Origin of the sequence: Geomicrobium halophilum, assembly GCF_014207655.1 — a bacterium.
GTDB lineage: Bacteria > Bacillota > Bacilli > Bacillales > Marinococcaceae > Geomicrobium > Geomicrobium halophilum.
The window spans coordinates 115344-218087 of the sequence record NZ_JACHHJ010000002.1 but is presented as its reverse complement, the minus strand read 5'-3'; the positions used below and the strand labels follow the sequence as shown (position 1 = coordinate 218087).

The 102744-nt window shown below is 43.0% G+C and carries 117 protein-coding genes, 3 tRNA genes, 3 pseudogenes and 1 riboswitch (1 of these 124 cut by a window edge); of the genes and pseudogenes, 21 read left to right on the top strand and 102 right to left on the bottom strand.

Annotated elements, in window-relative coordinates:
• Positions 1-207: 207 nt before the first annotated feature.
• Positions 208-1173: a nuclease-related domain-containing protein gene (locus HNR44_RS09060; RefSeq protein ID WP_184403819.1), complete on the bottom strand. Its 966-nt coding sequence runs from the start codon at positions 1171-1173 to the stop codon at positions 208-210.
• Between the two features lie 57 nt (positions 1174-1230).
• Here HNR44_RS09060 and HNR44_RS09055 point away from each other — a divergent pair, with 57 nt between their 5' ends.
• Positions 1231-1374, top strand: a complete 144-nt coding sequence (locus tag HNR44_RS09055; protein WP_184403818.1) for a hypothetical protein — start codon at positions 1231-1233, stop codon at positions 1372-1374.
• A 512-nt stretch (positions 1375-1886) separates the two neighbouring features.
• On the top strand, positions 1887-3188 hold the full coding sequence (locus HNR44_RS09050; protein WP_246407219.1) for a hemolysin family protein: 1302 nt from the start codon (positions 1887-1889) through the stop codon (positions 3186-3188).
• Between the two features lie 42 nt (positions 3189-3230).
• Here HNR44_RS09050 and HNR44_RS09045 read toward each other — a convergent pair whose 3' ends face one another.
• Positions 3231-4415: a M14 family zinc carboxypeptidase gene (locus HNR44_RS09045; RefSeq protein ID WP_184403816.1), complete on the bottom strand. Its 1185-nt coding sequence runs from the start codon at positions 4413-4415 to the stop codon at positions 3231-3233.
• A 174-nt stretch (positions 4416-4589) separates the two neighbouring features.
• Between HNR44_RS09045 and HNR44_RS09040 the strand changes: the two genes are divergently transcribed.
• The 4 genes from HNR44_RS09040 to tenA all read left to right on the top strand — a co-directional run bounded on the left by HNR44_RS09040 (position 4590) and on the right by tenA (position 8464).
• Positions 4590-6197: a gamma-glutamyltransferase family protein gene (locus tag HNR44_RS09040; RefSeq protein ID WP_184403815.1), complete on the top strand. Its 1608-nt coding sequence runs from the start codon at positions 4590-4592 to the stop codon at positions 6195-6197.
• Between the two features lie 10 nt (positions 6198-6207).
• Positions 6208-6786, top strand: a complete 579-nt coding sequence (locus HNR44_RS09035) for a chromate transporter (protein ID WP_184403814.1) — start codon at positions 6208-6210, stop codon at positions 6784-6786.
• A gap of 3 nt (positions 6787-6789) precedes the next feature.
• Positions 6790-7320, top strand: coding sequence for a chromate transporter (locus HNR44_RS09030; RefSeq protein WP_184403813.1), 531 nt, complete (start codon positions 6790-6792; stop codon positions 7318-7320).
• A 259-nt stretch (positions 7321-7579) separates the two neighbouring features.
• Positions 7580-7683, top strand: a riboswitch (TPP riboswitch).
• Positions 7684-7786: 103 nt separating this feature from the next.
• Positions 7787-8464, top strand: coding sequence for a thiaminase II (gene tenA, locus HNR44_RS09025; RefSeq protein WP_184403812.1), 678 nt, complete (start codon positions 7787-7789; stop codon positions 8462-8464).
• A 257-nt stretch (positions 8465-8721) separates the two neighbouring features.
• Here the strand turns inward: tenA and HNR44_RS09020 are convergent, their stop codons facing one another.
• From HNR44_RS09020 to exaC, 4 genes are all read right to left on the bottom strand, one after another.
• Positions 8722-9804 (bottom strand): PQQ-dependent sugar dehydrogenase, encoded by a 1083-nt coding sequence (locus HNR44_RS09020; protein WP_343069440.1) that lies wholly within the window; start codon positions 9802-9804, stop codon positions 8722-8724.
• Positions 9805-9818: 14 nt separating this feature from the next.
• On the bottom strand, positions 9819-10760 hold the full coding sequence (locus HNR44_RS09015; RefSeq protein ID WP_343069439.1) for an MBL fold metallo-hydrolase: 942 nt from the start codon (positions 10758-10760) through the stop codon (positions 9819-9821).
• Between the two features lie 80 nt (positions 10761-10840).
• Positions 10841-11200: a DUF779 domain-containing protein gene (locus HNR44_RS09010; protein WP_184403810.1), complete on the bottom strand. Its 360-nt coding sequence runs from the start codon at positions 11198-11200 to the stop codon at positions 10841-10843.
• Between the two features lie 57 nt (positions 11201-11257).
• A complete protein-coding gene (gene exaC / locus HNR44_RS09005; RefSeq protein ID WP_184403809.1) occupies positions 11258-12778 on the bottom strand; it encodes an acetaldehyde dehydrogenase ExaC in 1521 nt (506 codons plus the stop codon).
• Between the two features lie 113 nt (positions 12779-12891).
• Between exaC and HNR44_RS09000 the strand changes: the two genes are divergently transcribed.
• Entirely contained in the window at positions 12892-13773 is an 882-nt protein-coding gene (locus tag HNR44_RS09000; protein WP_184403808.1) for a serine hydrolase, read from the top strand.
• Positions 13774-14680: 907 nt separating this feature from the next.
• Here HNR44_RS09000 and HNR44_RS08995 read toward each other — a convergent pair.
• Positions 14681-15094, bottom strand: coding sequence for a GNAT family N-acetyltransferase (locus HNR44_RS08995; protein ID WP_246407217.1), 414 nt, complete (start codon positions 15092-15094; stop codon positions 14681-14683).
• Between the two features lie 59 nt (positions 15095-15153).
• Positions 15154-15891, bottom strand: coding sequence for an MBL fold metallo-hydrolase (locus HNR44_RS08990; RefSeq protein WP_184403806.1), 738 nt, complete (start codon positions 15889-15891; stop codon positions 15154-15156).
• A 488-nt stretch (positions 15892-16379) separates the two neighbouring features.
• Here HNR44_RS08990 and HNR44_RS08985 point away from each other — a divergent pair.
• Both HNR44_RS08985 and HNR44_RS08980 read left to right on the top strand, forming a co-directional pair.
• Positions 16380-16454 (top strand) — tRNA-Asn (locus HNR44_RS08985).
• A 1-nt stretch (position 16455) separates the two neighbouring features.
• Positions 16456-16531: transfer RNA gene (locus tag HNR44_RS08980), tRNA-Thr, on the top strand.
• 639 nt (positions 16532-17170) lie between these two features.
• On the opposite strand, the gene HNR44_RS08975 is transcribed toward HNR44_RS08980, so the two are convergent.
• The 33 genes from HNR44_RS08975 to HNR44_RS08815 form a co-directional block, all read right to left on the bottom strand.
• On the bottom strand, positions 17171-17851 hold the full coding sequence (locus tag HNR44_RS08975) for a restriction endonuclease (protein ID WP_184403805.1): 681 nt from the start codon (positions 17849-17851) through the stop codon (positions 17171-17173).
• A 65-nt stretch (positions 17852-17916) separates the two neighbouring features.
• Entirely contained in the window at positions 17917-18897 is a 981-nt protein-coding gene (locus HNR44_RS08970; RefSeq protein WP_184403804.1) for a toprim domain-containing protein, read from the bottom strand.
• 74 nt (positions 18898-18971) lie between these two features.
• Entirely contained in the window at positions 18972-20666 is a 1695-nt protein-coding gene (locus HNR44_RS08965; protein WP_184403803.1) for an ImmA/IrrE family metallo-endopeptidase, read from the bottom strand.
• On the bottom strand, positions 20644-20931 hold the full coding sequence (locus HNR44_RS08960) for a hypothetical protein (RefSeq protein WP_184403802.1): 288 nt from the start codon (positions 20929-20931) through the stop codon (positions 20644-20646). Before HNR44_RS08960 ends, HNR44_RS08965 begins: the two co-directional genes overlap by 23 nt.
• Positions 20932-21375: a hypothetical protein gene (locus HNR44_RS08955; protein ID WP_184403801.1), complete on the bottom strand. Its 444-nt coding sequence runs from the start codon at positions 21373-21375 to the stop codon at positions 20932-20934.
• Positions 21376-21384: 9 nt separating this feature from the next.
• Entirely contained in the window at positions 21385-22563 is a 1179-nt protein-coding gene (mobP2, locus tag HNR44_RS08950; protein WP_184403800.1) for a MobP2 family relaxase, read from the bottom strand.
• Entirely contained in the window at positions 22560-22814 is a 255-nt protein-coding gene (locus HNR44_RS08945; protein WP_184403799.1) for a hypothetical protein, read from the bottom strand. Before HNR44_RS08945 ends, mobP2 begins: the two co-directional genes overlap by 4 nt.
• Positions 22815-23124: 310 nt before the next feature.
• Positions 23125-23976: a hypothetical protein gene (locus HNR44_RS08940; RefSeq protein ID WP_184403798.1), complete on the bottom strand. Its 852-nt coding sequence runs from the start codon at positions 23974-23976 to the stop codon at positions 23125-23127.
• Positions 23973-24578 carry a hypothetical protein gene (locus HNR44_RS08935; protein ID WP_184403797.1) on the bottom strand — a complete coding sequence of 202 codons (606 nt, stop codon included), beginning with the start codon at positions 24576-24578 and terminating at the stop codon, positions 23973-23975. The genes HNR44_RS08940 and HNR44_RS08935 overlap by 4 nt, the downstream gene beginning before the upstream one ends.
• Before the next feature lie 257 nt (positions 24579-24835).
• Positions 24836-25933: a bifunctional lytic transglycosylase/C40 family peptidase gene (locus HNR44_RS08930; protein ID WP_184403796.1), complete on the bottom strand. Its 1098-nt coding sequence runs from the start codon at positions 25931-25933 to the stop codon at positions 24836-24838.
• Between the two features lies 1 nt (position 25934).
• Positions 25935-27878, bottom strand: a complete 1944-nt coding sequence (locus HNR44_RS08925; RefSeq protein ID WP_425489449.1) for a VirB4 family type IV secretion system protein — start codon at positions 27876-27878, stop codon at positions 25935-25937.
• A gap of 5 nt (positions 27879-27883) precedes the next feature.
• Positions 27884-28519, bottom strand: a complete 636-nt coding sequence (locus HNR44_RS08920; protein WP_184403795.1) for a hypothetical protein — start codon at positions 28517-28519, stop codon at positions 27884-27886.
• Entirely contained in the window at positions 28516-28824 is a 309-nt protein-coding gene (locus HNR44_RS08915; protein WP_184403794.1) for a DUF5592 family protein, read from the bottom strand. The genes HNR44_RS08920 and HNR44_RS08915 overlap by 4 nt, the downstream gene beginning before the upstream one ends.
• Before the next feature lie 63 nt (positions 28825-28887).
• On the bottom strand, positions 28888-29100 hold the full coding sequence (locus HNR44_RS08910) for a DUF3797 domain-containing protein (protein ID WP_184403793.1): 213 nt from the start codon (positions 29098-29100) through the stop codon (positions 28888-28890).
• Positions 29101-29115: 15 nt separating this feature from the next.
• Positions 29116-30978, bottom strand: a complete 1863-nt coding sequence (locus tag HNR44_RS08905; RefSeq protein WP_184403792.1) for a pLS20_p028 family conjugation system transmembrane protein — start codon at positions 30976-30978, stop codon at positions 29116-29118.
• Positions 30979-30999: 21 nt separating this feature from the next.
• Complete coding sequence (locus HNR44_RS08900; RefSeq protein WP_184403791.1) at positions 31000-31176, bottom strand: hypothetical protein; 177 nt, start codon at positions 31174-31176, stop codon at positions 31000-31002.
• Positions 31177-31206: 30 nt separating this feature from the next.
• On the bottom strand, positions 31207-33759 hold the full coding sequence (locus HNR44_RS08895) for a VirD4-like conjugal transfer protein, CD1115 family (protein WP_184403790.1): 2553 nt from the start codon (positions 33757-33759) through the stop codon (positions 31207-31209).
• A gap of 23 nt (positions 33760-33782) precedes the next feature.
• A complete protein-coding gene (locus tag HNR44_RS08890) occupies positions 33783-33965 on the bottom strand; it encodes a hypothetical protein (RefSeq protein WP_184403789.1) in 183 nt (60 codons plus the stop codon).
• A gap of 49 nt (positions 33966-34014) precedes the next feature.
• Positions 34015-34257, bottom strand: a complete 243-nt coding sequence (locus tag HNR44_RS08885; protein WP_184403788.1) for a hypothetical protein — start codon at positions 34255-34257, stop codon at positions 34015-34017.
• A gap of 14 nt (positions 34258-34271) precedes the next feature.
• Positions 34272-35381: a hypothetical protein gene (locus HNR44_RS08880; protein WP_184403787.1), complete on the bottom strand. Its 1110-nt coding sequence runs from the start codon at positions 35379-35381 to the stop codon at positions 34272-34274.
• A gap of 18 nt (positions 35382-35399) precedes the next feature.
• Positions 35400-35675 carry a hypothetical protein gene (locus tag HNR44_RS08875; protein ID WP_184403786.1) on the bottom strand — a complete coding sequence of 92 codons (276 nt, stop codon included), beginning with the start codon at positions 35673-35675 and terminating at the stop codon, positions 35400-35402.
• Positions 35672-35941, bottom strand: coding sequence for a hypothetical protein (locus HNR44_RS08870; RefSeq protein ID WP_246407214.1), 270 nt, complete (start codon positions 35939-35941; stop codon positions 35672-35674). The genes HNR44_RS08875 and HNR44_RS08870 overlap by 4 nt, the downstream gene beginning before the upstream one ends.
• A 194-nt stretch (positions 35942-36135) precedes the next feature.
• A complete protein-coding gene (locus tag HNR44_RS08865) occupies positions 36136-36477 on the bottom strand; it encodes a hypothetical protein (RefSeq protein ID WP_221434257.1) in 342 nt (113 codons plus the stop codon).
• Positions 36478-36753: 276 nt separating this feature from the next.
• Positions 36754-37176 carry a hypothetical protein gene (locus HNR44_RS08860; protein WP_184403784.1) on the bottom strand — a complete coding sequence of 141 codons (423 nt, stop codon included), beginning with the start codon at positions 37174-37176 and terminating at the stop codon, positions 36754-36756.
• A gap of 37 nt (positions 37177-37213) precedes the next feature.
• On the bottom strand, positions 37214-37405 hold the full coding sequence (locus tag HNR44_RS08855) for a hypothetical protein (RefSeq protein ID WP_184403783.1): 192 nt from the start codon (positions 37403-37405) through the stop codon (positions 37214-37216).
• Entirely contained in the window at positions 37402-38691 is a 1290-nt protein-coding gene (locus tag HNR44_RS08850; protein ID WP_184403782.1) for a replicative DNA helicase, read from the bottom strand. The genes HNR44_RS08855 and HNR44_RS08850 overlap by 4 nt, the downstream gene beginning before the upstream one ends.
• Positions 38684-39019, bottom strand: coding sequence for a replicative helicase loader/inhibitor (locus HNR44_RS08845; protein ID WP_184403781.1), 336 nt, complete (start codon positions 39017-39019; stop codon positions 38684-38686). Before HNR44_RS08845 ends, HNR44_RS08850 begins: the two co-directional genes overlap by 8 nt.
• A 3-nt stretch (positions 39020-39022) precedes the next feature.
• Positions 39023-39763 (bottom strand): DnaD domain-containing protein, encoded by a 741-nt coding sequence (locus HNR44_RS08840; RefSeq protein ID WP_184403780.1) that lies wholly within the window; start codon positions 39761-39763, stop codon positions 39023-39025.
• A 164-nt stretch (positions 39764-39927) separates the two neighbouring features.
• Positions 39928-40077, bottom strand: a complete 150-nt coding sequence (locus HNR44_RS08835) for a hypothetical protein (RefSeq protein ID WP_184403779.1) — start codon at positions 40075-40077, stop codon at positions 39928-39930.
• Between the two features lie 78 nt (positions 40078-40155).
• Positions 40156-40746, bottom strand: a complete 591-nt coding sequence (locus tag HNR44_RS08830) for a helix-turn-helix domain-containing protein (protein WP_184403778.1) — start codon at positions 40744-40746, stop codon at positions 40156-40158.
• A 51-nt stretch (positions 40747-40797) separates the two neighbouring features.
• Complete coding sequence (locus tag HNR44_RS08825) at positions 40798-41079, bottom strand: helix-turn-helix domain-containing protein (RefSeq protein ID WP_184403777.1); 282 nt, start codon at positions 41077-41079, stop codon at positions 40798-40800.
• Positions 41076-41306 (bottom strand): DUF7667 family protein, encoded by a 231-nt coding sequence (locus tag HNR44_RS08820; RefSeq protein WP_184403776.1) that lies wholly within the window; start codon positions 41304-41306, stop codon positions 41076-41078. Before HNR44_RS08820 ends, HNR44_RS08825 begins: the two co-directional genes overlap by 4 nt.
• Positions 41307-41362: 56 nt before the next feature.
• The gene (locus HNR44_RS08815; protein ID WP_184403775.1) at positions 41363-41545 is read right to left on the bottom strand and encodes a helix-turn-helix transcriptional regulator; all 183 of its coding nucleotides are present in this window, start codon (positions 41543-41545) and stop codon (positions 41363-41365) included.
• Between the two features lie 134 nt (positions 41546-41679).
• Between HNR44_RS08815 and HNR44_RS08810 the strand changes: the two genes are divergently transcribed.
• The 3 genes from HNR44_RS08810 to HNR44_RS08800 all read left to right on the top strand — a co-directional run bounded on the left by HNR44_RS08810 (position 41680) and on the right by HNR44_RS08800 (position 44010).
• Positions 41680-42093 (top strand): helix-turn-helix domain-containing protein, encoded by a 414-nt coding sequence (locus HNR44_RS08810; RefSeq protein ID WP_184403774.1) that lies wholly within the window; start codon positions 41680-41682, stop codon positions 42091-42093.
• 331 nt (positions 42094-42424) lie between these two features.
• Positions 42425-42892 (top strand): ImmA/IrrE family metallo-endopeptidase, encoded by a 468-nt coding sequence (locus HNR44_RS18045; RefSeq protein WP_184403773.1) that lies wholly within the window; start codon positions 42425-42427, stop codon positions 42890-42892.
• Complete coding sequence (locus HNR44_RS08800; protein ID WP_184403772.1) at positions 42889-44010, top strand: site-specific integrase; 1122 nt, start codon at positions 42889-42891, stop codon at positions 44008-44010. The genes HNR44_RS18045 and HNR44_RS08800 overlap by 4 nt, the downstream gene beginning before the upstream one ends.
• 418 nt (positions 44011-44428) lie before the next feature.
• On the opposite strand, the gene HNR44_RS17640 is transcribed toward HNR44_RS08800, so the two are convergent.
• The 10 genes from HNR44_RS17640 to HNR44_RS08750 form a co-directional block, all read right to left on the bottom strand.
• Positions 44429-44545, bottom strand: coding sequence for a group II intron maturase-specific domain-containing protein (locus HNR44_RS17640; protein WP_246407272.1), 117 nt, complete (start codon positions 44543-44545; stop codon positions 44429-44431).
• A 121-nt stretch (positions 44546-44666) separates the two neighbouring features.
• Positions 44667-44951 (bottom strand): metal-sensitive transcriptional regulator, encoded by a 285-nt coding sequence (locus HNR44_RS08790; RefSeq protein ID WP_184403771.1) that lies wholly within the window; start codon positions 44949-44951, stop codon positions 44667-44669.
• A 74-nt stretch (positions 44952-45025) separates the two neighbouring features.
• Positions 45026-45232 (bottom strand): copper chaperone CopZ, encoded by a 207-nt coding sequence (gene copZ / locus HNR44_RS08785; protein ID WP_184403770.1) that lies wholly within the window; start codon positions 45230-45232, stop codon positions 45026-45028.
• A gap of 129 nt (positions 45233-45361) precedes the next feature.
• Positions 45362-45748 carry a transcriptional regulator Spx gene (gene spx, locus HNR44_RS08780; protein ID WP_184403769.1) on the bottom strand — a complete coding sequence of 129 codons (387 nt, stop codon included), beginning with the start codon at positions 45746-45748 and terminating at the stop codon, positions 45362-45364.
• A 30-nt stretch (positions 45749-45778) separates the two neighbouring features.
• Positions 45779-46051: a glutaredoxin family protein gene (locus HNR44_RS08775; protein ID WP_142090517.1), complete on the bottom strand. Its 273-nt coding sequence runs from the start codon at positions 46049-46051 to the stop codon at positions 45779-45781.
• A 13-nt stretch (positions 46052-46064) separates the two neighbouring features.
• Positions 46065-46592 (bottom strand): hypothetical protein, encoded by a 528-nt coding sequence (locus HNR44_RS08770; protein ID WP_184403768.1) that lies wholly within the window; start codon positions 46590-46592, stop codon positions 46065-46067.
• Positions 46573-46734 (bottom strand): hypothetical protein, encoded by a 162-nt coding sequence (locus HNR44_RS08765; protein WP_160141764.1) that lies wholly within the window; start codon positions 46732-46734, stop codon positions 46573-46575. The genes HNR44_RS08770 and HNR44_RS08765 overlap by 20 nt, the downstream gene beginning before the upstream one ends.
• The gene (locus HNR44_RS08760; RefSeq protein ID WP_142090515.1) at positions 46735-46917 is read right to left on the bottom strand and encodes a hypothetical protein; all 183 of its coding nucleotides are present in this window, start codon (positions 46915-46917) and stop codon (positions 46735-46737) included. It abuts the gene before it with no gap.
• Positions 46918-46929: 12 nt separating this feature from the next.
• Positions 46930-49347 carry a heavy metal translocating P-type ATPase gene (locus tag HNR44_RS08755; RefSeq protein WP_184403767.1) on the bottom strand — a complete coding sequence of 806 codons (2418 nt, stop codon included), beginning with the start codon at positions 49345-49347 and terminating at the stop codon, positions 46930-46932.
• 23 nt (positions 49348-49370) lie between these two features.
• A complete protein-coding gene (locus tag HNR44_RS08750) occupies positions 49371-49769 on the bottom strand; it encodes a (2Fe-2S) ferredoxin domain-containing protein (protein ID WP_246407212.1) in 399 nt (132 codons plus the stop codon).
• A 250-nt stretch (positions 49770-50019) separates the two neighbouring features.
• Here HNR44_RS08750 and HNR44_RS08745 point away from each other — a divergent pair, with 250 nt between their 5' ends.
• Complete coding sequence (locus tag HNR44_RS08745; RefSeq protein WP_184403766.1) at positions 50020-52221, top strand: heavy metal translocating P-type ATPase; 2202 nt, start codon at positions 50020-50022, stop codon at positions 52219-52221.
• A gap of 308 nt (positions 52222-52529) precedes the next feature.
• Here the strand turns inward: HNR44_RS08745 and HNR44_RS08740 are convergent, their stop codons facing one another.
• The 5 genes and pseudogenes from HNR44_RS08740 to HNR44_RS08725 all read right to left on the bottom strand — a co-directional run bounded on the left by HNR44_RS08740 (position 52530) and on the right by HNR44_RS08725 (position 54911).
• Positions 52530-52739: a hypothetical protein gene (locus HNR44_RS08740; RefSeq protein ID WP_184403765.1), complete on the bottom strand. Its 210-nt coding sequence runs from the start codon at positions 52737-52739 to the stop codon at positions 52530-52532.
• Positions 52740-52886: 147 nt separating this feature from the next.
• Complete coding sequence (locus HNR44_RS08735; protein ID WP_184403764.1) at positions 52887-53456, bottom strand: hypothetical protein; 570 nt, start codon at positions 53454-53456, stop codon at positions 52887-52889.
• Positions 53457-53659: 203 nt separating this feature from the next.
• Positions 53660-53806, bottom strand: a pseudogene (locus tag HNR44_RS18040) (zinc transporter ZupT); the annotation flags it as partial.
• A gap of 32 nt (positions 53807-53838) precedes the next feature.
• Positions 53839-54128 (bottom strand): annotated as a pseudogene (locus HNR44_RS18035) (ZIP family transporter); the annotation flags it as partial.
• A 132-nt stretch (positions 54129-54260) separates the two neighbouring features.
• Positions 54261-54911 (bottom strand): ferric reductase-like transmembrane domain-containing protein, encoded by a 651-nt coding sequence (locus HNR44_RS08725; protein ID WP_184403763.1) that lies wholly within the window; start codon positions 54909-54911, stop codon positions 54261-54263.
• Positions 54912-55193: 282 nt separating this feature from the next.
• On the opposite strand from HNR44_RS08725, the gene HNR44_RS08720 reads away from it, so the two are divergent.
• Positions 55194-55604 carry a rhodanese-like domain-containing protein gene (locus HNR44_RS08720; RefSeq protein ID WP_246407210.1) on the top strand — a complete coding sequence of 137 codons (411 nt, stop codon included), beginning with the start codon at positions 55194-55196 and terminating at the stop codon, positions 55602-55604.
• Positions 55605-56202: 598 nt separating this feature from the next.
• Entirely contained in the window at positions 56203-57075 is an 873-nt protein-coding gene (lgt, locus tag HNR44_RS08715; RefSeq protein ID WP_184403762.1) for a prolipoprotein diacylglyceryl transferase, read from the top strand.
• A gap of 306 nt (positions 57076-57381) precedes the next feature.
• On the opposite strand, the gene HNR44_RS08710 is transcribed toward lgt, so the two are convergent.
• Entirely contained in the window at positions 57382-58326 is a 945-nt protein-coding gene (locus HNR44_RS08710) for a metal ABC transporter solute-binding protein, Zn/Mn family (protein WP_184403761.1), read from the bottom strand.
• 313 nt (positions 58327-58639) lie between these two features.
• On the opposite strand from HNR44_RS08710, the gene HNR44_RS08705 reads away from it, so the two are divergent.
• On the top strand, positions 58640-59413 hold the full coding sequence (locus HNR44_RS08705; protein ID WP_184403760.1) for a C40 family peptidase: 774 nt from the start codon (positions 58640-58642) through the stop codon (positions 59411-59413).
• Between the two features lie 267 nt (positions 59414-59680).
• Positions 59681-60016, top strand: coding sequence for a cytochrome b5 domain-containing protein (locus tag HNR44_RS08700; RefSeq protein ID WP_343069434.1), 336 nt, complete (start codon positions 59681-59683; stop codon positions 60014-60016).
• Positions 60017-60408: 392 nt separating this feature from the next.
• Here the strand turns inward: HNR44_RS08700 and HNR44_RS08695 are convergent, their stop codons facing one another.
• The 11 genes from HNR44_RS08695 to HNR44_RS08645 form a co-directional block, all read right to left on the bottom strand.
• Entirely contained in the window at positions 60409-60930 is a 522-nt protein-coding gene (locus HNR44_RS08695) for a TlpA family protein disulfide reductase (protein WP_184403759.1), read from the bottom strand.
• A gap of 120 nt (positions 60931-61050) precedes the next feature.
• A complete protein-coding gene (gene resA, locus HNR44_RS08690) occupies positions 61051-61605 on the bottom strand; it encodes a thiol-disulfide oxidoreductase ResA (RefSeq protein WP_142089460.1) in 555 nt (184 codons plus the stop codon).
• Between the two features lie 98 nt (positions 61606-61703).
• Complete coding sequence (ccsB, locus tag HNR44_RS08685; RefSeq protein WP_090399481.1) at positions 61704-62894, bottom strand: c-type cytochrome biogenesis protein CcsB; 1191 nt, start codon at positions 62892-62894, stop codon at positions 61704-61706.
• 38 nt (positions 62895-62932) lie between these two features.
• Positions 62933-64579, bottom strand: a complete 1647-nt coding sequence (gene resB / locus HNR44_RS08680) for a cytochrome c biogenesis protein ResB (protein ID WP_184403758.1) — start codon at positions 64577-64579, stop codon at positions 62933-62935.
• Between the two features lie 68 nt (positions 64580-64647).
• Positions 64648-65367: a cytochrome c biogenesis CcdA family protein gene (locus tag HNR44_RS08675; RefSeq protein ID WP_142090498.1), complete on the bottom strand. Its 720-nt coding sequence runs from the start codon at positions 65365-65367 to the stop codon at positions 64648-64650.
• A gap of 57 nt (positions 65368-65424) precedes the next feature.
• Positions 65425-66333, bottom strand: coding sequence for a F510_1955 family glycosylhydrolase (locus tag HNR44_RS08670; protein WP_184403757.1), 909 nt, complete (start codon positions 66331-66333; stop codon positions 65425-65427).
• A complete protein-coding gene (locus tag HNR44_RS08665; RefSeq protein ID WP_184403756.1) occupies positions 66330-66545 on the bottom strand; it encodes a hypothetical protein in 216 nt (71 codons plus the stop codon). The genes HNR44_RS08670 and HNR44_RS08665 overlap by 4 nt, the downstream gene beginning before the upstream one ends.
• Positions 66542-67912, bottom strand: coding sequence for a sensor histidine kinase (locus HNR44_RS08660; RefSeq protein WP_184403755.1), 1371 nt, complete (start codon positions 67910-67912; stop codon positions 66542-66544). The genes HNR44_RS08665 and HNR44_RS08660 overlap by 4 nt, the downstream gene beginning before the upstream one ends.
• A gap of 3 nt (positions 67913-67915) precedes the next feature.
• Positions 67916-68617 carry a response regulator transcription factor gene (locus tag HNR44_RS08655; RefSeq protein ID WP_343069433.1) on the bottom strand — a complete coding sequence of 234 codons (702 nt, stop codon included), beginning with the start codon at positions 68615-68617 and terminating at the stop codon, positions 67916-67918.
• 179 nt (positions 68618-68796) lie between these two features.
• Complete coding sequence (locus HNR44_RS08650; protein ID WP_184403753.1) at positions 68797-69123, bottom strand: four-helix bundle copper-binding protein; 327 nt, start codon at positions 69121-69123, stop codon at positions 68797-68799.
• A 429-nt stretch (positions 69124-69552) separates the two neighbouring features.
• Positions 69553-70188, bottom strand: a complete 636-nt coding sequence (locus tag HNR44_RS08645) for a YdhK family protein (RefSeq protein ID WP_184403752.1) — start codon at positions 70186-70188, stop codon at positions 69553-69555.
• 175 nt (positions 70189-70363) lie between these two features.
• On the opposite strand from HNR44_RS08645, the gene HNR44_RS08640 reads away from it, so the two are divergent.
• Positions 70364-70531, top strand: a complete 168-nt coding sequence (locus HNR44_RS08640; protein WP_184403751.1) for a hypothetical protein — start codon at positions 70364-70366, stop codon at positions 70529-70531.
• A gap of 177 nt (positions 70532-70708) precedes the next feature.
• Positions 70709-71839 carry a DUF418 domain-containing protein gene (locus tag HNR44_RS08635; RefSeq protein WP_184403750.1) on the top strand — a complete coding sequence of 377 codons (1131 nt, stop codon included), beginning with the start codon at positions 70709-70711 and terminating at the stop codon, positions 71837-71839.
• A 325-nt stretch (positions 71840-72164) separates the two neighbouring features.
• On the opposite strand, the gene spoIIP is transcribed toward HNR44_RS08635, so the two are convergent.
• The 4 genes from spoIIP to HNR44_RS08615 all read right to left on the bottom strand — a co-directional run bounded on the left by spoIIP (position 72165) and on the right by HNR44_RS08615 (position 77010).
• Positions 72165-73304: a stage II sporulation protein P gene (gene spoIIP, locus HNR44_RS08630; RefSeq protein ID WP_184403749.1), complete on the bottom strand. Its 1140-nt coding sequence runs from the start codon at positions 73302-73304 to the stop codon at positions 72165-72167.
• Between the two features lie 333 nt (positions 73305-73637).
• Positions 73638-74159, bottom strand: coding sequence for a spore coat protein (locus HNR44_RS08625; protein ID WP_184403748.1), 522 nt, complete (start codon positions 74157-74159; stop codon positions 73638-73640).
• 670 nt (positions 74160-74829) lie between these two features.
• Complete coding sequence (locus HNR44_RS08620; protein WP_184403747.1) at positions 74830-75825, bottom strand: DoxX family membrane protein; 996 nt, start codon at positions 75823-75825, stop codon at positions 74830-74832.
• 945 nt (positions 75826-76770) lie between these two features.
• A complete protein-coding gene (locus HNR44_RS08615) occupies positions 76771-77010 on the bottom strand; it encodes a hypothetical protein (protein WP_142090486.1) in 240 nt (79 codons plus the stop codon).
• Between the two features lie 294 nt (positions 77011-77304).
• Between HNR44_RS08615 and HNR44_RS08610 the strand changes: the two genes are divergently transcribed.
• Positions 77305-77943, top strand: a complete 639-nt coding sequence (locus HNR44_RS08610) for a recombinase family protein (RefSeq protein WP_184403746.1) — start codon at positions 77305-77307, stop codon at positions 77941-77943.
• Positions 77944-78063: 120 nt separating this feature from the next.
• On the opposite strand, the gene HNR44_RS08605 is transcribed toward HNR44_RS08610, so the two are convergent.
• From HNR44_RS08605 to HNR44_RS08540, 14 genes and pseudogenes are all read right to left on the bottom strand, one after another.
• The gene (locus HNR44_RS08605) at positions 78064-78234 is read right to left on the bottom strand and encodes a hypothetical protein (RefSeq protein WP_184403745.1); all 171 of its coding nucleotides are present in this window, start codon (positions 78232-78234) and stop codon (positions 78064-78066) included.
• A 114-nt stretch (positions 78235-78348) separates the two neighbouring features.
• Positions 78349-78795: a hypothetical protein gene (locus HNR44_RS08600; protein ID WP_184403744.1), complete on the bottom strand. Its 447-nt coding sequence runs from the start codon at positions 78793-78795 to the stop codon at positions 78349-78351.
• A gap of 705 nt (positions 78796-79500) precedes the next feature.
• Positions 79501-79617 (bottom strand): annotated as a pseudogene (locus tag HNR44_RS08595) (cadmium resistance transporter); the annotation flags it as partial.
• 78 nt (positions 79618-79695) lie between these two features.
• Positions 79696-79971, bottom strand: coding sequence for a thioredoxin family protein (locus HNR44_RS08590; RefSeq protein ID WP_184403743.1), 276 nt, complete (start codon positions 79969-79971; stop codon positions 79696-79698).
• A complete protein-coding gene (locus HNR44_RS08585) occupies positions 79964-80383 on the bottom strand; it encodes a MerR family transcriptional regulator (protein WP_184403742.1) in 420 nt (139 codons plus the stop codon). Before HNR44_RS08585 ends, HNR44_RS08590 begins: the two co-directional genes overlap by 8 nt.
• A 174-nt stretch (positions 80384-80557) precedes the next feature.
• Positions 80558-82183 carry a Na/Pi cotransporter family protein gene (locus tag HNR44_RS08580; protein ID WP_246407269.1) on the bottom strand — a complete coding sequence of 542 codons (1626 nt, stop codon included), beginning with the start codon at positions 82181-82183 and terminating at the stop codon, positions 80558-80560.
• A 111-nt stretch (positions 82184-82294) separates the two neighbouring features.
• Positions 82295-82570 (bottom strand): adhesin, encoded by a 276-nt coding sequence (locus HNR44_RS08575; protein WP_343069429.1) that lies wholly within the window; start codon positions 82568-82570, stop codon positions 82295-82297.
• Between the two features lie 34 nt (positions 82571-82604).
• Complete coding sequence (locus HNR44_RS08570) at positions 82605-83384, bottom strand: NAD(P)/FAD-dependent oxidoreductase (RefSeq protein ID WP_184403741.1); 780 nt, start codon at positions 83382-83384, stop codon at positions 82605-82607.
• 17 nt (positions 83385-83401) lie between these two features.
• Positions 83402-85168: an arsenical pump-driving ATPase gene (arsA, locus tag HNR44_RS08565; RefSeq protein WP_184403740.1), complete on the bottom strand. Its 1767-nt coding sequence runs from the start codon at positions 85166-85168 to the stop codon at positions 83402-83404.
• Between the two features lie 6 nt (positions 85169-85174).
• Positions 85175-85546: an arsenite efflux transporter metallochaperone ArsD gene (gene arsD / locus HNR44_RS08560; protein WP_184403739.1), complete on the bottom strand. Its 372-nt coding sequence runs from the start codon at positions 85544-85546 to the stop codon at positions 85175-85177.
• Positions 85547-85628: 82 nt separating this feature from the next.
• Positions 85629-86048, bottom strand: a complete 420-nt coding sequence (gene arsC, locus HNR44_RS08555; RefSeq protein WP_184403738.1) for an arsenate reductase (thioredoxin) — start codon at positions 86046-86048, stop codon at positions 85629-85631.
• Positions 86049-86066: 18 nt separating this feature from the next.
• Positions 86067-87365, bottom strand: coding sequence for an arsenic transporter (locus HNR44_RS08550; RefSeq protein WP_184403737.1), 1299 nt, complete (start codon positions 87363-87365; stop codon positions 86067-86069).
• An 18-nt stretch (positions 87366-87383) separates the two neighbouring features.
• A complete protein-coding gene (locus tag HNR44_RS08545; protein WP_184403736.1) occupies positions 87384-87734 on the bottom strand; it encodes an ArsR/SmtB family transcription factor in 351 nt (116 codons plus the stop codon).
• Positions 87735-88348: 614 nt separating this feature from the next.
• Complete coding sequence (locus HNR44_RS08540) at positions 88349-89935, bottom strand: LVIVD repeat-containing protein (RefSeq protein WP_184403735.1); 1587 nt, start codon at positions 89933-89935, stop codon at positions 88349-88351.
• A gap of 429 nt (positions 89936-90364) precedes the next feature.
• On the opposite strand from HNR44_RS08540, the gene HNR44_RS08535 reads away from it, so the two are divergent.
• Positions 90365-90468: transfer RNA gene (locus HNR44_RS08535), tRNA-OTHER, on the top strand.
• A gap of 91 nt (positions 90469-90559) precedes the next feature.
• On the opposite strand, the gene HNR44_RS08530 is transcribed toward HNR44_RS08535, so the two are convergent.
• The 16 genes from HNR44_RS08530 to HNR44_RS08455 all read right to left on the bottom strand — a co-directional run.
• Positions 90560-91627, bottom strand: coding sequence for a tyrosine-type recombinase/integrase (locus HNR44_RS08530; protein ID WP_184403734.1), 1068 nt, complete (start codon positions 91625-91627; stop codon positions 90560-90562).
• An 85-nt stretch (positions 91628-91712) separates the two neighbouring features.
• Positions 91713-92006 (bottom strand): group-specific protein, encoded by a 294-nt coding sequence (locus tag HNR44_RS08525; RefSeq protein WP_184403733.1) that lies wholly within the window; start codon positions 92004-92006, stop codon positions 91713-91715.
• Positions 92007-92209: 203 nt separating this feature from the next.
• Entirely contained in the window at positions 92210-92542 is a 333-nt protein-coding gene (locus HNR44_RS08520) for a hypothetical protein (RefSeq protein ID WP_184403732.1), read from the bottom strand.
• 10 nt (positions 92543-92552) lie between these two features.
• Complete coding sequence (locus HNR44_RS08515; protein ID WP_184403731.1) at positions 92553-93053, bottom strand: hypothetical protein; 501 nt, start codon at positions 93051-93053, stop codon at positions 92553-92555.
• 36 nt (positions 93054-93089) lie between these two features.
• Entirely contained in the window at positions 93090-94127 is a 1038-nt protein-coding gene (locus tag HNR44_RS08510) for a lysozyme family protein (protein ID WP_184403730.1), read from the bottom strand.
• A 46-nt stretch (positions 94128-94173) separates the two neighbouring features.
• Entirely contained in the window at positions 94174-96138 is a 1965-nt protein-coding gene (locus HNR44_RS08505; RefSeq protein WP_184403729.1) for a CD3337/EF1877 family mobilome membrane protein, read from the bottom strand.
• 51 nt (positions 96139-96189) lie between these two features.
• Positions 96190-98640 carry an ATP-binding protein gene (locus HNR44_RS08500; RefSeq protein ID WP_281381383.1) on the bottom strand — a complete coding sequence of 817 codons (2451 nt, stop codon included), beginning with the start codon at positions 98638-98640 and terminating at the stop codon, positions 96190-96192.
• Positions 98582-99097 carry a conjugal transfer protein gene (locus HNR44_RS08495; RefSeq protein WP_184403727.1) on the bottom strand — a complete coding sequence of 172 codons (516 nt, stop codon included), beginning with the start codon at positions 99095-99097 and terminating at the stop codon, positions 98582-98584. Before HNR44_RS08495 ends, HNR44_RS08500 begins: the two co-directional genes overlap by 59 nt.
• A gap of 61 nt (positions 99098-99158) precedes the next feature.
• Positions 99159-99413, bottom strand: coding sequence for a hypothetical protein (locus HNR44_RS08490; protein WP_184403726.1), 255 nt, complete (start codon positions 99411-99413; stop codon positions 99159-99161).
• 13 nt (positions 99414-99426) lie between these two features.
• The gene (locus HNR44_RS08485; protein WP_184403725.1) at positions 99427-100440 is read right to left on the bottom strand and encodes a conjugal transfer protein; all 1014 of its coding nucleotides are present in this window, start codon (positions 100438-100440) and stop codon (positions 99427-99429) included.
• 8 nt (positions 100441-100448) lie between these two features.
• Positions 100449-100721, bottom strand: coding sequence for a hypothetical protein (locus tag HNR44_RS08480; protein WP_184403724.1), 273 nt, complete (start codon positions 100719-100721; stop codon positions 100449-100451).
• An 11-nt stretch (positions 100722-100732) separates the two neighbouring features.
• Positions 100733-101014, bottom strand: coding sequence for a hypothetical protein (locus tag HNR44_RS08475; RefSeq protein WP_184403723.1), 282 nt, complete (start codon positions 101012-101014; stop codon positions 100733-100735).
• 28 nt (positions 101015-101042) lie between these two features.
• Positions 101043-101333 (bottom strand): hypothetical protein, encoded by a 291-nt coding sequence (locus tag HNR44_RS08470; RefSeq protein ID WP_184403722.1) that lies wholly within the window; start codon positions 101331-101333, stop codon positions 101043-101045.
• A gap of 35 nt (positions 101334-101368) precedes the next feature.
• Positions 101369-101644 (bottom strand): hypothetical protein, encoded by a 276-nt coding sequence (locus tag HNR44_RS08465; protein ID WP_184403721.1) that lies wholly within the window; start codon positions 101642-101644, stop codon positions 101369-101371.
• Positions 101645-101651: 7 nt separating this feature from the next.
• A complete protein-coding gene (locus HNR44_RS08460; protein WP_184403720.1) occupies positions 101652-101939 on the bottom strand; it encodes a hypothetical protein in 288 nt (95 codons plus the stop codon).
• A 264-nt stretch (positions 101940-102203) separates the two neighbouring features.
• Positions 102204-102744: the 3' portion of a replication initiation factor domain-containing protein gene (locus tag HNR44_RS08455; protein ID WP_246407208.1), read on the bottom strand. The gene runs 518 nt beyond the window's last position; 541 of the gene's 1059 nt are visible here — the last part of the coding sequence; the start codon falls outside the window, past its right edge; it ends in the stop codon at positions 102204-102206.

Sequence of the window (102744 nt, the reverse complement as noted above, 5' to 3'; positions counted from 1 at the left end):
TGCCGTGATTCGGCGGGAGCTACGGGGAATTCGGCGTATTGTGCGGTTATTCGGCGTTTCAGCCCGGGAATTCGGCGCATGGCACGATTATTCGGTGTTTCGGCCCGGGAATTCGGCGCAGAAACTTTTTTTCGGCGCAATGGGGGTTGGGGGCTCTATTGATAACTTTCCGCGCCGCGGAAAGCATCCTACTGATCGAACTACCGCCTATCCAAGGGAACTGAGATCATATCTTCTCCCCTTCGTTCCCCCGTTATGCGGTAACTTCATTTTCCGAAGCAAACGTTTAGCACTATCAGTGGTTGGTAGATGAAGATACACTCGGCATTCTTTACTCCTAATTTCCGGTGAAACAAGTTTTGCATAATCACGTAATGCCATGCGATGGGCATGCCTGCTCACCTTTTCACATCGCGGGCATTTCCACCTACCATGTCTCCACATCATCGTTGTATTTTTGCACTCTGTGCAGAGGACGCCTTCCTTAATATCTCGTTTACTTATTTTATATTTGTTGATCGCACAATATTGTTCAGGAGTGCTATTTTCATATATTGTTTGCGCAATATTACGGATCATTGAACGTGGGTATCTTTTTTTACTGTTTTTATGAAAAGCAGCAACGTTTTCTCTTAAAGCTGTTGGGCGAATCACTCGCTGGTGGTTTGGATGGGATTGCGAAGCAGTGGTTAGAATAGCATTCGTATTCGCAATGACAGCGATATTATATAAATAGGGAAAATCAGTAAACCGTTCATGAAGCCAGTCAGAGAGGAAGGATCTTTGCTGATCGGCTTGCACGACTGGATCAGGAAAAACTTCTTCCACCTCATGCGATCGCCGCAACACTTGATGATGTTCATGATCAAAAATCAACTTCCCTGTTATATTTTTGATTTCTAATATAAGAAAAAAATAAGGGGTGAGCAAAAGCGTATCAATCTGAAAATAATACCCGCGGTAAAACAAGCGAACATTATGCAGGAAAAGCGGCTCCAAGAAATCAAGATTCCGATAATAATAATCCATGGATTTCTCCCCATACCAACCTGCATCATACTGACTAAATTCAGTAGTGATTGCACCCATCTGGGGATGAGTAGAAGGTAAACGACGTTGTAATGCCTCAAGCTGAAGAAGTTTTTCGGGGTATGTGCGAGGTTTAATGACCATGTGACGCTCCTCTCATCGTAAATTACATATAGCATACCACTTACATGAGGAAAAGTCTTGCATCACCCTGGGGAAACCATGGAAAGAACCGGAGGAGGTATAGAATTCAGCGAAGGGAGCGAAGAATTTGGCGGAATCATAGCGATATTCGGCGTGCGAGTACAATTATTCGGTGCTTCGGCACGGGAATTCGGCGAATGAACAGTTTTTTCGGCGTAACGGCAGGTACTTAGAATGATTGGCTTTCCGCAGGCGGAAAGCCTTCCTTATTTATGAAGCTCAGACCGGGGACCGACACTTCGCTATAGGATTATGTTACCTCAGCCCTGCTGTGTACCCGCATTCAGAACGTGGATCCATTTTTTCGGCGAAATCATAGCAGAATTCGGCGCGTGGGCACATTAATTCGGTGCTTCCACCCCGGAATTCGGCGCGCGAGCACTATTATTCGGCGTTTCCACACGGGGATTCGGCGTGCGCACTATTATTCGGCGCCTCCACCCGGATATTCGGCGTGCGCGCACTATTATTCGGCGCAAGAACAGTTTTTTCAGCGCAACGATGTTAACTTTCTATGTTGGTAGCTTTCCGCGCGGCGGAAAGCCTTCATCTCTACAGCTTTGGCATAAGTTTTTTGACTAACGAGTTGATTGGATCCATGATATAATCGGGAGTACTATAAAAACATTATGCTGTTAGAGGAGAATGTTTCATTGAGTATAGGCATAAATACGGTTTTATTTTTCCTATTACTTGTAGCAACCGCGGTTTTTGTTGCTGCTGAATTTTCCATTGTGCGACTAAGCAGCAGCCGGCTTGACCAGCTTGTGGAGGAAGGGAACGCGAAGGCAAAATTGATGAAAAAAGTCACCAACAACCTCGACGATTATATCGCGGCTTGTCAGCTCGGGTCGACGGTGACCGCGATTGGTTTAGGTTGGCTCGGGGAGCCTGTGGTAGAAACTCTTCTCGCACCACTTTTTTCACTTGTTGATCTTTCCGCTGATGTGATGGCGCCCGTATCTTTTATCGTTGCTTTCATTCTTGTCCTCTTCTTGCGAATGGTTGTCGGGGAATTGGCACCGCGGACAGCAGCGATTCAGCGTCCGGAGGGGGTCAGCTTTTTTCTAATCCGTTGGCTTCGTTTGTTCTACATGATCGTTTATCCGATCCTCTATGTGCTGAACGGAATTACGAATGCATTTGTGCAAATGTTCGGGTTGAAACCGGCGAAGGAGCTGGATGAGGCCCATACAGAAGAGGAATTGCAGGTTCTTCTCACCGAAAGCTTGAAACATGGCGAGATCAACCAGGCGGAGTTCGGGTATGTCAACAATATCTTCGCCTTCGATGAGCGAAAAGCCGATGAAATCATGGTTCCGCGCCCAGATATGGTTTGCCTCTATCGTGATGAACCTTACGAAGAATCGATTGCAAAAATTCAAGAGAAACGCTTTACAAGGTTTCCAGTGGTTGGAAGCAGCAAAGACGACATTGTCGGTTTCATTAACACGAAGCAATTTTTACTTCTCAATGTCGATGAAGATAATATTAACCTGAGTGACATTACCCGCTCCGTACTAACCGTTTCCGATCAAACACCAATCAAACGTCTATTGAAAAAAATGCAGACCGAAGGCGCGCATTTAGCGATTTTGATTGATGAATACGGGGGTACGGCCGGAATGGTCACGATCGAAGACATACTGGAAGAAATCGTCGGTGACATCCGCGATGAATTCGACGAAGGGGAAATGCCAGAAATTGAAGAGGTGGCCGATAACCACTTTTTAGTCGATGGTATTGTTCTGATCGATGACATCAACCAACACCTCCCCAACAAAATCGAGGAAGAGGAATTTGACACCATCGGCGGCTGGTTATTTTCCATGAATCCAAACATCCGAGAAGGGGAGAAATGGAAATCGGGAACGTTAAAAATCCGTGTTATCAAACGCGACGAATACCGCTACCGGAAACTAGAACTGATCGTAGAAGATGAAAATGAGGAGTAAGAGCGAGGAAAAAAGAGCAGTTCGAGTGACTGCTCTTTTTACTTAACGATCCGTTAAAGGAATATCATCATAGTCATCTGCGTCTATTTCATAGACATTCCCACTTGCGACACTATCTAAAATACCATATAAACCTAACTCGACGGCATTAACTAATTGGCCCATCCTTTGATGCCCATAAGTCTGTGTTTGCCCAGTAACTTCAAATAAAACGGCTCCGCTGCCATTTAGAGCGAAGGATCCCAAGGCTGTCCCAGGTAAATCTAGGTTTTGCGGATAGAGTGAAATATTACCAAAAGGTGAATTTCCTTTTTGTTGTAATGCATTATAAGCGGCGACATTCAACTTCTTTGAAAATTCTTCATTGTAATTGTCTGCATATTCACTATATTTTTCTCCTTCATCACTGTTTGGGTCAGGGACAAATACTCCCGACAGAGATAATGTGACTTCATCATCCGTGCCATCGATTAGATACTCTCCTTGGTGATGTAGATCAACAAATACATCAACTTGTCCAAATTGTTCGTCTAATTCTTTGTAAACATCTCGAACTGTTTGAGCTTCAGGTGTGATATACCATCCAGGCTCTGCTGAGGCACCAGGAAAATCTTCTGGTTGCGGTGTATAGTCGAGATCGGGGTTAAAATCACGATTAACATCAAAACCGGGGTTTGATGCATAGTCCCAAAATTCATTTGTGTACGTGTAGTAATTCCATGAAGACGGGGCACCTTCCAACTGAGGAAAATCTTCTACCACTTCGTTCCATGTCATATCGTTCCCCCGGCGATTCAATTCAGAACTATCTGGATTCATCATGGGTATTGCTACAATCGTCAATTCCTCTCTAAGCTCTCTCATATCCGAGGCATTATTGGATCCGAGCTGTTGTAACATTTGTAGAAGAGCCTTTGTTCCTGTCTTCTCATTCCCGTGAATTTCGCTTTGAACAAGTACAACCTTGTCTCCTGATCCTACGGTAGCTTTGTAGATTTCACGTCCCTGATTGGAGTGACCAACGACATCCACATCAACCGTTCCTTGACTGCTTCTTTCAATCTTCTGAAGCTCATTACTTAGTTCATCATGGCTAATAAAGCCTGATACAGGGGGTTTTCCATCTCCAAAATTCCCAGGTGAGTTCCCATTTGCTTCAGCTTGCATCGGTGCGAATACACTTGCACCCAACAAAGTCAAACTGAAAAACACGCTTTTTATCAACATTTCATCCCTCCATTTTTTTACATACTATAAAAACATTCGTCTTAAAATTCTATTTTCCTGCTAAAACAAAGCATTTTTAGAATAGCTTCTTTTTCGACGTAATGACAGACACTCAAATATAGTCTATAATTTTCAAAAAGAATACAATCTACAAATATAGTAATGGGGTGGCAAATGATGCAGTTTGATCCTTGGTATCATCCATATCCTTCAAAGCGGACACCGATGTATAGCACGCGGGGGATGGTGGGTACTTCACAGCCGCTTGCCTCCGAAGCAGGCCTTGATATGTTAAAAAAAGGTGGAAATGCAGTGGATGCTGCGATTGCAACAGCTGCCGCACTGACGGTGGTTGAACCGACATCCAATGGGATTGGCGGTGATTCGTTTGCGATCCTTTGGTTGGATGGGGAAATGCATGGCATGAATTCGAGCGGCCGATCGCCTGGGGAAATCTCGATTGACGCGGTTAAAGCGCGTGGATATGAGAAAATGCCTCGAAGTGGCTTAATTCCGGTGAATGTCCCTGGTGCTCCAGGTGGATGGGTGGCGTTATCAGAACGATTCGGAAAATTATCGCTAGAGGAAGTTCTCGCACCAGCCATTCGCCTGGCGGAAGAAGGGTTCCCGGTTAGCCCTGTGGTTTCCAAGCATTGGAAAACAGCGGTGCAGTTATTCCCCACTGATCAACCAGAGTTTCAACCTTGGTTCGATACGTTTACGAAAAACGGAAAAGCTCCCGAGCCTGGGGAAATCTGGCATTTGCCGGATCACGGCGCTACCTTGCGTAAAATCGCGGAATCAAAAGGGAAAGCTTTTTATGAAGGCGAACTTGCTGAGTGTGTCGATCAATTTTCTCGCAAGCACGACGGATTTCTTCGAAAGGAAGATTTTGAGAAATTTACGACGGATTGGGTACAGCCTTTATCGGCGAACTACAAAGGGTACGACGTCTGGGAACTACCGCCAAACGGGCAGGGAATCGTTCCTCTGATGGCGATGAACATATTGAATGGTTTTGATTTGCCGACAAAAGAAAGTGCAGATACTTACCATAAACATATTGAAGCGCTAAAATTAGCGTTTGCAGACGGATTTGAATACATTACCGATCCAGAACATATGAGCATCGACCCCGAAATGCTACTTACACCTGAATATGCAGCCGAACGTCGAGCTTTAATTGGGGAAAAAGCCATTGACCCGAAAGCCGGAACACCGCCAAGAGGGGGCACTGTATACTTAGCTACCGCCGATGGAGAGGGCAATATGGTCTCCATGATTCAGAGCAATTACGCGGGCTTTGGTTCAGGTATCGTCATTCCGGGGACAGGCATTAGCATGCAAAATCGCGGCTGGGAGTTTCAATTGGACGAAAATGCCGCGAACGCGTTAGCACCAAACAAGCGGACGTATCATACGATCATTCCAGGCTTTTTAACAAAAGACGATCAGCCAGTCGGGCCGTTCGGCGTCATGGGTGGATATATGATGCCGCAAGGACACTTGCAAGTACTGACGAATGCCATTGATTACGGCTTCAACCCGCAAGCCGCACTGGACGCCCCGCGTTGGAAATGGCTAGGCGGAAACACGTTGGAAATTGAATCAGAATTCCCTGCGGAAATCGCACGCCAGCTCGTACGTAAAGGCCATCATATCCGACCCAGCCTCGAAGCCGGAAGCTTCGGCCGTGGACAAGTAATTTGGCGCAATCCGGAAAGCGGTGTACTCGTTGGCGGAACAGAATCACGGGCAGACGGCCACTTAGCGATTTGGTGAGGTGTACATCATGAACGTACGAAAACAATGGTTTATTTTCGTAGCCATGTTACGAGCTAATTTACTAGGCTACGGCGGGGGCCCTCCAACGATCCCACTCATCCATAAAGAAGTCGTGCAAACGTATAAATGGATGGATGACGAAGAATTCAGCGATATCGTCGCACTTGCGAATACGTTGCCAGGCCCCATCGTAACCAAACTCAGCGGCTATATTGGACATCGTATAGGCGGAACGATTGGAATGCTGAATGCCATTGTCGCCGCCGTTTTTCCAACAGCTATCCTCACGATCCTTCTGGTCGGAACACTTGCCTCTTTTCAAGATGTTCCTGTCGTTGAAGGAATGACTGCGGCGATTGCACCAGTCGTGGGCGTGCTGCTCATCGTCATGACTTATAATTTTCTGAAGCAATCGAAACAAAGCGTCGGCTTTTGGAGCACATTTTTTCTTACCCTCGTAAGCTTAATCGTACTCGAATGGCTGAACATCCACCCTGCTATATTAATCGTCGCACTCATGGTCATCGCTTTCAGTCGAAAACCGAAACCATCATCAGAACAGGAACAGGCGCAGAAAGGAAGCTAGCTCATGATTTTTTGGAATTTATTCGTCGCTTTTTTAATTCCAGGAGTGGTCGGTTACGGTGGCGGGCCCGCTTCGATTCCTTTAATCGAACACGAAGTGGTCAGACGCTACGGATGGATGAGCACACAAGAATTCGGGGAAGTTCTCGCATTTGGAAACGCCCTCCCCGGGCCCATTGCCACAAAAATGGCCGGCTTCATCGGTTACGACGTAGCCGGCATTCCAGGCGCGCTCGTTGCCATCTTCGCCACCGTCGCACCAAGCCTAGCCGCAATGCTCCTGCTCATGAAAATTTTACTCAAATACAAAGATCACCCGCGCGTCAAAAACATGACTTCTTTCATCCGCGCCCCCATCGCCGTACTCCTCGGCGTACTCGCATTCCAATTCTTCTTCATGTCCTGGGAAGGCGCCGGATGGCTGCAAACCGGGATCCTCGTAGGAGCAAGCCTGCTCCTCTTAGAAAAATTCAACGTCCACCCCGCCCTCGTCATCTTAGGCTCACTCATTTACGGGGCAGTGGTGCTATCCTAAGCTGTGGTTCGCCACAGCTTTTTAGGTGCGCTGTATTAACTTTACGACGTGCCGAATTCCGGGTGCTTTCGCCGAATTATCCTACCGGCGCGCCGAATTCCGAGCGCTTTCGCCGAATTATTCCGCCGGTGCGCCGAATTCCTCACCGAAACTTACTACCGTTAGTTCGTTCTTTAAGCTGTGCGATCATTTCTGTCTTTTTACCAAAGAGGCTTGTAAAATAATACCTCCTATGTTTCAATAAAGTTAGAAAATTTATGCCATTCACTAGGGGAGCCGTAGAAACGGCTGAGAAAAGCTTTGCTTTGACCCTTAGAACCTGATCTGGTTTATACCAGCGTAGGGAAGTGGAGTTCGCATGTCATAGATACGTGTATATACATATGACATTACCCGCTCTGTTTCCCTCAGAGCGGCTTTTTTCATGCCCTTGTGAATGCAATGTTTAAAAAATGGAGGAGATTTTATGACTTTTACAGAAGAACTAAGAAAAGAAGCCGATCCCATTTTTCAAGCCATCTTCACTCACCCATTCGTTCAAGGCATCGGGAACGGAGATTTGCAAGGAGATCAGCTCATCCATTACGTCAAACAAGACTTTGAATATTTGAATACATTTATTCAAATCTACGGCCAAGCGATCAATCGTTGCGACCATCGCGAAGACATGGCTATGTTTAACGAGCAAATCTCATTTATTTTAGATAGTGAGATTCACCCTCATCATAATTTTTGCCAAGTTGCCGGTGTTCAATATGAAGACTTGCAATACGAGCCGTTAGCTCCAACCGCTCATCATTATACGCGACACATGTTAGATGTAGCACAAGGTGGTTCATTGGGAGAAATCTTGGCTGTTCTCCTCCCCTGTCCATGGACCTACAGTGAAATCGGGGATTATTTGAAGGAAGAAAAACAACCAAGTGAGTCCCACCCATTTTACGATTGGATCAACTTTTACAGCCGTGAAGGGGACATGAGCGTCACCGAAAAATTTCGGGCCCGGCTCGATGCATATGCTGAAAGCGCGAACGCTCAAGAAAAGGAACGGATGAAGGACGCCTTTATAAAAAGCTGCCAACTCGAGTATTCGTTCTGGGAAATGTCTTATCAGTTGGAAAAATGGCCAGTCATTAGCTCCTAATTTCAAATAGTGAGGCTGCCCGCTCGGGCAGCCCATTGCAAGCTTTCGCTGAATTATATTCTTAGTGCGCCGAATTCCTAGGTTTTTCGCCGAATTATTCTCGCGGCTCGCCGAATCCCGAGCGCTTCCGCCGAATGATCCTCGCGGCTCGCCGAATCCCGAGCGCTTCCGCCGAATGATCCTCGCGACCCGCCGAATTCCGCTCGGCTTCCGCCGAATGATCCTACCGGCTCGCCACTGTATTCCGGGCACTTTCATTAATTCTCCAGCCGCAGCAAGCGGTCATCGTTTTCTTCTGGGTTCCCGCGGCCATCCGTATTATTAGTTAAGACATAAATGTTGTCCCCTTCAATCATTACGTCGCGCAAGCGTCCTTCATCTTCGAGCACCACTTCCATTTCCTCGGCCTCTACATCAAAGCGCATCAATTCTTCTCCGGCAAGGCCGGCGACATAGAAGTCTTCTCCAGAAAATGCGGCGCCTGATGGTGCCCACGTGTCATCTCCAGACTGGAATAGCGGCGTTTCCATTCCTTCCGCTTCTTCATCTCCTGTGATTTCAGGCCACCCGTAATTGCTGCCTGCTTCGATCTCATTGACCTCATCTTGTCCGGTCGGTCCATGCTCTGAGCTGAACATCGTTCCGTCTTCTGCCCAATCGATTCCTTGTGGGTTCCGATGTCCATATGAATACACATACGAATCTTCAAAAGGATTGTCGTCTGGAACGGATCCATCTAATTCCATTCTTAAAATATTACCAGCCAGGTTTTCTGGGTCCTGGGACAGCTCCTCAACATCAGCGTCCCCAGTCGTTGCGTATAAATGATCGTCTGGTCCAATGGCCAAGCGGCCACCGTTATGAATAGTATCCCCAGGAATCTCATCGAGCAAGACGTCTGTTTCCTGCCATCCATCATCCGAACGTTCCATCGTCACGATCCGGTTAAATACTTCTGACCCATCTTCATACGTGTGATAAACGATCGCTTCATCGTCATGATTTGGATCGAAAACCATGCCGAGAAATCCACCTTCGCCTTCTTCCCAAACCTCTTCTTCAAGCTCAACCTCTTCCCGACTCACGTCCTCCCCATCATAGTGAACGATCGACCCTGATCTTTCAGTAATAAAAAATTCCTCATCGTCCGTTTTAGCGATCGACCAAGGAGCATCTAAATCCGTGATTAACGCTTCGAATTCTTCATTATCCGCATCAGGTTCTTCTTCCTCTTCAGGCTGAGAATCATCCCCAGGCTCCGGCTCTGGCTCCTCATCCTCTTGTTCTGGCGCACATCCGATTAACACTGCGCCCAAACCAAGAACAATATATCTTTTCACCTTTCCCACTCCTTTTACAGAGAATAATACCAGCGGCCATGATCTGTATCCCGCATACAATCGCCCTTATGACGTAAATATTCTAGATGAGCGAGTGTTTCTCCAATCGCAAATCGGGTCTCATGTACACTCAGCTGCTTCGGGAACAAACGTTGACACAGTTCGTAAACTGTTCTCGGTTCACCTAAAAAGCCATGTAACGTTTCAAGCCGCTCCATATGATGATCATGAATTTCTTGAATGCGGGCGTTCGCATCAGTAAAAGGCTGGCCATGAGAAGGAATAACATGCTCCACATCAAGTTTTCTTATTTTCTCCAAAGACTGAAGAAACGATTTTAATGGATTAGGGTTTCCGTGAAACCAATAGGAAATATTAGGTGTAATTTTCGGCAATAAATGGTCCGTCGACAACAATACATTTTTCTCGCGGTTATAAAAAACGACTAAACCGTCCGAATGCCCGGGGGTAAACAAAATCTCATATTCGTAGTTGCCAATCCTCACTTTTTCTCCTTCTTGAAAATAGTGAAGAATGTCTGGCAATGGGGTTACACGTGGAATAAAATCCTCTGTATTTTTCCGCATTTCATCCGCACTTGCATCAGGAATGCCCGCCAAGTTGTAATATTCACGCATCTCATCTAAAAATTCAGGCGTCCACGCGTGCTCTCCTGCCCTCGCATCCGTTTCCGTCATATAGACGTTAGCGCCGGTGCGCTCCTGCATCTTGCCAACGTAGCCAAAATGATCTGGATGATAGTGTGTCACCAAGATTCGATCGACGTTTTTATCTTTCAAAATCGGATCCCAGGCTGCCACCGTCTCCTCATTATGTAAACCTGCATCAATTACCGTCAAGCCTTTGTCACCTTCAGCGTAAAATACATTCACATGGTTTAACCGAAACGGTAGGTTTAAACGAAGCTTCTCAATACCTAGATCTATATTCATCATAACTCCCACTCCCTTTATATATGAAAAATACCCGAGATCAAGAGGAGTCAAACCCTCCTGCTCCCGGGTACTGCCACTCTTTACTTCATTTGCAATTCATTTCGTTCTTCTTCTGTAAACACGCGTGAACGGGTTAAAAACCGTACGCCTTCCGGTCCTTCGAGGGAAAACATGCCTCCGCGCCCTTTCACAACATCAATGATGAGCTGGGTGTGCTTCCAATATTCATATTGATCTTTCGCGATGTAAAACGGTGCTCCGCCAATATCTCCTAAATAAATGTCGTGACGCCCGACTCTAAAATCATCTTTTGAAAAACACATTGGAGAACTGCCATCACAACATCCGCCGGATTGGTGAAAAACAAGGGCCCCATGCTTTTCGCCCAGTTTTTGAATGAGCGCTAACGCTTTATCGGTGGCAAGAACTTTATCCACCATCGTAAGCTCCCCTTTCATCGACAAAAAATTTCCCGGGAAATATCAAATCACCACGATTTAAAATAATCCTTGCGGTTCTTCGCTATAGCTTACGAGCAAATTCTTCGTTTGTTGATAATGATCGAGCATCATTAAGTGATTCTCCCGGCCGATGCCGGACTTTTTATAGCCGCCAAAAGCTGCGTGAGCCGGGTAGACGTGAAAACAATTCGTCCAGACGCGGCCGGATTGAATGGCTCTTCCGAAACGGTAGGCCGTATTAATATTTCGGGACCAAACCCCCGCGCCCAGGCCGTACAACGTATCATTTGCAATTTCCAACGCTTCATCCTGATCCTTGAACGTTGTCACGGACACGACCGGGCCGAAGATTTCTTCCTGGAATACCCGCATTTTATTATTCCCTTTAAAAATGGTGGGTTCTACATAATACCCTTCAGCCTGATCGCCTTCGTACTTGATGCGATTGCCGCCTGTTACGACTTCTGCGCCTTCTTGCTTAGCGATATCAAAATAAGAGAGAATTTTTTCCAACTGTTCTTCAGACGCCTGCGCTCCGATCATCGTGTTCGTATCCAGCGGATCGCCGCCCTTGATTTCTTTTACTTTCTTGAGTGCACGCTCCATAAACTCATCGTAGATGGATTCATCAATGAGCGCACGGGAAGGACAAGTACACACTTCCCCTTGATTAAGGGCGAACATGACAAAGCCCTCAATGGCTTTCTCTAAATAACCATCATCTTGATCCATCACATCCGCGAAGAAAATATTCGGTGATTTGCCGCCAAGTTCAAGCGTAACCGGGATGATATTCTCGGAAGCATATTGCATGATCATCCGCCCTGTTGTTGTCTCTCCCGTAAACGCGACCTTATCGACTTGATCACTTTGGGCAAGGGGCTTCCCTGCTTCCAGTCCGAAGCCTTGAACAACATTCAGGACACCTGCCGGCAATAAATCTTTCACCAGCTCAAGCCAAATGTTGATGGATGCCGGGGTTTGCTCTGCAGGCTTCAAAACCACACAATTTCCGGCCGCAAGCGCTGGCGCCACCTTCCAGGACATCATGAGCAATGGAAAATTCCAGGGGATAATCTGCCCGACTACACCAAGCGGTTCATGAAAGTGATAGGCAACGGTATCTTCATCAATCTGTGAGACCCCGCCTTCCTGGGCGCGAATCACACTTGCAAAATACCGGAAATGGTCGACGGCAAGAGGGATGTCTGCCGCTAATGCCTCCCGGACAGGTTTTCCATTATCCCACGTCTCAGCGACAGCTAGCTTTTCCAAGTTTTCTTCCATCCGGTCTGCTATTTTATTCAAAATTTGTGAACGATTCGCAACAGATGTAGCCGCCCAACCTACTTTTGCTTCATGTGCAACAGCTAATGCACGTTCCACATCCACTTCTTTCGACCGAGCAATTTCCGTGTATACTTTCCCACTCACGGGACTAACATTTTCAAAATACTCCCCATCAGCAGGAGCTACCCATTCTCCACCAATGAAATTATCATACCGAGATTCATAATGAACAAGTGCGTTCGCCTTCCCTGGCTGTTCATAACGCATACGTTGGCCCCCTTTAATAATATGAATGCGATTACATTTATGGTATAGATACCCTTTTTCTATTGTTTGTAAACCATTTTTCATCATATAATAAAAAAAGGAGGGGGGTTCCTTTGGTCCATGTCAATGATCAGCTTCATACTTTGTTGTCCGAGAAAAATGTAGGATTGGCCATTTACGGAATCGGCATTCATCATGTAGAAAAGAATGAAAGTTTTTACATGAACGGAAATGAACTTTTTCAACAAGCAAGTATTTTTAAAATTCCTATTCTTCTTTCGCTGTTACGACAAGTCGATTCCAATATTATTCACCTTTCCAATACAATTACCCTTAGCCATAAAGATGTTGTGCCCGGCTCAGGAGTATTAAAAGATTTGGATTATGGCATCACGCTTACGATTAAAGACCTGGCGACGCTCATGATCATTGTTAGCGACAACATGGCAACCGACCAAATCATCAACCTCGTCGGACTCGAGCAGATCCAGCAAGACCTCATCGATTGGGAGCTGAACGACACCCACATCGTTCTCAACACTTATGAACTATTATGTTCTAGCGTTGGCCTCTCTCCTGATTCGTACAACGACAAACTCATCTACCGTCTTGATATAAAAGCCTTCGATCATGAAAGCCCTGTGTTTCAGACCGAAACAAGGACAAATACAACGACTCCAAGGGACATGAACAACCTCTTGAAAAAACTCGTAAGTGGGGAAATCCTCACGGAAAAAAACACAGCGATCGCGCTCGACATATTGGGACGGCAGCAACTCAATCACCGCATCCCCGCACTCTTGGAAAACGATGTAAAAGTCATGCATAAAACAGGATCTCTCGGCCCGGTAATCAACGACACAGGGATACTCGCACTCCCCGAACACCGCAGCACGCTTATATTATCATTATTTTCTAAAGGAAACACATCGACGTTATCTGCGGAACGAGCCCTCTCTACGATTTCAAGGCTTTTCGTAGATGATTATTTATAGGAAAACCGAAGTTGTCTCAAAAATATATTCGCCGAATTCCCTAGGCGTAGCGTCGAATCATCGTTCCGTACGCTGGATTCTGGGGTGATCCCGCCGAAGAAAGAAAGAATCATCGAATGCAGGAGCTACCCTTTATGGCTATTTCCCATCTTACGTTGCCCCCCAACTACTCTTGTCCGTTTTTGCAGTTTCATGGGTTATTTTGGTTTATGATGAATACGATGAAGTGCTCTGCGTTTAGGAGGGGCATAAAGGCTTTTCATGGAGATGAGTACGCTTCACCTCATCTTTATTGTTGGTTGGATCACCATGAAAATAGGCCTTCTTCCTGATGCCAGCCGCGGTGTGTATGAATGGTAGATGGAAGGATAGCTGAAGCAGGATATTCAATACGGAAATCGATAGTGAAGTCAATCACGAGACGGAACCACCGATACTAGAAGAGGAACCGATTGAGCCCGAAGAAGATATAACAGATGAATATGAAATCGCGACACACGACAACCCTGCTTTTATCGAAGAACCCAGTCAATTTCAATTGGAACATATCACCCATGGCTACATGGACATCACTGTCACCCTATTGGGAACTATTCGTGGCGATGAAGCCTGAGCCATCATCGAAGAAATCGAGGAAAAACCTTTTCAGCTTAGCAGCTATCCATTCGAACTCGTATCGGCTGAAAGCACCACATACAACGAGTTATCTTACGTATCTGGCCTCCCTGACCCAATTGACACCGACCTATACGCCGGCGGAGACATCCAAGGCCATATAGTATTCCAAGTCTTCCTCGCAGATCACGACGGCTTATGGTACCAACCGCAAGAGAGCTTGGAAGGCGATGAAGTACTATAAGGAAAATAAGACAGTACGGGTGTGGCCCGAGCTCTGCGCTTCGGGCCATTAAAGCGTTTGCGAAAGCCGCACCATATCACGGATGCGCAATCCGTTCTCATACAGCGGCGTACTGTAATTCCTCACAAAATAATCAACTTCAACGCCAACGATGCGAAAACCGCATTTTTGGTATAGGTAAAGCTGGCTCATCCCTGTGCTCCCCGTGCCGATTTCTATGGTTTTGTAGCCTAGCTTTCGCGCCGTTTCAAGCGCGTGGCATAAAAGTTTTTCACCTAGGCCTTTTCCCTGCATAGAGTTCACAAGCGCGATGTTCATGATCTCTACCGTATTCGGTCTTGTTGCCAGGAGGACGTAGACGCCGATGACACGTCCTTCGTGGGCCATCAAAAAGCTGCGTCCCCGATGAATGTAACTCTCAATCATCTTCACTTCAGGATCCGCGATGAACAGAAGACTCATCGGCACATCTTCTATTTTTTTACACTCATGAATTTCATACTCTATGCCAGAACCACCGCTCATATAAAATAAGACCTCAACGGATTTGCAAGTGTTACTTCACCGGAAAACACCCCTTTTGCTTCACTCACAAGATCCTCAACCTTTCCATAATGCGGTAAATGCGTAAGTAACAAACGCTTCACGCCCGCTTTTTCAGCCAATTGTCCTGCCTGCTGCCCGCTCAAATGCCCCGGAATCTGATCGATCATAGGGTGATATGTACTCGCTTCACTGACAAGCAACTCACTTCCTTCAATAAAAGGAAGCAGCGGTTCCGTCCACGCCGTATCTGCTGTAAAAACAATGGAATCGTTATTTTCATTCGTAAATTTTAACGCTAAACAATAGACCGGATGCTTCGTCTCACAAAAACGAACCTCCCACGGCCCAATCGTTTGCTTATGTTCCGGTGAAACCGCCGTAACCGTTGTGTACTTGCCATAGTCCAGCTTCGAAAACTTCTCCTGATTTTGCGCATGAGCATAAATAGGCAAAGGCTGCTGCCGCTTCTCCAAAATCGTTTCAATCATCACCCCATGCTGTAAAACCCCAACATCCGCATCATGATCCGGATGATAATGAGTCAGCACAAGCGCATCAAGTTCATGGAGGTCGATATGTGTTTGCAGCTTCGCCAACACACCGCTCCCACAATCAATGAGACAGCGAAAACCACCCTCTTCCAACAAAAACGCCGACGTCGCTTCATCCGCCTTCGGATACGCACCCCATACCCCTAAAGGAGTCAGTTTCATCTCAAAACCTCCATTTAACATCGTTAACGATAAGTATAGCATACTGGATGGGCAGCGGTAGTGGAGAAATGGGACCGGGGGATTCGGCGCATAGGCCACGAGATTCGGTGCAAGGCCGCAGGAATTCGGCGCATAGACCGCAGGATTCGGCGTAAGACCACAAGAATTCGGCGCATAGGCCACGGGATTCGGCGTAAGACCGCAGGAATTCGGCGCATAGGCCACGGGATTCGGCGTAAGACCGCAGGAATTCGGCGCATAGGCCACGGGATTCGGCGTAAGACTGCAGGAATTCGGCGCAAAGGACCTTAATTATTCACCACATGAATAGCTTCACAACTTCAGCGCGAATGAGAACCCATAAAATTCGCGCTAAACATTTTGTATATAACCAGTTTCATGTGGACATGATATAAATAGACCAAATCACTCCTTGCCACCGAAAGTTAAGTATGGTAGCATAGGATGCGTGACGCTAGATAGCATATTCCACAGTAGCTCAGTGGTAGAGCAATCGGCTGTTAACCGATGGGTCGCTGGTTCGAATCCGGCCTGTGGAGCCATGCTTCCTTAGCTCAGTAGGCAGAGCGCATCCATGGTAAGGATGAGGTCGCCGGTTCGAGTCCGGCAGGAAGCTCCAGTTAAAATACTTACATAATGCGGGTTTTGGCGATTGCCGGAACTCACTTTTCTATTACGGATGAGGTCTTTTGGCACAAATTTGGCACCTTTACTTAACTAAAGTGCATTTTCAGCATTTTAATCTCCCATAAACTTAAACATGACAGTGGCCGCAATGTTTATTGTTTGCGAATGTTCGAGCGAAATAGATGGCCAGAAATCATATCGTTTAATCGATTCCACATTTTATTTGCCAACAGCAAGATGTTATTGTATACTAAGGTTAGAAAAGGCATATATTTAAAAAGACCGTGGTGTGATTGCACCAACGGCCTCCCAATAGAACAACTCCTACCAAGGGATTTGTTCACCTAATGATTAGATGAAGTAGCCACCCATTTGGATTGGACACCAGGGGTGGTTACTTCTTTTTTTGATCGTCATGTTTCATCATCAAGACCACCAACGTGGCTACGGCCACACACAACATGGCCGTTTCATAAGTGATCACCATAATTGTTCACCTCCCTTCTCCCTTAAGAAAAAGGGCGCCAATTGGCACGAAGGTTGACAAGGTGAACGTCCACCCCTGGACAGTTGTTTATTGTTTCTCTAGTATACCATACTTTGAAAGACTCGCCTTCCCTATAGGAAAAAATCAGGAAGCATTTAATGGTTCCGTATGCCGACAATTCGGAAATGAAGAACATCCAAAAAATCGTCTCGTGATCTCCTGATGACTTCGCACCACTAAAGATGAGCCGCACAAGGGACAATTGCGTCGCGCTGGCTCTACATTTTCATACACCTCTTGAGCCGTCATCTTCGGATTAACCTCCAAGATGAATTGCTGCAGGCGCCTACGATCTAACAGATGAACACCACAAACCTGGGCGAGTTTAAAGGCCGAATCCGTATAAAAACTGTTCGTGACCACCCAAGCTTCCTGGGCTTGGTAAAAAGGAATTGCCGCAAATACTTGCTGAATAGCCTGGATTCCCACCCCTTGCTTATACCTGTATCGCTTTGCCTGCACAACGATCTTTTTTTCCTTTTCCATCACCAAATCAGCCCCGAAATCATTGGAACGTTTCGTTTCTTTCACGGATCGATAGCCTAATTCTTTAAGCAGTTGTCCTAAAAAATATTCAAATTGGCGGCCATCCATTTGGTCGATCGAACGAATGCCGCTTTGAATGACTCGTTGAAACGCTTGTTTCTTTCGATGAAGCTTCATCCATTTTCTCATCAACCAAACAAAACCAACAATAACCAATGGGAAGGTGAAAAGGTAAAACACCACGAGAAAAATGCTGACAATCGTACCCTCGTCTATCATGCTTCAAACTCCTTTCAGCGTCCAACAAAAATACACGACCCGAAACCCGTGCGTAAAGGTTTCCATTATCGTTCCGGTTCCTTATCCTTGGCTGGAGAGGATTGGGATTCTTTCGCTCGCGGCTGTTCGATGGCCACATTCTTTTTTAATTGTTCATTCCAATCCTTTTCCTTTGGCAAATCAACGTTCCCAACCCGTTCCCCGTCTTGGTTTACATAGTTTTGCAACACATCTTTTAGGCCATAGGCGAAATCATGACCAGACGGATCATTATCTACGGCAATGACCACTTGTTTTGGCGAGTATCCTTCCCTATTCATCCGGTTCATTTCTGCGCTAACAGTGTGTCGTTTCAAACCAGACATTGAAAGCATACGTGCATTTTGTATATCCCCCTGCTTTTCACTCCAATAAGACAACGCATCGACGGCGCTTTCAAACACATAAAGCGTTTCCGGCTTTCCAATATCAAAAGAGAAACCAGCGTTTCCTGGGCTATTTTTGTCAATGCCTTTAAACCAATCACCCGTTTTCGCCATCGGTTGTGTTCCCTGCCGATCCGCCCCAACGACCTCGCCTTGCTGTTTCCACTTATAAACGACATTGCCGCGTTTGTCTTGCGTGATATAATCTTTCCGTTCCAACCAATCCACGACTTTGGGATGGATTGTGCGATCCTGGGTTAAATACTGATGCATGCGCGTCGTATCGCTCACCTCATAGTGACTAGGATATCGGTAGGGTTCGGACGGTGTTTTGGCTGATGGCGGACGTTCCTTTTCCTTAAAGGAGCCATTTGCAATATCTTCCACAGCTTCCGGAAACGATATCCCATAATACATTTGTGCAAAGTTGATCACACCAGCACCTTTTTCCCCTCGCGAGTTCCACGCATACATCTGATCGCGGATAATCAAACTATCATGTTCGGTATGTCGGTAGTAACGCCCTTCTTTTTGAAACGTTTCTCCTTTAGAGTCTAAATAGTCCAGGAGATCGACACGTTTAGCACGATCCACTTGCTCCGTACGGACTCGGTTGACCATGCCGTACTCCCTCCTTTCATGGTTGATATCATGAAAAAACCACAGGGATTATTGAACCCTATGGTTCTTATCCATCACACATCCGGTTCTGGACCCTTAATGCCTGTTCGGGTTCCGGTACTGATTGATGACTTGGCCACCGGCTCTTGTAGTTCGCGTCGTTCGCGTTCATTGGATCGTTCGGCGCCTTTCTGAGATGTTTTTTCTTTATCATTGGTGTATTCTTCGTCTAATTGCTTTTCAAGGGAACCTAGTCGTTTCTGGCCTTGTTCGGAGAGAGGAAGCTCTTTGATTTCTTGCAGCGATTCCTTTTTTAATTGATAAACGGTATGCGGATCGTGTTCTTTCTCAAAAGCCTTCATGTGCTGCAACCGTTCTTGTCGGTCGCTGGATTCTTCCCGATCAAATTGCTTGCCAACGGCAGGCTCAATCAAGCCCATGATTTCGCGCTTATAAAGATCTTTGAAGGCTTGATGCTCCGTTGGTTTATCCTCTTTTTCAAACGGGCTTGCATTGCGTTCATGAGTCGTCACTTCGTTGCGGTAGGCTTTGAGTAACGGACTTTCCTTCCGCATCAGTGAGGATTTTTCATTTTTGTCTTGCTGTTTAACAGGACTTACATGGGGCTTTTGAGCCGTTAATGGCATGGTGGACCCTTTCGATTCCTGATATTGTGATTCACGGGAAGCTTTATCGGGTTCCACCTGTTGGATAACTTCTTGTTTGTAAAGGTCCTTATATGACTGTCGATCGATGGTCGCTCCATCTTGTTTTTTCGTTTGATGAATCATCGATTCATCTCCTTTCGACGCTTCTTTTTTCTGTTCATGCGCTTTTTCCGGTTCTAACGTTCGTTCTATCGTGGTAATAAACTGGTGGGATGTGTCTTGTACCTCTTTGAGTAATTGCTGATGATCGTCAAAGGTGCGGTTTTTCGTCCAAGATTTAAGGTAATCCAGCGAGTAATCAGACGTATCCACGCCAAAATGAGAGGCTACCGTATAGGCGGTCATCTCTGCCTGAAACTCCTTTTCCGGTTGCGAATATCGGTGGTGTGTTTCTGTCGTGTGCAATTTCGCATGCGCCAACTCATGCAACAGGGTTTTGACATTCTGCCGTTCATCGTTGCGCGGATTTAAAGCCACCTCCTTTGTTAAGGTATAGCTGACGCCTTTAGCTGCGCCTAACTCTTGTTTCGGTTCCACAATGGCAATGCCATTTTCCTTGGCGATGGCTTCCATGCCTTGACGAAGTTGGCCGTAATCCTCCACCTTCCCTTCCATCCATTTATTTGGGAATAAAGCCGGCAAATCATCCCGTGTGGCTGACGTCTGGCTAATATCAAAAACGGTTCCCGTTGAAAACACAAGACGGCCGTCTCGTTTTGGGAGACGGCCGTCTTGAATGTGCGCTTTTTCTTCTTTTGTCGCATATTTCACCGGTTTCCATGTGTCTTCCTCGTTTTGAAATTGCTCGCCGAGCCGTTGAGGTACGAGGATTTTAGAGCCTTTCTCTCCTTTTTGCACGGGAAAACCTTTGTCTTTCCAAAATTTATACGAACCAACGGCTTCGGCGCCTGGAAATTGCGATTGCATGAGCTGAACATTATTCAGAGAGTAGTTGTGAAATTGCCCCATAAACCGCAAGTATTCCTTCATTTGATCCTTGGAATAAAAATGGTTAGCTACTTTTTCTTCCATGCCTTTAGTCAATTCCTCAATTTCTTGTTTCATCGCTTCCGGTGATTTACGGGGTCTCGTTCTCGCCATCGTTCCACCTCCGATCGGCGGCCTCAATCAATTCTTCCATGTCCGCCTCATGGTAATTTTGCCCAACGTCCAAGACCATCTTTTTCGTTTGGGTATCAAACGGAATCAACAAGTTATCTTGATTGACCAAGTGCTGTTCAAGGGCAGCTTTATCCGCCGGATCGAGTTCAATCGTGTAGCGCGTATTCCCTACCAAAATCTCCACATCATGCTCCCCTAAACTTTCAAATACACCCACTTCGTAGCGATCATCCAAAAAAAACATTTACACCTCTCCTTGCGTTTGCTTGGCTTTTTGGCTTTCTTCCCAATCGATCTTTTTCTGCCGTTGATGGGATATGCGTTCTTTGACTTCTTCTTTGGCAATGCTTACCGGCTCGCTCTCCATATTAGATGTTGTAATGAGATGGTTTTCATTCATAAGCATGCCATTCATGAGCTCAATCAGAATTTGCGTGTTTCGATCACTACTATTCACCCCCAATTGAAGTTTCTTTAATTCTGATGCAAACACTTGACGGAATTGCTCAGCGGCCATATCCATAATGGCTCGATTGGATCGATCTTTAATTTTCCATGCTTCATGGTCTTGGATAATTTTTTCCAATGCTTGCCCGTGATAGGTAATACTATGCTGATCACGGTAAGCATCGATATAGTCCATCACTTCCGGAAGCACACGGATATTCATGCGTTTGCGTTCACTCATCCTTGCCCCCTACCTTTCGCGTTCAATGTCTCGTTCTAGTCGCTCATGATCCATGTCATTCATGTACGATTGATAGGTCTGTTTCATCGATCGGTTCAGACGGTTTAACGATTGCTGCATCGCGATGCTCGATGACTTGCCATGACGCAACGATTGATCCCCTGCTTTTCTTTTGGTCTTTGGTCTTTGGTGCAATTGATTGTCATACATTTTCATTTCCTTTAAAAAGGCATTGCCCATCCGTTTATAGAGATCATCGACCTTATTGCTTTTATAATTCTCAAAGCGTTTCCTTTCTTTCGGTCCATCCCCATAGGCGGCTTTCATTTCATCCACTTCTCGATCCAATCGTTGATGCAAGTTTTTAAGGTCTTCCGGATGGTGTTTGTCTAAATACGTTGTGGTTAGTTGATCGATCATCGACCGGATCGAATTGAGAGTGTTGTAACCATAATTCCAATGACGTTTGTTCTCAGGAAGGCGTTCGTAAATATCCTTAAAGAGCGGTTTTATTTCTCGATTGCGCCATTTTAATGTGCTATTTTCCTTTTTACCATCGACCATCTTTCCTCGTATGATTTGATTGATATGCTCGCGTTCATGACTTCGATCTTGAAGCCCATTAACCACTTCGCCTTTCATCGCAGATAAAGTTTTTGGTTTTCGTTTGCCACGCTCTCGGGTCGGTTCAGGTTCGACGGTGGCTACATGAATGTGAATGTTATCGGTGTTTCGATGGATAGCCGCCGACCAAACCGAACTTTGTTCGAGCCCTTCTTTTTTGAGCATCGTCTGCATCGATGAACGGACGACATCCTTCAATGCTTTTTCATTTAACGCACCTGTTTTTCGATCATAGATCCCCTGTTTTTCTAACCATGCATTATCAAACGTAATCACGTCTTGCCACATGAGGCTCTTGTTTTCTTGCGCATGTTGGAACGCATGTTTTAATTCATCTTTTTCATCGGTGTTGAGTCGATCCGAAGTATCCGTAAAAAGCGCCGACGTTTTTTCCGGGTCATCCATGTAATGATTGTACAGCGAAAACATTTGCGAAGGCAGTTGCTTATCCCCTTTGGCTTCTTCCCGATCCACATAATTGACGTACTGATCAAAGGCTTTGGTATTGGAGGTGATAAATTTTGTTTTCAATACCACACCTGGCGTGATGGTTGAAGCACTCATGATGATGGCTCCGGTTCGTCACCAATGAGTGCATTCATCGTTTGCATGCTGTCAGCGCAACGTTCCATGACTTGTAGGTTGCTGGCTACTAATGCTTCCAATCGTTGGACCCGTTGATCCTCCATGTAGAATTGTGCCATCTTCATGATCCGTTCTCGTAAAAATTGTTCTCTGGAGATGCCTTGTTCTTTCGCGAGTTTTTCCACTTTTTGAATCGCTCTTGGTTCAACATTTCGGATCACAATATCCATTTTGCACCCTCCATTTTGATTTTTCCTTCTTGGTTTTTCCGATCAGATGATTCATTGTAGATGCTTAAACCTTCGTACGCTTCGTGGCAGGTTTCTTCATTGATGGGTGAGAGAGCAAGCAAGAGCATAAGGGGTTTCTGATATCACATAGGGTGATATCCCCGGCAGAGCCGGGGGAAACAATGATATCAAGGAAATCATTTATTGGTGTAAGGTTGTCGTCTTCTTTTTGGGAACACACGTTTTAATTTTTGCTGAAGGTGTCAGGTTGTCGTCAATGATGGTGCAAGGTTGTCGTTAAGTTTTATCATCACTCATCGATGGCCATTTCCATTTGTTCTTCGATCATGTCTTGTTCATCCTGGGACACCTCGAGGGCTTCTTGTTCTTGCGCCATGTCTGTTTCCAACCCATCAATTTCTGACTCGATTTGACTGTGTTCACTTTCCAGTTCCACTTCTTCATCGTCGTTGCTGTACAAAATGTCTGCTTCAATATCAACCAATTCTTGTTCCAATTCTTCGATCCGTTCGTTCATATTTTCGATCACTTGCTGATGATCCTCTTGATCATCGCCCAGTCGGTCGTACTCCAAGTTCAGCACGTGTTGATCGTAGGTTTTTTCATCTTCGACCGTCATCGATTCATCAACGTCAACCATTCGGTGATCCGCATAGATTCTTGCTAGTTCCGTCGGTGTGTTGTCATTAGATGATTCATCTTGGTCCATCCAATCATCGGTTTCTTGCTCTTGAATATCTATGCCAATGACATCAAAAGATGGTTGCACGGCATCAATATGAACCACGACATAATCGCGATCATCGTAAAGCATGGTCACCGGTAATTCTTCACGGGCGTTGGAACGATCTTGAGCGGCGAATGTCATCTCCGTATTCCGATCAACGGCTGATCGATCAATATGGAGGGTTGCGATCATGTGCTGCTCGGTAGGATTATACGCCCAATCATCAATCACAACTTCACCGTTCCCTTGCATAGGGATGGTTTCTCCGATTTCCGTGTGCTGAATGTCGCCCGGCGGTGCGCCAAACAATGTGCGGGAAAGCATGAGGAACATCCCTGTAACGACAAAGGCAAGGGTGATCACAAGGAAAGGGACGGTTCGTTTTGTACTTAAAGCAAATCGTTTCCGCATCATACGCCCCCATCTCCTTCCATGCTTTCGACCGCATCTCTAAAATCTTGAATGATCCAAGCGCCATCTTCTTGTTGTTCCGCATCTAATTCAATAAAGGTCGCCGTCGTGTCTTCATCACTGCTTGTGCTATACGTGTGCGAAAAACGAGCCATGATGGTGGCTTCCGGTTGGTTCAGTTCACCCGTCTCAACAAAGAATTGAACGTCTTCCGGAATCGCTCGCTGCTCCGTTTCTTCTTGCTCATCGGCCGGGAATAAAAATTCATGCAGATCATCTTGCATGATGGGCTCGGCTTCATCTTTGCGGTTTTCATACGACGATGCTTCTTCGGTATAGACGGTTTGGACAAAGGTTTCGGCGGTTGCTTGTAACGCCTCTTGACGTTCTTGCATGGCCGCCGGTTCCTCCATCTCTTGTTCGTTTTGGAGGCGAGTGATTTCACTTTCCAATTGCTGATTGGCATCCATCACCTCCTGCATCTGTTCATTGGAAAAGGTTGCTTCATCGTCATCGGCCATCACGCTGTACACATTCACGCCTGTAACCGCGAGAATCGCGACCAACGCGATCGCAAATAACGTGATACGCGTTTTTGATTTCACAAAGGACATCCTTTCTTCGTCTGATTAAGATCCTCTCTTCCGTAGAACATCAACCAGCGCTACGGAAAGCATGAAGAGATTGGCAAGGGTATACATCAACAAGGTGATGCCCAGTCCCAGCCATGCAGATGTTATAAGTAGTGCCGGGGATGATAACCATCCCCCGGCTAAACAAAACCATAAACTGAAAGCCATAGATAAACACCCATAACCATTTGCTTTTGATCATGGCCTGACGCCTTTCAAACGTTTTTGCTCTAGCCGATACGCTGTACATTGCCGTTAAAGGTTTGACCCCAATAACCATCTTCCAATGATTCATATTCAACGCCGTTGCTGGATTGCGCGCCGATGAATTGCCCGTCACCGGCGTAAATGCCAACATGACCGTTGTGCTTGTAGGTGTTGAAAAACACCATGTCCCCCGGCTGCATATCATCCGGATCAACCGACTGTCCTTCTTGATAAAGCGTATCGGTCGTCACCGATCCCAGCGGGCCTAGATCCACCCCAATTTGTTCAAAGGCCCAATGAACAAACGAGGAACAATCAAAAATGCCTGCGGCCTGTTCCTCTTCATTTCGCCCGCCACCAAAGTCATACTCGGAGTTGCCGATCCATTGTTCACCAACTTCGACCACCTCCGGAATGTCGCCGGAATCAATGGGGGTTGCGAGGTAATCCAGAACGGCATCAACGTATCCTATATCGCCAAAACACGCGCCTGTCTCTGCGCTTTCAGGACGAATGCATGAAAACTGCCCAGTGTGCGCTAAGTCTTGATACTGTTCACGCGAAAAATCAATCGCAAGATCCTTGGAATACTCACCACCATTGTGTTCTTCGGCGTAATCAATGAAGCCATGCCCAAAATTATACGACTGGAGGGCAAGTCTCACATCGCCACCGGCGTCCTCTAAGACTTGCGCAAAGTATTCCGTGCCAACATCGATGCTCGTTTCCGGATCACTGATGGTGTTCCGGGGCAGGCCCAAGGATTCTGATGATTGCATCACATCATCCAACTGACCCCCGGACTCTTGCATCGTTTTCGCCATCAATATCTCCACTTGATCCGGTATCCCATGTTCGGCTGCGTATTGTTCAAAGAGAGGCCGTAAGGCTTCCACTTCCTCGTTCACTTGCGCCTCGCCCTCAGCCACATTCCCGACCGAGTCAACATCATCGGCTTGTTGCTCTTCGTATTGCCCAGCGATCGAAAGAATTGCCACAACGACCATGCCGATCAAGCCACTCACAGCCACAAGCAAGGCTAACACCACAAGCCCTTTCCATTTCTTTGGAATTAAGGAAAAAAGGAAAATAAGAAAGGCGATGAGCGAAGAAACGGACATGTTACGCCCCTCCTCCAAACAACGCCAATTCCTCGTCGGAAACTTCCACGGAAAAGCGTAGGTTTTTCACGGCTTGAATGTTTAACACCACATCGCCGGTTTGTAAATCTGGGATTTGGGCAACCTCACTTTCGGATAACTGCCCGGCAAAGATGGTTTCGAGCATCTCAAGGTTATTGCTGTCTTGTTGCATGATCCACTTATACTGTGTGAGCTCGAACAACGTTTTAATTTCCTCGACCAAGGTTTGGTCAGACCCTTCCGGCACAAAGTCCCGGATCGTGTGCGAGGCGTAGGTGAAACCGGCAAAATATTTCCGGGCTTCCCGTACAAATTTCGTGAGAAACCCTAATGCGTGGCCACTGCCTTTTTTCGTATTAATAATGTGATGCGCCTCATCCATGAGAATGAGAAATTTTTCGGCATCTTCTTTATTCAGTTCTCCTTGATTAAAGGCCTCAAATTGCGACTCACCATTGTGTAACATCGCATCCCATAACAAGTTCATGACGTTAAACAATTGGGCTTGAAAGATTTCGGTCCGCATCTGACTCAGCCCGCGCAACTGAAAGATAACGACGTGTTCGTCTTGAAAATCGGCAATGCTGGATACCCCATTAAAGAGGTGAGCGTATGTTTCAACAAGGTTTTGGATGTTTAACTCAATCGTTTCCAGCCGGCGTTTGCGTTCCGGACTGAGGTTGTCGCGTTGCTTGCTTGTGGTTATATCGGCATAAAGTTCCTCACGAATAAAGGCCAGAAAATCCGAAAAGATCGGATACACCTCCACCGGTTGCCCCGTGAGATTGGTATCCCCTTCATCGCTCCATAAACCTAAAGAGACATACAATTTTCGAAGCATATTTTCATATTCTTTCAGTTCATTGTCGGGTGCTTCCGGGGCCAGAAATCGGTAAAATGTCGTGAGTTTTGATAAGTGCTGCGTAAACGACGTAAAATCATCTTTCGCCGTCCGGTACACTTGCAAAGGATTAATAATGCCGTCCGTGCCATCCAAGGCAATTTGTTTGCCGCCGACCGCCTCTGTAAGTGGTAAAAACTCCCCAACGACATCAAAGGCTCGAATTTTATGCCCTTTAATGGCATTATCGAGCATGATTTTTTTCAAGAGCGTGGACTTACCGGCGCCCATCGCCCCGATCACCACAGAGCTATACGATTTTCGATCCTTATCACGGTGAAACAGATCAAACACAACGTTACCGCCGGTCATCGTTGTGCCGTAAAAGGTGCCCGTGGGATCATGGAGTTGGGTGAAATGAAACGGAAAGCCACCGGCTAAAGAGAACGCTGGCAGCCCCTTCCCTTTCCGACGGTTACGGCGTTTCGCTTGTGCCGTATATGGTTCATGTAGCGCCTTCCACTCCATATCTTGCTCATTGAGAAAAACAGCGCCTCTAAAATTTTCCCCTTCAAGCGCCGTTAAGACTTCGTTCACTTTGTCTTCCAATTCTTCTTTCGTTCGCGCATTCACGTAATGGCGAAGATGCACCCGTTTGATCACTTCCCCTTCTTCATAAATGGAGGCATACAGGTCTTGAAGATCATCCAAGTTTTTATGAGCCTCTAAAATACTGACGCTCTCTCTTTCCGTCATCATCCGGGAGCTTTGTTCATCGATCCCTTTATTTAAACCCTCACGAACTTTATGGCGATCTTCCGAGGTGACATCAATCGTGGTGATGACGTTTTCCATATTAACGATCGATTCCAACCAAAAATCCTTTGTATTTTTCGGATAGCTGTACACGTGCACACACGTTTCGTAACCATCCCCTTTACGTATAAAACTTTCCTTGAAGCTGATGCCGCCTTGCGGTTGAATATTGGCTAGCAAGTACGGGTTATACCCTTTGCGTTCGGTTTCCGTGGCATCGGTGTCGTCTTTGCGTTTCCATGGCGCAAGCATCTGTAAAAGGCTCATCACTATTACCCCCTCTGATGATCCAGTTTCGAGTTTTGATTGTTGAGTTTATAGGTCACATCCAATTTCTTTGTGTTGTCTAAGTCGGATATCGGCAGGACGCGTTGCAGTTTTCGGCGCGTAAATTGGCAGCGTTCGGATAAATCTTTCATCGAATCGCCATACACATAAATGTAAAATTCGCGATTCGTCCGGTGTTTTTCTAAAAATTCCAGTTCCACCTTTTTCTTTTGCAAAAATCGATCGATCAGTGGGGAGTTGTTGGCATCGATTTTTTGCTGTATATGCGCCAATTGCGGCGTCATGTTCACCGGAAAATTGAGCGAGATGATCTTGATATCCGCCTCATATGCGCGTAAAAATTGCGTGAATGCCAAGATATCCATTTCAGCTTCGGCGTTACTCTGGGCATACACATCTTTCGTGGTGAGTTGAAAGACATCCATATATCCATGACCGTCTTGCAGTTCAATGGCGCCGTCGTCGGTCATGTCTCGAATCGGAATAATGTCGGCAATGCGATCCGGCGCTCGTTCCCGTTTTTCCTTCGGTTTCGATCGCTCGCCAAGGCGCAGTCGGCGTTTCGGTTTCTTATGCTCATCAAAGAGGGCGTCTTGGCCTACCATGTCCTCATACATCATCGTTCTTCCTCCTTCGTCGCTTCATCGTGCGGATCATGGGCCTGATAAGTGGCACGGTCGCGGCTGATCATCATCCATACCGCCTGTATCATGCGCATATGCGGATTCGTTTTCGGGCGGTATAACCAAAAGCCGTATAAAGCGACCATAAATATCACAAACGGAATGGTGAGCGACGGATGAATGAGCGCGTGAAGGACAAAGCCCATCACGAGCATTCCAATCGCAACGAGTAAATCGGTTAAATACAGCCACCGGTTCAATTTCAATTCGGCCGTAATCTCGGTCGGAATTTTATAATGCATGGTTCAACTCCTTCCCAAACAAAAACGCAGGTTCCAATGGAAAGGAAAACCTGCGCAATATTGTTAGTCTGATTTTTTATCTTTTGAATCGATGGCAGTTTTCGTCGCTGCTTCTACACGATGGCCACACCGACATGTTCTCGAAAACCCTTTTTCCGTTAGCTGAAAATCTCCTTCACCAAGGCGTTTATTCCCACAGTTGGGGCATTTAACATATCGCCATAGAAAAAGGGCGATTTTTAGAGGGGATACTTTTGTTAACTCAAATGTTGCCATCTAATCAAACTCCTTTTAACGGTTGTTTCTCCTTTTATGCTTCCAGTTCGCCGTTGTGTTTTTGCCAAACTGATAACTTCGTTTGCTCGTTTGCACATAAGGGTTGTTGTTCAAACGGCGTGAAGCCCCGTCGCGCATATATTGGCCTACGGTTCGCGTTTCCCCGGCGGCCGATCGTTTTGGCATGGGAATATCGTTCGTGGTTGGCGGTTCATGGCCGTTTTGATGGACTTGCATTTGTTGGTGCAGCGTGGCCGGTCGGTGGTTACCACCGCCGCCTTTGCGGGCGTCTTCATGCATCTCGGCTTGGAGCGATGGCGTTTTACCCCCATGCGTAGGCGCTGGTGCTGATGGTCTGGTCCCCTTGGCGCCCTTCGGTTGTTGCTGCGTATCTTGATAGACCTCTGCATTGGCGTTCGCCGTAGAGCCTTCGCCACCTTCTTTGGTTGGTGCTTGGGCGTTTGTTGGTGATCCTGCCCCCGGTGTTCCTTGTGCCGATCGGCGCTGGGATGATGCTGCCCCCTGTTGGCCACCACCGCCACCGGATTGGCCGTCTGTTGGTCTGGCTTGCGTCGGTGATCCTTGATTCCCTGTGGCACCATTGTTTGGCGATTGGGAACCTTTGCCTGTACTGGTTAAACCGTTAATGCCACCGGCGGTTGCTGCTGCCGTACTCACGCCACCCGTCGCAGCGCTCTTCGCTCCCTTACTGGCCATCCTCGCGGCGCCTTGCGCCACAGGTTTGGCGGCTTTTCCAGCAAAGTAGGAGCCTGCGGCGACCGTCCAAGCATTGCGAAGGCCAGCGTCAATGCCAAAGAGTTTTTGCACGATGTTCGGTCCGTCAATGACCGCAAGGCTACCGGCGATCATGGCAATCAAATAGCCAAATCCACTTATTTCGCTTGCGATATACTCCGTATAGTACATATACATGCGTAAACTCAAAAACACCATGATGATGGATACGAAAATGCTGCCAATGTTTTTGAGGATTTCTTTCAATCGTTGACCGGTGCTAATATCCGCATAGGCCATGATCAGCGCAACGACTTTGTTGAAGGCGAGTTCAAAGCATAGTTTAGCAATTTTAATGGATACGAGGATCATGGTGATTGCCATCACGCCAAGCGTAATCAGCGCCGTTCCCCAATTCACGTCCCATCGGTAATAGTTTTCCGAGAAAAAGTCGAACCAGCCGTCATCGCCAATGTGGACTAACCCTTCTTCGCCGTTGGATTCAATGCCGATTTTGTTAGATAGTACCGCTTGACCTGGTTCTGATAAATCTTCTCCATCTGCTCTTTCAAAATCATCGGTGATTTCTTCGTTGATATCAATTTGATCGATACTTTCCGGGTCGACATGGTGTTGCGTTTCCACATCTGGACTTTGCCAGCCGGTTTCGTCATAAATGGCTATATCAGTAATATGATCATGGACGATTTGATCGGCCATATCAAACGCATCATCCCCAACGGAGGCTACTTCCACCGCATTATCGGTAAAGCTGCTTGCCTGATTCATCCCCCACGTGAGGAGCGTCACCGTCATGATCGAAATGAAAATGTTCACCGGAATTTGCGAGCGTTGCTGGCCTCTTTGAAACATAAGCTGATAGGCAATAAGGCCAAGCGCAAGAGCAAGCAGGATATACAATATGGGCTGAATCGTTTGGAGAAATTCAAGCACCGGTTCAGTCTGAAAGAAATCCAAGAGCACAAGGACGCCATCAATGACACCTTCCATCCCACTCACAATCGACCGAAAACCTAAAAGAAGCCACCAGCCGAGAAATCGGATCAGGTAGCTTATGATATTGCCTGTATTTAGTTCATCTTCAAATTGGCGTAAGGTGTCCAGTAGTTCTTGTTCCTCCACCGTCTCCCTCCTTTCCTACCGTTATTCCTCCATAAACATCTCCTGGGTGACATCGATCCTTTCGTCGATGCTTTCAATAAGCGCGTCCACCGGCGCCTCATTTTGGCCCGGTTGTAGCGTAACAACAGCGTCTTGCAGAACGATTGTGATAACCTCGCCTTCTTCGATCTGATCGCGATAACGTTGGATCATGTTCATAATGTTCGGTTTCTTCGGTTCCTCCTTATATTAGCTGACAGCTTCTTTGATGGTATCTTTATGGGTTTCCTCATTATCTTCCCACGATTCAATGTACTGATCAATGGCTTTTCGAATCGCTGCATAGGTGTTTTTATCCACCTCGTCTGAATCGCCTAGCATCTTTATTATTTGGAGAAAATCATTGACCGACATCGTTTGTATCTTTTCTTCATCCGCATCCATCGACGGAGCTATCCGATCCATCGCCATTGTCCATAAAGAACCGGTTAACACCTCAGATACAGGCGTTTGTTTCCAGCCTTCTTCCCTCGCTGTATCCTTCTGCGGCGATGTTGATCCCTTTGTTTCTTTGCTTTCGGGGGCTTTTTTCCTTTCTTCGTTATTATCCAGCGATGCTTCGCCTGTTAAAAAGGAAAAATCCATAACAAGATCCGACAATCGGATGTGTCGATGCGGCGTGTCTACCTCCACATCGGTAATGGATCGTTCGGCATCCAAGTTTAAATACTGATAGGCATAAGGCATGCCTTTATTATAGATGGGGAACGGACGAATCTTTTGCTTGCCATCTTGCGTTTCACGCTTCATCGTTCGAGAAACGACCGTATGCCCTTGCTTGATTTCCATCAGTTCATTCGCATCTAAAAGTTTTCGACCTTCCGTGTTATCGGTTTTCGCTTTTTTTAGGGAAAACGGTGTGCCGGACCGAGTTTCAACTTCCCGTGTTTCATCGCCGAGTTTTTCTGCGAAGTGTTTGGCTGTCTCCACGTCGGCGGTCATGATGTAGATGTGATTGCCGCAATTCCCGCGAAGGGTGTTTTGAACGTCTTCCCCATATTTGTCTTTGAGTTGCGCATAACTCTGCACGACGAGATGAAAGCGAATGTTTCGACCTAGGGACACCGTCATTTTTGACCCCATGCCTGATATCGCCGGCATTTGCCCAAACTCATCGAGCATAAAAACGACTTCGCGCTGACATGTTTGCCCTTTCGCCATCGATGCGTGTTTTGCCAACGTGAAGTACAATTGATCCACAAACATGGATGGGAGTACATGTGTGGAATCATCATAATCCGGGGTGATCATAAACAGCGCCACCGGTCGATTGAAACTCACCACCTCCGTGATGCCGACGTCCGGATGGTTTTCCTGTTCCAGTGACGTTTCGCCCGTTTCCTTGTTCACCGTATTTATCGTTGCTTCGATGCGTGTCTGTTCCTCTTGGATCTTTGCTTTTTGTTCTTTCGTTCGCTTTTTGTAGGCTTGCTTTGAAAGAGGATTGGGATCATGTTCAACGCTCAAGGCATCGTTTTCCCGGAGCGTTCCTTGGAAATGGACCACCCAATAACCTCCCTCGCCGGTTTGGTTCGTTTCCTGTGTACCGTCCGGAAACGTTACCGTTACTTTGGAAAAGGGGGCGCCCCTGCCTTCGATGGATTGGCCAAAACCAACCTTTTTCAAATCAAGGAAGTTTTTCGCGGTCATTTTCGCTTGTTCGCTCAAGGTGAAGCGTCGAAGTTCTGCCATGGCTGTCGTAAAGATTCCCGAGCGTGTATTGCCTTTGGCAAAGTTACTCGTCGCATACTGCATTTTCGCCACGCTATCCTGTTGAAGATCCTGAAAATATTGATCCAAGGCGTTGACGGCGATCTTGGGATTCGACGGATGTGGCAATTCCTTCGATCCGAGTTCAGACAACATGTTCGCAACGGTATAAAGGGTGATTTTATCTTCTTCCTTGTTTTTTATGCAATCTTCGGTCACCGCCAAGATCATCGCGTTCACAAGTGACATCGCACTATTTTGCCACATGGGATCTTTGACCTGCGGATTATAATAGAGCATGTGCGTAAGCGATTCACACAAGGTTTCCGCCACCGAATAATTGCCTTCCTTGTAAGCGTCTTTAATCAATTGCAAAGGATTATAACTCATGCTTTGCATCGGATTCATCATATTGAGCGCCAACACGTCAAACCCGCGCTGTTCTAACCTCTCTTTGAAGCGAACAAAAAGTTCACCCTTCATATCATTGATAATCATGCTTGGTTTTTGTTCAGCCCTTGCGTATGCATCGATGGTAGGGTCCACATACAGTTGCCCTTTCCCGGAACGAGTGGTGCCAATCACCATGTTATGAACGGCTCCATCATCGATAAAATGAGCGTGTCCCTTGTGCGCAATAACGCCCCCGCCTTTACCGGGATAGCTTTTTTCCTTCTCAGGAATCTTTTTATATTGTTCGGCCACTTCTTGCTTGGTCGCAAACCGTTGGGAGCCTTTTTCATCGCGGCTAATGGATGCGAAGTTACTCGTAAGTTTATAAATCGTAATGCCAACGAGCATCAATCCCAAAACGGATGTTATGCCATAAAACCAAGGGTGTTCGGTAATCTGAAACGTGGTGAAATAATCCCATTCTAAGGTTAAGGGTTCTTCGATGTTCGGAAACGTTTGTAAAAGCCTCAACGCCTCTTGTACAAGATTTAATAAAAAAGTGCCGATCACCTGCACTACTAATAATAAACCGATACATAAAGGCATCAGCATAAATTTATTGGCTAGAACTGCTTTCATGCTAGGGTCCAACCTCCTTTTCCTTATGTTTCGTCCTTATAGGCAAGCATTTGCTGGATGCCCGCCCAACCAGTGAAAAGGGTGGCTTGCACAACCGTTTCATTGGTTTCCGTTCCCAAAGACGCCAACCAATGATCCCGAGCCGGAAGATCTGTTGATAGTTGGTTAAACATCTGCTGGAAACGATTACCTTGCTCAAAGACCATGTCCTGCCATAAGCCCATGACTTGAGCTATCAGGGCGATTTTCGGTAGTTCAATGGGCTTCGGCACTGATCATAACGATCGCTGTCCCAAGCGATTGCGCCGCATTAGTCCAAGATTTATCTTTCGCCTGTGATTCATGATGCCAGAGGTGAGCAATGGTATTACCGATCACTTCTGTCTCGTGGTACTGATGGTTTTTCATATAACTCACTAACTCATCTAAAAACATGCGGCTGAGTCCATATCGATCATAGCCCGTTAATGCAATGGTTGAACATCTCCGATGGTTCATCCTTCCACCCCTTTCTATAAATCATCTCTTTGGGTTTCCAAATCTGCGATTTCTTCTTCCCATTCTTCGATTTGGTCATCGTCCGGATCGTCTGCATCGGCTTCTTCGTCGATCTGTGTTTGGCGATCATCAATATCGGCTGTTAATGATTCATACGTCTGTATATGATCATTCAGGCTTTCACTGCTTATCTCACTGGCCATTTGCTTGGCTTCGTCAACATTGCCGGATTTCATGTAGGCGTAGCCCAATTTTTCTTGTCGTTCTGCATTCATCGGCACGTCATCAACAGCCGCCACATCGTCAAAGCGTTCATCCTCAAAGGATAATTCAAAGTGGCCAACGGCCGTTTCATGGTTCTCTTGAAATTCTGTGAGTGCTTCAATGCCTTGTTGCTCAAAGATGGCATTCGCGATAGACTCAGCCGATTGATCGGTCATCTGCATGGCGTCCTCGTAGGCGCCTTGCCCAATTAATAAGTGGGTAAGCACGACGGTTTCTTGATCACTACGATCACTTTTGTCTTGAAGCACATCGATCGCCGTATCCGGATCACCGGCCATGGCTTCGGTGTAAATCTCATTCATTTGTTGTTCTTCTTCAAACGATTTATGCATTGCGGCAAGCGCGTTCGATTGGTCACTCACCACTGCCACCATACCGATGGCAAAGACTAAAACTAAAAGCGTTACGCCTGCGGCTGCACCACCCAAGATCTGCGCTTTGGGGCTTAGTCGGCTCCACCATGTTTGATTCGCTTCTGCTTGCTGGCGCAAGTGGTCGATGACATCAATGCGAAGCGCGGACGGCGCCTCTCGGGTGAGTTGATGAAGCAATCGATCCCGTTGTTGGCTATCGTCATCACTTCGCATGCGCCGATCAATCAACCGGTAACACATATGTTCATACAGGTTCGCCGCGTACGACGAACCGATATGATAGGTTCCGGTATACAGTTTTTGACCTTCCCCGTCATGGACCATAAAGTCCAACGCCACCGGCGATTTGTTTTGCTTTTTTAGGCGTTGATCGATGTCATTGGTCAGTTGCACAGCATCCGTCAAGAAAAGGGATTGGAAGGCTGGAATCTCTTCCTCCAAGGGTGTCGTAAATAATACCTGCATCGCTTTCTCCCTCCTTGTTTAAAATGTGATGGTGCTCTCGATCCACTGACTAAAGGCGAGTGCACCCAGGAGCATGACCAAGCCACCAGCAGCTCCAACAAACCAACCAACCGACATCATGCGTCCACGTGCGCCACCAGCCATAAGGAAATAAGATCCAATCCCAATCGCGATCGCTGCCACGACACCACCCACGACTTGCATACCCAATAAGATAGATTCACCCGTGCTTTGTATGTTATCAATGGCCGCCATAATAATCATCGATTCCACCCATTGAATCATTGTATTCATGCTTCTTCCTCCCCTTGTAAGGATGATGAATGTGCGTGCTCATCGGTTTTCGTTTTGTCGACATTTTTCTTCTCCGACGGCTGTTTCGATGTTTTCTCTTCTTGAATGCCTTGGTAATGGAGCAAACCTTCCATGATCAAGTCTTGGTGTTCGCTGATATACGCCTGATGTTGGGTGTGTAGCCAATCGTTGTACGTTTCGCCCTTGACGCCTAACAGCGTTTGTACTAACTCTTTTGATTGCTTAACGTCGCGTTGCGAAGCCATGCATCATCATCCTTTCCTAATGTGTTTCCGACATAAAAAAGCCCCTCTTGCGCTTCGTGTGTGAATGCTCTACATCACCCCCTTTTATGGCATAAAAAAAGAACAGCTTGTTTGACTGTTCTCTTCATTAGCTTCTTCATCGATGAGTGGACAAGAATGTATGTTGTTTGTTGCTTGCACTCTTAATGAAATGATTATTCAAATGAATGATCAAAATTTTGTATCTCTGAGGCTAACGCATCTTCGCTATCATAATCGACTTCACTCACCGAGATTCGTTCTTCTAAGTCTCCATTTTCATAATAACTTAATGAATTGAATACACTCGGCCCATCAATGCCAACATCCTCTAACAAAAGATCATTATCAAGCATCTGTTCAGATTGAGCATTGATTTCTTTAACAGAAATGTTATCAATATTCTCGTCAACAATATTTACGGCCTCTTGGTGTTCTTCCTCGTCTTCGGTTTGCGTCGTTAAGACAAAAGCTTCCTCATTTTCTTCCAAATACTCCTCCATTTCTTGCGGTTCCAACGATTCAACCCCTGCACTCTCCCCACATCCTGTTAGTAACAAGGAAAAACTAATCGCTCCTCCGAAAAGGAAACTTTTGTTGTTTTTGATACTATCCCTCCTGACAAAAATGTTAATGTCCAATTATAGAACTAATATAATTCCCATTCGAAAGATGAGTTAGGGAGATGCTACAACATCAACGAACGATTTTCAATGATTCAAAAATAAATGTATTTCGTTTATTATAAAGATTTATTCTTTGATCTGTCTAAAGAATTTCAGATGTTTACATTGTTACGTTTGTACACATTGTTCACTTGCGGCATTCAAATGCATCTCTTCAATAATATGGTCTTTTCGCCGTTTGACAGCTGCAACCGATAGATGATGCTCCCTAGAAATTCTCCGCAATGTTTTTCCATTTAATAATTCATCTAAAATGATTTGATCTTTGATATCTATTATTCCTGCAGAATGGCGCTGGATAAATGAAACTTTACGTTGCAAGTTTTTCGTATTTTTATCATAGCGTTCAATCCTTAACATTTCATTATATACAGGGTCAGACGGACTACTATCAGATGGCAGGGTCGCTTCTATGCCATATTTTGATACCATCGCTTGACTAGCACCAGTCATTTCTTGACGTTTTGTGACAAGAACGTTAATCATCCATTTATAATTCATAAGAGCTTCATGAATCTCCAATTTATTCATGTTATACCTCCATTCTATTGCAGTTATGGGCAGACATTTATTCCTCGACATAAGAACTTGAATCTATATTTACGGACGTATATTTACCATTTAAATAATGGATGAACAAATACAACCCCTGGACTAACTCCGTTGAAGAGGCTCCTTTTTCTAGGTCCTCGAGGGGGATAATTGCCTTTTCTGTCTCATAGTAGCTCATTAACATACCAAAACATTGATATTGATTCATACGACATTCCTCTCATGCTTACCGTCGATATCAATGAAACGCCCACATTCTTTCATAAAGCCAAGTTCTATCGTTCCGGTTGGTCCATTTCTCTGTTTCGAAACGTCCACTTCGACCTGGTTTTGATCGGCTTCTTGATCATAGTATGCCTCGCGATATAAGAAAGCAATCACATCAGCATCTTGCTCGATATTGCCAGAGTCTCTCAGATCAGCCATCACGGGGCGTTTATTATGCCGGTTTTCAACGTTCCTTGATAGTTGCGATAAAATAACGATAGGCACATTGAGATCCGTCGCCAAACGTTTCAGTTCACGTGTAATGGCGCCTACCTCTAAATCTTTCCGTTCAAATCGTCCGGCTGCATGGATCATTTGTAAATAATCAATCACGATAAGCAAGTCATCATCCGGGTTTTCCCTCACCGTTTGCCGGGAAATGGAACAAATGTCACTGATAACAGATGTATTCTCGTACATATTCAGCTTCCAATCCCATAGCGAAGCGATCGATGTCGTTGCACGATCATAGTCTTCTTCACTAAAAAAACGAGAAGGAAACTTCCATTTTTGACCGTCGATGTGGGCATCCGCCGAAATAACCCGATGTAATAATTGCTTAGACCCCATCTCAAGGCTAAATAGCAGACATCTGCCTTCGTTTTTACAGTGGTTAGACCCCAAGTTTAAGGCAAAGGCTGTCTTCCCCATGGAGGGACGGGCAGCAACAACGATCAATTCTTTCCGTTGCAACCCGCCGGTCATTTGATCCAAAGGTTCATAACCCGTCTTATAACTGTTCTGATTGTCGCTTTGTGTACCACTCATATCATCCGATATCTCATATAACCATTCCTTTAACCGTTTCTCTTGGTTGCTATATCCCAAACGTTGAAGGTCGGTTAGTTCCTGAGATAATCGTTGAAGGGATGCATCGTTCGGCTGTTCCACGTATCGAATCGCTGCTTTTCGACTCTCTCTGAGCCGATAAGCTTCGATGATTTTTCGTTCATGATGGTTAAACGTAGCCGTCGTTGCGACGGAACCCGCAAGCTGTGTCAGGTATTGAATCCCGCCGGTTTGATTGATAGATTCCCCTAAGCCTGTTGTAACGGCAGCTAGCTCAGGTTCTGCGCCTTCCTTTTCAACCGTTCGCATGGCTTTAAAAATCAAGGAATGATGAACTCTTGCAAAATGAGAAGGTTGGAGCATCGACACCTGAATCAATGGAGGTTCATAAAGAATCGCCCCTAATACCGCTTGCTCGGACTCTGTACACTCAATCAATCCTATCACTCGCTTTCTCAGCCAATAACTTTTGGAGATTGATGATGAGTTGACGTTTCCGTTCTTGAGAGACTTTTGACGCCTCCAACTCCCATTCCCGCCATTTCTCAACGTTTTCGTTTGTTTGAACAGGGTACGCGGCAATATCTGCGATGGTCGGTGGAAATGGGTTTTTGGTTACATGACGCTCAACATTGGCCATAACCCCTTCATAATCCATTTTAAGAAGGGCGGGCATGATGATTTTGACTTTCTTTTCACTCAGTTCGAATCGAGGATAAACAGCCGATATCGATTCCAAAATATCTAAGGCCTGGTTGTACTCCATGATTTAATCCTCCTTTTCTCGCATGCGTTGAAGCGTTTCAAAACGCTGGTCCCTATGCTTTGGGAAAGGAATCGTTTTTGACGTTTGGCTCGTTTGTGTTTCATATGCATTGATATCATCGATCGTTTTTAGGTCCTGTTGCGACCAACCCCTGAGAATGCTTTCAATGTAAGCAAAGGATCGAGCATTTTGTTTGATGCCTCTTTTCATCGCAGCAACCACAATCTCTGCGGAGAAGAACGAACACCAATCGCTAATGGATTCGGTAATCATCGGTCGCATCACGCCAAAGTTTTCTTGATAGACAACATATGGGTCTTCGGCGCGCGTCTTCGCTTCATCTTCCACTTCTTCATAACCGTTTCGTTTCTGTCTAGGTATGGTCAAGTTCTGATCAGACGTTAAGTCAAGCGTTTGGTCAGATTTTGAGTCAAGTGTTTGGTAAGAACTTAAGTCATCTGAGTTGACTAATGAAATCATTTTATAAACAGGAGCTTGATTTCTTTTACCTTTTTGATACTCGATCAAGTGGTTATTGATCAGTACCTTTCGAGCATCCACCAGCCCTTGCTTTGAAAGGCCGGTCAATCGTTCTACTGTGGAATTCGGCGCATTGAATCGTTCCTTCCAGCCAGTCATATTGTTTATGGACATCAGTGTATGCCATAAAGCAATGGCACTGGTGGGTAGATCGTTCATAAGCAGCCAATCCCTAAAGGCGTTAAGCTCCTTCATATAGTTCATGTCATCACCTATTTTCGTTTGTAGATGGCCGTTATGCCTTCACTCCCCTTGCAAACCCGTGTGAACCTATCTCTTTTTCATTAACCCCCTAACCCGTTTGAAAACCCCCTCAAATGGATTTATTGTTACATTGATCGTGCCGATATAACCTTTTGTTCTCCACCTCAATCACATTTGCAGGATCCGGAACCATATTTAGTCTCCTCATAAACGCTGATTAGATCCTGCAATTCCTTGACGTTGACCGCTACTGTCCCATGATCGGCCATCATGTCAGCATCCTCTTTGAGTTCTTGAAGTTTGCGTAGATGCATGTTTTCACCCCCAAATCGTTGTAATGATCATTGACGTGATAATCGAGCAATAAAACAGGTGTAAAATTATCCTTTCCTTCACACCGTCACCTTCTCCAATTCAATCTGGCTCATTGTCGGCATAACCACTTGATCTGCTACGCACCCACTGGTCCACATTTGATTGATTTCTCTAATATCAAGACCGATATCACGTTTTGCAGCATACATCATGCTTTTCACAGCTGGCATAAGGTCGAATTGATCGCTGATCCTCTTCTTTAATACGTCATCGATGTCTAGATCTCTGCCGGGCCTACGTTTATTGTTGGCCTTTTCAATATGATTGAGTGATTCAATGGCTGTCATCATTTGCTGACGCATGTTCCCTATTGAATCTGATAGACGCTCGCTCAATTCTGGATGCACGGGCGGGACTGCAAAAGGATGGAGTTCATACATATGAGCGATGATATCCTGACCTTCTTCCCATCCAGTTATTTCACACCATTTAAAACTAGTCTCGATTCGCGGCTCTACTTCCCCGCGTTCAATTTTTGAGATTTGCTTTTGATCTAAATGTAACTCCTTTCCTAATGCATTTTGTGATTCGATGCTAGAATCTCGGCTATTTATTCTAAAGTATCGCAACCACTTCCCGAGATTTGACTTACGATAGTACGTATTCACCTTATTTTAGCCTCCTTTAGATGTGATATATTGATAAAATATAGGTAGTTATTATGAGATGAGCTCATGGTTATTCTCGATCCATTCATAAAGACGGTCGCGTGAGATATAAATGCGGCTTTTTTCACCTTCAGCACGTGTGGCCGGAAAACCTTCGACATAGTTAGCAAGTTCTCTTACACGATTTTCAGAAACTCTGAGAATCTCTGCGGCTTCTTTAACTGTAAGCCTGCGAGGATAGGGATCATCTTGAACGGTTAGTTTGTCCAACTTTTCTTCTAATGGTTGTATGGCTTCTTGAACAGCTTTCTGGATGGTTTCTTCAATGCTCATGCTCGCCCTCCTTTCAGTTGTTCAACGCGTTCAAGAATGTCATGTTGCCATTTGTAATCGTCAGTTTCTGATGCGACATAAAACATAGCCTTTAATTTCTCATACTCCCAGAAAATACTGTTGAAATACTGTTTGCTCTCGTTAAGTTCCACCAGCTCTGCTTGAGTGAGAATTCTTTTATCAGCTTCCAGGACAAGAATAACTAAACGTTCGGCGACCGGGTTCATTTTGTTCACCTCTTTCTTAGAATGTCATTTTATGTGCATTAATTGCACAATATCCTTCAAAAAAAAAGTGTCCAATCAAAATCAAAGAAATAGCCGATTCGTTTAGCTACTGAAACACTTGGCGTTAAACCCGATTCAATCTTTGAATAATAAGATCGGTCTATCCCTACATCCAAAGCTACTTGTTCTTGAGTTAAAGAATAATGTTCTCTTAGTTGTTCCAAGGTGCGTTGTTTCAATGTTTCACCTCTTTCCTGTGCAATTTCTACACCTATTATATAGTGCAATTATTGCACAGTCAACTATCTTTGCGTGATTTTTGCACATTGTTTTAAATGTGCATTTTATTCACTTATAATAAGGAGTGTGCAATATGAACACAATGCCATTAGAAAGAAGGAAGATCGCCGTGTATGGGAAAAGACTATCTGCTTTAAGAAAAAGGAAAAAGCTATCTCAAGAAAAATTCACTGATAAATTAGGCATCAATCGTTCTACTTATTCTCGATATGAGAATGAAGAAACACAACCTGATTATGAAACACTCGAGAAAATTGCTGATTTTCACAAAGTGTCAGTGGACTACATCCTTGGAAGAACCGAGGACCCGAATGCTCAATCCTTACCAGTAGAAGGTAATAACGAAGAAGAAAAGATGTTTTTTTCCGGTGGTTACGAAAACTTAACCGAAGAAGAAAAAGAGCATCTGGAAGAAGAATTACAACGATTCCGGAAATTGAAGAAGCGGTGGGAGGAAATGCACAGGACGGGGGATGGAAAAGAGTGAAACAAAGTCAGAAGCGTTATCTTTTCTGAAGTTCAATACTAAAAGAGGATGTATATGAAAGTTACACTCACAGAGGTAGGTTAAGGTTTTTACGGAATCGTAGGATTTTTATATACCGTCTTTTCGCTTTTGGGATTTCTAATCAATCGAGGGTAGTTGATTGGCTCCCCTTTGACGAACATTCATAATGACTTTACAAAAGAAAATAAAAAAGAATGTACAGGAAAATAATAATTACAATAGATGAATTTTCCAAATTTGATTGACGTTTCAGCTCTCCACCCTTTATCATACCATTAAAGCGAACATATGTTTTAAAAGGGTGGGTAAAATGTTTCATTCTACCATTCGCCAGGTCGTTAATGAAGCCTACAAAAAAAGAAACATTTGCTCTTTGAATGATCTTTCATTAGAAACACTCAGCCGACGGTTCATGATTGATATCGATTATTCTTATTCACAAACGTCGTCTCTACAGGTTGGCCATTACAAACTAATATCCTTGAACAAGCGTATACCTTCTCATTATCAACGTTGGGATTTCTTCCATGAACTTGGTCATATTCTCCTTCATAATATTGACCAGAAAAAAGCGTTAAAGGGCGTATCATTTTTTATGGAATTGCAGGCATACAGATTTGCTTTACACGCTTCCATGCCCTACTTTCTGATCAAAAAATTCTGTGAAATAACACCGTACACATTATCCTATGTATTTAATATTCCCATCTTTTTTGCTGAAAGACGCATGGATCAGATTAAAACACACATCACCATAAAAGGGGGGGAAATTATATGAGAGGTTCCGTATACAAAACTGCTAACGGATATGGCTTTAGGATTGATTACGGTAGAGATAAGCGTGGAAAAAGGAAACAGAAACGTTATTCTGGGTATAAGACAAAGAAGTTAGCTGAAAAAGCCATGTCCAATATCCTCAATGATGTGAACGAAGGTACCTATGTTCCACCACAAAACATTACATTTGTTGATTTTCTTCAAAACTGGGTAAACGGACGCAAAAACTCACTATCTAAAGGAACAGCTAAAACTTATCAGTACCTTGTCGATATACACGTTTCAGAGTTTTTTCATACCATTAAGCTGACAGATTTAGAGGTTGAGGACTTCGACGATTTTTATAATCATTTGCTAAATGAAAAAGAGTTATCGCCCGCAACAATTCGAAAAATCCATCATTCCATCTGTAAGGCTGGATTGAACGAGGCTATAAAGAAAAAGCACCTCAAAGACAATCCATCAACTTTGGCAGATCTCCCTTCATTTGAGAAAACAAGGATTGAGATATGGGATGAGCAAGAAACACAAGAATTCTTAAAAAAAGCAAAAAAACATTATTTATATATAGCCTTCCACCTCGCTTTATCTACAGGCATGAGGCAGGGTGAAATATTGGCACTACAATGGAATCAGATTGATATGGAACGGAAAACGATATCTATTGATAAGTCGTTACGCCGAAATATGGAAATCAGCACAACTAAAACAGATGCTGGTGCCCGTCTTGTATCTATTCCAGATCAAACCGTAAACGAGTTACAAAGACATTGGAAATGGCAAAAAGAGCAGCAATTAAAATTAGGAAAAGCTTATGAAAATAAGAATTTAGTTGTTTCCACAAAGTGGGGAACCCTCATTTCTCATCGGAATTTACTTAGAGCCTATTATCAAATTAGAAAATATTTAAACGTGAAGCCCATTACATTCCATGAATTAAGGCATACACATGCAACACATTTACTAAAGTTAGGGTTCCACCCCAAAATTGTTCAAGAAAGATTAGGTCACAGTTCAATCCAAGTTACAATCGACACTTACTCGCATTTAATGCCAGGATTACAAGAAACAGCTGCACAAAAACTCGGAAACATGATATTTGATCCTCCCGATATTTAAAACCATGCAAACTCTCTCGTAGATAGCTCATAGTTGTTAGAGAGAAAATTCTTTTTTACTTTAGGCGTTATAAAGTCATATGCTCCAAAAAAATCAGTAAAGAAGTAAGTGACTGTCCCGAAAAACCCTTTTAAAGGAATATCGAGTAGGAGGCGGTGACTAACCGCCGACCTCTCACACCACCGTACATACGGTTTCGTATACGGTGGTTTCATTTAGGTCCAACGCGGTTTGATATCGTTTGAATAGACTCTTGAGCCCTTGTTTGACCCAGTGCTGGTCACCGAGGGCTCTATGCAAGATTGGGCTTTGGGCAACTCGCCAATAAGCCTTTCTTATGTTTGCCCATTCCCACGCTTTTCCTGCTTTGACCCCTAATTTCTTAAGTTTCTTATCCTTCGTTTTTACTTTCTTCCATTCATTCCACTCTTCGGATCCAACTATCCAGATCCTTGAATATGGAAGGTGTTTCGGCCAACTGATAGTAGCCGAGCCAGCCTACAAGATATCGATTTGGCTTTTCGATGCTATCCATCATATTCATCGATTTTCTTCGGGACGTTAGCTCCCGAATGCGTTGCTTGAAGCGTTTGATACTTTCTTAGGCCATCCGCCAGGCGCTAATTCTTATTCAACTTAAGCGCCTCGTCGTACATTCACATTAACCGCTTCATGACATCCATTAATTCATCAATCATCTCCTCCTTGTTGCCTTCTTGGATGGCATTGGCGACACAGTGGTTTGTATGATCTTCCATTAACGAAACACTTACCTTTTTCATGGCTGATTGAATCGCCGAGATTTGATGGAGAATATCCACGCAATACTTATCCTCATCAATCATCTTTTGCACCCCACGCACTTGACCTTCAATGCGTTTCAAACGATTGAGTAATTCTTGTTTGTTTGGCTGAACCGTTCTTTTTTCTTGTGCTGTCATACGTGTTACCTCCTTTCATTGATTGGTTAAAGGGACCGTGCACTTACGCGCGCGATCCCTCCACTTTTTAGGATTTAGGCTACATCATATCCCTGATCTTCAATCTCTTCTGTAATTTTTTCAAGATCTACCTTGTTCGGATCAAAGGTGACACCTACTTTTCCTTCACTCAAATGAACCTGCACATTATCTACGCCATTTAGGCTGCCGACATTACCTTCAATGGAGTTTACACAATGGCCACAAGACATCCCTTGTACGTTTAATGTCATTTCCTTCATGATTTCTTTGCTCCTTTCGTATCCTTTGTATAGCTTGTATAGCTAAATAACTTTTGGCACGTGTTTGCAATTGCTTCTCCCAATTTCGTGTAGGATCTTGCATGATATCATTTATTCTAACGTCATTGCCTACACATATATCCCCTCCTTTAATTGGTTCCGAACAGATCGTGGGAGAAAGCGACGAATCTCCTCATCATGATAGCCGGTCAGCAACTGCTTATCATCCATAATAATCGGTCGTTTTAAAAGCGTTGGATGTTTACAAATGATGTGGAAGAGCGTATGCAAAGATAAATCTTCCATATCGATCGCCAATCTGGCAAAAGCTTTCGATTGTCTCGAAATCACATCATCGATGCCATTCTCCGTCAATGAAAAAATGTGTTTGACCTCATCTATGGTCAGTTTCGTTTTCGTGATATCTATTTCACGAAAGGGAAGCCGATGTTCTCGTAACCATTCCTTTGTTTTCCGGCATGACAAACAACTTGACGATGTATACACGGTAATCATGTGCTGATCCACTCCTATTTTACGGTAAAATCACATCTTTTGAATCAACGATTTTATCTCAGATGCATTGCGTTCAAATCCAGTAAAGACTAGTGGTCTTTTCATTTTTCCCAGCAGTGACTTTTTGGTGAAAACAAAACCCGGTACAACTTTCGATCCGGTTTGTTTTTTTAAGGCATCTTCTTTCTCGGCTGCTTTGCTTACGTCATACTCCGTGTATAGCACATTTTGTTCGTCCAAGTACGCTTTACTTTCTTTGCAGTCGGAACAAAGTGGATGCGTATATAGCTCGAGTTCATACATACTAATCCTCCTCTCATTCCTCCACTTGAATGATAAATGCAAACGTGATAAGACCGTCATCTTCATACTTGAACTCTGCCCATACCTTATACAGCCCTGGGTGATCAATATGGGTTTCAAAATTGGTTCCATTGTCCGAAGTCGGATGGACATGAATAAATGTCTCCGCGTCCTCATCAAGAATGACCACGTGTCCCAGGGCCCCCAAATAGGGTTCCGGATCTTCACCATGCAAATAAAAGTCTAGCGTCGTAGGACCGTTGGTGCTCAAACCTTCGGTTTCCAAGGTGGCCGTCTTCCCATCGATACCTTGAGTCCGATCTTCACTCGCTGAGAGGGAAACCAAGGGACTGGGCTGATCCTCTTCGCCTACCTGAAAGTCATTCGGTTGGACAACATTGTTTCGCTTCTTCGGAGCAATATCGACAAAAGCTTGGTAACTGCCACCCTCAAGTTCTTTCGACGCCACATAGACCCCGTTTTCCACGCGTTTCGGGTGGAGGTGAATGAAGGATTCCAGATCATTGGAGACGATGATCAAATGCATCTCTTTTTCGTGGTTTTTCCAATTCAGGTACTGTTCCGTACACATCCTCCAATTGAACGCGAACCTCACCATCGTTATAAAAAACGTTGGTATGGATTTCAGATTCTCCTTCCATGTTGTCATACTGATGATCCATTTATTCGCCCTCCTCGTTTTGTGCGGAAGAAGCTTCATGGCTTTCAATTCTTTCTTCACCACTTCCGTGATCTTCATGCATATCATTGCTCTCTAACGGATTCTCACCCGTGATGGCCGTGTAGCTGCCAATAACAACCGCCACATACAAGACCCCCACGAGCGCCCAGTGTTTTACTTTCATGTTCTTTCCTCCTTATCGGCTTAACTTCAAACGTTGCAAACGCAAGGCATTCAATACAACGGATACCGAACTGAAGGCCATCGCTGCCCCGGCCACCCATGGAGCAAGTAGACCGGCTGCGGCAATCGGGATGGATGCCGTATTGTAAAAGAAGGCAAAAAATAGGTTCTGCTTAATGTTGCGAAACGTTTTTGTACTGAGCTGCACGCTATCAGCCACACTGTGCAAGTCGCCGCGCATAAGCGTAATATCGGCGGATTCAATCGCCACATCTGTCCCTGTTCCGATCGCCATCCCAATATCGGCGACCGCGAGTGCCGGTGCATCGTTAATGCCATCGCCAACCATGGCAACTTTTTTGCCTTGGTCTTGGATCTTTTTAATTTCTTCGGCTTTTTGTTCCGGAACCACTTCTGCAATCACACGGTCAATTCCGACTTGCTTGCCGATCGCTTCGGCCGTTTGCTGATTGTCTCCCGTCAGCATAGCCACTTCTAAGCCGAGGTCATGCATCCGTTGAATCGCTGCTTTGGACGTTTCTTTCACCGTATCGGCAACGGCAATCATCCCGGCATACTTGCCGTCAATGGCAATGAGCATCGCTGTCTTTCCTTCCTTCTCAAAAGCGGACATCTCATCACTAGCCGATCCGATCGGTACGGATGATGTTTGCATGAGTTTGCGTGTCCCGACAAGGACTTCGTCTCCGTCGACAAAGGCACGCACTCCAAATCCTGGCAACGCTTCGAAACCTTCGCTCTCTCGCAACGAAATTCCTTTTTCTTCAATGCCTTTGACCATCGCTTCTGCGAGGGGGTGCTCCGAGTTTTTCTCTACGGCACCGACGATGGCAAGCACCGATTCCTCATTGAAATCAGGGGCTACTTTGACATTGGTCAATGCAGGTTCTCCCTTTGTCACTGTGCCCGTCTTGTCAAGTACGATCGTTTGGAGCCCACGTGTGTTTTCCAAGTGCTCACCGCCCTTAAAGAGCACACCATTCTCAGCAGAGCGACCCGTACCTGCCATAATGGATGTTGGTGTTGCTAATCCAAGCGCACAGGGGCAAGCGATGACAAGGATTGTAATGAGGGGAACTAACGCTGAACGCAAGTCCCCGGGATTAATCACAAAATACCAAACAAGAAATGTTGCAATGGCAATCAAGACAACGACAGGCACAAAAATCCCTGACACTTTATCAACCGTCCGTTGGACATTTGCCTTACTTCCTTGCGCTTCTTCTACAACTTTCACAATTTGGGAAAGCGCCGTATCTTTCCCGACTTTCGTCGCTTCGACTTTGAGAAGTCCATTTTTGTTGATCGTTGACCCGATGACCTCGTCTCCTGGTTTCTTGTCAATCGGAATACTTTCACCAGTGATCATCGATTCGTCCATGGCCGATTGCCCTTCATAAATCTTTCCGTCCACCGGCACTTTCTCTCCGGGACGCACCATAACCGTGTCTCCCACAAGCACTTCTTCAATCGCGACTTCCATTTCCTCGCCATTACGAATGATGTGTGCCGTTTTGGCTTGCATTCCGAGCAACTTTTCAATCGCTTTGCTGGTGCGTCCTTTGGCACGTACTTCAAACAGTTTCCCGAGGACCACGAGCGTAATGATCACAGCTGCCGTCTCAAAGTAAAGCTCCGGCATCCCTTGTTGGCCGGTGGCGTACCATTCCCAACCCAAGAAGATACTGTAGAAAAAGGCCGCCGTCGTCCCAAGCGCAATCAATACATCCATGTTTGCACTTTTGTTTTTCAAGGCTTTGTAGGAACCACTGTAAAACTGGGCGCCAACGAAGAACTGTACGGGGGCCGCAAGCGCTAGCTGCACCCATGGATTCATGAGCATATCCGGCAAATAGAGAAACGACATAAACTCAAAGTGAGCCACCATCGTCCAAAGCAGTGGCAACGTTAATATCGCCGCAAAAACAAATTTACCGGTTTGCTTGCGTATTTCGTTGTCTTTTCTACTCACCGTTTCGTCCCGCGACTTTTGTGGTTTAAGGGTATACCCTAATTTGCGAATCCCTTCCATCATGTCTCCGACGGATAATTGGCCTTCATCATATTCAACGGAAGCATTCTCCATGGCAAAGTTGACCGTTGCCGAAGAGACCCCTTCCATTTTTGATAGCTTTTTTTCAATTTTTGTCGCACAAGCCGCACAGGTCATGCCCGAAATATCAAAGGTTTGATTTTCATGAATGACTTCATACCCAAGTTTATCAATTTTCGCTTCAAAATCTTGAACATCCGTCTGATCGGGATCATAAACAACATTGGTTTTTTCCATCGCAAAATTCACATTTGCTTCGCTGACCCCGTCGATTTTGGCAAGACCTTTCTCAATTTTTGTGGCACAAGCCGCGCAGGTCATGCCCGCGATTTGCAGGGATGCTTCTTTTTGTTCCACTTGTTTTCATCTCCTTCTCCTCGTTAGAAAAGCTCTGATCGAAATCCTTTGCGTGCGTATGAATAAAGAAGAGATTGTTTCAACGGATGGTGGGTACCGATGCTTTCCACGAGTGCTTTTCCGAGCGTAGGTGTCATGGCACGGTACCAATACCCCTGAGGGTATAAAACAACAATGGGACCGTACTTGCATTGACCATTACACAACGTTTTTGTCGTGTGGATCGTATCCGTTAAGTTTTGATCGCGGATGTCTTTTCGTATCGCCTTGGTGACTGTTTCAGCACCGTTACGGATGCAAGATTTCCCATTGCACAGTAGAAGATGGTGACCAACGCCATGTAAATCCATCCACTCCCTCCTTCCTTCTGTTAAGGCGAATGAAACAATATACAAATCGTGATAATCAGTTTCTGAATTCAATATACCATACCCCCATTAGGTATGTAAATAATAAAAATCATTTTTTCCATGAAAACAAACGTTTATCTTCAAACCATCCCGTCTTTGTTAGCTTTAGAAGTCTATATAAATGGAGATTTATTCTATAGCTCCATCGAAGCACTAGTTATAAAAATCTTGCCAATGGTGGATTCTAATACTTACCGGATGAAAAAATCATGTTTTATATATACCTTACCTGGGTATTATATGCTTATAAGGAGGAGATACAATGTCCAATAAAGATCATCACGACCATGAACATCACCATCACAAAGACAATGGCCATCATGCTCATCACGAGAATGGTCATCAAACCCATGATCATGACGACTCACATAGCAAACATAATCATCATGACCATGAACATCACCACCATGAACACCGTGAACAAGACGATCATGCTCATCACAGCGGCCATGGTGACCACTCCGGCCATGAACACCATGGGCATGGCGGGCATTCCGGACATGACCATCATGGGCATGGTGATCATGGAGATATGATGGCCGATTTTAGGAAGCGATTTTTCGTCACAGTTATTCTGGCTATACCTATTGTTATTTTGTCCGATATGATCCAGATGTTTTTCAACTATACCGTCGCATTTCCCGGCGATACGGCTGTTGAGCTCATCTTAGCCTCCATCGTCTTCTTCTACGGCGGTTGGCCTTTCTTAACGGGTCTTGTAAATGAGATCAAAGATAAATCCCCGGGGATGATGACCCTCATCAGCCTTGCCATCACCGTTGCGTATGTCTACAGTGCCGCCACGGTTTTCGGCCTTGAAGGGATGGATTTCTTCTGGGAACTAGCGACACTGATTGCCATCATGTTGCTTGGGCACTGGATCGAGATGAAATCCGTCATGAAAGCTTCCGATTCGCTTGAATCCCTAGTAGAACTGATGCCCCAGGAAGCGAATAAACTGGATGACGACAATCAGATTGTTTCTGTCTCCGTATCTGAGCTTAAAAAGGGAGACCGACTTCTTATTAAACCGGGCGAAAAAATACCGGCGGATGGACACATTTTAAATGGAAAATCCTCCATCAATGAATCGATGCTTACCGGGGAGTCCGAGCCGGTTGAAAAAGGCGAAGGGGACGAGGTCATCGGCGGAGCCATCAATACCTCCGGATCCTTAACCATTGAAGTCTCCAAAACGAGCGACGAAGGGTATCTCTCGCAAGTGGTGCAACTGGTCAAAGAGGCACAAGAAAGCAAATCAAAAACACAGATGCTTTCGGATCGCGCCGCAAAACTGCTGTTTTACGTTGCTGTCGTTGCCGGAATAGCGACCTTCAGCACTTGGATGGCACTTGGTGTAGATACAAATTTCGCAGTCACTCGGATGGTAACCGTGCTTATCATTGCCTGTCCGCACGCCCTCGGTCTTGCGGTTCCGTTAGTAACCGCCCGTTCCACGGGGATTTCCGCACAAAAAGGGTTATTTATCCGGAACCGCATCGGTTTTGAAAGCGCCAGAAGGATAGACACGATGATTTTTGATAAGACCGGAACACTAACGCACGGGGAGTTCGGTGTAACGGAAATTCTCCCGGAAGACAACGTATCCGAAGAGGAGTTGCTAAGATTGGCGGCATCATTGGAGTCTCAATCGGAGCACCCAATCGCTGCCGGCATTGTAGCAAAAGGAAAAGAAGAGAATATTGACATTCCCCAACCGAAGGACTTTGATTCGATGACTGGAGCGGGCATTACTGGAAATGTTGACGGTAAGGTTATTTCGATCGTCAGCCCAGGGTATCTGCAAAGAGAAGGGATCAGCTATGACGAAGAACGTCTATCAAAGCTTTCGGAAACAGGCAAGACTGTTGTTTTTGTCCTTCAGGAGCAAACATTGCTCGGTGCGATTGCCTTAGCTGATACCGTGAAAGAATCCGCAAAAGAAGCCGTTGAACGCTTGCATCAAATGGGAATCGATACCGTGATGCTAACCGGAGACAACGAGAAAGTGGCCCAGGAAGTGGCCAAACAGATTGGTATCGATCAAGTCATTGCCGAAGTTCTCCCGCATGAAAAAGCGGAAATGGTGAAGGAATTAAAGAAAGACGGAAAACGTGTCGGTATGACTGGGGATGGCATTAATGATGCGCCTGCGCTTGCAAATGCCGATCTCGGCGTTGCTGTTGGAGCCGGAACGGACGTCGCCATGGAGACTGCCGATGTTGTGCTCGTCAATAGCGACCCCCTCGATGTCGTTTCCATTGTCGATCTATCAAAGATCACTTACCGCAAGATGATTCAAAACCTTTGGTGGGCCGCAGGCTATAACATTGTGGCGATTCCACTCGCAGCAGGTGTGCTTGCTACATGGGGTTTTCTCCTTGAACCAGCCTTAGGTGCGGTCCTCATGTCACTGAGTACCGTCATCGTAGCGATCAATGCCCAGACGCTCAAAATGAAGTAAATACTTTTGGGGCTCTATATTAAGCAATGGAGTGAAATCGATTTACAGATTTTAAAGCGAGAACACCCACTCCTAAAGAAGTGGGTGTTCTCGCTTTTTCTAGGTGTATTTTTGACAAATATATGTTCGTATGGTAAATAAATTCATCAGAAACAAGGTTACACATAATCAGGCGCTTTCCTTTAATCTAGGATTGCGCCCTTTTGTGCTATGCATGAGCTGATTCTGATTTTCAATCATAGGGCTTCAGTTAAGTCTGGCTATTTTTTCTTCAGCAGAGAGCACCCACCATGACTTTCAATCTCCAGTTAATCTGATCCGCTATTGGAAGACATGAAATCCTGACAAGCATTCATCATCTTTTCACCCTCTGGGGAATTCATAGCATCCATCATCATTCCATTCATCATGCCGCCTTCACTATGATCTCCAGATGCCCATGTAATACCGATCGGGGTTGCTACCAATACAGCAGCAATAGCAAGTGATGGAATGAGTAAGAACTTTTTGTGTTTCATGCGGAATCCCTCCTCTTTCATCATCGTACTCAACACAAATCATAACAAATAAATATGGAGAATCTTTGAAGACCCCATGAAAAAGTGTATGGCTCGTGCTGAGGAGGTTTTGTTAGATTGTATTGGGGTCAGTTTTGCTGGATGTCCTTACTCGATCATATGATGGTTTTCCTCGTGTTGCGAAGATGGCTGATTCTCCATACTTGAAAAGGGGAAGGTCCAGAATGTGAGTAGCATTAACATACACGTTGCAACGAGCAGGACATAGTCATATTTTTGAACGAATGTGGAAAATGTTTCCTGAAGGACGTGGCGAATACAAAACATCGTTGTACCCATTAGCAATAATAAGCTGATCAATAGGAGGGCTGCCCCTTCTGAAATCGTGAGCATTTCTACAACCATTGCTCCCATCATACCTGCCATGATCCCAGAAAAAAGCCCTTCAATACTCGCTACTACATGTAAGCGTATACCGAGAATAAATCCGGTGATTCCAGCAAGGATTATGCTGAACAAGGTCGAATATAGCAAATGTCCATGAAGAACGATTCCGATGGAAAAACCTAATGACAAGCCAAATACCATGGCCAAAGCCATGGTCATCATCATATTGACCATGAGGCTACCCTTATATCTGCTAAAAAAATAAGTGAAACAAATTAAGCCCAGGTGTATGGATAAGAAACCAATAATATACACATACCCCGTAATCATATCATCGTACTCCTTGTCCTTTATCACTATTTTATGGCTGTAATATCAACATATGATCAACAACAACAAAAAAATGCTTTAGGGGGGTAGTGTATATTAACATAAAATAGGAAATCTGCTTCACAAACATGAATAAGTCAATTAGGCTGGCTGAAAAGTGCACGCTATAAATCACATAATCATAAAGCAGCTTTTTTCCTCTTTCAGAAAAGCAACTGCAAGCGAAATGCCATGACAGCCATACCGAGTACGAATCCATAAATCGAAGAATGTTCTTTATTATATTTTTTAGCCGCAGGAATGAACCCATCCAATGAGATAAAAACCATAATCCCGGCAACGGAAGCAAATTTTTTGATCTGGCTGATTGGGGATATTGATTCATCTCTTCTACTTTTTTCACTTCATGGGGGTTGCCTTGATAAGGAACTAACTTGTCGATCAACGCCACCAGCAACATACCGGCAAAGAACCCACCCACTGTCAGCCAACTTCCGATCTCCTCCCCTATAGCGCTTGTTAAGGAGTCCTGCGCTTCAAAAAAATCTTCACGAAAGATACGTAAATCATGACCCCCGCCGAGAAGCCCAGTACCCAAGAAAGAAATTTCGTATTGGTTGTCGATGTGAAAAATGCAATCAGGCTACCCAATCCTGTTGCAAGCCCAGCGATCTACGTCAATCCAAGGGCAAACCACACATCTTGTTCCACTGCACATCACTCTATTTTGTTGAGAATTTATAACTCGTATCTCTATGTAAAAGCTTTTGTATCATTTCAATGGAGATTGTCATTTATTTAGGTTTAAAACCAGCTAATTTTTTTATTCCTCTCCGAAAGGACTTTAATAAAACCAAGGGTATGTGCAGCCCACACGATAACAATTAAAAATAGAAATGGAATTCGAGCAAAATTTGGTAACGGGATGTGAAAGAACAAGAAATAAACCGTGTGTAGAACCACCAAAATATAATATATGTGCACACGCTGTTGGAGGTATTTCCAACCCTCACGACCAAGCACTTTTATACTCTTTTTATTCGAGGTCAAGAAAAGTGCAAATAAATAAACCAAGGCCACTATGCCAATAAGGTTACCGATGGCAAAGCCTGGATCAAGATCATAACTATTTGTCGTGGGATTAAAGACAAGGAATAGCCTTATGAAGTCCCACATAATCCAACCGTCAAAAATAATGTAAACATGAGCAAAAGCCGTTATGGCCACCCAAATTCCCAACTGTTTCCTCCAGTGCAGCAATAATTTCATGCTGTTACTGAACTTTGAAGAGGATCCAAGAAGGAGAATCGCTACGATGTAAAGAACAGATATGTCGGCAAAAGCACGGTTCCAGGCATGCATCGGATCCCATTCTCTTCTTAAAAAGAGAAAGAAAGCCATAAGTGCCACGGTTATAAAGAGCAAGGCAATATGTTTTTTGATCGCTCGGCTCATTTCTTTTCTTTCATTCCTTTCCATACGCATTTTTATCAGTATAGAAAAAATGTATGAAAAAACTATGGAGATCTGGAACACCGGGCAGCTTTTTCATCAAAACGATCCCGGGGTATCTTTCATAAGAATACTTCATGATTTCTTCACTTTTTTCACCTACACTAGAACTATGAGGAATGATAAAAGGAGATAAACAAAATGACTCCTCAGTAAGGGCATACATTGAATGTTCAAGGGTCAATAACTTCATCATCTGGATACTTATACAGGGGGGGGAAGCAATTGCGGGGTAAATATATCATGCCCATTGTTTTGACGGTAATAACTTTAGTGTTTTTTCTAACGTTTAACCCATTTACGGTTGAACCTGAAGCCGAGGAAGCAGGGGAGTGGGTAGAGATTAACCAAAACGAGGTGAGTGCAAAGATTGGTGAGGAAAACGTTGAATTGGTTGACTTGCGTGAAAAAGAGCTTTACGACGAAGGACATATCCCCGGGGCGATTCATATTCCGTACGATGAATTTCAACAACGTTATAACGAATTGAGCGATGACAACCGTATCATCTTAATTTGCCACACAGGGAGCATGGGGGTTGATAGTGCGGACTTTCTTGTTAATCAAGGATTTGATGATGTCGCAAATTTTGGTGGAGGAATGGCCGTTTGGGAAGGGCCACTGGAAACAAATTAAAGACTAGACTAGTACAACGTTTCATAAGTTTTTTCCCATCAAAATTTCTAGGAAGATCTAGGCGAATTGGCCCGATTGGTAAAACAGCGCAAAGACAAGTGTACGGAGGCGTCTTGCGTTATGATTTCGGGGGAGCGTCTATTTTTATATCGTATAAAGCCGTCCTGCGTTTTGGTTGCAGCGATCGTAGAATTATAGACCGCTTTGTCAGTGAAGGCGCCCCACTTTTACCTTTTTTCGAAGTCCGAGAATGGTCGGAACGAATTTCTGAAACACGCCACTAGCTATTGCCCATCCTGATTTATTTTGCAAACGTGTAAAATTCCATGGCCGCCGTTTGATGACCATTGATATGATGGTATGATTTTGTGATCTTATATTGCGTGTAATATAGGGTCACATTTTTGTGACAAAGGGAGTTCATCATTATTTATCCACATTTTTGTCTTAACGTAAGTCGTAGTTTTAAAGGAGTTTGTAAATACCTTAATGCTATTACGCAGGTAAAACCATCTATTTGGGAAAGAAAATTCTCATAAAACTTATTGTCAAGGTCAGGGAATTTTTTACATCAAATGCCTAGAAATGAGTGAAAAAAATGCTGCTTTCTAATGTACAACCATTAAACCCCGTTGCCTTTGAAATCTTCGGCTGGCCGATATATTGGTATGGCGTTATTATCATTCTTGGTGCCTTACTAGGGTACGTATTAGCCAACCGTGAAGCCATACGTCGTGGGCTTCCAAAAGACTTTTTCGCGGACTTACTCATCTGGGCAGTTCCAGTTGCACTGATTTTTGCAAGGATGTATTATGTCATCTTCAACTTGGATTATTATTTGGAAAACCCAGGACAAATAATTGCAATCTGGGAAGGTGGCCTTGCGATCCACGGTGGGCTAGTGGGTGGCGTTCTTACTGGGTATGTATTTGCAAAAATTCGAGGCTATTCCTTTTGGAAAGTTGCAGATATTGCAGCTCCGAGTATTTTACTTGGGCAAGCCATTGGGCGCTGGGGCAATTTTATAAACCAAGAGGCTCATGGCGGAGAGGTATCGAGACAATTTCTTGAAAACCTTATGCTTCCGGATTGGATTATCAATCAAATGTTCATTGATGGCAGCTACTATCATCCAACTTTTCTATATGAATCCATTTGGAGTTTCATCGGGGTTGGGATTCTTCTTTATTTACGAAGAGTCAACATGAGGCGTGGTGAGCTTTTTCTCACGTACGTTATTTGGTACTCATTTGGTCGTTTCTTCATTGAAGGATTACGTACGGACAGTTTAATGATCTTTGACCTCCTGCGTGCGGCACAAGTCATTTCCATTGTTTTAATTGTCGGTGGTGTCATCACTATCATTTATCGAAGAAAAACAGGCTTATCTAGGATCAGGTATTTATCCGATGATCCACCGAAGAAAAAGAACAAGAAAAAGAATAGGAAAAAAAATAAGAATAAGAAATGAGAAGAGGTACGAATGAAGACAAATAGCCAAGGAACCGCAACAATGCTGGTTTTTTGGCTGTTTTTTTGTCAAAAGTTATAGGGGAAATCAGCCCATTTTTTACTTCCCCTAAAATTTTTTCATCTCTTCCTAATGGCAGGTATTTTTTTGCTGAAACATTCTTCAAACCCGGATCTATCAAGCACTTCTTATTTCTTTTCCCAAAATTGAGGACCCGGTGCACCTTGAATTGGAAAGAAACCTTCTTCTCAGATACACTGGAAAAGGCAAGGACCTTTCCAAATAAAGCATCCTCCAAGCGCTACTCTACTCATTTAACGCCGTCTGCAACGTCTCAATATTTTTTCCCATTATGCTGAAATAGTCTTCATTATTCTCCATGTCTTCTTCGGAAATGGATTCCAAGTTTCGAAGCACCAGGCTTTCTGCTCCGATTTCCTCCTGAATCACTTCGGTGACGGAACTGCTCACGTTATTTTCAAAAACGACGTAGCCGATATCCTCTTCTTCCGCGATTTCGACGATTTCGGCAAGCTCTGATTGGGAAGGCTCTTCATTAGGGGAAAGACCGAGAACGCTCAATTGTTCTAATCCATAACGATCTTCCCAGTAGCCATAAGCAGCATGGGAGACAATCAACTCATCACGATCGGCCTCTGCAAACGTCGATTCCAACGTTTGATCGAGCGTTTCCAAATCATCACGTAGCGCTTCATAGTTTTCCGTAAAATAAGCTTCCTGTTCCGGCCGCAACTCGATAAGTGTATGTTTAATATTCTCCGCAACGTCTATACTACGGACCGGATCCAAAAAAATATGCGGGTCGCCATCCTCATGTTCAGCCTCGTGATCTTGTTCATGGTCATGATCATCATCATGGTCATGGTCGTTGCCAATTAGTTCAATGCCTTCGCCCGCAGGGACCATAGCCACACCCTCATCAGCGAGCATATCTTCGGCTGTTTCAACAAAGCCTTCCATACCTACGCCGGAATAGATAAAGGCATCGCTTTCCGCGAGTTGGATCAACTCATTAGCTGTCGGCTCAAAGGAATGCGCGTCTGCGTTCGGCGGGTAGATGGTTTCGGCATTGACTTCGCTGCCGCCGATTTTGGACGTAAAGTCCTCCAAAGCGAAAACCGTCGTGTGAATCTGTAAAGGATCCTCCTCCCTTTCGTTACCCGAGCTTTCCCCTTGGCAACCGGCAAGTGCTATGCCGGAAATGATGATCATCATACATGATTTCCGCATCCAAATAAACATCCTTTCAAATAGTAATTATTACGATTTAAGATTAGAGAAACACATTGATCCTGTCAAGGTCTTTTTAAAATCTTCCTTTAATCTAGGGTGATCAACTACTTTCATAGAGAAGCAGCAAGGGCTCAGTTTATGGATATTCCAAAAACTTTACGCGCGTGATCGGGATGATGGCGCTATATCTACTGAAAATATTATGAAGGGTGATACTAAATTGTAATCATACAGTAATAGTATACTCATAGTTTCTCCATATTTTCTTGTTATTTTAATTTAGGAATACAAAAATAGGGAGGAATTTTAAATGAACATGAGAAAACTATTTTTATCTTCATCACTCGTGACAGTTGTTATGTTTGCACCGATGTGGAGTGAAAGTGTCTCCGCATACGCTGAGCCAGACGAGGATGATCATAGCGAACAAGATTATTACACAGAGGAAAACATGGGCGCTTCACAAAACTATCTCCTAAGAGATGACCAAGGTAGTGAAGTGGAGCAATTACAGTCTGAGTTAAGTAATCAAGGGTACGCTGTTCAAGTCGATGGAACGTTTGGTTCTGAAACAGAAAATGCTGTTAAAGAGTATCAAAGCGATCAAGGCCTTGTTGTAGATGGAATAGCCGGCCCAAATACATATCAGGCATTAGAACCAGACACTTCAAGTAATGGTGATCCGTCAAATGAAGATTCAGAAAACCAAGATCCTGCTTCTTCAGATTCAGATATTGCTGCAACAGCTGAGAGTGTACTGGGAACGCCTTATCAATGGGGCGGCACAACGCCTGATGGATTTGATAGCAGCGGCTTTATCAATTATGTGTTTGATCAAAATGGCATCGATGTCTCTCGAACTCATGCAGAGATGTGGGAGAACGATGGGGAACACGTAACGTCTATGAGCATTGGGGATGTTGTGTTTTTCGAGGGAACGTATGATACGACAGGAGCTTCACACAGTGGCATATATATCGGGGATAACCAAATGATTCACGCAGGGAGTGAAGGCGTTGTTCAGGCAGACATCACCAGTGATTATTGGCAAGACCACATCATCGGAACCAAAACCATGCAATAATTCCTCACAAAAATTAGCTGTTGCTATGATGTACTCATAACAACGATTGTTGAATAATCCTTTTTATTACATTGTAACCTATCAGTGCTTATTCAAACTATTAGGGAGAGATACAGTTTCTTATGTCTATCACTTATAAATATAAAATCCCATTTGAATTAAAGCTGACAAATCTATGAAATGTCTATTTAGGACCAAATTCGAAATGTTATATTATGTGTATGGAGAAACCATTAGTATCTATTTAACTTAAGGAGTAGGTATTCTGTGAATAAATTATTCATGATTCTTGGCAGCTCAGTCATGCTACTTGCTGCTTGCGGCGGAGAAGAAGCAACGGATGAAGGAGATGAAGCTGAAGGAGATCAAGAGTTTACATTGGAAGAACTTGGAGAATATGATGGGCAAGATGGAAACGATGCCTATGTAGCGGTTGATGGAGTCGTTTACGACGTTACAGATGTTGCAGAATGGGAAGGTGGAGAACACGCCCCCGCTGGTGGATTAGAGGCTGGTGGTGACCACACAGAAGAAATTGAAGAAGCTCCACATGGGACTGATGTATTAGAAGACTTACCAACTGTTGGCACACTTGAAGAATAATAAGAATTAGTTGCGAAGTTTAACCCTTTGGATAAGATGATTCCAAAGGGTATTTTTTAGGGAATGTTCCGCAATTACGCCCTTTGTATTATGAGTTCAACCAGAAATGACTGGTTAAACTCATAATACGAACGAAGCGAGAATGACTGTTCAAGAAGATAAGCGCGATTGCGGAATAAGGCATTTTTAGAAACATCTTTATTGTCACTAATTTAGATTGCGATATTTAGGATTTAATCAAAAGCAAACAACTATTTTTTGAGCGAGCCGCATTATTCCATTGAAAAATACGGCTTCTCGCTGATAAAAAGAAATAACTTTATTTGTACTGAACAATTTTTAAGGAAATGTATGTCTTACAAGATGGACTTTTAATCGAAATCTATTGCTAGTCATAAGAAAGGTTGGAGTCTCTCCATGAGCATTTCTTCGGTCACTTCTCCCATAATGATATCAACGATAATGCCTTCTTCATTAATCAAGTACGTGGTTGGAAGACCAGCGACTTGATACGCATCAGCCATTTCCCCACCCGTGTCGAAGAGGACAGGCATGGTAACTGATTGATCATCTAAAAATCCCATTGCGTCATCCATCGTTCGTTCAAACGATGACATATTGACCGCTAGCACATTAACCTCTTCATCACTAAATTCCTGATGGACTTGATCAAGCAAAGGAAATTCTCGGATGCAGGGTTCACACCAAGAAGCCCAAAAATTCATAATGACAAACGTGCCACGTACATCGTTTAAACTCATGCTCTCTCCTTCGGCTTGCGGCAACTCCATATCTGGGGCTTTTTCTCCCTGGTTGACACCCATCGGTGGAGAAGAAACAGAATTATAGATGATTGCTCCCATCACCAACGTTGCAATCACAAGAGCTCCTATACTGCTTACTTTTCGAACCATTCGTATTCCCCCGTCGACCCGTTTTCTAAAGAGAAAGCATTTTTCAACCTTCCGGGTCATCTAACCATTGAAATAACTCTACGCTGTCAGGATTAGCTTTTTAATCGATTACGACCGTTGTTAAGAAGCTGTAGGGTCGACCATTTGCATAAAATCTTGGACGTGTTCTTCACTCATGCCACCTACGCGAATGTGAACAACCTCCCCGTTTTCATCAATCATATAGGTCGCCGGGAGTTGCCCGACACCATAATAATCCATCACATCGCTATTTTCATCCATGAGGATAGGGAAAGTTAACTGAAGACGATCAACAAATCGATCAATGGTCAACTCGGATTCCCCCACATTTACGGCAAGAATTTCAACATCATCATCCAAATACGCCTGATGTTGATCTTCCATATAAGGCATTTCTTCTTCACATGGTGGGCAATAGGTGCCCCAAAAGTTAAGAAATACGCCTTGCCCTTCATAATCGGCAAGTTCTACCCTTTCACCATCCATATTCATCAGCGTGAAATTAGGGGCTTGATCTCCTTCAGAAACCGCCTCCTCCGTGTGAACAAAATTGGTGTAAAACACGTAAGAAACAACGACAGCCAGCGTCATTAACACAGCCGTACGCATCCATAGACGCCGTCGTTTACGTTTAGCCCTTTCCTCTTTATCCATAGTCCACCTCACTATTGATAGATTGCCATTGATGGCGCTTTTCGGCATTTCCCAGACGTGTGTGTTCTCTCAGCACCTTGTCAAAGATGCTTTTGATTCTAAGCATAAGAGTGAAGACCTGCAATAACAAGGTTGACGAATATTAAATTAATCATGATAATCGCGAAACCGACCACAGCCAACCAAGCAGAAGGTTCCCCTTGCCAACTGCGGTTCAACCGTAAGTGCAGGTAAGCGGCATAGAAGAGGAAAGTAATTAGTGCCCACACTTCTTTCGGGTCCCACCCCCAAAACCTTGTCCAAGCAATTTGAGCCCAGATCATGGCAAAAACAAGCCCTCCTAATGCAAAAAGTGGGAACCCAATCGCTATGGCACGATAGCTTATTTCATCCATTAAGTCCGGATTGACCCTTTTCACGAATGGTTGTAAAAGAGTCCCTATACGTCTCCTCGTGATTAAACGAACCGCCCCAAATAAAACGAGACCAGAACCAAAAGCCCATGCTGTTGTGTTCAAGGAATCACTATCAATCCAATCGGGCATTTCGAACCAAGGCTCCATACGATCTGAAGAGAGCAACTCTCCCTCGTTCGGGCCAAATATCGGGGGAAGATCATAAATGATTTCGGCTGGTTCTTCAAATTCATTGACATAAGCAAATTGAGCTTCATAACCGAATGCGTTAAACGCGTTGGTCAAAACGATGAAGGCGAAAAGAGTCATAAAGGTGTACATAATAAACTCGACGCCAAACGTCCTTTTGGTCATTTTTTTTCCTTTTAAATCGATTGTCCGTAGAAGGTAAATGACCCCGGCCCCAAAACTAACGGCAAGAATTCCCTGAGCCAACCCTGTTGTTAACACGTGAATCTCAAGCCAATAGGTTTGTAAAGCCGGTTGTAGTGGTTGATAATCAGTTACAAATACTGTGGCATACCCAATCATGAGCATCACAACAGGCAATGTAATGACACCAAGGACGTTACTTCTATATATGCCATAGATGATCACAAAAGCGAGGCTTAACGTAATACCAAAAAATGTAAGATACTCGAACATATTACTAACCGGGGCAAACCCGACCGTGATCCATCTGGTCACGAAATACCCTAAGGCAAAAACGAGGCCACCAATGGCTGTTATATACCCGAAAAGACCCCAGTTATTTCCCGTTACCCGGCCTTCTTTATTCCTCCATTTTCGCCCTGTCACAGACACCGCGTATAAAACCGTCGCAACTAAATAGAAAAAGAATGCGATCGTGAGTAGGATCATGCTCAAACTCATCTTGATTTTCCTCCTATCCTCTCATTAAAGAGTGAACCTTAGCTATTGTCCTTGTCCTCTCCCTTCTCATATTCATCATCGATTTGATCCCGAGGCGCCGTAATACCTGTCTCTTTCGTGATCGCATCGATGTCTTTTTTCAGGGGTGCCCAGTGTTTATTCGTATGAGCAGCGAGCCAAACCTCTCCGTCTTTTCGTTGCAACCAAATGCGACGATGCGGCCAATAAGATCCTTGTACAAGACCGATAAGGAAAATGGCCCCTCCAACACTAAGATAGGGAATGGTGTTATCTTTTCGAACGGTAAGACCTGTTAAATCATTGGTATCAAAACCATCTAACGAAAACTCGTAGCGATTCTCTTCTTGATCAGGGCTCACATTGTAATTCGCTTGAATACCGAGAAAAGTATGGTCTAATGCTTCTGTATCCGGGTTCGCCATTTCAAAAATGAATGCCGGATTATCCGGGACATCATTTTCCGTTGTTGGCATGTTCTCATCATTCATATAGAAATTCGGGAAGTAGCTATTAATGCGAACATCCTCCCCATTATCAAGGGCATACGTATCATCCGGGTCATTTAAATCTACGGTAAAGGAGCCCACCACCTCATCGGTTTCTGTATCCTCAACTTCAAAACTCAGTTCTTTTAACTCATCCAATTTATAGTCCACTTGATAAAGCGTGTAATCATCGAAGTGGAAGGCATCGTTGACTTCGATCGGATGCCGATCGACTTCTTCGAGCTCTTGATCGACCCCCAGAGGGCCTTCTGGTCTATATAATACTGCGTCTGTTCGAAATGTTTCTTCAAACTGAAGGGCGGCACTTGCTTCCATGCCATCCGCAAAAATTTCATCATCTTCATCGAACTCTTCGTATGTGAATCCCTGATTCTCAACGTAATAATCACCGGATGTGCCAGGGACCACTTCGGTCTCACCTTCACGAACCCACATATTTTCATCTACATACATGCCAGGGAAAAACCGAAGCGATGCCCCGATTAAAAATATAATCAACCCGATGTGATTCACATAAGGCCCCCACCGTGCCCAACGGTTTTTCTCCGCCAGTATATGGCCGTTTTCTTCCCGGATGTTATAGCGTTTCTTTTTCAATATATCTTGAGCTGCTTGAAACGTGTGGTCGACATCTTCCACCCGGCTGGTCCCAAAAATACGCTGACGTTTCATAAAACTTTTGTGTCTGGTTACACGCTGCGATTTCAAAGCTTTATATAATGGAAAAAAACGATCGATACTAGCAATGATGATCGATGTGCCCAGCGCAGCAATCAACAACATATACCACCAGGATCCATACATATTGTGCAACCCTAAAGCATAATAAACTTGGCCTAATCCTCCGTACTCCTCTTCATAATACACTTCCGGCGTTTCGCCGGGCGGCATAAACATCTCTTGCGGAAAAATGGTTCCGAGGGAAGAGGCAATTATTGTTACAATTATAATGCCTATCCCTACTTTTACAGACGAAAAGAAATTCCAGATTTTATCGATAATGGATGTGCTATATATTTGGGAACGACGTGCGGCACCCTCGTAACGCATGTTGAGCAATCGGTTCGAATCAGGGTCTGCCAGTGGTTTGCCACATGATCCACATACTTCTGTGCCGTAAGGGTTGACTCGTCCACACTCGCAATTTTTATTCATCATGAGCCCCCCATAAGTCTAGTTTCATAGATGATCAGTTTTTTGAAAGAATTTCTCATAACCACAACCATTTATATCATCCAGGACGGGACATACTGCCCTAAATACATTGCGATCGTCTCGAAATAACCTGTGAGAAGAAGGATGCCCAGGATAATCATAACGACCCCTCCCCCCTTTTGAATGGCCGGTAAAAAACGATTGATGGCGTTAAGCTTCTGGAAAGATTGCGCATAAAGGAGCGAAACTGCTATGAATGGCACCCCTAGCCCCATGGAATAAACAAATAGCATGGTTGACCCGGTGAGCATGCTTCCGGATGCTCCCGCAAGCGTGAGAATGGAACCGAGGGTGATGCCAATGCAAGGGGTCCAACCAGCTGCAAATACCAGACCAAACAGCACCGAACCGGAAAAGCTCGAAGCCTTTTTAGGGGTTTTGGCTACTTTTTTCTCGGTCAGTAAGGCACGAATGGAAATAAGCCCACTCATTTGTAGCCCAAATAAAATAATGATGATCCCGCCCATTTGCATAATGGCTGTACTGTACTGATTAAACCATGACCCGATAAGGGTTGAGGATAATCCAAGCAGCAAGAAAATAATCGTAAAACCAAGAATAAATCCGATGCTGCGGGTGAAAATCAGCCGCCGCTCCGCATTGATGGCTCCCGATGAAACGTCAGTGCCGGTCAGTTGAGCCAAATAAGCCGGAAGCAACGGGAAAATACAAGGGGAAAAGAAAGATATGAGGCCTGCCGCAAAAGCAAGGCCGAGCGACACATCATCCATATAACGAGACCCTCCTCCAACATTTGATGTATGATCAACGACTTACGTTTTATATGATTAAGATTCATCTAAGCTAAAGCCCTGTTCCGCATGTTGTTCCCATGTTTCTCCACCATTTTCGGTATAAAAAATATCGCGTTCGATGGTCGTTACCATAAGAGTGTTTTCAGCTTGTGGGTTCTGGGCCAGATAACTGATGGCGTCTTCTTCGATCAATGGGGCAGGGATCTCTCTAACTACTTCGCCGGAGGCGTCTATGGCTTTGAGGGTTGTTTCTTCTTCCACACCCTCGGCAACAAGCAATTCACCGGTGTGCGCATAGGTTAAAGCCGGCGCTGGTGCACCACTTAACACCTGTTCGAAGGTATCTCCGGCATCCTCAGATTGAAAGACCCCTTCTTCTGTGCTAAGAGCCACCCTATCTTCCTCATCAGGATGAGCGGCAATCGCAATCACGCTTCCGTTTACCCCGTCCACGTCCCGCGGTTCCCATTCCTGCCCCTCGTCGAGGGTTCGATGCAGCCCCAGGTCATCCATTTTCGAATTAGGCTCCGGATTCATAACATAGATGGCGTCTGTGTTGTAACTGGCCGACATGACATGAAAATCAACCTCCCCTTCGAGTGCGAGCAAATCAAGCGTTTCGCCCCCATCCGTGCTTTTTACAAGGCCAAACGGATTTTCGTAATCCGACTGCATGTTTGGATGTCCACTGCTATAAAATCCTTCGGAGGTCATGGTGAAGCCCATAAAGTCATGAAGCTCCCCTTCTTCACTCTCCACATTCTTCCATATCCCATCCTCATAGACACGCAATCCATCATGTGCCGGAATATATGCCTGCTCCCCATCCTCTGTGAAGCCAAGGCCATGGATATGCGTAAATTCAACCTCTTCTTGAGCTTCGGTTTGACACCCACTCATGAGTACTCCGACTGCTGCTAAACTTGCAAGATACAATCTCATGTTTTTCTTCCTTTCCGTTTGCTTATGAATGAAATGATAATGTAAATCATCGCACCGACTAATAATGGGATCCCCATCCAGAAACAGATTTGGAAAAGGAGCCGGAGATAAGAAGGAACATCGGCTGAAGCCGATATAATGCCGGACATCACCAAACAGTGCAAGCCGAAGGCGATTACCAACGAAGCAATCCACCAATCCCTTCTAGTCATTCATCGCCCTCCTTTGCTTCTGGAAAACGTAGCGTAAATGTCGTCCCTTTTCCGGGAACACTTTCCACCTGAATGCTTCCATATTGGAGTTCCGTCAATTGTTTCACGATGGCAAGCCCTAAACCGGTCCCCCCAAAATCACGTGATCTGGACTTTTCAGCCCGATAGAAACGCTCAAAAATATAGGGAAGATCTTCAGTAGCGATACCCCTTCCCGTATCCGAAATTTTTACTTCGATGTTTCCATCTTTCAAAGATCCCTCGATCCAAACATGCCCGTTTTCCGTATAACTCACCGCGTTTTGAAGTAAATTTGTGAAGATCTGTTCCAACCGGAAACTATCAGCTACAATCGTTGGAAATTTCCCTTCCATATCAACCTTTATGGTATTGTTCTTTTTCTTAGCTTCGGTGGCCAGTTTTGCTGTTGCTCGTTTGGTAACGTCTCCGATATGAACGAGCTCAAGGTCCAAGGGAAAACGCTCTTCTTCCATTCGGGATAATTCAAATAAATCATGAATCAGTCGATTCATGCGGTGGGCTTCTTCATGAATAATATCGACAAACTGTTGTCTTTCGGTTTCATCCTGATAAAGCTCCTTTTTTAGTGCATCACAATACCCCTGGACATAAGACAGTGGCGTCCGTAATTCATGAGACACGTCCGAAAAAAAAGCTTGCCTGTTGCCCCGGTACCTTTTTAGTTCGCGTGCCAACTCATTCATGGAATGGGAAAGCGAACCCAACTCATCTTTCGTTTTCACAGGCACTTCCACATCTAGATCCCCCCTCGCCATTTGGTTTGCCGCTCTTTCCATCTCCTGCAGGGGCGTTGAAAATTCTCTGGAGGCAATAAACGTAAAACCAAAGGCAAGAAGAAGGGCTCCAACGCCTGATAGAAGCAGCGCCTGCTGTACTTGAATGGCAGACTGATCCATGAGATCCGAAGGTGAAAAGATAATGACCTCTCCAATATCGTCGCCCTGCACTTGTTCCCCAGCATAAATATATTCTTGGTGATCATTTGGGTCGGTAAATCTTCCTGCCTTCCCCTGCAATGCGGCATGCTCAGAGGGATGAAACCCACGAATCCCGGAATCTTCGACAACATTTCCATTTTGATCAATAATGACCATCTTTCGGGCGGTCTCCCCCCGATCCATCGATTCGACAAGGAGTTCGATATCAGGATCATCGATCACAGCAAGGAGGGTTGCATATTGGGAAGCCATTTCATCCGTTTCGTCGTATAAATGTACTTCATTATAATTGGTGAAAATTTGAACCATGACATACCCTAACGGAAGCAATACGATGAGAAACAAAATCATGATTGATCCACCGAGCTTATAAAAAATCCTGTTCATCGGTTATTTCCCTTCCGTTGTATTAAATGTGTATCCCACTCCCCATACGGTCTTCATTGGATTAAATGGCAGACCAGCCTTTTTCAATTTGGTTCGGATATTTTTGATATGGGTGTCAATCGTTCGAGGATCGTGCCATTCACAATCCATTGTCCAAATCTGCTCGATGACATTTTCCCTTGTATACACGCGTTCCGGACGGGAGGCCATTAAATACAAAATCGCAAATTCTTTTGCGGTTAAATCAACGGATTGTCCCGCCACCTTAACCTCGTGTCGATCTGGGTGAATAAATAATGCCCCGTCTGTTATCTTTGCTGGATCCTCGTTTAAAGTGCTGGATTTACGTCGGAGCAATGCTTTTACACGTGCAACGAGTTCCTCTGGAGCGAACGGTTTCACGAGATAATCATCTGCCCCAAGGTCAAGCCCCTTGACCCGATCTTCTATTTCTGTTTTTGCTGTTAGCATCAAAATACCTATATTGGATCCTTCAGTACGAAGGTGTTCACATACGGCCCAACCATCGGTCCGGGGCATCATAATATCTAAAATAACGGCATCGTAAGGTTGATCGGTTGCCTTATGTATCGCTTCTATTCCGGAACTTGCTTCATCAAGTTCATAGCCTGCATTTGTCAAATAAAGACCAACCAACTGTCTCATTTTTCTCTCGTCATCCACAATAAGTATACGTTCAGCCACTTTTGCTCCTCCCATGAAGTACTACATATCAAGTTTAGCTAGTAAATATGTAGTTGATGTGAAGATTGCGTTCGTAAAATTTGATCATTTTTTGACATAGACACTGAGGTAGAGTGTCACCTCTCATTATAAAAAGAAACCCTGAAGGCGAATAGAAATCCGCCTCAGGGTGGAGGAGATTATGCAGCCGCCATCTCACGGCATACTTTTGCGCACCGGTGACAAGCTTCCGCACAATCTTGGCAATGCTGGTGATGTTCGTGCTTTGCACACTCATCGCCACAAGCCTGACAGATGTCCGCGCATAATTCACAGATCTGCTTAGCAAAACGGCTGTTTGTTTGCATAGCCTTAACGGCAAACGCACAGGCATCGGCACATTCTCGGTCCAAACGGATACATTCCGCCAGCATTTGTACGTTGTCTTCCTTCAGACACTCATCAAAACACCGATTGCACTGTTCCATGCATTCTAAACATGCTTGGATACACTCTTGATAAGTCATTAATCTTGGTACTCCTTTCTTACGACACATATATTTGCATTCACTAGCTAGTATGCGGTGTCCTTAATGGTTTACCCATAAAATATGTAGTTTTTATGAAGAAGGATAAATTTTTTTGCTTGTGAGTGTCTTATTAACACTGTGAATTAAAGGAAACTGATTGGTCAAAACAGTAAAAAAATATCTATATCATTAAAACGACAATCCTTCTATAAATTACAAAAATGCCCTTATCGGATCACTCGACCTTAATGGCCCATGGAATGATCAGATAAGGGCTATCTGTTCTCCATTTGTCATCGGTTTATCTGGCCATTATATATCCCCTTCATTTACGGAATATAGCTTTTGACATGAGCCATCAAGTTTATTAAATCTTACATTCCCCCATTTACTAATCGGTTAGAAGGTGGCCAATACAGGCTTTTTTTATTCGACTTCTGATAGTTCATCTTCGGTGACCCATTTATGATTTTCCACTTCTTCGCCACCGTCCGTCGGTGTGTAATCAATCATATAAACCGTCGTTTCTTCAGCCTCATCAATCTCAGCTGTGGCTCCTTCCATTCCGTCCATATGATCGGCTTCCAATGTGACTTCTGTTCCTGGTTCAAATGTTTCCTCCCCGGCTTCTTCGATTTCTTCATGAACCACCCATTCATGATTTTCTACTCTTTCTCCGCCATTGGTTGGGTCGTAAGAAACAATGTAGGCAGTCGTATCATAAGCCCCTACGATGGTAGCTTCGGCCCCTTCCATTTCTTCCATATGGCCGCCTTCCACCATTGCTTGGCTTCCCGCTTCAAAAGTTGGATTCTCTTCTTCCTCTAATTCATCAGGAACCTCACCGGAGCTGGAATGATCCATATCTTCGTGCTCGTCATCGTCCATATCCATGCCATCCATATCGTCGTTATCGGGCATCTCATCCTTCATATCTTCCATATTATTATCAGAATCGGGATCCATACCTTCATCTGGCATTGAATCTTCATCATTGCCACATGCAGCTAATGCAAAAGCTGTTACTAGGGAAAAGGACCCTATCATGATTTTCTTCTTCATTCTATAATTCCTCCTTTTCATGAATAACGTTAATGTACTAAAAAAATGTGTAGAAAATATGGAGTGATCGTTCATAGAGCAAAAAAACAGTTTTCATTAGATTTAAGTTTTATTCATAAATTCTACATTTTTTTCGTTTACAGTGTGACATAACCAATCAAAAAGAGGAAGAAAATTGAAAAAAGTATATATAGGAATGAGTACCATTGTTTTAGCGCTAGGTGGTTGCTCGGATTGCCACGAGTTTCACCATGCAAGTGACGGAATGGTCGCTGAAGTGCAGTATGAAGGATTTGAGCCAGCCTTTACGCCTGATCCAAATGTTCCGAATCAACCTGAATAATATTAAAATAGGGGCTTCTTCGAGAAGTCTCTTTTCTTTTGTCATTTGACTAAAGGAATATGGATGTACAAAGATGCCCGTTTTTGGAGTTTTATCAACTTCACTCTTTCTACACATTTTTTTCTTAAAATCCAACTAGGTTTTTCGAAAACGTAAATACTTGGAAAGAAGGTTCTCATGCGATCGGTGAAGAATGAAGGTCAGGGTAATAGAATTAAGATTTTAGATCAACTACGTGGATTAGCTTTATTAGCTATTTTTTTAGTAAATATTTCTGGATTGGCTTCCATAGAGAAGGAAAACCAATCTTCTATCAATGAATCCATCGATACCTTGATGTCAATTTTACTGGAAGATAGCGCCAGGCCATTATTTGCATTTATGTTTGGAATCAGTATTATTCTTATTTATGAAAGGCTAAGCAAAAAAAATTTGAATCCATTCCCAACGTTATTCCGCAGATTGCTCTTACTATTTATAGTTGGGGCTCTCCATGGGTATTACATTTGGGCGGGCGACATCTTGCTTATGTATGCCATGGCTGGTTATGTACTTCTTTTTTTTATCAAGTTTTCTGAGAAATGGTTGCTTACAATGGCTTTGTTTTTTTGGCTGGGGTATACGATTGGAGTGGATTTTCTAAATTTTTTTTTCCCTCACTCGTTTTCTCTTGACGAATGGCTCAAAGACTTACTACTTGGACCGGGAGAATCTCCCACGGGGTCCGAATATCTTATTAATGAATTTTCTTCTATGGTAGAGCATTTGGGCTTTTTCTTATTTGGGATGTACACTTATCGTAAGGGTTTACTTTCACAAGCAATAGCACGGAGAAAGCGAATGTGGCTCCTATCTTTAATTTTTCTTACTGTTGGTGTTTCCGGAAAAACGGCCCTTTATTATGAGGTTGATACCCTTGTCTTCACGCCTCTGGAAAATTTTTATCCATTTGTCGTAACCGTTGGAATTTTAATGAGCATTATTCTTTTAGGAACGAGCAGAACGACGACCCTATCAAATGCGTTGTTGCCATTTACTGCTGTTGGAAAAATGGCTTTCACCAATTACCTTTTGCAGTCGCTGGTATTCGTAAGTCTGTTTATGCACAGTGGGAGAACAATTTTTGAAAGGGTCGGAATTTGGATGGAACCAAGCTATGTATTCGCCCTTTTTATAGGTATCATTTTATTTGTCGTACAAATGATTTTCAGCCACCTCTGGCTAAAAACGTTTTACTATGGCCCTTTTGAATGGTTTTGGAGAATGGGAACATATGGAAAGAAGGTTCCCTTAAGAAGGAAAACATAAATTTCTATTCAAAACCTGGCCTCCTGTCTAACATGAGGAAATCAACCGAAATGGGTTACGTTCATTTTAAGTTAATAATTTCTGCTTTCACATGGAGGCATGGTTCTCAACAGTTCTTTCATTTACTGTTGTGCTCAGACGATCAAAATGAAGTAATACCCTTAGGCATCTGCTTCACCTACTACGATATATCCCCCAAGCATTTAGAACCCCCTCGCTATAACAACGAGGGGGGGGGGGTCTCTAACTGCGGTATTAGCAGCAAAACGCGGAATGAAACTGTACGCTGACGATAATGAAGAGGAGGCGAGAAACACCCCCAAATCTAATGGTCAAGTTCCTCGTAGATATATTCTTGTATAACTTCAGCTACTGCGTCAGCACTGCGATAGACTTCTTCAAACGTGTTGTCCACCCCTCCGAATTCGATAGTCATCGAATTCGGTGATAAATCCTGATTATAAACCCCATCCACGCCGGCACCTCCCGAGGTCATGACGCCTCTGCTTAATCCCGGCCACTTATCCTCCAGGCGGTGATGGATTTCTACCGCCATTTCCAAATTATGTTCATAGTCCGGATGGTCTTCTCCGATAACAAAAAATGTTCGCGCATAAACTTCATCATTAATTGTAGCGGTAGTAAGCTCTTGTTCTACAGAGTCACGGTGAAGATCAAAGAAAAATTCGAGTTGTTCATGTTCTTCCACGTCTTGCATGAGAATCTCGCGAGATATCTCATAAGATTGGCTATAATCCCATCCTCGCTCATTTAATTTCTGTTGAATGTCATGATCGGACACTTCTACAGGAAGCCCGTATTCGCGAAATTGATCGGCTAGATAGTTGCCAACCTGAACAATATTAATTTCTTGGTGGTTTGGATCGTCTCCCTCGATTTCAGGCAAAAAAGATTCACGGCTATGTGAATGTATGAGATGAATGATCGGTTCTTCATCGGAAATCTCAGGTGGATCATCGTCTACAGTTTCTCCCCTTTCAATTCCATCAGTTTCGGATTGTTCATATTGATGTTCCTCGGAAGGAGGGGGAGATTCCATAGCCATATTTGTAAAGTCAGTTCCTTGCCCGGCAATTACAAGCGTATTGTCAAAACCTGAAAAACCGGGAATCTCTCTTCCCAAAAATGTGCGTGGATCATTCAAGTTCATATTCGTAGCAAGCTCTATAACTGTTGTTGTCAAACTGGGGGTAGAAGTATCTTGCATTGCATCTAGATAATACCGATTTTCAGCTCCTAATAAATGGATAAACCAATCGCTTTGTGCCTCTTTCGTCCAATCATGAAGGACTGATGAAGAAAAGCGATGTTGATTATCCGCAGTCGTTAGCATAGCAATAATAAGAAAGGTTCCAACGATCAAAGCGACGGCTACCATAAAAATTGACTGAACATTTGATTTCGATACTGAGAAGGCATGTGAGTAGTGATATGGTCTGCGCAAGGGCCTGTCCCTCCTTACGCTATCATTCTATTTAGAAAATACTTTTACTAGAACGTGTCTAATGGTTCAATTTTGGGGCGGAATCGCCAAAGTTCTCGAAGGTCTCAGAATTGAATCATCCGTTGGCGATATGTCTTTAATTGTTTTGGAAAGACATGCGTTTGTTCTCAAGAACGAGCACATTTCAAGTATTCTTTGATACAGTGGTCAGAACTTCAGAGCACCTTCCCTGACTTATAGGCCATAGCCGAAGCATACCTTTAACTTCATTTCTCCAAGGGGCTCGGGGAATATCTGTGCCGATCATGATGATCGGCACAGGTATGGCTATATTCATAGATTATAATACATCTGTTGAAATACTTTTAGCGCATGTAACTGCTCTTGAATCGAGGCATTTGGAGTATAATCCCACCCTTTTGATTCAATAAAATCACTATATCTGCTTTGTAATCCAAACTGTTGTAGAGACATTTGTAAATGAATATTCCTTACATTCTGTGCGTTCATACTTAAGGAAGAATTAAAATTATCTTGGGCCATTGTCATAGCTGTATTACGTGCCTCAAAGGCAATATTTTGTTCATTCATATAAGAGAAGCTTTGTTTACATGGAATGTCGATAGGTTGAAGTTGATGTAACGCCGATACTTCGACTTCCTTATTTCGTTCAGGATCCATCAACATTAGCATCACATCTGCGTGGGTACGCATAATTAAAACCTGTTCATAAATAATTTGCTGTAATTGTGGACTTTTCGTTAGGCAATAATAAAACTTTAATTTTCTAATAACATCCTGGTGTATGTTCAAGTGTTCAGATATTAAACCTAAATCAATCGATGTTAAAATCATTACTTAGCCCTCCTAATTCAATAAAAGTGATGACACTATGTCATATATGCTTGCTAATTAGGTAAAGTGATCATTTCAGAAAAATAAACATCAATTACTGTATTTGGTAAATAAGTAAAAATAATAGGGTATGGCTCAGATTAGGGTGGGGCTCAAACATTTAGTTACCTCTCACTCGGGTCGCCATATCGTGTTTCAAACATGAAAGAGCTGCCTCATAAGATCATTAACCATTGGGACAGCCAGCCCTTTTGGTATCAGATTTAAAACTGTTGTAATCGAACGGTAGGGGGGTGGTCATGGATACCTGGTTCTTGCAGAAATGCTGTATGGCACTCTTCTCAAGAACGATCATATTTCAGGTATTTTTCGATACAGTAGTAATCATTGATGAAAAACTTGAGAGCGCCCCCGCATCATATCCATCATGGAGCTCATATTTCCATTAGGTATCATGTCACTTGGTTGTGCATGTTCAGCCCTCACTCTTGGGTGGTACCCGGATGGATACGCAGAAGGACATCCATATGGAGAATGGTAATACATTGGCTTCACTTCATTAATCATTTGTCATCCATAGTATATGAATGTAACCGGCGGTGGGTGCCTACTTTTGGATTCCCCCCAACGAACTGTATGGTTACAAGAAAGTTCTGTACTATACCAAAAACTAAGCAAAACGATAATAAAGAAGTAGAAGGGCTAAATTTATGAGTAAAAAGTTAAATACAATAAAAACCGTTTGATGACGTAAACCTCGATGGATTTCAATAGGTGTGGGATAAAACCCTTTTCCTTCGATGATAAAAATAATTAAGATAATGTGTATGATAGAATGACCAATTATCTCGGTAATGCCAAAAACTGTCGTTGTCATGAAAAAAAGAAGGGTTATTGACAATGCTAACAGGCGGTTGAAGATTCCAATTAATAATAAATAACCCAGTACAAATTCAATGAAAGCACCTAAAACAACTAAAATAGATGGTTCTATACCGAATGTTGGGATATTAAAGCTTTCAATAATATTTATACTAAGTTCCGGAAATACCAACTTTTCCAAGGCAGCCCAACAAAGAGAAAACCCTGTTCCAAGATAAAGAATTGGTATTCCAAAATGATGATATCTTGTTTTCTGAATAAGCAAAGCAAGGACAATGGCTAGATAATAACTATATTCCAGCATATGAAAAACACCAAAAAATTGAATCTCGAAAACAAATAACATAAATAATCCTATGGCGCCCAATTGTGTTGCCATTTTATTCGGCATGAGAAGTAAACTGATTGTCAAAATAGCAATCCACATGGTCATTTGTGTGACAGGAATTTCTGGTGCTAGAACACTTCCAGAAAGTAGTTGAATCATTAAAGCAAAAGCAACTCCCAGTCTTAGCAATATAGGTGAGTAAGGTCTTAAAGATGTTAATCGTTGCTCGGCCGTTTTCACCAAATTGAAATGCTGTAATTTAGTAGAAAGTTTCGGAAGTACTCCTAAAGTAACTGATATGATTAAAGTAAGTGTGATAAACAATGGTGAAACAATTTCCTCAAGAGGAGCTTTAATAGGTGTCTCTGTTGAAAACCATTTCACATGTGCACTTGCTGTAAAAGGTATCAAAATATAAACAATTGATAGAGCTATAATTGTAATAATGTATTTCATTGTACTCCTCCTGCCATTTGCTAGCTGACCGAAATTCATCATACTATGGGGGGTGGCAACGATTCCTGTTTTTTCGGGCCATTTTCTTAAACTCAGCCGATAATATTCCGAGGGATTACTGAAAGATTGTTGCCATGTAGGGAAAGACGATGTTATCACTGGAGAAATATTATCGGCACAGTTTTTCCGGGGTTAATCTCCTTGACTCCTCCGATAACATCGGAAAAGGGCAGGAAACCCCACCGATAATCCATGTTGGACTAAACCGCTAACGCGGTGGTAAAACCCAATGCCCACCAATTTAGCCACTGGACTTTAATTGTCTTCTCCTTTTATAAGCGCACAATTACATTTGCAATTATTTTTCTACAGCTTGTTTCTTTGCCTCTAGGCACCCAAGAGTTATTGATTCCCCATAGTCGGTGGAGAGCCGCCGCAGTTTCGTCCAAAAGAAGTATCTGGAGTTACCTCAAGCCCTTATGCGAGGGCTTTTTCTATGCCAGATAATTATCTACTCATTATCGGCAGAGTTGGTAAAATGTCCATATATTTTCCGAATCGTTGCTGCCCCCATATATGCTTGCTAATTAGGTAAAGTGACCATTTCAGAAAAATACACATCCATTACTATATTCCTTCAAGAAGTAAAAATAATAGGGTATAGCTCAGATTAGGGTGGGGTTCAAACATTTAGTTATCTCTCACTCGGGTCGCCTTATCGTGTTTCAAACATGAAAGGGCTGCCTCATAAGGTCATTAACCATTGGGACAGCCCTTTCGGTATCAGATTTAAAAAGGTTACAATCGAACGGTAGGGACGTTGTCATGGACGCCTGGTTCTTGCAGAAATACCGTATGACATTCTTCTCAAGAACGAGCATATTTCGATAAAGTGATAATCATTGATGAAGAACTTGAGAAACCTACTATGACTTCAATCCCCAGTTAATCTGATTCTTCTGTGTTATTGGAGGACATGAAATCCTGACAAGCATTCATCATCTTTTCACCCTCTGGGGAATTCATAGCATCCATCATCTCATTCTTGCCATCTTCCATCATCATTCCATTCATCATACCGCCTTCACTTTGATCTCCAGATGCCCATGTAATACCGATCGGACTTGCCACCAATAAAGCAGTAATAGCAAGCGATGGAATGAGTAAGAACTTTTTGTTTTTCATGCAGACTCCCTCCTTTAATCATCGACCTCAACATAAAAGATACCAAATAAATATGGAGAATCTTTGAAGACGCCAATACGCTAGAAAAACATTTGTCCTATAAATATATGGATATTATCACAGCGTTTATAAAGGTATACCTTTAAGGAAAGGAAGCACACATCGATAAAAGTGTATCACATCAAGTTTATAAATGTGATCCAAAATTTTTATAAACGTTTATATTTATCATTTACCTTTATAAACAAAAATTTTATAATAAGTGATATACCAATGCCAATGGGGGTAGCGAATATGGTAGTTACTTATGGGTACATACGAGTGAGTTCTAAAGATCAGAATGAACAGCGCCAGTTACACAAAATGTTGGAAAGGGACGTTGAGGCACGACGCATTTTTGTTGATCGAGCGAGTGGGAAAAATTTCGAGCGCCCCCAATACCAATTACTGCGCAAGGTTCTTAATGAAGAAGATATCATCTATATGGATGCGCTTGATCGTTTGGGACGTAACTATGATGAGGTCATTACGGAATGGAAATATATAACCAGAGAATTGAAAGCAGATATAGTCGTATTAGAAAATGAATCTTTATTTGACAGCCGTAAGTTCCGAGAAATGGGGGATATGGGACAATTAATGGAAGATCAATTTTTATCTTTGCTTTCATATGTTGCAGACCAAGAACGGAAGAAAATCCGCCAAAGACAAGCTGAAGGGATCGAGGTAGCTAAATCTCAAGGGAAACATTTAGGGCGTCCTTCAATCAATCTTTCTAATATAAGCAAAAGACAGCTACATGTTATAGAAGATAATTATCCAAAATGGAGAAACGGAGAAATAACCGGCGCTTGGTTTATGGAGGTATTAGAACTAAAGAAAAACACTTTTTATAAAATCATGAAGGAATATAAAGAAGCTAACAACACTTAGTCAAATGCTTTAACGGTGTTCGATTTTTGGATTAAGTGGAAATGGTGATAAAATTGAATTGTTGGATGCTACTTCATCCAATATCACTTCTTGAGGGCGAAATAGTGAATAAAACTGTTATCACAGAATAAAATCATTTACACCTATTTGTTTTGTACCTATAAGCAAACGATGAATGATCGGTTCTTCATCGGAAATCTCAGGTGAATCATCGTCATTATAATGAAAGTGTAAATCGATAATATTCTGTGTTCTCTCATACGGGGTTTTATAATTTTGGGTACTACTCAAATCGCACTTGCCCTTTTTATTCGATCGACGTTTGAAAGTATTAAAGAACATCGAACTCACCCCTTTCCGACTTATATTCATGATAACTCCAAGTGTTAAGGTTATATAAAAAGACTAAGAGTATAATATTTCAACGATGCGCCACAATACAAATAACAATACACCTATAATAAACATATTCCTCTGACCGCGCCCAAAATTTTCTACCCTTTTATTATTTTTATTTATTGCGTCGAGAATCCCATCTGAAGCAGCTTTCTCATAATCTGGATGGTTTGGAACTTCAGAATGCTGCCCCTTTTGAACTTTTAATAATTCATAGTTTGAATAAAGTATTGAATTATTATATTCACGATTGCGACAACCAAACCAAAAACTTATCCCCCAGCAAATCAAACTAATACCCAATGGTATCTGGGTATAACTAAGTTCTTCTAAATCCTCAGTTTGTGCAATTGTATATCCTATTGCAGCTACAGTAACAGCTAAAATGAAGTAAACATATTTATCTTGACCCGAATGTACATTATTACGAACTTCTCTCATATTTTCATCACTCATTATTTTACCCCCCCCTTTAAATAAAATTGACTCGTGCTACAAACATGGAAGAAAACAAAACAAGCACCAAAAATTATGTTTATACTGTTCAACAATCTGTCCCTTTAATTGAATAAAGCGATCATACCGTTGAAAAGGGAACAAATAGTAATGTATCCGATTTGATTTCCCATACTAATGCCACTAAAACCTACATCATCCGGCTTCAACTGATAGTGACAAAGCCTCCTCAAAACTTCCACACTGATTTTTAATCGTCTGAATCTCTGGAAATAAAAATCCAACAATTTCCCATTCTTGTACTATTTCTCTGAAATGAATATAAGTTTTTTGATCAATCGTCTCGCCTAATTCCTTACCAATTGAATGGCATGAATACAATCTCCTTTTGAAAAATTGTTCATAAATTCCCCCTAAAGCTTGACCAGCATTCTACCTTTTATCTAAGTGTATAAATTATATCATGCCGCCCATATATCAGGTATGTTTACCTATATTCAGACCTATATTATTTCTAATCGATATTGCTAATTAACATCCCGGAAAGGGTACGTTAGTTCGTATTTTCTCGCCTGTAATCGCCTTTTTTGTGATTTTCTTGTGACTTTTAAAAAGTCACAGTTTAAATTCTTAGTCCGTTATTCAATTCCATTTCGAAGCGAATTAAATTTGCCTTTCAAATAAAATCAATCACCATACAAAACCCTATAAAAGGGAAATTAGAGTGTTGATCGTACCATTTTCATACATAATATATAAACCTAACCCTATGAACACGATCGGAACAATCCAACGTTCATAATCCTCAATTTTCTCTGAGATCTGCCAATAATTTGATCAAGGGACTTCATACAAACGAAGTCCCTTGACCGTAAGTTAAGTGTAATTCTGTCCCGTGAATTATTTACCTAGTATCTCTGCTTCTAAAGTATCGAAATTAACCCCATTGTTGCTGCAGCAATCCGCTAATTTCCCGTCAATTGCGACTGCTGGAACCGATTGAATCCCATACTCTTTAGCTTTATCTTCACATTTGTTGGTGTCACATTTCTTATTCAAATCATACACAACAACTTCATGCTCAGCACTATATTGCGTAAGGTCTCTGACTTGTTTCACAGTCCTTTCACAGATAGGGCAACCTGACGTAAATAATTCAACTAATTTTTCAGCCATCTTCAATCTTTCCTTTAGATAGGTTTGTAATGATTGGACATTGGTCTTTAGGGACACCTGAACCTGGACATTTTGCTGCTAAATCCCCTAATAACGATTTCATGTGGTTAAAATCGTGTATTTTTTTCTCGATTTCATGGATTTTATTCATCGCAAATTCGTATATTTCCTCTGAATGAAAGTCTTCATTATGAGAAGCTATTACCAGCGTTTTAATTTCCTCTAGAGTAAATCCGATATCTTGGGCGCGTTTAATAAATTGAATGTCTTGAATCACCTCTTCCGAAAACATTCTGTAACCAGATTCTGTCCGAGGAGGTTCAGAGATAAGTCCACGTTTTTCGTAATATCTCACTGTTTCAATATTAACGTTCGATGCTTTTGCTATTTGACTTATCGTTAAACCATTCATGTCCTTTCCCTCCTCAATTAATACCCTAAATCCTGTACCTTGGTACAGGGTCAAGGGGGTCTTTTTCAAAGTGGAAATAATCTCATCTTTATCCCGTTAAATGGCGCGATTCAGAAGGGCGTACTTATTCGATTAGGCACCCTTCGCTGAAGAGTAGATACAATCCAATCACTGTTATTTTTCATTTAAAACCGTTTCTGCGATATTAACAGAATGGTCACCGATACGTTCAAGATTACTTACGATGTCAACGAATATGACACCAGCTGATCCTGAACAGCGCCCCTCATTCATACGTCTGATATGCTTTAAGCGCATAGTTCTTTCCATTTGGTCAATCTTATCTTCCTGTTGTTCCGTTGCATGTGCTGTATCTAAATCATGATGTTCAAGTGCATAAACAGCGTCTTGAAATGTGCGAAGGGTTAACGAGAACATCTCTTCAAGATCTTCTTTTGCTTCTTCAGAAATAACAACCTTTTTTTCAACTTGATAATCAACGAGCTCCATAATATTTTCCATATGATCTCCTATGCGTTCAATATCCCGTACTGTATTCAAGAGAATGGTATGCAAATAGGAGTTTTCACCTGATAGAGATCGACTAGAAATTTGTGTTAAATAATCCGTAATGGTTCGATCCAGGTTGTTAATCGCTTCCTCATACTGAGTGATGCGTTCTGCGCTTCTTCGACGGGGATGTTTACTATACTGATTCACTTCTTGTAATCCTTGTTGGGCAAACTCACCCATGCGCAACACTTCTTTTTGTGCTTGGCCAAGTGCAATAGCAGGTGAGCGTTGAACAAAAGCAGGATCAAGATGTTTAGGTTTGTATTCGATATCTGTATCTTTGCCGGGGATGAGCTTCGTCACAATGGCTGCTAATACACCAATAAATGATACTTGTAGGAGTAGGTTTGTGACATTGAAAGAGCCATGGGCAACAGCAATAGTCATAGGTGGAATAAGATTAAACGTTTCCTCGATGGTGGCGATTAAAGCCATGAACGGTTGCAAAAATATCAAAACAATTGTTGCTCCTACTAAGTTAAAAATAACATGGCTGAGTGCGGCTCGTTTGGCAGCCAAAGAAGCCCCAATCGAAGCTAAAACCGCTGTGATCGTCGTCCCGATATTATCCCCGAATAAAACGGGTAAGGCAGCACTTAATTCCATGGCCCCTGTATCATAAAGTTGCTGCAATAAACCAATGGATGCCGTGGAACTTTGAACAGCAACCGTCAAAGCTGTTCCAATCATCACCCCTAAAATGGGGGTGTCGCTCATACTGAGGGTTAGATTCTCAAACGCCTGAGTGTCCGCCAATGGGGCAACCCCATCCCCCATAATGTTAAGCCCTAAAAATAAGGATCCAAACCCAAAGATGGCTTGTCCAAAGTTGTTGACTTTGCTGTTTTTGAAGAAGAAAAGTAAAAGAGTTCCTATGAAGAGGATCGGTAATGCATAGTCCGCAACGTCAATTCCTATTATGAACGCGGTGGCGGTTGTTCCCACATTTGCGCCCATAATAACACCAATGGCTTGACGCAGCGTCATAAAACCGGCGTTTACCAGTCCAATGGTTAATACGGTCGTGCTTGTACTTGTCTGTAACAAAATCGTTGCCACAATCCCGACAAGGACACCTTTAATCGGATTAGATGTGAAACGATCCAATAAATCACGCAAACGGTCTCCAGCAATTTTTGTGAGTCCGTTACTCATGTATTTAATGCCAAACAAAAAAATACCCAGACCTCCGAAAAACATAAACAGGAGCTCTTGTAGATCCAACATCACTCATCCCTTCGCCTATCCATCTATTAAAAATGATCATAAATCCATAAAAGCTTATTTAGCATAGAATGAGCCCCGCCACTCCTTGGGCGAGGCTATTATTGTCAATCATTAACAATTGCTCTCTGGAAGTCCTTCCATTACAAGACCGCCATTTTTGACATCAAGGGATACGCCTTCGGCCATGCTTGCGACACGCTGATCCATCGCCACACTTATCCCATTAACTTCTTGTATCGTATCCTCTTGCTCAGGTGTATCCATGGATACACCAAGCTGTGGACCACAGCATCCTTGACCTGCGAAATAAAAACGAATACCCTCAGCTTGATTTTCATTCATCGTGCTCACCAATACTTCTTTTGCTGTCTCTGTAATCGTCATCATAAAAACCTCCACACATAAATTTTAATTCCCTCTTTTACGAGAGTGACTTGCTCCAATCTAGCGTTGCTTCGCCTTCTAAGAAACGCTCCGTGTCTAAAGCTGCCATACATTCCGTTCCTGCAGCAGTGACGGCTTGCTTATAGGTTACATCCTGAACATCACCACAAGCAAAAACGCCAGCAATATTCGTTTTGGTGGTTCCCGGTTCAACTTGTAGATAGCCTTCAGCATCTTTTTTAAGTGCATCTTCAAGAAATTCAGTATTTGGGTTATGTCCAATCGCTACAAAGATCCCGTTCGTTTCAATCGTTTTTTCTTCACCACTGTCATTATCGATAATTTTTAAACCTTGGATGATCCCTTGCTCGTTGGCAACATAGGCCTTTGCTGATTGGTTCATTTGCCACGAAATTTTAGGGTTTTCATTCGCACGATCCTGCATAATTTTGGATGCTCGTAATTCATGTCTCCGATGAACGATAACCACTTCATCTGCGAACTTCGTAAGAAAGTTTGCTTCTTCCATAGCAGAGTCACCCCCACCTATAACAACAACCTTTTTGCCATTATAGAAGAATCCATCACATGTGGCACCAAAACGTTCCGCTTGCTTTCGCATGTTATCCATCAATTCCGGTCCTGTAATCCCTTCAATAAAGCCCGGAAAATTTTCAACTTCTGTCGTTGTTGTAAGCTGTCCGCCGGGCTCAACCCCTTCAATAATGACTGGATTCATGTTTGCTCGTGCTAAATAGATGGCTGCGGTGAGCCCTGCTGGGCCCGTTCCTATGATTGAAACTCGATGTTTATTCATGGGGGAGGACCTCCGTATTACGTTAATTGTTGTTTCATTTGATCGTAGCCAATGGTATCTTCTGCTTGCCATGGCATGACGACTGTAAATGTGCTATAAGATTCATTAACTTCCTTGATCCATCTTTTTTCATACTGCGCTTTTGCAGCAAGGACGCTTTCAGTCGTATGTGTCTCATACAAACTTTGATTGATGACCCAATGATTGGCCGTAATCCCTGCACGCTTTAAATCGTCTTGTAATCGTCTGGCTTCGTACACAGGCGTAGCTTCAGGTAGTGACACGAGTAAAATATCCGTTTCTTCCGGGTTTCGTAAACGTGGAAGTAACTTTTCCACGCTTTCTGGCACTTCACCTGTCGAGCGTTGAATCTCTTGGTGATACGATTGTGCTGCATCTAAGAGCAGCAACGTATGCCCTGTCGGAGCCGTATCGATAATGACAATTTCATCGTCAGATGCATCGACCACTTTTGCAAAAGCTTGAAATACAGCAATTTCCTCTGTACAAGGGGAGCGCAAATCCTCTTCAAGGTATTCTTTTGCTTCTTCATCTAACGGTCCAGCTTGTTGTAATACCTTTTCCTTGTATTCTTGGACCTCATGAACAGGGTCAATTTGAGTGATTTTTAACTTCTCGCTCCCCGATCCATTAAATCGTTCATAGAGGTGGGAAGCAGGGTCGGTTGTCGTCAAATGAACGTGATTTCCTTTTTCCACAAGCCCGACAGCTAACATGGATGCAAGGGTTGTTTTTCCAACACCACCTTTACCCATCGTCATGATCACTCGAGGAGATTGCTCCGCATAGTTTTGAACTAATGCCGGAAGCGTGTGTAATTTCTGAGTGTCCAGTGAATATTCATCCACCAAAAATTTCGTTGAAGTCTCATCGCTATACAATTTCCTCAAATGATCAATGCCCGTGAGAGGAAAAGAAACCAGTGGCAACATAAACGTACGCAAGGGTTGAAGGGCGTTGTTTCTCTCTTTAATCGCTTGTTGCTGACGTTCAAATAATGACTTTGACGTATGATCGCTCTGATCAACAGTGTCATAAACCCCATTCATGATGAGACATTGATTATCAATACCCACTCCTTGCAACTCTTTGGAAGCACGGGAGGCTTCACTCATCGCTGAAGTTTCTGGTCTTGTAACAAGTACGAGTAATGTCTTGTCGTTGTTAGATAACGCTTCTACAGCCGTTTCATACGTATCTTTCTTCTCATCTAACCCCGTCAACGGCCCCAAACAAGAAGCACCATGCTTGGATTCATCCAAATAGCCACTCCAAGCTGTAGGCAATTTCAATAATCGCAACGTATGACCAGTAGGTGCAGTATCAAAAATGATATGGTCGTATTGCTTGTGAATGTCTGGTTTCGCAAGTAATCCTGTAAATTCATCAAAAGCAGCGATTTCTACTGTACAAGCCCCAGCTAATTGTTCTTCCATTTGAGTTATCGCCACTTCGGGGAGTGTGCCACGATACGGAGCTACGACAGATTCACGATATTCTCGGGCGGCTTCTTCAGGATCAAGGTTACAAACAGATAGGCCCTTAACATCATCTAACTCTTTGGGTTCGTTACTTAACGCCTGAGAGAAAACGTCTTGTAAATTTGATGCAGGATCAGTGCTCACTAACAACACCTTCTTTCCAGCATCCGCAAGCGCAACGGCCGTTGCAGAAGCCGTTGAAGTTTTTCCCACACCGCCTTTTCCCGTAAAAAATATGAATGGCATTCTCTCAACGACAGATGGTTCAAATCGTGGATACATGCGTAACTACTCTCCTTTAACCTGCTGCACATCTAACGTCAATTTCGGTTGCTGAACCTCAAGATCTTTCGATTCTAATTCAAACCAAGACGTTAGCTCTTCTTTCGTCGGGTACTCTCCGGTTTTTTGAACCTCGCCGTCGACTAAAACAGCAGGAAGTGCCTCCGTTCCTTCTTGATGAAGGAGTCCGTTGACCGTTTCATTTTCTGCAAAGGCTGCAGGGTGATTGGCAAGGTTATAACGTTCAACATCATAGCCCTCCTTTTTTAAAGCATGAACGGCTGTAGCTAATGTTGTAAGTGCCGGGTCGACACTTGGCCCACAAACGCCTGTATCGCAGCACATGGCAGGGTCATAAATTTGTACTTTTCTCTCCATCTTTAACGCTCCTTAAATAAATATCCACTTATATATATACACTTAAAGAACAGTCGAGTAGGTAAACACTCGACATTAACTTTTACTCACCCGTTTCTGCGAACTGTTGAATACGAGAACCAATTTCATCCCGTACCCGCTGGAAGAAAGCCCATTTTTCTTCATCCGTTCCTTCGGCTTGGGCGGGATCGTCAAACCCCCAATGATCGCGCTTGACGTGTGGGGGCGTCATTGGGCATTTGTCGGCGGCACTTCCACAGAGGGTAACGACGATATGAGCATTATTTAAAATTTCAGGATCGATAATATCCGATGTTTGATTTGATATATCAATGCCGATGTCGTCCATGGCCTTGGCCGCTTTCGGATTTAAGCCATGAGCCTCAACGCCTGCGCTATAAACATTCCATTCATCGCCCAGGTAGTGCTTCGCCCACCCTTCTGCCATTTGACTACGGCAGGAGTTGCCTGTGCATAAAAAGTAAATGGTTTTCTTTGACATATTGTTCTCTCCTTTGCTTTAACTGATAACGAGGAGCCAGAGGTAAAGCCCAAACAACGTAATAAAAAGGACCGGCAAGGTAATAACAATTCCTGTCTTAAAGTACGTCCACCAGGAAATCTTGACGCCTTTTTGCGTAAGGACGTGTAGCCATAACAGTGTTGCTAACGAACCAATCGGGGTAATTTTTGGCCCTAGGTCAGAACCAACCACATTTGCATAAACCAATGCTTCTTTCATCAACCCCGTTGCTGCTGTTGTATCAATCGCGATGGCATTGATCATGACCGTTGGCATATTGTTCATGATCGAAGATAGAATCGCTGCTAAAAAACCCATGCCCATGGTTGCCGCAAAAACACCTTGTTGGGCGACGTATTCAATTCCTGAAGCCAGAAGATCCGTCAAACCTACATTTTGAAGCCCAAACACAACGACATACATCCCAACCGAGAAAAAGACAATGTTCCATGGCGCACCTTTGAGGACGGAACGTGTCGCGACAGCAGGGCTTTTGCTGGCAATGCCTAAAAAGATAAGGACGATCGTTCCCGCCACAATGGACACAGGAATTTGTACGAATTCGCTGACGAGGTAACCAACAAGTAAAACAGCTAAAACAAACCACGATATCCGAAACATTCGTTCATCTTTAATAGCTGTTACAGGCTTTTGCAGTTTTTCATAATCGTATCGTTTTGGAATGCTTTTTCTAAAGTAAAGGTACAAAACAAGAATACTCGCCACTAATGAAAAGAAGTTCGGCACAATCATCCGTGTTGCATATTCAATAAATCCAATCCCAAAGAAGTCCGCCGAAACAATGTTGACTAAGTTACTCACAATCAACGGGAGTGAGGTGGAATCGGCAATAAATCCACTCGCAATAATAAACGGAAACACCATTGTTTCGTTAAAATTCAACGAACGAACCATGGCGAGAACGATCGGTGTCAAAATGAGTGCAGCGCCATCGTTCGCAAAGAACGCTGCCACAATGGACCCCAAGATACAAACATAAACGAACATCAGCACAGCATTTCCTTTGGCCGCCCTTGTCATATGTAAAGCTGACCATTCAAAAAACCCAATCTCATCAAGGATTAAGGAAATGATAATGACAGCCACAAAGGTGAGTGTCGCATTCCATACAATCTCTGTAACTTCAATAACATCGCCAAAAGAAACGACGCCCAGAAGTAAAGCAACGACAGCCCCACCGCAAGCCGACCAACCGATGTCTAAGTTTTTCGGCTGCCAAATGACAAGGATGAGCGTGACAATAAATATAGCTGAAGCCAAAATGACTGAAAACAACGTCCAATCCTTCCTTCCTTACTGACAATCTACAAGTGCTTCTTTTTCTAAGAGTTGGAGATATTGTTGATCTTCCTCATCAATTTGGCTGAGTATCCCCTTAACGATACTAGCTTGGGGCGATGATTCATTCATCGAATAGAAACGCCATTGCCCTCTGCGGTTTTCTTTCACAAGACCTGCTTCCCTTAATTTACGAAGATGTTGGCTAGTCGCCGGCTGACTAATGTCAAACATATCGACAAACTGGCAAACACAGTATTCTTTCTTCTCCACCAATTTCATCATTAACAATCGAGTAGGATCGCTGATCACTTTGATGCAATTGACCACTTCACCGGAATTTAATTTTACCGTTGAGGTGTCCATCTGACCATCTCCTTTCACGATCATTGTATTGCAATTCTTTTATATAAGTCAATTCATATATTCAAATTACCTTATGTAATAATATTCTTATTAGTGCATAATTGATTTCGAAACGACGGAGAATCCAAATCATGAGGCACGACCAATGAGTTTTACCTCAATTTTTTTTTATAAAGATCTGGCCCGATTCTGAAGAACGCCACCCTTATTCAACATAAAAGACTCTATTTATTTTTTCTTTGTGTTCCTAAATACGTTTTTTTCTTTAAATGGCCCTATTCTTTAGGAGATCGCAATCCCTGTTATTCCAGAATAGCGCTCGTTTAGGTAACAGACTGCGTTATCACTTCCACGAGACAACGGTTGTCGTTTGATCCTCATGCCTAAATTAACCAAATCTCTAAGCTGATGAGTGGCTCACTTTATTGATGATAAACATTTGAAAGTAGAATATTCTGAAATATACCTTTTCGAGGGTTAGGCAAAAATATCCACGTTCTAAATCCATTTTTGAGCTTATCTCTGACAACCTCCTAATAAGAATATTCAAACATCATTTTATTAAAAAAACACTTACTGGAAGTTTGGCATTAACCAGTAAGTGCTTTTTCCTATTACTTGTGTTTCATATTGCTGATTAAATCTAAAGCCATGTTATTTTTAAAGCTATACTGCTGATCCGAATTAGAATAGTTTCCAGAGGAAGGATTTACCCAATCTGGAGGTCCGCCGCCAGGTGGATCAACCCAATCCGGTGGTCCCGGTGGATCTACCCAATCTGGGGGGCCGCCTTCATCCGGCACTTCTTCCTCGGTGGCTTTAACCACTTTCAAGCCTTGTCCCATATCAGATCCCAGAATGTAATCATCGTATAAAAATACTCCCCAAACATTAGCAGATTCAGGTAAGTAGGAGGCTATTTCCTCTGGATTGTGAGGGTCGCTTATATCAACCATGCGAATTCCGTCTGAGTAGTGCGATAAATATAATGTATTTCCTTCGACTTTAGGATCATGGACGGTGTATGTGCCTGGTAAACGCTCATCCGGATCAATTTGTTCTTCTGAGTTTTCTGTTCTGAAATCACTGATTAGCTCCGGATTACTTTTATCACTAATGTCATAAATACGTGTATATCCCCAGCCTCGTTCAAATTCTTCATCCTCTGGATCTGGATCGAAAACTTCACGAGTTTCAATTAAAATATTGCCATCATGTGCCAGGGCGGCGGAGTGTGCAGCACCTTGTACGTGACGCTCAAAACTAGTATGCCCTATAATTTCAGGGTCTTCAGGATTGCTAATATCCATGATAACGGTCCCGAGATCCCAATAAGAAATATAGGCATATTCACCAGTAGGGTCTGTAATTACACTATGAGCAAAAGCCTCTCTTTCTGCTCCCTCGTCATCCGTATAGTACATGCCATCGAAATCTTCTGCCGTAATTAACTCACGAGGATCCCAATTGTACAATTCTTCCGGATTAGTTGGGTCACTCACATCCACGATGGAAAAATCATGAATGTCGCCTTCAGTGTAATAATCCGCGTAAATATCTGCAGTGAGAAGCAAAGCACGGTCCCTTTGAGTTGTTAAATATAATTCATGTGTGCCGGTAAGAACTTCTTCGGGAAGTTCATAGTACCCCAACTCTTCTGGGTTTTCAGGATTAGTAACATCGTATAAAACAGTTCCGCCTTGTTCTGTTTCATCTTGTGTGTATTTTTGCAAACTGACAACGGCCAAATCACCGCTAAAATGTGGTGTGTCAACACTTTTCACAATAACTTTCTCCTGCCAAGTCCCGGGGATGTCGTTGGCAAAGCTGGTCACTTCTTCTGGGTCTGCGGGATCACTCATGTCAAAGACCCGGACTCCTTCATTTGATTCTGCTCCGACGTGTGTTCCCAGATAAGCATAATTTTTATGAGCATATACATCAGCCGTTGTAACAGGGTTTCCATCGATCTCTTCCAATTCTTCAGCTGCCACTTCCTCTAATTCATTGATATTCTCATTATTCGAATCCATATCAGTGTTTGCGACACCCGACAAGTCAGACGGTCCCGACTCTACAGGCTTCGGATCACCATTCGCATGTCCTTCCGGGCCTAAATTACATGCATATGCAACCGGGGCGCTAAATGATAGTGCCAAAACAGAGCCGATGACTGTAATTCTTCTAAACGCTTTCTTCACATCAAAGTTTCTCCCTTCAAATAAATTTAGATTTGACAAATGAAAGGCATGTCTAATCCTTTAAAGATAGTATCACAGTACAAATTATTTTTAAATGGTAAATATTAATTCTTTTTAAAAAATTAAATAGATAAGTCAATTAATAGTGTCAGGCCGAGATAACTTATATAGATGACATTTAAGCTCTTTTTTTAAGACGAAATCTTTATATTCTTGGCTTGCATGTTTCCCATTTGTGAACAAGTCCTCTTTAAGTTAAATAGATTATACAAGAGCTGATTTTTTCCGTGTCCACTTACTTTCTAGTTTAACTTTAACAGTGGCACAAATTTGGCACCAAAACATTCGAAACTGGATCATTTTTTGGCACAATACGTTTTTCATTCATTATAAGAGGTCCAAAATTATTCCTTTATATCAAGGATTAAGGCTTCTTTTATAGTGATACGATAAAATGAGCAAAAACGCTTTTAACCCCTTTCCCATCAATGGTAAGGATGAGGTCGCCGGTTCGAGCCCGGCAGGAAGCTCCAGTCATATCAAGGTTTTCAGCTTTTCCTCATGTTTGCATTATGAATTGCAGTGACGGGACAGTGACGACATGACCCGCTCACCCTTACCTTTTCACGCATTAAAGAAGTTCGAGAAACGTTCCGCAGAATCTTGATGCACCTGTGGGCGGACATGCGAATAAATGTCCATAGTCGTTTCAGCTTTAACGTGCCCTAAACGTTGCTGAACGATTTTTACGTGTTCGTTCATTTCTAGCATTAAAGTAGCGTGCGTGTGCCTTAATTCATGAAACGTGATCTGTTTGACTTCAGCACGTTCACAAATGCGTTGCATCGCTCGTCGTACGTTTCGTTTCATCATATAACCGCCTTGTAAGTTTGCAACAACAACATCGGATTTCGGCGTTTGTTTCTCTTTATATAGCTTTAAATATTCTGCTTGTTGATCGGAAATCGGGATGTCTCGTTGAGAGGATTCCGTTTTTAGTCGACCTAATTCTTTTTCCTGTTCATGATAAGCCTCATAAACATATAAGGTATTATTGTTAAAGTCGATGTTTTTCCATCGCAAACCGAGAACTTCCGAGAAGCGCAAGCCAAACTGTAAGGCAAGCCAAAATGCCATATAACTATGATATTCCTTCGCAACAGATAAAAAGCTGTGGCATTCTTCTTTCGTCCACGTGGTTTTTTCTTTATAATCAGGTTGTGGCTTTTGAACGCCATCCAATGGGTTCGCTTTCAATTCATTCCATAGAAGCATCATTTTATAGATTTGATTCATCAACGTATACATCTTGATGATGGTGGCATTTGCCAACTCTTTTTCTTTTTGCACGAAAAATTTTTGAATTTCAATGGATTTGATGCTTACCATCTCTCGAAAACCGAACACTGGTTCAATATGATTTTTAAAATAGGACTCTGCACCTTGAAGAGCTATTGTTCCTAAACGTTTCGGCGCAACCAACGTCATGTAATCATCGAAGCCATCTTTTAATGTTTTTCGAGACTCTTCAAGATGGTTGCCTGTGAGTAAATCCCTCTTTTGTTCCGCTTCATCTAAATCAGCTTCTTTCTTTGAGTGTCTTCTTGCCCCAATGTAGCGCCTGCCTTTATAGTAGACATTGGAACGATACGCTACGACAATTCCGTTTTCTTTAATCTTTTCAATTGCCATATTTTCCCATCATCTCCTTAAAAATTAAGGAGAACAGCTACATACACTAAGAGCATAGCAAACTGTTCTCCTATAATTCAATTCTTTATTCGTGCGGCTGTTCCTGAATCCATTGCTTTAGGAACTCGTTCGTTTCCGCAACGGGAAACACCCATTTTCGACCGATTTTTCGCCTGATTTGTTTAAACCGTGGGTCATCGAAAAAGGTATTCATAATGTGCCCTTTTGAAAAGGACGTGACTTCCATCAAATCATCTAGGCTGTAAAAAATCTTGTCATGCCCGATTTCCTGCATCTGTTCTTCGATTTGTTTGAGGATTTGCTGTTCCAATGCTTCATCATCAATCTGAATATTCACAAAAGGTGTATTACTCATCATTATAATGATCCCTCTTTTCATCTTCCAAAATGATTCACATTCCTTAATTCATAAATTTACTACATTATAATGGAAAACATAATAAAAGAGCAGACATTATTTGTCCGCTCTCTCATATATAGTTTAACTTTATGACATCAATTTTCGTTCAAGTTCGTTGATTCATCTATATTGAAGACCGTTTCAACATCTTAATGTTTCCATTAATCAATCTCCTCACCAAATCGTTCTCTATAATCAACATCAGCATTTTCTCTCATACGCTCAACGTCAGCCAGTTCTTCAGTAAAATTACCTCTAGCATGTTCCATTACAAAATCCCCTATTTCACTTCCATCTTCATCAAAAAAAACAGCACTTATATATCGCCCATCATCCCAAATCATAATTTCCGCATTTTCCCTTATTTCTCTTTCTTGATCAACATCTGACCACTCATGATGATTTGATATAGCACCATCGATCAGTTCATCATACTCACTACCACAACCCATCAAGGCAATAGCAAACACCGGTAAAACCAATAATTTTTTCATACAATCACCTTTATCCTAATTGTTGAAAGACGAACTCCTGTACTTGCCATGCGCCATCTTCCAAAGATACATCCATTTCCAATATTGAAAACGTAGTCGATTCCGTTCCTTCTACTTCAATAACATTATCAAACAAAATGACCACTTCCTGCATATCATCGGTTGATTCTCCAAAATAAACATTAATATTATCAACCGTTGATCTAACTGGCTCCATATCCTCATATTCCATTTCTGGCTCTTGAAATTGCAAATCGTCCAATACGTTCGTGACCGCATATGGTTCTACATCTTCACGCACTGGCTGACCCTCATAATTAAAATAAGATTCTAAAAATCGCTCCGCTACTTCACCTGCTTCCTCATGATATTCATACTCCCTTTCTTCATCCTGTACCTGTTCCAATTCCTGTTGTAATGCTTGTGATTCATTTTTAACATGCGAATTTTCAAACCATAAATAACTACTCACTAAACCCAAAACCAACACCGCAATAACCATTTTTTTCATGAGCAATCATAACATATTTTCATAGTTTTATACCCCTTACATTCCTAAAATTTCCGCAGGATCTTCTTTTGCATCATTCGTCGCCTGCGTTTCCGTATGATGTTCTAAATGCAAATGCGGGCCTGTTGAACTTCCAGTTGTACCACATTCCCCTATCTTCTCCCCCTGCTCTACCTCGTCACCTTCACTTACATCTAACACACTTAAATGTCCATAGGAGCTTACTTCATCACTTCCATGCTGAATCTTAATGTTATTTCCTAATCCTGTATTTTGGTGAACAGCAATAGTCACTATACCATCCGCGACCGCATAAATATTATCGCCTATATCACACCCAAAATCGGTACCTGCATGTAATCGCATCTCGTTATAGATGGGATGATCTCTCATCCCAAATTCTGAAGTGACACGGACGTCATCAATTGGCATTATCCAGTCGCCATCTCCTTCCCCTTCTACCTGTTCTGCTTCCGCACAATCCTCTAAAAACTGCATCACATGGTCCACATAATCTTCATCCCCGTAGTTATCCCAACCTAAATTCGCCGCTTGTTCTTCCCCAAACTGATACGCTGATTCTCGGCTGTATTCGCCATCATTATTTTCCTCAACATAATCCATATATCCATGCCCCATGTTATAACTTTGAAGGGCTAACTCCGTGTCACCTCCTGCCTGCTCATACACATCCGCATAATAAGAAACCCCTTGCTCAATCGAACGTTCGGGGTCATTAATCGTATTTACAGGGTCGCCCATGGATTCTGACGATTGCATGATATCCGTTAGCTGTCCTCTTGACTCTTGCATTGTTACTGCCATGAGTATATCCTTTTGCTCCGATATGCCATTTTTCTCCGCATACTGTTCAAAATAATGTTCATATCGCTCTACATATTCATTCACGCTATTTCCTTCGCAGACTATATCCTGATCCTCACTTTCCCCTTCTACTTCATCATCCTGATTCGCAAAAATAGCGCTCAAAAACATCATAAACAGAACAATGACACCCAATATCAAAAATACAAAAACACCAATCAAACCAAACACTATTTTCATGCCATTCATTGGTCCACCCCCTTAAAAAAAGGATGCTATATCAACATAGCACCCTTTAAACCTCATTCGTTTGTGACTGACGCTTCGGTTTTTCTCGTAGTTGATTTTCCTTCATTGGTTTTGACTCTCGTTTTTCCTTTTTTCGTCTTCTCTCAAAATCTTTATTTCCTTTTTCATTTCCCCTCGATGGTGGAGGAGCTTCACTTTTTCGATTTTGTTTTTCTCGATTTTTATAGGATTTACTAATCTTCTGTTGCATCCCATCGCCTGACAGTTCATTTAATCGCACATTAAAATTAGCTGGCTCGTCATTATTCTTACCTTTTTTCCTTTTTTTCTTTTGTGGTTTCCGTTCCTTTTTTCGATATTGTTCCTGATTCGTTGGGTTAGACTCATTGGGTGGACTGTTTTTCGGTTGAACGTTTTCATTTTGCGGCGTTCGTTCTGATTGTTGACTATGATTTACTGTCTCAGGTGACTGTTTATTTCCTTGTGGTTGAATTCCGTTTGGCTGCCTTACGGCGTTATTTCTTGCCTGATTGAACTTATTCAACGCCGCCCCGCCCGTTGGACTCACCATCGACATGCCTTTCGCTGCCTTATCCATCGCGGGATTAACCATGTTACGATTTACATTGTTCAAGAAATTCTTATCCAAAGATTGCACACGGCCTGCCGTTACAAGTTTAACAATGGCATCCCGTTTCCAGATCATCACAAGCAATATGGCAATTAAAACAACTACATTCGCCAAATACATGCCGAATGTATCAGGCGGTAGCATCGTATCGACCACGAACGTTAAAAGATAAACAAACATGATGATAATGCCTATCATTGCTTTCACCACAAACACCGTTAGTAATTTCATAAACACGTTAAAACCGCTATTTGCAAAATGTGGAATGTAACTAATGATTAATGAAAAGGGAAGAAAAAACGCCAGACCTAAAGCCACCAATTGCAAACCAAAATTCAACAGTCCCAGCGCACCAAACGGTAATGCTAAAAATAAAGCTACAATTAAACCGACAAGTGCTTGCCCTAATTGCGTATAAACAGCACCTCCACCCATTGAAGCATTAGCTAATTGGTCACTTTCTGTTTCGATATTCTCAATATATCGCTGTTTTAAATATTGACCATCCCCTGTTTGATCAAACGCAAGCATCCTTTCATACCGATCAAAATTGCCACCCCCGTAACTTTCAATATCTTCTATATCCGACACATCGTTACTATTTACTTCTTCTTCTGTCATTTCCCCATAATTTACAATTAAATAAGGTCGTTTCAAAGACAAATCAAAATAGACATTTCTTATTTGTGCAATTGTGCCTTCCATCGGATCTTCACGGTCTATCTCTGTACCTTGCTCAAAAACACCATCACCATCAACATTACTAATCATGCCATTCCCTGCTTCAATTAAATACCCTTGTGCTTCCAACGACAAAGAATTAAAAACCTGCATGAAGTAACCACTATTAAGCATCCAAAATCCTGCGAACACAAGCACAAAGACAAACAACACCGATCGACGTATAGCTTCTTGAAAGGTTCCTTTTGTCGCCGCTAAATATACGATATAACCAACCGCAAAGATGAAAAACAACTGGCCAAAGTATTCCTGTAACGTATCATAGATGGATTGAGACACTAAATTAACCATACCCGAGAAACGTTCAATGGGATTTAGGCTGAACAATTCATTTAAAACCGTGTCTACCCCATGAACAACATACGCATTAAATGTCATCACCATATTAGCAAGACTAACAACTGCACCAAGAATCGTGTTTTCTGCCGATTCATTATTTACAGCATAAGCATCAATCGGGAAACGTTCACTTTCAACCTCAATGCCCCCTTGTTCCGTTATTTCTTCACCATTCATAACTTCTTCCCAATCAGGGTCATCATCCCCTATAAAATCACTAAACCACGCATAACCTGTGATTGGTACAGCTAAAAAACCAATGACAACCAAACATACCATCCATATTTTTTTCCAACGCACACATTCACCACCCTTCACCAACAAAAAGAGCCACCATCAAATAGTGACTCCCTACAAATATTTTTCTTCTGCCGTTGCTACGGCAGATGCTTCTACCGTTTCAAATGCCCCTGCCCATTCATCAAACAAACATTCAACGCTGATTTTTGCCGTCCGTCTATAATAATCTTTAAACAGGCATTGACCTTGAAACATGCCATCCAACATATCTATATTTTCTTCGCTGGCTTCCATGTTCATCCACTTCAAGACATCTTCTCTTTCCGTTGGTTCGTCAAAAGCAAACGCCACACCAAAATTATTAGATTCTTCTTCTCTCAATGCGTCTTTGGTTGATTGGGAAATAAAATAAAGCGCATTACTATAGCTGCGCCCAACTCGACGCATTTTCTTTTCAACCTTTTTCCCCGTTGGATTAGCCGTCAGCATCCATGCTTCATCAATAAATTCTGCCGTCCGTTCTTCCTTGTTATTTCCGAACAACTCACAATAACGACCAAGCGCATACATAACCGCACTTGACTTCATCTGTTCACTTGTATAACTTTCGTAAGCGTCGTTGACCTCCGGCAAGTCCAAATTTTCAATTTCGATAATGTTAATGCGTTTATTCAAAGATAAGGCATTATTTGAGCCATCATGCACACACAACCGCATGACGCCATCTGCCATAACTTCATATAAAAAGTTCCCCGCCTTCTGAACACCTATATCTTCATGATCTTGCATTTCATAAATCACATGCATACTGCCAACCGTCATCCCTTTTTCTCGTTGTTCCTTCACCTTTGTAATGGATTGCAGAAAAGCTGTATGCACATCATCTTTCCCTTTAAAATCATAAACCTGCTCAAAGATCATCTGCACCATTTCTTTTTGTTGCGTCGAAGGCAAGAAAACAATCGGGTCTAAGGCTCCCCAATTGTCTTGATCTTCAGGATCGAGGGTAATAAAATGAAACGTCTCTAAATGCTCAACAAATAAAGGGAAATCCCTTCTTACATCTGGATTCTTCATCACCTTTCTTATCCATTTCCGCAGTTCCTTTTTCGGGTCAATATATAAGCACTTTACATCCAATAGAGACACATAAATAAAAAGTAGCTTCGCTAAAAAAGATTTTCCGTTACCTGTATCACCAGTGATTAATACATGTGGCGATTTTGTTTTTGTGCCTTTAATCTGTTGATTAGCTAAAAAAGGGTGAAAAAACACAGGGTCACGACTGGCACCTATGGCCGCATCTAAATCTTTATGCTGTTCAAACCTGTCTATCCAACCAATAAAAAAGCCGACGTTACTGCCTACCGCCGCATTTACACCAAAAAAGGTTTCAGCCAAACCATCCTGCGCTGTTTTTTGCATCCAGTTACGATCTTTAACGTCAATGGGTTCCCCAGGTAAAAACTTATAAAAGAGAGATAATTGATCGGCTACGGGTATTCGTGCAACAACACCCATCGACTTTAAACGGCGTTTAACCATCTTCGCCCTTGTTAAACATTCCTTTTTCGTCTTTCCATCAACGATCACCACAGCCATCCAATTCAACATATTGACATCATCTTTTTTAATATCATCCTGCAAGTGCCTGATCATCTGGTCACTTTCGCTTATAGACGCATCCGTTTCATCACCGACCATATTTTGCTCTTTCGCTGATTCACGCAGCTGTCGCTTTTTCACATTTAATTTCATTTTGGTTTGTGACTTGCTTTCCACTTGTGCTTTAATATCTACTTCCACCGGAAACGGTAATGCCTGCGTTTCATAAAACAAATCACTATCAGCCATATTTCGTGGAAATTCATCAACAACAACAAAACTGATATAGCCATCATCTTCATCACTGTTCAGCTTTAAAACGGATGGAGACGTAGGATCAATTAACGTATTCGTAACTGCCTTCCTTGATGCATTTGCCATTTCTTCTGCAACCTGATGATCTAAGCCACGAATAAAATGATACCGATTAATATAGATCATTTCATCTTGCGTTAATGGAACACCGTCAACCATCGCCATCGTATCATTTAATTCATTTTCGGCTTCCGCAAATTGGTCAAAGAAAGATGTTGTCACATCCTGCTCCCAACCCAAAAGATTTACAATTGTGTCTGTTGCGGTTGAAAACATAGACATAACATTTTCTTTCATGTCTGCATCCACGCGTATCATATCTGCTTTTAAACGAACACCAATAATAAAATCATTTTTTGTTACCGTCCCCAACCTTTGCTCTAACAGTGATTCTGTTTCACCCAAGTAATAGTCAGCCATAGCCTCTGTATCCAATGCTACATCCTGCTTTAAATTCTCAAAACGCTCGTTTAATTGATATTCTTGCGGATACATCATCAAATGAAAATCTTGATACTTTGTTAACTCCTGCAAAAATTCCTGCCATCGTTTTTTATGGCCTTGCACTTCTTTTTCATTCTGTTTAGGAATGGACTTCGGTTTTACTCGATGATACGCCCAAACGTCGCCCGTTCTCGTCAATAATAGGTTCTCCTGCATGGTTTTCATAGGCGTTTGTAACTCGACCATCTTTTCTTTTCACCACCTCTACACATTTCCGAAACGTTATTTTTCTATCATTTATCCACTCAACAGCCCGATCATTACAAAATCTTTTATTCGTAAGTTTTATCCTTAAAAAATACTTAAGCAACCCAAACAGATACAAATAAATGTTTTTACCATCTGGATTAACCTTTCGCATGACCATCGTCAAGAACAAAGGCACACCAATTAAAATAATCACAAACGTTAATTCAAACGTGAAAGGGAAAATTAAACGGACAACATACATAACCAACCCTGTGATTGCCATAAATACAAGAAAATTGATGGTTGGTATCAACTCAATCGCAAACGGTAATGAATAGCCGTCTGTCAACTGTTGAATCCGTTTAGGCTCTCGGAACGCCTGACGATAATTAAAAATGACTCTCATACATTCACCCTCCTTTAAAAGTTCCTGCCAATGTCATTGACAGGAACATCAAAATCACCGTCTACAAAAGATCGATTAAGGCTTCAATCCAATCTGTTACTTGATCCCAGTTTTGAACCACAAACGTGACAATACCGGCAAATATACAAGCACTTACGACTGCACCTACTCGAAATTTAGCAAGGTGTTTTGTCACCAAGAAAACAACAATTAACGTAATCGCTTGCGTCACAATGTTTAACGCCCAACTTTCAACCTCTCCAAGATCCGGTAAGCTAGCCGCTCCCAAAACGGCCATAAATGCCAGCACATTCATTTTTTTATTCCCCCTATTGGTAGTCCATCGTTTCTACAATGTAATTGCCATTCGATTCTCCGATATAAAGATCAACCTCAAACGTATAATTTAGCCCTGTCACATCCTCTGTCATCTGGACTTCCGTATTGACTAAGAACTCATCCTCCTGTTGCTCGATGGTTTCATTCACCGTGCCTTCATAGTTAAAGGTGCCATCCAAGCTTTCAGGGTCTTGCATCATATACGTGAGATCATCTTCCTCACCAGACGCATATTCCTCAAAAAATTCATTCACAAAGGCTAGAATCGCTTCTTGCTCATCCCCCACATACGCATCCATTTGTCGATCTTCATTCTCTACTGTTATTGAACCTGCAAGATCATCCACCGCCGTAAAATACGGCTCACGCGTTACCGCATATTGACCGTCCTGTTCCACGACAGGAATATTGAGGAGCAATGTTTTTTCTTCGTTTGTCACCTCAATTTGAGGATCATCGTCATCATCTTCCGGCTCAATTTCTTCTTCTCGTTCATTGACATAGGTAACGGCATACGCAAAAACGGCTTCTCCATCTGTTTCATCAACATGAAACAAATCTGCATTTTCCAAGCGTCGCTCACCTTCCATTTCAACGTCGTATATATCCCATTCTTCTTCTGTTTCCCTAGATGCCATATAATGATCTAATTCCTGTCTACGTTGTTCTAACGCATCTGGATCATTACTAACGTTCATATAAGCGTCAACAAAATCACGTAAAAAGGTATCTGCCGTGATAATATCCATGTCTCCTTCTTCTTCCTGTTGATCATCATCATCGTTTACGGCTGCTCGTAAATCATTAAACGTAGACCGAGTATTAACGGAAAGCATAACGGCAAGCGTTGAAACGAACAGCAATCCTCCAATTAAACTCCAAACCGCAAACGCTGTCCGTTTTGACGTATCTTTTCGTATGCCAGATTTCTCTTTCTCAGGTTTATGAATATTGGCTTTCCGTCGTTTCATCCGTGAAAATAAATGCTTTATATTTTCCTTCAAAATGTACATCACCTCTCTTTTTCCAACCAATAAATAAAGGATGTTACGTGTTGTAACACCCTTGATGGAGAAGCATTTTCCAAATACACTTTTTCGTATTTTTGTTGTGTTTTCGGGTAATCGACCATTTTATAAAACATATAACGATAGGTGGCATACCCCTTCTTTCTTTCACCTTCAACAACGAGCGTTGTATTTCTTGACAAATCTTTCACAAATACCTGACTTGATATCCCTACCTGAAATCCCAAATCAGCAAAACGTTCCGTTATCGTTCTCATTGTTCCCCCACCTATTTATCTAGCTTAGTATGATGCATGTAAACAATCATGATTGGTTCTTCCTCCATGTCACTATATCCTTCTGGCCGATCTTCATAATCAATGACATTAAAATAAAATTGATAAACGAAATGCTCTGTTTCAAAACTGGTATGAATCGTATCACCTGCCTTTGCTTCATATAATTGATCACCTATCTGCTGATTGATGTCATCTAATTTTCCCATCATCCCTAGTTCCTCTAATTCATCCAGTAACCTAAGAAAAGACCCATTTTCCCATACCCTCTGCATTTATACCTTCCTTTCCATAAAAAAATCACTAGCTTATCTTCTCTAGTGATTGAAACTCCATAAATTGTATTCGGTTTTCTGATTCGCCATCTTCTGGTGGTTCCGCATTTTCAGAAGGTAAAAAATAGGCTCTGAACGTTTCAAAAACGTCGCTTACCAAGCATTTAAACGTTACAATCACTTGTTCGTAAACATATTCACCCCATTCCATGACCTTCTCTTGCAAAAGTTGACTCGTTATTTCCGCATAATCATTGACACCAAACTGTTCCATTTCTGCAAGCATTTCATTATGATTATTTAAAACGACAACTTTCATCCATTCTCAATCTCCTCTTCTTTTTCATTTACAGCTTACCTGTCAATAACATCCATTCTTAGATATTGAAACCTTTTAGCATCATCCTCATTCGCTCGTTCTCCATCTTCATCAACGTAATGTTCCGTCAAAAAATGAAAACAATAATAATCATGACCATTCATTCTGATTGCAACCGTTTCACCGATCATACGATTGAAACCATAATCGATTAAATAGGCTTGAATATATTCAAGCTCATTCAACAACCCATGTTCTGTTAAATCACGAAATAAACCGTCTTTATTTTCAATCTTGACGATCATACCCATATGATTGTCACCCTTTCAATACCTCTAAATCGTAATCTTGATAGATCAATACTGTTTGCTTTTCGCCTGTATCCTCGTGTTCATCATCACCATCAGTCACTAAAAATGAAAAAACATATTTACGTTTTTCTGCGTTCATTTCAAAAACCACTTCTGCCTGAATGTCTTCACCATCATTCGCATGAGAAGCATAATCCATGATTTGTTGACGAATATTATCCGTTTCGCCATGACAATTCAAACGCATTAATTCCTTCTTAAACAGCCCACCATTTTCTACAACAACGCTTGTCATTGAACATCCTCCTAAAAAAGCAAAATTGTGCGCATTCGTGCGCACACGACGACCAACATGGCATGTTGGATGGCTATTTGCCTTCGGCGACCCTTGCAGGGGGCGAAGCAAAAAAGGAAAAAAAGTGTGTTTTCTTTTTTGCTTACGCTCCAGGGTGTTGGTATCAGCAACGTGTCAATGCATAAATTCCCTTCGGTCAGACATTTATAATTGACACTCACGCTTATACACTGCGAATTAACGTTTATTTTTACTAGATTTGCATCAGCAAACCATATCTTCTTTCTTTGCCAAGTACACATCCAACATCTTCTGGTGACGGTCTGCTAGTTCCGCATCTATAATCATGTCGGATAATTGTTGCTCGCCCGAAGCCATATCATACTCATGGACCATCTTTATCGACGGCGAACACGAACGAATCAACCAATTAAGCGTCTTTTCATAAAAATCCTCTTGTGGTTTTTGATACAACTGAAGTTTGCCGACATCACCTAAGAACGTTTTCCAAAACTCACTTGTTTTCCATGATTCTTTTTTATTTTTGTCTTTATCTACAAAACGCAAATAGTTATGAACAATCGAAAGGGATACGTAACGCAAATCTTGATGTTCGATCAACTTTTCTGCTGCCACCTGCGCCCGATCATCTTTCAAACGCAATTCATAACGATTCCATTCCCCAATGTCTTCAACATCACGGTCATATTTTTGTGCCTGCTCATGATTCTTTTCATAAAAACAAAGATAGGCATCCGACTTTTTTGACCCAAAGTATAGTGTCGTCCCTCCCTCCGTCTCCTTT

What these genes read in the sequence shown, in the direction of transcription:
- HNR44_RS09060 (WP_184403819.1), bottom strand. Translation starts at nt 1,173, where the DNA reads ATGGTCATTAAACCTCGCACATACCCCGAAAAACTTCTTCAGCTTGAG.
- HNR44_RS09045 (WP_184403816.1), bottom strand. Translation starts at nt 4,415, where the DNA reads ATGTTGATAAAAAGCGTGTTTTTCAGTTTGACTTTGTTGGGTGCAAGT.
- HNR44_RS09040 (WP_184403815.1), top strand. Translation starts at nt 4,590, where the DNA reads ATGATGCAGTTTGATCCTTGGTATCATCCATATCCTTCAAAGCGGACA.
- HNR44_RS09035 (WP_184403814.1), top strand. Translation starts at nt 6,208, where the DNA reads ATGAACGTACGAAAACAATGGTTTATTTTCGTAGCCATGTTACGAGCT.
- HNR44_RS09030 (WP_184403813.1), top strand. Translation starts at nt 6,790, where the DNA reads ATGATTTTTTGGAATTTATTCGTCGCTTTTTTAATTCCAGGAGTGGTC.
- tenA (WP_184403812.1), top strand. Translation starts at nt 7,787, where the DNA reads ATGACTTTTACAGAAGAACTAAGAAAAGAAGCCGATCCCATTTTTCAA.
- HNR44_RS09015 (WP_343069439.1), bottom strand. Translation starts at nt 10,760, where the DNA reads ATGATGAATATAGATCTAGGTATTGAGAAGCTTCGTTTAAACCTACCG.
- HNR44_RS09010 (WP_184403810.1), bottom strand. Translation starts at nt 11,200, where the DNA reads ATGGTGGATAAAGTTCTTGCCACCGATAAAGCGTTAGCGCTCATTCAA.
- exaC (WP_184403809.1), bottom strand. Translation starts at nt 12,778, where the DNA reads ATGCGTTATGAACAGCCAGGGAAGGCGAACGCACTTGTTCATTATGAA.
- HNR44_RS08995 (WP_246407217.1), bottom strand. Translation starts at nt 15,094, where the DNA reads ATGAGTCTTCTGTTCATCGCGGATCCTGAAGTGAAGATGATTGAGAGT.
- HNR44_RS08990 (WP_184403806.1), bottom strand. Translation starts at nt 15,891, where the DNA reads ATGAAACTGACTCCTTTAGGGGTATGGGGTGCGTATCCGAAGGCGGAT.
- HNR44_RS08975 (WP_184403805.1), bottom strand. Translation starts at nt 17,851, where the DNA reads ATGATAGACGAGGGTACGATTGTCAGCATTTTTCTCGTGGTGTTTTAC.
- HNR44_RS08970 (WP_184403804.1), bottom strand. Translation starts at nt 18,897, where the DNA reads ATGGTCAACCGAGTCCGTACGGAGCAAGTGGATCGTGCTAAACGTGTC.
- HNR44_RS08965 (WP_184403803.1), bottom strand. Translation starts at nt 20,666, where the DNA reads ATGGCGAGAACGAGACCCCGTAAATCACCGGAAGCGATGAAACAAGAA.
- HNR44_RS08960 (WP_184403802.1), bottom strand. Translation starts at nt 20,931, where the DNA reads ATGTTTTTTTTGGATGATCGCTACGAAGTGGGTGTATTTGAAAGTTTA.
- HNR44_RS08955 (WP_184403801.1), bottom strand. Translation starts at nt 21,375, where the DNA reads ATGAGTGAACGCAAACGCATGAATATCCGTGTGCTTCCGGAAGTGATG.
- mobP2 (WP_184403800.1), bottom strand. Translation starts at nt 22,563, where the DNA reads ATGAGTGCTTCAACCATCACGCCAGGTGTGGTATTGAAAACAAAATTT.
- HNR44_RS08945 (WP_184403799.1), bottom strand. Translation starts at nt 22,814, where the DNA reads ATGGATATTGTGATCCGAAATGTTGAACCAAGAGCGATTCAAAAAGTG.
- HNR44_RS08940 (WP_184403798.1), bottom strand. Translation starts at nt 23,976, where the DNA reads ATGATGCGGAAACGATTTGCTTTAAGTACAAAACGAACCGTCCCTTTC.
- HNR44_RS08930 (WP_184403796.1), bottom strand. Translation starts at nt 25,933, where the DNA reads ATGTCCGTTTCTTCGCTCATCGCCTTTCTTATTTTCCTTTTTTCCTTA.
- HNR44_RS08925 (WP_425489449.1), bottom strand. Translation starts at nt 27,878, where the DNA reads ATGAGCCTTTTACAGATGCTTGCGCCATGGAAACGCAAAGACGACACC.
- HNR44_RS08920 (WP_184403795.1), bottom strand. Translation starts at nt 28,519, where the DNA reads ATGATGTATGAGGACATGGTAGGCCAAGACGCCCTCTTTGATGAGCAT.
- HNR44_RS08915 (WP_184403794.1), bottom strand. Translation starts at nt 28,824, where the DNA reads ATGCATTATAAAATTCCGACCGAGATTACGGCCGAATTGAAATTGAAC.
- HNR44_RS08910 (WP_184403793.1), bottom strand. Translation starts at nt 29,100, where the DNA reads ATGGCAACATTTGAGTTAACAAAAGTATCCCCTCTAAAAATCGCCCTT.
- HNR44_RS08900 (WP_184403791.1), bottom strand. Translation starts at nt 31,176, where the DNA reads ATGAACATGATCCAACGTTATCGCGATCAGATCGAAGAAGGCGAGGTT.
- HNR44_RS08895 (WP_184403790.1), bottom strand. Translation starts at nt 33,759, where the DNA reads ATGAAAGCAGTTCTAGCCAATAAATTTATGCTGATGCCTTTATGTATC.
- HNR44_RS08890 (WP_184403789.1), bottom strand. Translation starts at nt 33,965, where the DNA reads ATGGTCTTTGAGCAAGGTAATCGTTTCCAGCAGATGTTTAACCAACTA.
- HNR44_RS08885 (WP_184403788.1), bottom strand. Translation starts at nt 34,257, where the DNA reads ATGAACCATCGGAGATGTTCAACCATTGCATTAACGGGCTATGATCGA.
- HNR44_RS08880 (WP_184403787.1), bottom strand. Translation starts at nt 35,381, where the DNA reads ATGCAGGTATTATTTACGACACCCTTGGAGGAAGAGATTCCAGCCTTC.
- HNR44_RS08875 (WP_184403786.1), bottom strand. Translation starts at nt 35,675, where the DNA reads ATGAATACAATGATTCAATGGGTGGAATCGATGATTATTATGGCGGCC.
- HNR44_RS08870 (WP_246407214.1), bottom strand. Translation starts at nt 35,941, where the DNA reads ATGGCTTCGCAACGCGACGTTAAGCAATCAAAAGAGTTAGTACAAACG.
- HNR44_RS08860 (WP_184403784.1), bottom strand. Translation starts at nt 37,176, where the DNA reads ATGAATAAATTGGAGATTCATGAAGCTCTTATGAATTATAAATGGATG.
- HNR44_RS08855 (WP_184403783.1), bottom strand. Translation starts at nt 37,405, where the DNA reads ATGAATCAATATCAATGTTTTGGTATGTTAATGAGCTACTATGAGACA.
- HNR44_RS08845 (WP_184403781.1), bottom strand. Translation starts at nt 39,019, where the DNA reads ATGGAGTACAACCAGGCCTTAGATATTTTGGAATCGATATCGGCTGTT.
- HNR44_RS08840 (WP_184403780.1), bottom strand. Translation starts at nt 39,763, where the DNA reads ATGAACTATATGAAGGAGCTTAACGCCTTTAGGGATTGGCTGCTTATG.
- HNR44_RS08835 (WP_184403779.1), bottom strand. Translation starts at nt 40,077, where the DNA reads ATGCATCTACGCAAACTTCAAGAACTCAAAGAGGATGCTGACATGATG.
- HNR44_RS08825 (WP_184403777.1), bottom strand. Translation starts at nt 41,079, where the DNA reads ATGAGCATTGAAGAAACCATCCAGAAAGCTGTTCAAGAAGCCATACAA.
- HNR44_RS08820 (WP_184403776.1), bottom strand. Translation starts at nt 41,306, where the DNA reads ATGAACCCGGTCGCCGAACGTTTAGTTATTCTTGTCCTGGAAGCTGAT.
- HNR44_RS08810 (WP_184403774.1), top strand. Translation starts at nt 41,680, where the DNA reads ATGAACACAATGCCATTAGAAAGAAGGAAGATCGCCGTGTATGGGAAA.
- HNR44_RS18045 (WP_184403773.1), top strand. Translation starts at nt 42,425, where the DNA reads ATGTTTCATTCTACCATTCGCCAGGTCGTTAATGAAGCCTACAAAAAA.
- HNR44_RS08800 (WP_184403772.1), top strand. Translation starts at nt 42,889, where the DNA reads ATGAGAGGTTCCGTATACAAAACTGCTAACGGATATGGCTTTAGGATT.
- HNR44_RS17640 (WP_246407272.1), bottom strand. Translation starts at nt 44,545, where the DNA reads ATGGATAGCATCGAAAAGCCAAATCGATATCTTGTAGGCTGGCTCGGC.
- HNR44_RS08790 (WP_184403771.1), bottom strand. Translation starts at nt 44,951, where the DNA reads ATGACAGCACAAGAAAAAAGAACGGTTCAGCCAAACAAACAAGAATTA.
- copZ (WP_184403770.1), bottom strand. Translation starts at nt 45,232, where the DNA reads ATGAAGGAAATGACATTAAACGTACAAGGGATGTCTTGTGGCCATTGT.
- spx (WP_184403769.1), bottom strand. Translation starts at nt 45,748, where the DNA reads ATGATTACCGTGTATACATCGTCAAGTTGTTTGTCATGCCGGAAAACA.
- HNR44_RS08775 (WP_142090517.1), bottom strand. Translation starts at nt 46,051, where the DNA reads ATGTATGAACTCGAGCTATATACGCATCCACTTTGTTCCGACTGCAAA.
- HNR44_RS08765 (WP_160141764.1), bottom strand. Translation starts at nt 46,734, where the DNA reads ATGGATCATCAGTATGACAACATGGAAGGAGAATCTGAAATCCATACC.
- HNR44_RS08760 (WP_142090515.1), bottom strand. Translation starts at nt 46,917, where the DNA reads ATGAAAGTAAAACACTGGGCGCTCGTGGGGGTCTTGTATGTGGCGGTT.
- HNR44_RS08745 (WP_184403766.1), top strand. Translation starts at nt 50,020, where the DNA reads ATGTCCAATAAAGATCATCACGACCATGAACATCACCATCACAAAGAC.
- HNR44_RS08740 (WP_184403765.1), bottom strand. Translation starts at nt 52,739, where the DNA reads ATGAAACACAAAAAGTTCTTACTCATTCCATCACTTGCTATTGCTGCT.
- HNR44_RS08735 (WP_184403764.1), bottom strand. Translation starts at nt 53,456, where the DNA reads ATGATTACGGGGTATGTGTATATTATTGGTTTCTTATCCATACACCTG.
- HNR44_RS08725 (WP_184403763.1), bottom strand. Translation starts at nt 54,911, where the DNA reads ATGAGCCGAGCGATCAAAAAACATATTGCCTTGCTCTTTATAACCGTG.
- lgt (WP_184403762.1), top strand. Translation starts at nt 56,203, where the DNA reads ATGCTGCTTTCTAATGTACAACCATTAAACCCCGTTGCCTTTGAAATC.
- HNR44_RS08710 (WP_184403761.1), bottom strand. Translation starts at nt 58,326, where the DNA reads ATGCGGAAATCATGTATGATGATCATCATTTCCGGCATAGCACTTGCC.
- HNR44_RS08705 (WP_184403760.1), top strand. Translation starts at nt 58,640, where the DNA reads ATGAACATGAGAAAACTATTTTTATCTTCATCACTCGTGACAGTTGTT.
- HNR44_RS08695 (WP_184403759.1), bottom strand. Translation starts at nt 60,930, where the DNA reads ATGGTTCGAAAAGTAAGCAGTATAGGAGCTCTTGTGATTGCAACGTTG.
- resA (WP_142089460.1), bottom strand. Translation starts at nt 61,605, where the DNA reads ATGGATAAAGAGGAAAGGGCTAAACGTAAACGACGGCGTCTATGGATG.
- ccsB (WP_090399481.1), bottom strand. Translation starts at nt 62,894, where the DNA reads ATGAGTTTGAGCATGATCCTACTCACGATCGCATTCTTTTTCTATTTA.
- resB (WP_184403758.1), bottom strand. Translation starts at nt 64,579, where the DNA reads ATGATGAATAAAAATTGCGAGTGTGGACGAGTCAACCCTTACGGCACA.
- HNR44_RS08675 (WP_142090498.1), bottom strand. Translation starts at nt 65,367, where the DNA reads ATGGATGATGTGTCGCTCGGCCTTGCTTTTGCGGCAGGCCTCATATCT.
- HNR44_RS08670 (WP_184403757.1), bottom strand. Translation starts at nt 66,333, where the DNA reads ATGAGATTGTATCTTGCAAGTTTAGCAGCAGTCGGAGTACTCATGAGT.
- HNR44_RS08665 (WP_184403756.1), bottom strand. Translation starts at nt 66,545, where the DNA reads ATGACTAGAAGGGATTGGTGGATTGCTTCGTTGGTAATCGCCTTCGGC.
- HNR44_RS08660 (WP_184403755.1), bottom strand. Translation starts at nt 67,912, where the DNA reads ATGAACAGGATTTTTTATAAGCTCGGTGGATCAATCATGATTTTGTTT.
- HNR44_RS08650 (WP_184403753.1), bottom strand. Translation starts at nt 69,123, where the DNA reads ATGACTTATCAAGAGTGTATCCAAGCATGTTTAGAATGCATGGAACAG.
- HNR44_RS08645 (WP_184403752.1), bottom strand. Translation starts at nt 70,188, where the DNA reads ATGAAGAAGAAAATCATGATAGGGTCCTTTTCCCTAGTAACAGCTTTT.
- HNR44_RS08635 (WP_184403750.1), top strand. Translation starts at nt 70,709, where the DNA reads ATGCGATCGGTGAAGAATGAAGGTCAGGGTAATAGAATTAAGATTTTA.
- HNR44_RS08625 (WP_184403748.1), bottom strand. Translation starts at nt 74,159, where the DNA reads ATGATTTTAACATCGATTGATTTAGGTTTAATATCTGAACACTTGAAC.
- HNR44_RS08620 (WP_184403747.1), bottom strand. Translation starts at nt 75,825, where the DNA reads ATGAAATACATTATTACAATTATAGCTCTATCAATTGTTTATATTTTG.
- HNR44_RS08615 (WP_142090486.1), bottom strand. Translation starts at nt 77,010, where the DNA reads ATGAAAAACAAAAAGTTCTTACTCATTCCATCGCTTGCTATTACTGCT.
- HNR44_RS08610 (WP_184403746.1), top strand. Translation starts at nt 77,305, where the DNA reads ATGGTAGTTACTTATGGGTACATACGAGTGAGTTCTAAAGATCAGAAT.
- HNR44_RS08600 (WP_184403744.1), bottom strand. Translation starts at nt 78,795, where the DNA reads ATGAGTGATGAAAATATGAGAGAAGTTCGTAATAATGTACATTCGGGT.
- HNR44_RS08590 (WP_184403743.1), bottom strand. Translation starts at nt 79,971, where the DNA reads ATGGCTGAAAAATTAGTTGAATTATTTACGTCAGGTTGCCCTATCTGT.
- HNR44_RS08585 (WP_184403742.1), bottom strand. Translation starts at nt 80,383, where the DNA reads ATGAATGGTTTAACGATAAGTCAAATAGCAAAAGCATCGAACGTTAAT.
- HNR44_RS08580 (WP_246407269.1), bottom strand. Translation starts at nt 82,183, where the DNA reads ATGTTGGATCTACAAGAGCTCCTGTTTATGTTTTTCGGAGGTCTGGGT.
- HNR44_RS08575 (WP_343069429.1), bottom strand. Translation starts at nt 82,570, where the DNA reads ATGATGACGATTACAGAGACAGCAAAAGAAGTATTGGTGAGCACGATG.
- HNR44_RS08570 (WP_184403741.1), bottom strand. Translation starts at nt 83,384, where the DNA reads ATGAATAAACATCGAGTTTCAATCATAGGAACGGGCCCAGCAGGGCTC.
- arsA (WP_184403740.1), bottom strand. Translation starts at nt 85,168, where the DNA reads ATGTATCCACGATTTGAACCATCTGTCGTTGAGAGAATGCCATTCATA.
- arsD (WP_184403739.1), bottom strand. Translation starts at nt 85,546, where the DNA reads ATGGAGAGAAAAGTACAAATTTATGACCCTGCCATGTGCTGCGATACA.
- arsC (WP_184403738.1), bottom strand. Translation starts at nt 86,048, where the DNA reads ATGTCAAAGAAAACCATTTACTTTTTATGCACAGGCAACTCCTGCCGT.
- HNR44_RS08545 (WP_184403736.1), bottom strand. Translation starts at nt 87,734, where the DNA reads ATGGACACCTCAACGGTAAAATTAAATTCCGGTGAAGTGGTCAATTGC.
- HNR44_RS08530 (WP_184403734.1), bottom strand. Translation starts at nt 91,627, where the DNA reads ATGGCAATTGAAAAGATTAAAGAAAACGGAATTGTCGTAGCGTATCGT.
- HNR44_RS08525 (WP_184403733.1), bottom strand. Translation starts at nt 92,006, where the DNA reads ATGATGAGTAATACACCTTTTGTGAATATTCAGATTGATGATGAAGCA.
- HNR44_RS08520 (WP_184403732.1), bottom strand. Translation starts at nt 92,542, where the DNA reads ATGAAAAAATTATTGGTTTTACCGGTGTTTGCTATTGCCTTGATGGGT.
- HNR44_RS08515 (WP_184403731.1), bottom strand. Translation starts at nt 93,053, where the DNA reads ATGAAAAAAATGGTTATTGCGGTGTTGGTTTTGGGTTTAGTGAGTAGT.
- HNR44_RS08510 (WP_184403730.1), bottom strand. Translation starts at nt 94,127, where the DNA reads ATGAATGGCATGAAAATAGTGTTTGGTTTGATTGGTGTTTTTGTATTT.
- HNR44_RS08495 (WP_184403727.1), bottom strand. Translation starts at nt 99,097, where the DNA reads ATGAGAGTCATTTTTAATTATCGTCAGGCGTTCCGAGAGCCTAAACGG.
- HNR44_RS08490 (WP_184403726.1), bottom strand. Translation starts at nt 99,413, where the DNA reads ATGAATGTGCTGGCATTTATGGCCGTTTTGGGAGCGGCTAGCTTACCG.
- HNR44_RS08480 (WP_184403724.1), bottom strand. Translation starts at nt 100,721, where the DNA reads ATGAGAACGATAACGGAACGTTTTGCTGATTTGGGATTTCAGGTAGGG.
- HNR44_RS08475 (WP_184403723.1), bottom strand. Translation starts at nt 101,014, where the DNA reads ATGCAGAGGGTATGGGAAAATGGGTCTTTTCTTAGGTTACTGGATGAA.
- HNR44_RS08470 (WP_184403722.1), bottom strand. Translation starts at nt 101,333, where the DNA reads ATGAAAGTTGTCGTTTTAAATAATCATAATGAAATGCTTGCAGAAATG.
- HNR44_RS08465 (WP_184403721.1), bottom strand. Translation starts at nt 101,644, where the DNA reads ATGGGTATGATCGTCAAGATTGAAAATAAAGACGGTTTATTTCGTGAT.
- HNR44_RS08460 (WP_184403720.1), bottom strand. Translation starts at nt 101,939, where the DNA reads ATGACAAGCGTTGTTGTAGAAAATGGTGGGCTGTTTAAGAAGGAATTA.